102 protein-coding genes and 1 pseudogene (2 of these 103 running past the window's edge) are annotated in these 114,520 nt (G+C 66.2%); 59 read left to right on the top strand and 44 right to left on the bottom strand.

Annotation, left to right across the window (positions count from 1 at the left end):
* Positions 1-28: the 5' portion of an ABC transporter permease gene (locus RD110_RS27405; RefSeq protein ID WP_394329437.1), read on the bottom strand. It extends 260 nt beyond the left edge of the window; the window shows 28 of its 288 coding nt (coding positions 1-28); it begins with the start codon at positions 26-28; its stop codon lies beyond the left edge, outside the window.
* A 4-nt stretch (positions 29-32) separates the two neighbouring features.
* Between RD110_RS27405 and RD110_RS03230 the strand changes: the two are divergent.
* Positions 33-869, top strand: a pseudogene (locus tag RD110_RS03230) (transposase); the annotation flags it as partial.
* Positions 870-1,155: 286 nt separating this feature from the next.
* On the opposite strand, the gene RD110_RS03225 reads toward RD110_RS03230, so the two are convergent.
* Positions 1,156-1,662, bottom strand: a complete 507-nt coding sequence (locus tag RD110_RS03225; protein ID WP_076196655.1) for a winged helix-turn-helix transcriptional regulator — start codon at positions 1,660-1,662, stop codon at positions 1,156-1,158.
* Between the two features lie 288 nt (positions 1,663-1,950).
* Here RD110_RS03225 and RD110_RS03220 point away from each other — a divergent pair, with 288 nt between their 5' ends.
* From RD110_RS03220 to RD110_RS27710, 21 genes are all read left to right on the top strand, one after another.
* The gene (locus RD110_RS03220; protein ID WP_076204317.1) at positions 1,951-3,090 is read left to right on the top strand and encodes a saccharopine dehydrogenase family protein; all 1,140 of its coding nucleotides are present in this window, start codon (positions 1,951-1,953) and stop codon (positions 3,088-3,090) included.
* Positions 3,091-3,179: 89 nt separating this feature from the next.
* Positions 3,180-3,581 (top strand): tautomerase family protein, encoded by a 402-nt coding sequence (locus tag RD110_RS03215; RefSeq protein WP_076196653.1) that lies wholly within the window; start codon positions 3,180-3,182, stop codon positions 3,579-3,581.
* A gap of 569 nt (positions 3,582-4,150) precedes the next feature.
* Positions 4,151-4,540, top strand: coding sequence for a nuclear transport factor 2 family protein (locus tag RD110_RS03205; protein ID WP_076196649.1), 390 nt, complete (start codon positions 4,151-4,153; stop codon positions 4,538-4,540).
* Between the two features lie 649 nt (positions 4,541-5,189).
* Positions 5,190-6,077, top strand: a complete 888-nt coding sequence (locus RD110_RS03195; protein ID WP_076196645.1) for a LysR family transcriptional regulator — start codon at positions 5,190-5,192, stop codon at positions 6,075-6,077.
* Between the two features lie 274 nt (positions 6,078-6,351).
* Positions 6,352-8,355: a conjugal transfer protein TraG gene (locus RD110_RS03190; RefSeq protein ID WP_076196643.1), complete on the top strand. Its 2,004-nt coding sequence runs from the start codon at positions 6,352-6,354 to the stop codon at positions 8,353-8,355.
* Complete coding sequence (locus RD110_RS03185; RefSeq protein WP_076196641.1) at positions 8,352-8,837, top strand: CopG family transcriptional regulator; 486 nt, start codon at positions 8,352-8,354, stop codon at positions 8,835-8,837. Before RD110_RS03190 ends, RD110_RS03185 begins: the two co-directional genes overlap by 4 nt.
* Positions 8,838-8,877: 40 nt before the next feature.
* Entirely contained in the window at positions 8,878-9,840 is a 963-nt protein-coding gene (gene trbB / locus RD110_RS03180; protein ID WP_204250064.1) for a P-type conjugative transfer ATPase TrbB, read from the top strand.
* Positions 9,837-10,169, top strand: coding sequence for a TrbC/VirB2 family type IV secretion system protein (locus RD110_RS03175; protein ID WP_076196637.1), 333 nt, complete (start codon positions 9,837-9,839; stop codon positions 10,167-10,169). The genes trbB and RD110_RS03175 overlap by 4 nt, the downstream gene beginning before the upstream one ends.
* The gene (locus RD110_RS03170; RefSeq protein ID WP_076196635.1) at positions 10,166-10,438 is read left to right on the top strand and encodes a VirB3 family type IV secretion system protein; all 273 of its coding nucleotides are present in this window, start codon (positions 10,166-10,168) and stop codon (positions 10,436-10,438) included. The genes RD110_RS03175 and RD110_RS03170 overlap by 4 nt, the downstream gene beginning before the upstream one ends.
* A 7-nt stretch (positions 10,439-10,445) precedes the next feature.
* Positions 10,446-12,884, top strand: coding sequence for a conjugal transfer protein TrbE (trbE, locus tag RD110_RS03165; protein WP_076196633.1), 2,439 nt, complete (start codon positions 10,446-10,448; stop codon positions 12,882-12,884).
* Positions 12,881-13,609 carry a P-type conjugative transfer protein TrbJ gene (gene trbJ, locus RD110_RS03160; RefSeq protein ID WP_076196631.1) on the top strand — a complete coding sequence of 243 codons (729 nt, stop codon included), beginning with the start codon at positions 12,881-12,883 and terminating at the stop codon, positions 13,607-13,609. Before trbE ends, trbJ begins: the two co-directional genes overlap by 4 nt.
* Positions 13,610-13,618: 9 nt before the next feature.
* Positions 13,619-13,957, top strand: coding sequence for an EexN family lipoprotein (locus tag RD110_RS28795; protein WP_076196629.1), 339 nt, complete (start codon positions 13,619-13,621; stop codon positions 13,955-13,957).
* 3 nt (positions 13,958-13,960) lie between these two features.
* Positions 13,961-15,331, top strand: coding sequence for a P-type conjugative transfer protein TrbL (trbL, locus tag RD110_RS03150; RefSeq protein WP_076196627.1), 1,371 nt, complete (start codon positions 13,961-13,963; stop codon positions 15,329-15,331).
* A 22-nt stretch (positions 15,332-15,353) separates the two neighbouring features.
* Positions 15,354-16,067 (top strand): conjugal transfer protein TrbF, encoded by a 714-nt coding sequence (trbF, locus tag RD110_RS03145; RefSeq protein WP_076196625.1) that lies wholly within the window; start codon positions 15,354-15,356, stop codon positions 16,065-16,067.
* A complete protein-coding gene (gene trbG / locus RD110_RS03140) occupies positions 16,064-17,086 on the top strand; it encodes a P-type conjugative transfer protein TrbG (RefSeq protein ID WP_076196623.1) in 1,023 nt (340 codons plus the stop codon). The genes trbF and trbG overlap by 4 nt, the downstream gene beginning before the upstream one ends.
* Before the next feature lie 2 nt (positions 17,087-17,088).
* On the top strand, positions 17,089-18,375 hold the full coding sequence (locus RD110_RS03135) for a TraB/TrbI/VirB10 family type IV secretion system protein (RefSeq protein ID WP_076196621.1): 1,287 nt from the start codon (positions 17,089-17,091) through the stop codon (positions 18,373-18,375).
* A complete protein-coding gene (locus RD110_RS03130; protein ID WP_076196619.1) occupies positions 18,372-18,611 on the top strand; it encodes a DUF2274 domain-containing protein in 240 nt (79 codons plus the stop codon). The genes RD110_RS03135 and RD110_RS03130 overlap by 4 nt, the downstream gene beginning before the upstream one ends.
* A 110-nt stretch (positions 18,612-18,721) precedes the next feature.
* Positions 18,722-19,990 (top strand): SidA/IucD/PvdA family monooxygenase, encoded by a 1,269-nt coding sequence (locus tag RD110_RS03125; RefSeq protein WP_076204315.1) that lies wholly within the window; start codon positions 18,722-18,724, stop codon positions 19,988-19,990.
* A gap of 58 nt (positions 19,991-20,048) precedes the next feature.
* Positions 20,049-20,279 carry a hypothetical protein gene (locus tag RD110_RS03120; RefSeq protein WP_157900045.1) on the top strand — a complete coding sequence of 77 codons (231 nt, stop codon included), beginning with the start codon at positions 20,049-20,051 and terminating at the stop codon, positions 20,277-20,279.
* Between the two features lie 37 nt (positions 20,280-20,316).
* A complete protein-coding gene (locus tag RD110_RS03115) occupies positions 20,317-20,685 on the top strand; it encodes a hypothetical protein (RefSeq protein WP_076196615.1) in 369 nt (122 codons plus the stop codon).
* Between the two features lie 123 nt (positions 20,686-20,808).
* Positions 20,809-21,000: a hypothetical protein gene (locus RD110_RS27710; RefSeq protein WP_157900044.1), complete on the top strand. Its 192-nt coding sequence runs from the start codon at positions 20,809-20,811 to the stop codon at positions 20,998-21,000.
* Between the two features lie 13 nt (positions 21,001-21,013).
* Here the strand turns inward: RD110_RS27710 and RD110_RS03110 are convergent, their stop codons facing one another.
* The 3 genes from RD110_RS03110 to RD110_RS03100 form a co-directional block, all read right to left on the bottom strand.
* A complete protein-coding gene (locus RD110_RS03110; protein WP_076196613.1) occupies positions 21,014-21,244 on the bottom strand; it encodes a tautomerase family protein in 231 nt (76 codons plus the stop codon).
* A gap of 22 nt (positions 21,245-21,266) precedes the next feature.
* Positions 21,267-21,980, bottom strand: coding sequence for an SDR family NAD(P)-dependent oxidoreductase (locus RD110_RS03105; protein ID WP_076196611.1), 714 nt, complete (start codon positions 21,978-21,980; stop codon positions 21,267-21,269).
* A gap of 145 nt (positions 21,981-22,125) precedes the next feature.
* Positions 22,126-23,055 (bottom strand): LysR substrate-binding domain-containing protein, encoded by a 930-nt coding sequence (locus tag RD110_RS03100; protein ID WP_076196609.1) that lies wholly within the window; start codon positions 23,053-23,055, stop codon positions 22,126-22,128.
* A gap of 191 nt (positions 23,056-23,246) precedes the next feature.
* Here RD110_RS03100 and RD110_RS03095 point away from each other — a divergent pair, with 191 nt between their 5' ends.
* Positions 23,247-24,890, top strand: coding sequence for an alpha-D-glucose phosphate-specific phosphoglucomutase (locus tag RD110_RS03095; protein WP_076196607.1), 1,644 nt, complete (start codon positions 23,247-23,249; stop codon positions 24,888-24,890).
* 6 nt (positions 24,891-24,896) lie between these two features.
* On the opposite strand, the gene RD110_RS03090 is transcribed toward RD110_RS03095, so the two are convergent.
* The 4 genes from RD110_RS03090 to RD110_RS03075 form a co-directional block, all read right to left on the bottom strand.
* On the bottom strand, positions 24,897-26,603 hold the full coding sequence (locus RD110_RS03090) for a phosphoethanolamine transferase (RefSeq protein WP_083686078.1): 1,707 nt from the start codon (positions 26,601-26,603) through the stop codon (positions 24,897-24,899).
* Positions 26,600-27,130: a hypothetical protein gene (locus RD110_RS03085; RefSeq protein WP_076196605.1), complete on the bottom strand. Its 531-nt coding sequence runs from the start codon at positions 27,128-27,130 to the stop codon at positions 26,600-26,602. Before RD110_RS03085 ends, RD110_RS03090 begins: the two co-directional genes overlap by 4 nt.
* A 174-nt stretch (positions 27,131-27,304) precedes the next feature.
* Positions 27,305-28,618 (bottom strand): MFS transporter, encoded by a 1,314-nt coding sequence (locus RD110_RS03080; RefSeq protein WP_076196603.1) that lies wholly within the window; start codon positions 28,616-28,618, stop codon positions 27,305-27,307.
* Positions 28,619-28,689: 71 nt separating this feature from the next.
* Positions 28,690-29,310 carry a TetR/AcrR family transcriptional regulator gene (locus RD110_RS03075; RefSeq protein ID WP_076196601.1) on the bottom strand — a complete coding sequence of 207 codons (621 nt, stop codon included), beginning with the start codon at positions 29,308-29,310 and terminating at the stop codon, positions 28,690-28,692.
* A gap of 154 nt (positions 29,311-29,464) precedes the next feature.
* Here RD110_RS03075 and RD110_RS03070 point away from each other — a divergent pair, with 154 nt between their 5' ends.
* Both RD110_RS03070 and RD110_RS03065 read left to right on the top strand, forming a co-directional pair.
* The gene (locus RD110_RS03070; protein WP_076204310.1) at positions 29,465-30,829 is read left to right on the top strand and encodes an MATE family efflux transporter; all 1,365 of its coding nucleotides are present in this window, start codon (positions 29,465-29,467) and stop codon (positions 30,827-30,829) included.
* Positions 30,830-30,833: 4 nt separating this feature from the next.
* Positions 30,834-31,787 (top strand): ketopantoate reductase family protein, encoded by a 954-nt coding sequence (locus RD110_RS03065; RefSeq protein ID WP_076196599.1) that lies wholly within the window; start codon positions 30,834-30,836, stop codon positions 31,785-31,787.
* A gap of 45 nt (positions 31,788-31,832) precedes the next feature.
* Here RD110_RS03065 and RD110_RS03060 read toward each other — a convergent pair whose 3' ends face one another.
* Together RD110_RS03060 and RD110_RS03055 are read right to left on the bottom strand one after the other, a co-directional pair.
* Entirely contained in the window at positions 31,833-32,663 is an 831-nt protein-coding gene (locus tag RD110_RS03060) for a phytanoyl-CoA dioxygenase family protein (protein WP_083686620.1), read from the bottom strand.
* A 100-nt stretch (positions 32,664-32,763) separates the two neighbouring features.
* On the bottom strand, positions 32,764-33,609 hold the full coding sequence (locus RD110_RS03055; protein WP_076196597.1) for a PPK2 family polyphosphate kinase: 846 nt from the start codon (positions 33,607-33,609) through the stop codon (positions 32,764-32,766).
* A gap of 79 nt (positions 33,610-33,688) precedes the next feature.
* On the opposite strand from RD110_RS03055, the gene RD110_RS03050 reads away from it, so the two are divergent.
* Positions 33,689-34,114: a rhodanese-like domain-containing protein gene (locus RD110_RS03050; protein ID WP_076196595.1), complete on the top strand. Its 426-nt coding sequence runs from the start codon at positions 33,689-33,691 to the stop codon at positions 34,112-34,114.
* A 140-nt stretch (positions 34,115-34,254) separates the two neighbouring features.
* Here RD110_RS03050 and RD110_RS03045 read toward each other — a convergent pair whose 3' ends face one another.
* On the bottom strand, positions 34,255-35,238 hold the full coding sequence (locus RD110_RS03045) for a response regulator (RefSeq protein ID WP_076196593.1): 984 nt from the start codon (positions 35,236-35,238) through the stop codon (positions 34,255-34,257).
* 96 nt (positions 35,239-35,334) lie between these two features.
* On the opposite strand from RD110_RS03045, the gene RD110_RS03040 reads away from it, so the two are divergent.
* Positions 35,335-35,967 (top strand): helix-turn-helix transcriptional regulator, encoded by a 633-nt coding sequence (locus RD110_RS03040; protein ID WP_157900042.1) that lies wholly within the window; start codon positions 35,335-35,337, stop codon positions 35,965-35,967.
* Between the two features lie 150 nt (positions 35,968-36,117).
* Positions 36,118-36,528 (top strand): DUF3830 family protein, encoded by a 411-nt coding sequence (locus RD110_RS03035; RefSeq protein WP_076196589.1) that lies wholly within the window; start codon positions 36,118-36,120, stop codon positions 36,526-36,528.
* Positions 36,529-36,559: 31 nt separating this feature from the next.
* On the opposite strand, the gene RD110_RS03030 is transcribed toward RD110_RS03035, so the two are convergent.
* Positions 36,560-36,793, bottom strand: a complete 234-nt coding sequence (locus RD110_RS03030; protein ID WP_157900041.1) for a hypothetical protein — start codon at positions 36,791-36,793, stop codon at positions 36,560-36,562.
* A 255-nt stretch (positions 36,794-37,048) separates the two neighbouring features.
* Here RD110_RS03030 and RD110_RS03025 point away from each other — a divergent pair, with 255 nt between their 5' ends.
* Genes RD110_RS03025 through pdeM form a run of 6 tightly spaced genes read left to right on the top strand, consistent with a single transcriptional unit; the run spans position 37,049 to position 43,539 of the window.
* Positions 37,049-37,732 (top strand): glycosyltransferase family 2 protein, encoded by a 684-nt coding sequence (locus RD110_RS03025; RefSeq protein ID WP_076196585.1) that lies wholly within the window; start codon positions 37,049-37,051, stop codon positions 37,730-37,732.
* Positions 37,729-38,757 carry an acyl-CoA dehydrogenase family protein gene (locus RD110_RS03020; protein ID WP_076196583.1) on the top strand — a complete coding sequence of 343 codons (1,029 nt, stop codon included), beginning with the start codon at positions 37,729-37,731 and terminating at the stop codon, positions 38,755-38,757. Before RD110_RS03025 ends, RD110_RS03020 begins: the two co-directional genes overlap by 4 nt.
* Complete coding sequence (locus tag RD110_RS03015; protein WP_076196581.1) at positions 38,745-39,524, top strand: PIG-L deacetylase family protein; 780 nt, start codon at positions 38,745-38,747, stop codon at positions 39,522-39,524. The genes RD110_RS03020 and RD110_RS03015 overlap by 13 nt, the downstream gene beginning before the upstream one ends.
* Positions 39,525-39,526: 2 nt before the next feature.
* Positions 39,527-40,135: a class I SAM-dependent DNA methyltransferase gene (locus tag RD110_RS03010; protein WP_076196579.1), complete on the top strand. Its 609-nt coding sequence runs from the start codon at positions 39,527-39,529 to the stop codon at positions 40,133-40,135.
* 33 nt (positions 40,136-40,168) lie between these two features.
* Positions 40,169-42,802: a ligase-associated DNA damage response DEXH box helicase gene (locus RD110_RS03005; RefSeq protein ID WP_076196577.1), complete on the top strand. Its 2,634-nt coding sequence runs from the start codon at positions 40,169-40,171 to the stop codon at positions 42,800-42,802.
* An 8-nt stretch (positions 42,803-42,810) separates the two neighbouring features.
* On the top strand, positions 42,811-43,539 hold the full coding sequence (pdeM, locus tag RD110_RS03000; protein ID WP_076204306.1) for a ligase-associated DNA damage response endonuclease PdeM: 729 nt from the start codon (positions 42,811-42,813) through the stop codon (positions 43,537-43,539).
* Here the strand turns inward: pdeM and aqpZ are convergent.
* Entirely contained in the window at positions 43,512-44,213 is a 702-nt protein-coding gene (gene aqpZ / locus RD110_RS02995; protein WP_076196575.1) for an aquaporin Z, read from the bottom strand. The two genes, pdeM and aqpZ, sit on opposite strands and share 28 nt — an antisense overlap.
* 323 nt (positions 44,214-44,536) lie before the next feature.
* Between aqpZ and htpG the strand changes: the two genes are divergently transcribed.
* Entirely contained in the window at positions 44,537-46,483 is a 1,947-nt protein-coding gene (htpG, locus tag RD110_RS02990; protein ID WP_076196573.1) for a molecular chaperone HtpG, read from the top strand.
* A gap of 149 nt (positions 46,484-46,632) precedes the next feature.
* Positions 46,633-46,944, top strand: coding sequence for a hypothetical protein (locus tag RD110_RS02985; RefSeq protein WP_479725207.1), 312 nt, complete (start codon positions 46,633-46,635; stop codon positions 46,942-46,944).
* 9 nt (positions 46,945-46,953) lie between these two features.
* Here the strand turns inward: RD110_RS02985 and RD110_RS27700 are convergent, their stop codons facing one another.
* The 5 genes from RD110_RS27700 to RD110_RS02965 form a co-directional block, all read right to left on the bottom strand.
* Positions 46,954-47,139, bottom strand: coding sequence for a hypothetical protein (locus RD110_RS27700; protein WP_157900040.1), 186 nt, complete (start codon positions 47,137-47,139; stop codon positions 46,954-46,956).
* The gene (locus RD110_RS02980; protein WP_076196571.1) at positions 47,136-48,167 is read right to left on the bottom strand and encodes a serine/threonine protein kinase; all 1,032 of its coding nucleotides are present in this window, start codon (positions 48,165-48,167) and stop codon (positions 47,136-47,138) included. The genes RD110_RS27700 and RD110_RS02980 overlap by 4 nt, the downstream gene beginning before the upstream one ends.
* A gap of 153 nt (positions 48,168-48,320) precedes the next feature.
* Positions 48,321-48,752 carry an organic hydroperoxide resistance protein gene (locus tag RD110_RS02975; RefSeq protein WP_076196569.1) on the bottom strand — a complete coding sequence of 144 codons (432 nt, stop codon included), beginning with the start codon at positions 48,750-48,752 and terminating at the stop codon, positions 48,321-48,323.
* Positions 48,753-48,796: 44 nt separating this feature from the next.
* On the bottom strand, positions 48,797-49,246 hold the full coding sequence (locus tag RD110_RS02970) for a MarR family winged helix-turn-helix transcriptional regulator (protein WP_076196567.1): 450 nt from the start codon (positions 49,244-49,246) through the stop codon (positions 48,797-48,799).
* Positions 49,247-49,325: 79 nt separating this feature from the next.
* Positions 49,326-50,192: a 3-hydroxybutyryl-CoA dehydrogenase gene (locus tag RD110_RS02965; RefSeq protein WP_076196565.1), complete on the bottom strand. Its 867-nt coding sequence runs from the start codon at positions 50,190-50,192 to the stop codon at positions 49,326-49,328.
* 83 nt (positions 50,193-50,275) lie between these two features.
* Between RD110_RS02965 and RD110_RS02960 the strand changes: the two genes are divergently transcribed.
* The 7 genes from RD110_RS02960 (at position 50,276) to RD110_RS02930 (ending at position 72,530) form a co-directional block, all read left to right on the top strand.
* Entirely contained in the window at positions 50,276-51,844 is a 1,569-nt protein-coding gene (locus tag RD110_RS02960) for a GMC family oxidoreductase (protein WP_076196563.1), read from the top strand.
* A gap of 152 nt (positions 51,845-51,996) precedes the next feature.
* Complete coding sequence (locus RD110_RS02955) at positions 51,997-53,370, top strand: RND family efflux transporter (protein WP_083686077.1); 1,374 nt, start codon at positions 51,997-51,999, stop codon at positions 53,368-53,370.
* Between the two features lie 7 nt (positions 53,371-53,377).
* A complete protein-coding gene (locus RD110_RS02950; RefSeq protein ID WP_076196559.1) occupies positions 53,378-55,546 on the top strand; it encodes a PqqD family peptide modification chaperone in 2,169 nt (722 codons plus the stop codon).
* Positions 55,543-57,543, top strand: coding sequence for a preprotein translocase subunit SecA (locus RD110_RS02945; protein ID WP_076196557.1), 2,001 nt, complete (start codon positions 55,543-55,545; stop codon positions 57,541-57,543). The genes RD110_RS02950 and RD110_RS02945 overlap by 4 nt, the downstream gene beginning before the upstream one ends.
* Positions 57,540-58,472, top strand: a complete 933-nt coding sequence (locus tag RD110_RS02940; RefSeq protein ID WP_083686076.1) for an efflux RND transporter periplasmic adaptor subunit — start codon at positions 57,540-57,542, stop codon at positions 58,470-58,472. Before RD110_RS02945 ends, RD110_RS02940 begins: the two co-directional genes overlap by 4 nt.
* Positions 58,473-58,490: 18 nt before the next feature.
* Positions 58,491-70,934 (top strand): DUF4347 domain-containing protein, encoded by a 12,444-nt coding sequence (locus RD110_RS02935; protein ID WP_076196553.1) that lies wholly within the window; start codon positions 58,491-58,493, stop codon positions 70,932-70,934.
* 45 nt (positions 70,935-70,979) lie between these two features.
* On the top strand, positions 70,980-72,530 hold the full coding sequence (locus tag RD110_RS02930; protein WP_083686075.1) for a GGDEF domain-containing protein: 1,551 nt from the start codon (positions 70,980-70,982) through the stop codon (positions 72,528-72,530).
* Between the two features lie 30 nt (positions 72,531-72,560).
* Here RD110_RS02930 and RD110_RS02925 read toward each other — a convergent pair whose 3' ends face one another.
* The 7 genes from RD110_RS02925 to RD110_RS02895 form a co-directional block, all read right to left on the bottom strand.
* On the bottom strand, positions 72,561-73,232 hold the full coding sequence (locus RD110_RS02925; RefSeq protein ID WP_076196549.1) for a class I SAM-dependent methyltransferase: 672 nt from the start codon (positions 73,230-73,232) through the stop codon (positions 72,561-72,563).
* A gap of 125 nt (positions 73,233-73,357) precedes the next feature.
* A complete protein-coding gene (locus RD110_RS02920) occupies positions 73,358-75,226 on the bottom strand; it encodes a potassium transporter Kup (RefSeq protein WP_076196547.1) in 1,869 nt (622 codons plus the stop codon).
* Between the two features lie 196 nt (positions 75,227-75,422).
* The gene (gene gshA / locus RD110_RS02915; protein ID WP_076196545.1) at positions 75,423-76,718 is read right to left on the bottom strand and encodes a glutamate--cysteine ligase; all 1,296 of its coding nucleotides are present in this window, start codon (positions 76,716-76,718) and stop codon (positions 75,423-75,425) included.
* 117 nt (positions 76,719-76,835) lie between these two features.
* Positions 76,836-77,747 carry an amino acid ABC transporter substrate-binding protein gene (locus RD110_RS02910; RefSeq protein ID WP_076196543.1) on the bottom strand — a complete coding sequence of 304 codons (912 nt, stop codon included), beginning with the start codon at positions 77,745-77,747 and terminating at the stop codon, positions 76,836-76,838.
* 88 nt (positions 77,748-77,835) lie between these two features.
* Positions 77,836-79,119, bottom strand: coding sequence for a glutamate-5-semialdehyde dehydrogenase (locus tag RD110_RS02905; protein WP_076196541.1), 1,284 nt, complete (start codon positions 79,117-79,119; stop codon positions 77,836-77,838).
* A gap of 58 nt (positions 79,120-79,177) precedes the next feature.
* Positions 79,178-80,239, bottom strand: coding sequence for a DNA polymerase III subunit delta (holA, locus tag RD110_RS02900; protein ID WP_076196539.1), 1,062 nt, complete (start codon positions 80,237-80,239; stop codon positions 79,178-79,180).
* A 22-nt stretch (positions 80,240-80,261) separates the two neighbouring features.
* Positions 80,262-80,684 carry an Lrp/AsnC family transcriptional regulator gene (locus RD110_RS02895; RefSeq protein WP_076196537.1) on the bottom strand — a complete coding sequence of 141 codons (423 nt, stop codon included), beginning with the start codon at positions 80,682-80,684 and terminating at the stop codon, positions 80,262-80,264.
* Positions 80,685-80,821: 137 nt separating this feature from the next.
* Between RD110_RS02895 and RD110_RS02890 the strand changes: the two genes are divergently transcribed.
* The 7 genes from RD110_RS02890 (at position 80,822) to RD110_RS02860 (ending at position 88,410) form a co-directional block, all read left to right on the top strand.
* Positions 80,822-81,904: an ornithine cyclodeaminase gene (locus tag RD110_RS02890; RefSeq protein ID WP_076196525.1), complete on the top strand. Its 1,083-nt coding sequence runs from the start codon at positions 80,822-80,824 to the stop codon at positions 81,902-81,904.
* Positions 81,901-82,854, top strand: a complete 954-nt coding sequence (rocF, locus tag RD110_RS02885; protein WP_076196523.1) for an arginase — start codon at positions 81,901-81,903, stop codon at positions 82,852-82,854. The genes RD110_RS02890 and rocF overlap by 4 nt, the downstream gene beginning before the upstream one ends.
* Before the next feature lie 108 nt (positions 82,855-82,962).
* On the top strand, positions 82,963-85,107 hold the full coding sequence (locus tag RD110_RS02880; protein ID WP_076196521.1) for a molybdopterin-containing oxidoreductase family protein: 2,145 nt from the start codon (positions 82,963-82,965) through the stop codon (positions 85,105-85,107).
* A 23-nt stretch (positions 85,108-85,130) separates the two neighbouring features.
* Positions 85,131-85,436, top strand: coding sequence for an indolepyruvate ferredoxin oxidoreductase subunit alpha (locus RD110_RS02875; RefSeq protein ID WP_076196519.1), 306 nt, complete (start codon positions 85,131-85,133; stop codon positions 85,434-85,436).
* A 14-nt stretch (positions 85,437-85,450) separates the two neighbouring features.
* Positions 85,451-86,791, top strand: coding sequence for an FAD-dependent oxidoreductase (locus RD110_RS02870; RefSeq protein ID WP_076196517.1), 1,341 nt, complete (start codon positions 85,451-85,453; stop codon positions 86,789-86,791).
* Positions 86,788-87,414 (top strand): nitroreductase family protein, encoded by a 627-nt coding sequence (locus RD110_RS02865; RefSeq protein WP_083686074.1) that lies wholly within the window; start codon positions 86,788-86,790, stop codon positions 87,412-87,414. The genes RD110_RS02870 and RD110_RS02865 overlap by 4 nt, the downstream gene beginning before the upstream one ends.
* Positions 87,415-87,489: 75 nt before the next feature.
* The gene (locus tag RD110_RS02860; protein WP_076196513.1) at positions 87,490-88,410 is read left to right on the top strand and encodes a transporter; all 921 of its coding nucleotides are present in this window, start codon (positions 87,490-87,492) and stop codon (positions 88,408-88,410) included.
* On the opposite strand, the gene RD110_RS02855 is transcribed toward RD110_RS02860, so the two are convergent.
* From RD110_RS02855 to RD110_RS02825, 7 genes are all read right to left on the bottom strand, one after another.
* Positions 88,407-89,372, bottom strand: a complete 966-nt coding sequence (locus RD110_RS02855; protein ID WP_157900039.1) for a helix-turn-helix domain-containing protein — start codon at positions 89,370-89,372, stop codon at positions 88,407-88,409. The genes RD110_RS02860 and RD110_RS02855 overlap by 4 nt on opposite strands.
* Before the next feature lie 143 nt (positions 89,373-89,515).
* Positions 89,516-90,061, bottom strand: coding sequence for an LPS-assembly lipoprotein LptE (locus tag RD110_RS02850; protein ID WP_338053084.1), 546 nt, complete (start codon positions 90,059-90,061; stop codon positions 89,516-89,518).
* On the bottom strand, positions 90,061-92,721 hold the full coding sequence (gene leuS, locus RD110_RS02845; protein WP_076196509.1) for a leucine--tRNA ligase: 2,661 nt from the start codon (positions 92,719-92,721) through the stop codon (positions 90,061-90,063). The genes RD110_RS02850 and leuS overlap by 1 nt, the downstream gene beginning before the upstream one ends.
* 100 nt (positions 92,722-92,821) lie before the next feature.
* The gene (locus tag RD110_RS02840; protein ID WP_076204299.1) at positions 92,822-93,238 is read right to left on the bottom strand and encodes an ExbD/TolR family protein; all 417 of its coding nucleotides are present in this window, start codon (positions 93,236-93,238) and stop codon (positions 92,822-92,824) included.
* Positions 93,239-93,240: 2 nt separating this feature from the next.
* Entirely contained in the window at positions 93,241-93,909 is a 669-nt protein-coding gene (locus tag RD110_RS02835; RefSeq protein ID WP_076196507.1) for a MotA/TolQ/ExbB proton channel family protein, read from the bottom strand.
* A 13-nt stretch (positions 93,910-93,922) separates the two neighbouring features.
* On the bottom strand, positions 93,923-94,774 hold the full coding sequence (gene dapB, locus RD110_RS02830; RefSeq protein ID WP_076196505.1) for a 4-hydroxy-tetrahydrodipicolinate reductase: 852 nt from the start codon (positions 94,772-94,774) through the stop codon (positions 93,923-93,925).
* A 19-nt stretch (positions 94,775-94,793) separates the two neighbouring features.
* Positions 94,794-95,351: an outer membrane protein assembly factor BamE gene (locus RD110_RS02825; protein ID WP_394329436.1), complete on the bottom strand. Its 558-nt coding sequence runs from the start codon at positions 95,349-95,351 to the stop codon at positions 94,794-94,796.
* Between the two features lie 123 nt (positions 95,352-95,474).
* Here RD110_RS02825 and fur point away from each other — a divergent pair, with 123 nt between their 5' ends.
* The gene (gene fur / locus RD110_RS02820; protein ID WP_076196503.1) at positions 95,475-95,915 is read left to right on the top strand and encodes a ferric iron uptake transcriptional regulator; all 441 of its coding nucleotides are present in this window, start codon (positions 95,475-95,477) and stop codon (positions 95,913-95,915) included.
* Positions 95,916-95,921: 6 nt separating this feature from the next.
* On the opposite strand, the gene hprK is transcribed toward fur, so the two are convergent.
* The 3 genes from hprK to hpf form a co-directional block, all read right to left on the bottom strand.
* A complete protein-coding gene (gene hprK / locus RD110_RS02815) occupies positions 95,922-96,866 on the bottom strand; it encodes an HPr(Ser) kinase/phosphatase (protein WP_076196490.1) in 945 nt (314 codons plus the stop codon).
* 22 nt (positions 96,867-96,888) lie between these two features.
* The gene (locus RD110_RS02810) at positions 96,889-97,356 is read right to left on the bottom strand and encodes a PTS sugar transporter subunit IIA (RefSeq protein WP_076196488.1); all 468 of its coding nucleotides are present in this window, start codon (positions 97,354-97,356) and stop codon (positions 96,889-96,891) included.
* A 105-nt stretch (positions 97,357-97,461) separates the two neighbouring features.
* Positions 97,462-97,791, bottom strand: a complete 330-nt coding sequence (hpf, locus tag RD110_RS02805; protein ID WP_076204295.1) for a ribosome hibernation-promoting factor, HPF/YfiA family — start codon at positions 97,789-97,791, stop codon at positions 97,462-97,464.
* Between the two features lie 322 nt (positions 97,792-98,113).
* On the opposite strand from hpf, the gene corA reads away from it, so the two are divergent.
* From corA to RD110_RS02790, 3 genes are all read left to right on the top strand, one after another.
* Positions 98,114-99,106: a magnesium/cobalt transporter CorA gene (corA, locus tag RD110_RS02800; RefSeq protein WP_076196486.1), complete on the top strand. Its 993-nt coding sequence runs from the start codon at positions 98,114-98,116 to the stop codon at positions 99,104-99,106.
* A 151-nt stretch (positions 99,107-99,257) separates the two neighbouring features.
* A complete protein-coding gene (locus RD110_RS02795) occupies positions 99,258-99,455 on the top strand; it encodes an HU family DNA-binding protein (RefSeq protein WP_076196484.1) in 198 nt (65 codons plus the stop codon).
* The gene (locus RD110_RS02790; protein ID WP_083686072.1) at positions 99,452-100,180 is read left to right on the top strand and encodes a response regulator transcription factor; all 729 of its coding nucleotides are present in this window, start codon (positions 99,452-99,454) and stop codon (positions 100,178-100,180) included. Before RD110_RS02795 ends, RD110_RS02790 begins: the two co-directional genes overlap by 4 nt.
* Here RD110_RS02790 and RD110_RS02785 read toward each other — a convergent pair.
* Positions 100,163-101,659, bottom strand: coding sequence for a UdgX family uracil-DNA binding protein (locus RD110_RS02785; protein ID WP_076196482.1), 1,497 nt, complete (start codon positions 101,657-101,659; stop codon positions 100,163-100,165). The genes RD110_RS02790 and RD110_RS02785 overlap by 18 nt on opposite strands.
* Positions 101,652-102,932, bottom strand: a complete 1,281-nt coding sequence (locus RD110_RS02780) for a putative DNA modification/repair radical SAM protein (protein ID WP_076196480.1) — start codon at positions 102,930-102,932, stop codon at positions 101,652-101,654. The genes RD110_RS02785 and RD110_RS02780 overlap by 8 nt, the downstream gene beginning before the upstream one ends.
* Positions 102,933-103,110: 178 nt before the next feature.
* Here RD110_RS02780 and RD110_RS02775 point away from each other — a divergent pair, with 178 nt between their 5' ends.
* The 3 genes from RD110_RS02775 to RD110_RS02765 are packed head-to-tail and all read left to right on the top strand — an operon-like array spanning position 103,111 to position 106,055.
* On the top strand, positions 103,111-103,899 hold the full coding sequence (locus RD110_RS02775) for a gluconate 2-dehydrogenase subunit 3 family protein (RefSeq protein ID WP_076196478.1): 789 nt from the start codon (positions 103,111-103,113) through the stop codon (positions 103,897-103,899).
* Between the two features lie 12 nt (positions 103,900-103,911).
* Positions 103,912-105,672, top strand: coding sequence for a GMC family oxidoreductase (locus RD110_RS02770; RefSeq protein ID WP_076196476.1), 1,761 nt, complete (start codon positions 103,912-103,914; stop codon positions 105,670-105,672).
* A gap of 17 nt (positions 105,673-105,689) precedes the next feature.
* The gene (locus RD110_RS02765) at positions 105,690-106,055 is read left to right on the top strand and encodes a c-type cytochrome (protein ID WP_076196474.1); all 366 of its coding nucleotides are present in this window, start codon (positions 105,690-105,692) and stop codon (positions 106,053-106,055) included.
* 62 nt (positions 106,056-106,117) lie between these two features.
* Here RD110_RS02765 and RD110_RS02760 read toward each other — a convergent pair whose 3' ends face one another.
* Both RD110_RS02760 and RD110_RS28885 read right to left on the bottom strand, forming a co-directional pair.
* Positions 106,118-107,110: a Gfo/Idh/MocA family protein gene (locus RD110_RS02760; RefSeq protein WP_076196472.1), complete on the bottom strand. Its 993-nt coding sequence runs from the start codon at positions 107,108-107,110 to the stop codon at positions 106,118-106,120.
* Positions 107,107-109,044, bottom strand: coding sequence for an ABC transporter substrate-binding protein (locus RD110_RS28885; protein ID WP_076196470.1), 1,938 nt, complete (start codon positions 109,042-109,044; stop codon positions 107,107-107,109). The genes RD110_RS02760 and RD110_RS28885 overlap by 4 nt, the downstream gene beginning before the upstream one ends.
* Before the next feature lie 146 nt (positions 109,045-109,190).
* Here RD110_RS28885 and RD110_RS02750 point away from each other — a divergent pair, with 146 nt between their 5' ends.
* Both RD110_RS02750 and RD110_RS02745 read left to right on the top strand, forming a co-directional pair.
* Entirely contained in the window at positions 109,191-110,168 is a 978-nt protein-coding gene (locus RD110_RS02750; protein WP_083686071.1) for a LysR family transcriptional regulator, read from the top strand.
* A gap of 112 nt (positions 110,169-110,280) precedes the next feature.
* Entirely contained in the window at positions 110,281-111,522 is a 1,242-nt protein-coding gene (locus RD110_RS02745) for a CaiB/BaiF CoA transferase family protein (protein WP_076196458.1), read from the top strand.
* 68 nt (positions 111,523-111,590) lie between these two features.
* Here RD110_RS02745 and RD110_RS02740 read toward each other — a convergent pair whose 3' ends face one another.
* The 4 genes from RD110_RS02740 to atpA all read right to left on the bottom strand — a co-directional run.
* Positions 111,591-112,016 carry a F0F1 ATP synthase subunit epsilon gene (locus RD110_RS02740; protein WP_076196456.1) on the bottom strand — a complete coding sequence of 142 codons (426 nt, stop codon included), beginning with the start codon at positions 112,014-112,016 and terminating at the stop codon, positions 111,591-111,593.
* A gap of 5 nt (positions 112,017-112,021) precedes the next feature.
* Entirely contained in the window at positions 112,022-113,449 is a 1,428-nt protein-coding gene (gene atpD / locus RD110_RS02735; protein WP_076196454.1) for a F0F1 ATP synthase subunit beta, read from the bottom strand.
* Positions 113,450-113,512: 63 nt separating this feature from the next.
* Positions 113,513-114,397, bottom strand: coding sequence for a F0F1 ATP synthase subunit gamma (gene atpG, locus RD110_RS02730; protein ID WP_076196452.1), 885 nt, complete (start codon positions 114,395-114,397; stop codon positions 113,513-113,515).
* Positions 114,398-114,424: 27 nt separating this feature from the next.
* On the bottom strand, positions 114,425-114,520 hold the 3' portion of the coding sequence (atpA, locus tag RD110_RS02725) for a F0F1 ATP synthase subunit alpha (protein ID WP_076196450.1). It continues 1,458 nt past the right edge of the window; only the last 96 of its 1,554 coding nucleotides appear in the window; its start codon lies off the right edge, out of view; the stop codon is at positions 114,425-114,427.

The following is a 114,520-nucleotide window of genomic DNA, read 5'->3' as shown; positions in this document are numbered from 1 at the left end:
GGTAAGGCAGGGCACGTGGGAGCGCCACCTTACGTAGGATGGACGCGCAGGAACGCCATGTGCTGCTGAACACGCTGAACAGCGAGCGCTTTGCCGACACCGCTCCCGCGGCCGTACATGCCACGCTGCTCGACGAAGGCGTCTATCTCGGCTCGGTGCGCACGATGTACCGGTTGCTGGCCGTCAACGGTGGCGTGCGCGAGCGGCGCCGCCAACTTGCGCACCCGATCTACATGAAGCCTGAGCTGCTGGCCATGGCACCCAACCAGGTCTGGTCGTGGGACATCACCAAGCTCAAGGGGCCAGCCAAGTGGACGTGCTTTCATCTGTATGTGATCCTGGATATCTTCAGCCGCCACGTCGTGGGCTGGCTGATCGCCGCGCGCGAAAGCGCAGAGTTGGCCGAGCAACTGATCGCTGACACCGTGGCGCGCCACGACATGCAGCCCGGCATGTTGACTCTGCACGCCGACCGTGGCGCCAGCATGCGCTCCAAGCCCGTGGCCGCACTCCTGCTCGACCTGGACATCGCCAAGAGCCACAGAAGGCCACACGTCTCTGACGACAACCCATTCTCCGAGTCGCAGTTCAAGACGATGAAGTACCGCGCGGACTTGCCCTCACGCTTCGGCTGCATCGAGGACGCACGCGCCCACTGCCAGACTTTCTTCGCTTGGTACAACACCGTGCATCGCCATTCGGGCACCGCACACATGACGCCGCACAGCGTTCATTGCGGGCATGCCGACACGGTATGCGCGATCCGTCAAGTCGCTCTTGATGCCGCGTTTGTGGATCACCCAGAACGCTTCAAAGGCAAACCGCCATCCACCCATGCCGTGCCTGCTGCGGTGTGGATCAACCCACCACCTAAGGATGGCGATCAACTCTGTTCAAACACCGCTGCTTTGCGTAGTAAATTTATGACGCCAGGTGCTGCAAAGTCATTGACACGTTCCGCTTCATCAACCATGAAGGAGTACGTATTGACCAGCATCCCCAAGATCGACCCGAAGCGTTGGCAGCCGCACCTGCAGCGGGCCAGACGCGAGGGCAAGAGCGTGGCTCGCATACGCGAGCGAGCAAAAATACCAATTGGTGACCTTCAACATCTCGCGAAGTGAAGCGACGCTGACGTGGATGCTTGTCAGGCGCTCATTTTCTTAGCGGATCCCCTGAACTCAGCGCGGTTGAAGAAGGATCTCTGTCTTCTCGTTCGAGCGCGCGCGAAACGAAGTCGTGGGGTCCGAGCGTGCGACCGTCCTGTGATTTCAACTCAAGTGGGCGGAGTTTTTCGTGCGTTTGTCGGTCCACCAGATCGTAGGAGAGTTGCCCGGGAGGGAAACAGAATTCTTCTCCCCATTGCCAAAGCGCGGCGACCACTAGGTAGAGCCGCTCACCTTTCTCGGTCAAGACATACTCTCTATAGGAGGACCCATCGGAGGCGGGTGCTGTGGTGAGAACGCCGCAGGCAACCAGCTTCCGCAGACGCGTGGTCAAGATGTTCTTCGCTAGTCCTAAGCTCCGCTGAAACTCCCCAAAACGCCGCGTTCCCGCCAAAGCGTCACGAACAATCAGCAGCGACCACCAGTCACCAATTGACTCGAGGGATCGCGCGATCGCGCAAGTGCTGGTTTCCAGCGTTGTACGCTTGCCCTTCATCTCACTCCTTCATGCCGATGTGTGCATGCCAGTGGCTTGTTGCTATAGACGATCCACGTTCCGACAGCGCCGAAGTCACTGTGGTGTCGTGGCTTGCATCGATTCGTACTCAAGCCGTAAGTTGCAAAAATAAACCAGGCAGAGTACCATCTGGACAATGGTTGTAAAGTTAAACCGATCTGTTGAGGCATTTCGCGGTGGGCGCCCCGGTGACGCCTGCGAGGAATGCTTGCCAGCTCGGGCAAATTGGAGCGAAGAGCACATGCGATTAGCGAGAGGGAGCCTGCCATGAACCCGGCGGCGGAGTTCGACATTATTGTCTATGGGGCGAGCGGCTACATCGGCCGACTCGTCGCGGAGCATTACGCGCGGCGCTATGGCGTGGGCGGTAAGGTGAAGTGGGCCATCGCCGGTCGCAGCCAAGCAAAATTGGCAGAGGTGCGCGATCAGCTCGGGGCGCCGAAGGACATGCCGCTGGTGGAGGCCAACGCGAACGACCCGGCCCAACTCGCCTCGATGATCGCGCGGACCAAGGCGATTGTCTCGACCGTTGGACCCTATCAGTTCTACGGCTCAAACTTGGTGGCCGCCTGCGCGGCTGCTGGGGTTGATTATTTGGACTTGTGTGGCGAGCCCGCCTGGATTCGTCAGATGATCGATACGCACGAGGCGACGGCGAAGGCGTCTGGCGCACGGATCTTGTTCTCATGCGGGTTCGATTCGCTGGTGTTCGAGCTTGGAGTCTATTACGCCCAAGAGACGGCTAAGGCGACGCTGGGCGCCCCCGCGCCACACGTGAAAGCTCGGCTGCGGGCCATGCAAGGCGGCCCTTCGGGGGGCTCTGTCGCGAGTGTGATGGCCACAATGGCGGCGGTTCAAAACGATGCTGTGCAGCGCGCGGTCTTTATGAGCCCGTTTGGCTTAACGCCTGGCTTCGAGGGGCCAACCCAACCTCAAGGCGACGCGGTCAGAGATGACCCCGACGTGGGACCCGTTGGGCCGTTCATCATGGCTGCGCTCGATACCAAGAACGTCCACCGCTCGAACCTCTTGATGGGTCATCCTTATGGCAGGGATTTCCTTTACGACGAGATGGTGGTTGGCGGTGGCGAAATACCGAGCGTAGGGGATATGAGCCTCCTGCCCAAGCCCGGCGAGGGGCCGACCAAGGATGAGCGTGAGGCCGGCTTTTACGACATCCTGTTCATCGGAATCGGAGCGGACGGGCGGAAGGTGCGCACGTCAGTGAAGGGCGATATCGATCCCGGTTATGGCGCGTCATCAAAAATGCTCGCTGAAACGGCGATCGCTCTGATGGGTGCGCCGGATGTGCCAGGTGGCATCTGGACCCCTGGCGCTGCGCTGCGCGGCAGCCTGGTCGAGCGATTGAGGCGGCACGCCGGCGTGAGCTTCAGCGTTGAGGAATAGCTGTTCAAACCATCGTGGCCAGATAGGCGTGCCACTCTGATGTTCGTTTTTCGCCAATTCATCCCCAAACCACAGAAAAGGAAAAAACCATGCCACTCGTTCGCGTAACTATGCTGAAGGGTAAGCCTTCAGAATACATCAAGCAGCTATCACAGAGCATTTATGAAGCCCTCGTTGAGGCTTATCTCATGCCTGAGAACGACATGTTCCAGATCATCGAACAGTTGGAGCCCGGGACGCTTATATACGATCGACGATTTGGGATCGACGGCGAGCGAAGTGACGATTTCATCCTCATCAACATCGAGTCCGACGCAAGGCGGCGTGATGAGAAGAAGGCGTTTGTGGCCCGTCTCGTGGAGAAGCTTTCGGTATTACCAGGCCTGTCGCCGGACGATGTTTTCGTCCGCCTCTCGGCGAACACCGTAATGGAAGATTGGTCGTTCGGGGGCGGCAAGGTTGCCTCCGACATCGAATATCCGGCGGGATGAGATGCGGGCGGTTGGCGGCTCCTCAAGATGATCGAAAGATCGACCGCCAAGTTGCTCGAGAAGCGGCGAACCTTTCTCGATGTTCTTCCTGTGAATGTCGGGTCATTTCCCAGTGGAGCCTTTCAAAGTGTCCTCGACCCCAAATGACGTTCTGTTTCGCGCCTGCCGCGTGGAGTCATTTGAACTTGGCATGGCGAAAACGGCCTCAACCATCACCGGATGGGCGAAAAAGCCCTTGGGGGCGCCGACCATCAGCGTCGATGCTATTGGACATAACAACGAGTTCCTCAGACACACACAGGCGGAGAGCGCTCAGAAGCCGCAATCCTCGACCAATTGGTCGATCGGAGGGAGTGTGAGGAGTTCGATCTGATCGCTGTCGGACGAGTCCCAATGTGCGATATCCACTGGACAGAGAAGGTAGGCGCCAACCCTGACTACGCTATGAAAGAGTTCGATCCCGCCGCAATTGGCGTACTCGTATAAGAGTGGCTTCGTGCGACACACCAATCGCTCAAGTCTCTGAACGACCAGCAATGTAACTACAAACAACTGAAAGGGCTAACTTCATGACAACAGCATCAACATCAACGGCCGACGCCAATAAGCGGCTCGTCCTCCAGGCGGCGCAAGAACTCTTCGGGAATCTGGATCTGACCGCGCTTGATCGCTACTGGGGGGATTCATATATACAGCACAACCCGCTCTACCCGGACGGGAAGGAACAGATTCGCGCACTTATCCAAGGCGCAATTGACAGCGGCGTTCCGACCAAGGCAGAAGTGAAGCGAGTGGTCGCAGAGGGCGACCTCGTCTGGATTCACGCGAAGAGCTTCTTCTTCGGTAAGGAACTTGCGACGGTCGAAATATTCCGTGTCGAGAACGGAAAGATCGTCGAGCACTGGGATGTCATCCAGGAAGTGCCCGCGGAGTCGGCCAACAGCAATACGATGTTCTAGTCCTTGCCCTGCAGGAGCCCCGGTTTTGCAAGGGAAGCAGTACGAGTTTTGCATATGCGTAGGTATAGAGCACGTATGTCCATCGCAGGAACTTCGAATCGTTATCCGCCAAGCAAACGGGATGGACGAGTCAATCCTCAAAGCGCTCAAGCTCGTTCCCGAAGCACAACCCGAGTTACCCAGATCGCCGATGAGTCGGTCGAGATGCGGTGCATGTCGCGCGACTGCTGGGCGATTTGCTCTTCGACCACCAATAAGTCTCCATGGAAGGGAAGTGGATGCTCAACTCTCGCGTCTCCCGCCCGCTTCGCCTGGTTGTGCTTGGTGTGTAGGCCCCACTCGCGCATGCAGACAAGTTGACTAGGTCCGACTGCGAAGACAACTGGATTGTGGGCTAGGCATCGACAGTGCCGAGTCTTCGGGGGCCCGCGGAAAGGGGGAGCAAGAGATACCAATCGAGCCATTTTTCAGCGCGGCGTGAACTGCATCGATGTCGACCTGGCGTGTTCGAGTCAGGGCACCTTGCCGAAAGGCAAGATCAAGGAGTGAAAAAAATGAAGCGCACTGATGTCACTAGCCTGACGCTTTCTCTCTATCGTCTTGCCACCTTCATCACCGTGCGTTTTCTAGCAGACACGGTGAGGTGGCAATGATCGAGCTGCGGCACCTACGCTACTTCATCGCAGTCGCTGAGGAACTTAGCTTTCGCCGTGCCGCAGAACGCGTGCACATCGATCAGACCCCGCTATCGCGGACCATCCGCGATCTCGAAGATCAGCTGGGCGTGCAGTTATTTGTCCGCACCCCGCGCAAGTTGCATTTGACGCCTGCCGGTCTGCGTTTGCTCAAGGAGGTACGGAAGCTTTTCATCCGCGTCGAACGCACTTATCGCGCCGTACGCGATACGGACGTCCGCTTCCGCGCACCGTTGCGAATCGGGGTGGCCGACGGAATCGCGCAACCCAAACTTTCCGAGTGCTTGGTACGCTGGCGCGAAGTGGCCCCGGAGGTGCCCCTGGAGCTGACCGAGATGCGTGCTTCGGAGTTGGCGGCAGCATTGCAGCGCGAACAGCTCGATGCAGGCTTTTCATTCGGTCTACCGAATGACGACACCCTCTCGCAGCAGCCCGCGTGGAGTTATCGCGCCATGGCACTGCTGCCGTTTGGGCATGAACTCGCATTGCAGCCTACGCTACCTATCACCGAGGTGCTGGCCTTTCCGCTCCTGTCCTGCCATGCCGATCGGCTGCCGGGCCTTCTGCATCAGATTCGGGCTATCGCGCAACGCCACTCGACGATTCCTACATTCGCAGGGGAAGCCTCCACGCTGAGCGGCTACTTCACGCGCATCGCTGCAGGCCTGGGAGTGGGCTTGGCAGACGCGGGCCACGTTGCCACGCTGTGCCGCTCGGATGTTGTGGCCGTACCACTGCACGAGGACGAGCGTATCACCACGTTCGTGCTGCACAAACACCAGCGCTTCGGTCTACCGCATTCGCTGCAACGATTTGTTGCGCACACCAAAACTTTGCATTAGTCGTTATAGCTATCGCTCCTACGACGCGCCGCATGGCGTGATCGGTCTTGGACAGTTCGCGCAGTTGCCTCGATGCTGCTACTCGCTGACGAGTTAAACGCATTAAAAGCGCAACTCTGTCGTACGGCCCCAGCTTCTTCCGCCAGCTTACGCCACAACCCGCCCCATCGCTCTTCCATGGGTGTGCGCTTTGGGGCCTCGATTCCAAACTCGGGCAAGCGGTGCCGCTGGAGCATGCACGCGCTGGAATCCAGACGCAAAGGAGGAGTAGCCCATGCCGACTCGGGGTGCGACCGGTATTTTGTTCGGACAGATTGTTGTGGTGCTGGGTATCGCCCTCGGCGGCCTATGGACTGGCACGCAGTGGACGGCGCATGCGCTTGGCAATCAGGCCAGGCTTGGACCACCTTGGTTCCGCGTTTCGCATTCGCCGGTTTACCAGCCGTGGAAGCTTTTCGAGTGGTGGTATTTCTATGGTGCCTATGCACCCGAGGTATTTGAGCGCGGCGGGGTCATCGCCGCGTCGAGCGGATTGCTGGCCACGGGCGCGGCCATTGGCATGGCGATCTGGCGCTCACGGTTGGCCAAGCACGTCACAACCTACGGTTCCGCTCGATGGGCCGAGAACGAGGAGATTGCCGAAACCGGCTTGACTCGGCCTGCCGGTGTGTTCCTTGGCAAGACCGCGCACAGGGACGCCGAATACCTGCGCCACGAGGGTCCAGAGCACGTGATGGCCTTTGCTCCGACGCGTTCCGGCAAGGGTGTGGGCCTGGTCGTACCGACTCTGCTGTCCTGGCCAGGCTCGGCAGTGATCCACGACATCAAGGGCGAAAACTGGAACCTCACTGCCGGCTGGCGCGCGCGGTCTTCGCATTGCCTGCTATTCAACCCGACTGACGCCAAGTCTGCAGCGTACAACCCGCTGCTCGAAGTACGGCGAGGCATGTACGAAGTCCGAGATGTGCAGAACATTGCCGACATTCTGGTCGATCCTGAAGGCGCGTTGGAGCGGCGCAACCACTGGGAGAAGACCAGCCATGCCCTGCTGGTCGGTGCCATCTTGCACGTGCTCTACGCCGGCGAGGACAAGACGCTGCGCGGTGTGGCCAACTTCCTGTCCGATCCGGCATGCCCATTCGAGATGACGCTGCACCGGATGATGACCACCGGGCATCTGGGTGAAGAGGTCCATCCCGTCGTCGCCTCGGCTGCACGTGAAGTGCTAAACAAGAGCGACAACGAGCGCTCGGGGGTGCTATCCACCGCGATGAGTTTTCTGGGCCTGTACCGTGACCCCACGGTCGCCGAAGTCACCTCGCGCTGCGACTGGCGGATCGCCGACCTTATCTCGGCTGCCCATCCGGTCTCGCTCTACCTGGTCGTGCCGCCCTCGGACATCAGCCGCACCAAGCCGCTGATTCGCTTGATTCTCAACCAGGTCGGCCGGCGATTGACGGAGTCGCTGGACGGCTCAGACGGCATTGCACGCAAGCACAAGCTGCTGCTGATGCTGGACGAGTTCCCTGCGCTTGGGCGGCTGGACTTCTTCGAATCCGCACTGGCTTTCATGGCAGGCTACGGCCTGCGTGCCTTCCTGATCGCGCAGTCGCTCAACCAGATCGACAAGGCCTACGGCCAGAACCACTCCATCCTGGACAACTGCCACGTGCGCATCGCGTTCGCGACGAACGATGAGCGCACGGCCAAGCGTATCTCCGAGGCGCTTGGCACAGCGACCGAGCTGCGCGCCCAGCGCAACTACGCCGGGCACCGGCTCGCGCCATGGCTCGGCCACCTCATGGTGTCGCGCCAGGAGACGGCCCGTCCTCTGCTCACGCCTGGCGAGGTGATGCAGTTGCCGCAGGACGACGCGGTCGTGATGGTCTCCGGCCATCCGCCGATCAAAGCGAAGAAGCTGCGGTACTACCAGGACCGGAACTTCACCACGCGCGTCCTGCCCGCGCCCGTGCTGGTTGCCGGCGCGTACGCGGACCGTCCCGCGACGCGCCCTGACGACTGGAGCGGATTGCCACCGCTGGCTGCACTGTCGACTTCTTCTGGCGGCGATGCGGGCGGTCTTGCCGACGAGGGTGGCCACCAGCTCAAACCCGAACTGGATCTCACCGCCGATGCGCCCTTGATGCCTGACGGCGAGGGCCTGCTGGTGCTTGATGACGAAGACGACGTGCCGCTGCGGCCGCAAGACGTGGACCGGCAGTTGACGCGCACCGCGCGTTTGGTCGCACTGGACCCTGATGACGGGATCGCGCTATGACCCGCGCCCGGCTGAACATCTTCATCGAGCCGGAGCACGCGAAGCGTCTGGACCAGATCGCGGCGCACAAGGGCGTGTCGAAGTCCGCCGTGATCGCTGCGGCGCTGGCTTCGTTCCTCTCGCCCGATGGGGAGGACCAGCGTGAGGCCGCCATCGCCAAACGCCTGGACCGGCTTTCACGCCAGTTCGACCGCCTGGAGCGCGACCAGAACGTGCTGATCGAGACGGTGGCGCTCTACGTCCGCTACTTCTTGACGGTCTCGATCCCTGTTCCCGAGGGACAGCAGGAGGCCGCTCGCGCGCAGGGGCGCGCCCGCTACGTGCAGTTCATCGAACAGCTCGCGCGCCAGATCCAGCGCGGGCGCAGCCTGGTGCGCGAAGTCCATGAGGACATTGGACCCGCTGAAGCTGACCCGACGCAGGCGGATGCCCAGTCGGGGACCGATGCCGACGCCATGGAGGTTCCTCGTGAACCCGCCTGATCCGAACGGCATGGACGCCTCGTTGGAGCGGCGCATCCGCATGCTGCGCACAGCCATGGGGCCGGAGATTGCGGCCGCGTTGGAGGACCCCGAAGTCGTCGAAGTGCTACTGAACCCGGACGGCTCGCTTTGGGTGGACCGGCTGGGCTCGGGCCGGGAGGCCACCGGCGCAGCGATTCCGCCCGCAGTGGCCGAACGGATCATCCGGCTGGTGGCCGCGCACGTGCGGACCGAGGTGCATCCGGGCGCACCGATCCTGTCGGCCGAGCTGCCTGAGACTGGTGAACGCTTCCTTGGGGTGCTGCCGCCCGTCGTGCGCGCGCCGTCGTTTGCGATCCGCAAGCGGGCGCTGCACATCATGACGCTGGCCCATTACGTGGCCGATGGCGTGATGACCGAGGAGCAGGCGGCGTTCCTGCGCCGCGCGGTGCGCGAGCGCCTGAACGTCGTCATCGCGGGCGGCACCAGCACCGGCAAGACCACGCTGGCCAATGCCTTGCTCGACGAGATCGCAGAGACGCGCGACCGTGTGCTGATCCTCGAAGACACGGTGGAGCTCCAGTGCCGCAGCGACGACCATGTGTGCATGCGCACCGAGCCGGGCGTGAGCACCATGGCCGACCTGGTGCGTGCCACCTTGCGGTTGCGACCGGACCGCATTGTCGTCGGCGAGGTGCGCGGCTCCGAAGCACTGGACCTGCTCAAGGCCTGGGGCACTGGACACCCCGGCGGCATTGCCACCGTGCATGCCGGCTCGGCGCACGGCGCGCTCACGCGGCTGGAGCAACTGGTGCAGGAGGTCAGCGTGACCATCCCGCGCGCCCTGATTGCCGAGGCGGTCAACGTCATCGTCTTCATTGCCGGCCGTGGCCGCTCGCGCCGCGTGCGAGAGATCGCGCGCGTCGTCGGCCATGACAGCCACGGCTACCAGCTCGATACCGAGCTGTCTTTCTTCCCGTCGCTTCCTCCTTCCAACCCTTCTTCCACAGGAGATCCTTCATGACGACTTCACGCGTTTCCGCAAAACCGCTTCTCTACGTTGCCGCCGCAGCGGCACTGCTGCTCGCCGTGGCGCTGCCCGCGCATGCGGCCGGCTCGAACATGCCTTGGGAGGCACCGCTGCAATCGGTGCTCGAATCCATTCAGGGACCGGTGGCACGGATCATTGCAGTGATCGTCATCATTTCGACTGGCCTGGCCCTAGCCTTCGGCGACACCAGCGGCGGCTTCCGGAAATTGATCCAGATCGTGTTTGGTCTGTCGATCGCTTTCGCCGCGTCCAGTTTTTTCCTGACCTTCTTCAGCTTCACGGGCGGGGCGGTGCTGGCATGAACTCCACCATCGGAAGTCTGGCCGGCTTCGAGGTGCCGCTGCACCGGTCTTTGACCGAGCCGATCCTGCTGGGTGGGGCACCGCGCACCGTGGCGATCGCCAACGGCACGCTGGCCGCCGCAGTCGGCTTGGGCCTGCAGCTCTGGCTTCCCGGCTTCGGGCTATGGGTCATCGGACATTCGCTCGCCGTCTGGGGAGCTCGCCTGGACCCGCAATTCATGCAGGTCTTCGCGCGACACATCAAGCACCGGCAGTTGCTGGACGTGTGAGGTCACGATGTTGAATCTCACCGAATACCGCAAGCGCCCCGCGTTGCTGGCCGACTGGTTACCGTGGGCCGGAATGGTGGCGCCCGGCGTCGTGCTCAACAAGGATGGCTCGTTCCAGCGCACGGCACGGTTCCGGGGGCCGGACCTGGACAGCGCGACACAAGGAGAGTTGGTCGCCACGTCGGCGCGGCTCAACAACGCGCTACGGCGTCTCGGCTCCGGTTGGGCCTTGTTCGTCGACGCCGTGCGACGCGAAGCGGCTGACTATCCCGATTCGAGCTTTCCCGAGCCGCTCTCGTGGCTGGTTGACGAAGAACGCCGTGCCGCTTTCGAGGAGGACGCCAGCCACTTCGAAAGCAGCTACCACGTGACGCTGCTGTACCTGCCGCCTGAGGAGTCGACGGCCCGCGCGGCCCGGATGCTCTATGAGAACCACCGGTCTGAAGGCGTGGATTGGCGTGAGCGGCTCGAAGCCTTCGTGTCCGAGACCGAACGCCTCTTCGGTCTGCTCGACGGCGTGATGCCGGAGATCTCATGGCTCGACGACGCGCAGACCTTGACCTACCTGCATGGCTGCGTGTCCACGCGCCGGCATGCGGTGGCCGTGCCCGAGGTAGCCATGCATCTGGACGCGCTGCTGGCCGACGAACCGTTAGTGGGCGGTCTGGCGCCGATGCTCGGAAATCAGCACCTGCGGGCGCTGTCGATTCGCGGGTTTCCGACCTCCACTTGGCCGGGCCTGCTCGATGATCTGAACCGCTTAGGCTTCGCCTACCGCTGGAGCACGCGATTCCTGTGCCTGGACAAGGCTGAGTCGGAGAAGGAACTGAGCCGCCTGCGCCGCCAGTGGTTCGCCAAGCGCAAGAATATCGTTGCGCTGCTGCGCGAAACCATCTTCCAGCAGGAGAGTCCGCTGGTGGATTCCGATGCCTCGAACAAGGCAACGGACGCCGACGCGGCACTGCAGGAGCTGGGCGGCGACCAGGTGGCCTTCGGCTACGTCACGGCCACGGTGACCGTACTCGACGCCGACGCCACTGCGGCCGACGAAAAGCTGCGTGCCGTCGAACGGGCCATCCAGGGTCGCGGCTTCGTCACCATACCCGAGACATTGAACGCGGTCGATGCTTGGCTGTCATCGGTGCCAGGCCACGCCTACGCGAACGTGCGCCAACCCATTGTTTCGACGTTGAACTTGGCGCACATGATGCCGGTGTCGGCCGTGTGGGCCGGGCCGGAGCGCAATGCGCACCTTGATGGCCCGCCGCTGATCGTCACCCGCACCGATGGAGCGACGCCGTTCCGTCTGGTCACGCACATCGGCGACGTTGGCCATACACTGATCGTGGGACCGACCGGCATGGGCAAGTCGGTTCTGCTCGCGACGCTGGCGATGCAGTTCCGTCGCTACCCTGGCTCGCGCATCTTCGCCTTCGACATGGGCCGCTCCATGCGAGCCACCATTCTCGGGCTCGGCGGCGAACACTACGACCTCGGCACCGAGGGCGCCATTGCGTTCCAGCCACTCGCCCGCATCGACCAGCACGGCTACCGCACCTGGGCGGCCGAGTGGATCGAGGGGCGCTTGATTCAAGAAGGCGTCACCGTCGGCCCGCCCGAGAAGGACGCCGTCTGGTCGGCGCTCAACAGTCTGGCCAGCGCTCCGTTCGAGCAGCGAACCATGACCGGGCTGTCGGTGCTGCTGCAGTCCAACGCCCTGCGTCAGGCCCTGCAGCCCTACGTTCTGGGCGGCGCGCACGGCAAGCTGCTCGATGCCGAAAGGGACCGGCTCGGTACTGCATCTGTGCAGGGCTTCGAGATGGAAGAGCTGATGCACAGCAAGGCGGCAGTGCTGGCGGTGCTCGGCTACCTGTTTGCCCGCTTCGACGAGCGCTTCGATGGCGCGCCTACGTTGCTGATTCTGGATGAGGCCTGGCTGTTCCTCGATGACACGGTGTTCGCCTCGCGCATCCGTCAGTGGCTCAAGACGCTACGCAAGAAGAACGTCTCGGTGATCTTCGCCACGCAGTCGCTGGCGGACATCAAGGATTCGACGATTGCGCCGGCCATCGTGGAGAGCTGCGCAAGCCGCATTTTCCTGCCGAACCCGCAGGCGACCGAGCCGCAGATTCGGGTGATCTACGAGGGTTTCGGACTCAACGGGCGGCAGATCGAAATCGTCGCGACTGCGCAACCCAAACGCGACTACTACTACCAGTCGCGGCTGGGCAACCGGGTTTTCGACCTCGGACTGGGGCCGGTGGCGCTGGCGTTTGCCGGAGCGTCCACACCCGAAGACCAACGGGCCATCGACGCCGTGTCCGCAGCCGCCACTTCCTCGGGCTTCGCAGCAGCTTGGCTGCGCCACCGCGACCTCGATTGGGCCGCTGACCTCATCCCATCGTTTCCATTCATTCCTTCGTCACTTCAGGAGAACTCACCATGAAGAAGCAGCTTCTCGCCGCCGCTGCGGCGTCGCTGATCGCCATTGCTCCCGCCGCGCATGCGCAGTGGGTCGTGATCGATCCCACCAATCTGGCGCAGAACATCATGACGGCCGCCAACACGCTTGAGCAGATCAACAACCAGATCAAACAGTTGCAGAACCAGGCGCAATCGCTGATGAATCAGGCACGCAATCTGACCAGCCTGGATTTCAGCGCGCTCAATGAGCTGCGCGCAGCCCTATCGGCGACGAACCAGTTGATCCAGCAGGGCCAGGGCCTGGCCTTCAACGTTGCGCAGATGGAGACGGATTTCCGTCGGCTGTACCCCGAGTCTTATTCGGCGGCGATCTCGGGCACGCAGATGGCGACCGACGCGCGCACGCGCTGGACCAACTCCCTCGAAGCGCTGCGCACCGCGGCCAAGGTGCAGTCCCAGGCAGTGCAGAACTTCACGTCCGACGAGCGGACCCTGACCGACCTGGTGAACCGCAGCCAGTCGGCCGCCGGGGCCCTGCAGGCAATGCAAGCGACGAACCAGTTGCTGGCCCTGCAATCGCGCCAGGCGATGCAGGCGCAGCAGCTCCAGATCACGCAGGATCGTGCGACGGCGCTGGAGCAGGCGCGGCAGGTCGCGGTGCAGGAGCGCGCACGCGAGGTGCGCCGGCGTTTCCAGGGCGACGGCACGACGTACACGCCCTACACGGTCAACTTCTACAGCAACTGAGGGGCGGCCATGAGACAGCTTCTGATCATGATCCTGGCCGCTGTCGCAGCGGTGTTGGTTGCTGCCTGCAGCAAGCCCGCGCCCATCGAGTCCGTCGAGTCGCTGATGGCCAATCCCGAGCGCCTGAAGGAACTGCGCGCGCAATGCAAGGTTGACCACGCCAAGGTCGGCGATGCCCAGTGCAACGCGGTGGCAGAGGCAACGCGCCAGCGGTTCTTTGGCAGCGACGGGCCGAAGTACACGCCGCCCTCTTCGACCACATCCCCGCCGCCGGCAGCGTTCTCTCCGCCCGCGGCATCGGCGCCCGCAGCACCGTCTCCCATGCCTCCATCGGCGCCCAAGGACTGACCGATGAACGACCTGTCGGTCATCGACCGCTTCCTGGACGTCTTCTCGCGCTACATCGACTCGGGCTTCGGCCTGCTGGGCGGCGAGGTGGGGTTCCTGACAGCCACGCTGGTCGCGATAGACATGACGCTGGCAGGCCTCTTCTGGGCGATGAGTAACGCCAGCGGCGGCAGTGGCGACGACGTGATCGGCAAGCTGATCAAGAAGGTGCTGTACGTCGGCGCCTTCGCCTTCATCCTGAATAACTTCAACAGCTTGTCGGGGATCGTGTTCCGGTCGTTCGCCGGACTGGGGCTGGTGGCGTCGGGCTCGTCGATGACCCAGGGCCAGTTGCTGCAGCCGGGCCGGCTGGCGCGCGTGGGCGTGGAGGCCGGCGCGCCGATCATGAAGCAGATCAGCGACCTGACGGGCTTTCCGGAGGTGTTCGCGAACCTCGATGTCATCACCGTGCTGTTCCTGGCCTGGCTGGTGCTGATCGTGAGCTTCTTCGTGCTCGCGGTGCAGCTGTTCGTGACGCTGATCGAGTTCAAGCTGACCACGCTCGCAGGCTTCGTGCTCGTGCCGTTCGCGCTCTGGAACAAGACGGCGTTCTTGGCCGAACGGGTGCTGGGCAACGTGGTGTCTTCGGGCATCAAGGTGCTGGTGCTGGCCGTGATCGTGGGCATCGGCACAGGCCTGTTCGCCGAGTTCACAGTGCCGCCGGGCGCCGAGCCCTCCATCGACCATGCGCTTGTCATCATGCTGGCCGCGCTGGCGATGCTGGGTCTGGGGATCTTCGGGCCGGGCATTGCGACGGGTCTGGTGTCTGGCGCACCCCAGCTCGGAGCGGGTGCGGCGGCGGGGACGGCGCTGGGTGCCGCCGGCTTGGCCGTGGCCGGCGGTGCTGCTGTGGCAGGTGCGGGTTCTGCGGTGGCCGCTGGCGCTCGCATGGCGCCGGGTGCCGCGCGATCAGCCATCGGCGGCGGCGCAAGCGCCGCGCGCTCTGCAACGGCCGTGGCCAGCGGGGCGAAATCCGCCTACCAAGCCGGCGCTGCAGCATCGGGCGCCGGCGGCATGCGCGCGGCCGGTGCAGGCCTTGCCAACGTCGCGCGCAGTGGTACCAGCGCCGTGGGCCAGCGCGTCGCGTCCGGCGCCAGAGCCGTCAAAGACGGGGTGGCGAGCTTCGTTGCCGATGCGGCTGCGCCTGCCGCTGCCAAGCCCGCGGCCGATGGGTCCGAAGCCCATGCGCCAACTGCTGAGCCCGCGTGGGCCAAGCAGATGCGCCGCAAACAGCAGATGACGCATGCGGCGACGACGGCTGCGCACACGTTGCGTTCGGGCGATGCCGGAGGAAGTGGCGCCAGCCCGAGCCTGCATGACAGCTCGAGTACCTGACTCAAATTCATAGGAGATCCAGATGCGGTTCAAACGACCCCAGGTGCGGTACTCGGCGACGCCCGAACCCGTCACCCCCTACCAGGCCGCCGCGCAGGTCTGGGACCAGCGCATCGGCAGCGCGCGCGTTCAGGCGAAGAACTGGAGGCTGATGGCTTTCGGTTGCCTGTCCCTCGCGCTGCTGATGGCCGGCGGCCTCGTGTGGCGTTCGGCCCAGTCCATCGTGACGCCATTCGTCGTCGAGGTGGACAACGCCGGTCAGGTGCGTGCTGTGGGCGAGGCGGCCACGCCCTACAAGCCCAACGACGCGCAGATCGCGCACCACTTGGCGCGCTTCGTCACCGACGTGCGTTCGCTGTCTATCGACCCGATCGTGGTGCGGCAGAACTGGCTCGAGGCCTACGAGTACACGACGGACCGTGGAGCGGCCACCTTGAACGACTACGCGCGAGCGAACGATCCGTTCTCGCGCATTGGGCAAAGCTCGGTGGCCGTGGAGGTGACGAGCGTTGTGCGGGCCAGCGACACGTCTTTCCAGGTGCGCTGGATCGAGCGCAGCTTCGCGAACGGCTCGCCCTCTGGCATGGAGCGCTGGACGGCCGTGCTGGCCGTCGTGCTGCAGCCGCCGCGCACCGAGCAGCGGCTGCGCAAGAACCCACTGGGCATCTATGTCAACGGGCTGTCCTGGAGCCGTGAACTCGAATCCACCGATGCAATGAAAGGAACAAAGCCGTGAACACGCATCTCCGTAAATCCGTACTGCCATTGATCTTGCTGGTCCTCGCTGGCTGCGCCACGCAGGGCAAGGCCCCGCCCACGATCTCGCTGGACGAGCCCGTTGCCGTTGCCGCGCAGCCGCTACCGGATCCACCGAAGCCCATCGAAGTGGTTGAGATGCCGAAGCCCTTGCCGCTGCCCGAGCAGATGAAAGCGCTGCCAAGCGAGTCCGACGCGAAGCTGACACCGGAACCCGCGGACGAAAAGCTCCGCGTTTCCCGTGCCAACCTGGAGGCCCGCATCGCACCGACGCGCGAGGGCTATGTCAATGCGATCCAGGTCTGGCCCTACGCTGACGGCGCGCTGTATCAGGTCTACACCAGTCCGGGACGCGTCACCGTCATTGCCCTGCAGCAGGGCGAGGAGCTGGTGACGGTTTCGGCCGGCGACACGGTGCGCTGGATCGTGGGGGATACAGCCAGCGGGTCAGGTGTGACGCTGCGCGTGAACATCCTGGTCAAGCCCACGCGCATTGGCTTGAAGACCAACCTGGTGGTGACGACGAACCGTCGCACCTACCTGCTCGAACTCTCGTCGACGCCGCAGGCCTGGATGGCCTCTGTGTCCTGGGACTACCCGAAGGACCGGATGCTGGCCCTGCAGAAGCAGGCGCAGCAAGCCCAGGCCAGCGCGCCGGTGGAAACCGGCATGACGCTCGAGCAGATCAGATTTCGCTACGCCGTCAGTGGCGACAGTCCGCCGTGGAAGCCGCTGCGCGCCTTCGACGATGGCGAGCGCGTCTACATCCAGTTCCCAGGCAGCATCACCCAAGGTGAGTTGCCGCCGCTATTCGTGATCGGGCCGCAAGGCGATGGGCAACTGGTGAACTACCGCTTCCGTTCGCCGTACTACGTGGTGGACCGCCTGTTCGGCGCGGCCGAACTGCGGCTGGGCGGCGACAAGGCGCAGGTGGTGCGCATCGAGCGCACCGATGGTGTCAGTGCGGGCGCTGGAACAGGCGCAAACCGGAGGAACTGAGCATGGCGACGTCCGACATGCCCGATACGGCGCCGGCCGCAGCCCCGAAGGTCGAACCCGAATCCGTGGCCTTGCGCGCTTCGCCGCGCCCCGTCACGCGCCTGAACCGCCGCATGCTGGCCGTCGGTGCCGGCGTCCTGGCCGCTGCCGTGCTCGGCGGCACCCTGTGGTCGCTGCAGTCGAACAAGCGCGAGCGCAATCTGGCCACCGAGCTGTTCAACGTCGATCGCGTCTCTCGCGCCGAGAACCTGGACCGGTTGCCCAAGGACTATGCGGGAATCCCGCCGGCATTGAAGCCGGCGCCCCCCGTGCTGGGCGAGCCGCTGCCGGGGGATCTAGGGCCTGCCATCGTCAAGGCGCAGCAGCCGATGGAAACTCGACCGCCGGGCGGTGGCGTGGATCCGGCGCAGGCCGAGCGTCTGGCGGCCGAAGAGGCGGCGCGGTCTTCGGTGTTTTTCCGTAGCGGTGGCAGCAACACTGGGCCGAGGCCGGGCGCCGTACAGGCCGTCGCTGACCCTTCGGCGCTCGCTTCAGGCAATCAGCCGTTCAACCCAATGGGGGCCACCGCCACCGCAGCGCAGCCCTCGGATCCGACGACTGCGCAGAACCGGCAGGATCAGAAGGAGGCGTTCGTCGCGAAGGCGGGCGACACATCCACGCGCAATCCCGGAAGCTTGCAGTTGCCGGCGTCGCCCTACCAGGTGATGGCAGGCACGATCATCCCGGCGGCGCTGGTGACCGGGATCAACTCCGACCTGCCGGGCCAGGTCATCGCCAACGTGTCCGAGGCGGTCTACGACACCGCCACGGGTCGCCATCTACTGATTCCGCAGGGCTCGCGCCTGATCGGCCGCTACGACAGTCAGGTAGCCTTCGGCCAGCGGCGCGTGCTGCTGGTATGGACGCGGCTGATCCTGCCGGATACATCGTCGGTTGCGCTCGACCGTCTACCTGGCATCGACCCTGCCGGCTACGCTGGGCTCGAGGATGGCGTCGATTGGCATTGGGACCATATCCTGGCCGGCGCTGCGTTGTCTACGCTGCTAGGGATCGGCGCCGAGCTGGCGGCGCCCGAGAGCCGCACCGATGGCAACCGAATCGTCATCGCGGGACGTGAGAGCGCGCAGGACACGGTGAACCAAGTCGGGCAGGAGATCACGAAGCGCAACATGAGCATCCAGCCGACGCTGACGATCCGGCCGGGCTTCCCGATGCGGGTGATGGTGAGCAAGGACTTGGTGCTGCGGCCGTATCAGCCGCTGTTCTTCCAGCGGGGAGCGTCGCAATGAGCGGAGCAAAGCTCCGTCTAGGCCCATTGCCAAGGTCAACGACCGTGAAGGTCGTGGTGACATTGCCTGCCGATTTGAAGGACATGTTGGACCGGTATGCCGCCCAACATTCCCAGGCATATGGCGAGTCGGTAGATGCGGTCTCACTTATCCCGCACATGTTGATGCACTTTATGGCTCGCGATCGCGCTTTCAAGGGCCGCGTCCAGTTGGCACGGCCGTCTAGCCGCTCGTAGCGTTGGATTGAACCTCCGCATAGGCACGTCGCCGGTTCGCCCTCCTTTTTCAGGGAAAATTGCTGACTGAAGGTATGACACGCCATCGTGGCGTCCGCATGGGGTCAACGATGACAAAAAAGAATGTTGCTGTGATAGGTGGAGGTGCGAAGGCTGCCGCCTTGGCCGCAAAGGCATATGCACTCCGAAAGCAGGGCGTAGCCGATATCGGCGTGACGATCTTTGAGCAGGATGTGATCGGTGCCAACTGGAATGGCCGCGCGGGCTACACAGATGGTGCTCAGCGACTTTGTACGCCGGCAGAGCGGGACCTAGGCTTCCCCTACACAACGATCCTCGGTGAGCCGGTTGCTTCCTTCACGCTGAAGGAGTTCTCCTGGGCTACCTTTCTTGGCTCAAAGCGGCCTTCGTATCGGGACTGGGTGGATGGGGGCAGACGCCCGCCCACGCACGAGGACTTTGCCGCCTATCTTGACTGGAGTGTCAAGAAGTCTGATGCGAGCGTCGTAAAAGCGAGTGTTGGGCGGCTTTCGGAGAAGGGCGAACAATGGAGGATCTTGTCGAAAACTCCAGGCGGCGGTTGGTCCGCTGCCTCAGACACCCTGTTTGATGGTGTTGTCGTGACGGGGCCAGGTCCGGCGCGGGGGATCAGCAAATCCGGATCCAGTGGTCGAATCTTCAACGGCATCGACTTTTGGCAGCGGACCGGCGAGATACGAAAGCTTCTTCCCGCGTCTCGCAAAGATGGCCAGATAGCAATCATCGGAGCTGGCGGCACGGCGGCCGCAGTCCTCGCGTGGCTCTGCAAGAACGGGCATCGTGACCGGGAGATTTTCATCATCGCCGATCAAGGGGCGTTGTACACACGGGGCGACAGCGTATTCGAAAACAGGCTGTTCAGCGACGATGAAGCTTGGAATTCTCTTTCTCCGTCAAGCAAGAGAGAATTCTTTGATCGACTCAATCGGGGCGTGGTTTGGGGCACAGTGATGAACGAGGTTGCCACTGCTTCGCGCGTCCGCTTTCAAAACGGGCGTGCTACCCGGGTCACGCCGCAATCTACGCACGTTGAGGTCGCCGTACGTCGGGGGGACACGATTCCAGTCCTTCTGAGACCGGAACTGTTGATTGATGCGGCCGGTTTCGATTCTTGGTGGTTCCTGAACCTGCTCACAGGCGTCCCGCCTGCGATGAAGCGGTCCGACGTCTACAGGGATGCACTGCGCGATGGACTCAATGAGTCGCTGGAGTTCCAAGGAGCACCTTGGACATTTCCGCGGCTGCATGCCCCGATGCTCTCGAGCACCCAGGGACCAGGCTATGGGAACCTGATGGCTCTTGGCGCGATGTCCGACCTTATTCTCAGATCGTACCTGTGACTTGACTTTTCCGTGCCTATCGTGTACATATGTACATATGTACGCTTGGAGGTTGTAAATGGGTATTTCTAACATGGTGCTGCGCACCGTTTACATCAGTCCCACCATAGATGATGAGCTTCGCGATCAGGCATTCAAGCTGCACACTAGTAAAAATGATCTGATCCGCAAGTACATCGAACTGGGGATGGCTGCCAACAAGCAAAAAAAACCTTCAGTAGTAGGTGCGGCTGTCGGCCATAAGCCTGTAGCGGCCAAGAAGGCGAAGCTAAAGGCCGCGCCAAAGTAGATCCCAAAGGGTCGATGAGATTTGCGGAGAAAGTTCTATGCGTGTTGTCACTGAAATCGTTGCAGACGCTCTGAACACTCGATATGGCAGCCCAAGCGGGGCGGTCTTCGACATCGTTCAACAGCTTTCCGTGGACGGAAGGTTTGATGAGGTGGCGATGGTGCTCTCCAATTGGTTTGAGGGTGCCCCTCACGCCCGTCACTTCGTGCTTGCGAAGCTTCCGGCCATCATCGTCGAGCGGTACCTCCGAATACATGCGGGGATCTCATCTGATAGGTTTGTCCGGTGGCAGCTGCAGTCCTCGGCCGCGTCTGAGGCGATCAAGAATGCGGCTTGCTCCCGCGAGAGACTTCCGCTGGTTGTCTCCCAGGTGCTGGCGCAAATTCGCGCGTTTGAAGTCCATTGAATCGCCGACTCCGCTTCTAGTGCCTGGTCGGTCGGCAGCGGGCTATGGCGGGAATAGAATCGGGGTTCGAGGTCTGGTGTACCCCAAGGGGTGCCCCAAGAATCGAGGTAGTTCTGAAAGTGAGTGCTGGCGCGGGCTGCAGGTGTTTTTTCGATCCAGCCCCAGGCCACCAGAAAAAAGAAAAAAGCGGCCCGTCAAACGGCCGCTTTTTTTGATTTCAGCGACCGCTTCGATCACAGCGCCTCCATCAGGCTAAGCATCTTCCAGCGCCTTCGCGCACAAGATTCGCTGGCGCGGCGTGCCTTCACACTTTGAGCGGGCCTCAGGATTACCCGGCCGCGCGCTGTCTCCGGTACTCCGCCGTTGGCAATCCACCCCAGCCCCAGTTGTCGAGATCGATCTCCTCGATCACCACATAGGTCGATTCCAACGGCTTGTTCAACACCTGGAGCAGCAACTCGCTCACCCCCTTGATCAGGGCGGCTTTTTCTTCGGCGGATACGGCATGGCGCTCGGGCACGGTGCCTTCGCGCGTCACCTGGATCGTGACGATCGGCATTTTTTGACCCCTTTCGCGACGCTCAGGCGTGCCCGGCGTTCTGGCCGCCGTCGACGTGCAGGATTTCACCGGTCACAAAACCCGCGCCCTCGAGATAGAGCACGGCATCGACGATGTCGCTGACCTCGCCCATGCGACCAAGTGGATGCATGGCGGCCAGCGCGGCGTGCGTTTCGGCGGGATGCATCGGTGTCTTGATGAGGCCGGGAGACACCGCGTTGACGCGAACGCCACGCTTCGCAAATTCCATGGCGAGCCCCTTGGTCACCGAATTCAGTCCGCCCTTGGTCAGGGACGCGAGCGCGGACGGCACACCGCCGTGGGGCTGGTCGACCAGGCTGGTGGTGATGTTGACGATGTGACCCGAGCCCTGCTTCAGCATCTGGGCAGCGGCGCGCTGGGTGATGTGGAAGAAGCCGGCACCATTGACGCCCATGTTGTGCGCGTAGTCTTCCAGGGTGAATTCGATGAAGGGCTTGGCGAGGAACACACCGGCGTTGTTCACCAACGAGTCGACGCGGCCAAAGCGGTCGAGCGCGGTGCGAACGATGCGTTCTGCGGTCTCCGGCTGGCTGATGTCGCCCGCCACGGCGACGACACCCGGGTCGTCGGTGGCCTGGATGCTTCGGGCGCTGGCGACCACGTGGTAATTGCGATCCCGGTAGGCCCGGACCAAACCGGCGCCAATCCCTTGGGATGCGCCTGTGATGATGACGACTTTCTGTGCTGTGCTCATGATGGATCCTTGATTGATTGCAGCGATCGCATCAGAGGCGACCGCTCCCTACGCCGGCGGCGTGGTGTCATCAATGTAGGATCAACCGCTATTCTTCGGAATAGCCATCTATAAGCAATCACTCAACCGAAATTCGGCATTATTGTCACGGCATGCCGGCTTCAGCCGCCATGCGCATGAACTCGGCTCGCAGGCGGGGCGCGGCATAGTCGACGAAGGCACGGACCTTGGGCACCGACCTGCGGCCCATCGGGGTGAGCAGATGCACGGGCAGCGGCGGATGCTCGGCATCGGCCAACACGATCTTCAATCGCCCGTCCTTGACGTACTCGGCCACGTGATAGGAATAGAGCCGCGTCAGACCGCGGCCCGCCAAGGCGAAAGCGACGGCAGCACGCACGGTGTTGACAGTGCAACGCGGCGCGAACTGGACCGTACGCGGGATGGACGAGCCCTTTGCCGGCGTAAAACTCCAATGATCGAGGCCGAAATTGGTGAACGCCACGATCTGTTGCCCCGCCAGGTCGGCGGGCTGCAGGATGCGCGGGCGGCTATCCAGATAGCGCGGTGAAGCCACCACGACGCGCCGCACATCACCGCCGAGCCTCGTGGCGATGAGGGAGGAGTCCGGCAAGGAGCCGACCCGCAACGCGACGTCGACACCCTCCTCCACCAGATTGACCGCGCGGTCGAGCAGCAGAAGCTGGGCGGAGACGGTCGGATGCAGATCGAGAAAATCGTCCAGGATCGGCCGCAGCACCTCTTCCCCGCTGATGGGCGGTGCCGAGATGGTCAGCAGTCCACGCGGCGCCGAGTGTTCGCCCGCGGCGAGCAGATCGGCCTCCTCCAGATCGACAAGTACGCGCCGGCAGGCGGCTGCGTAGCGTTCGCCCGCCTCGCTCAGTTTCAGCGTGCGCGTCGTCCGGTGCAGCAACTCGACGCCGACATGGGCTTCGAGCAGATTCAACGCCCGGCTGACGGCGGTAGGTGAGCGTTTCAGTCGCCGCGCGGCGCCAGCCAGACTGCCCTCGTCGAGCGCCGCGATAAACACCTTCATTGCATCGATTCTGTCCATGGATTGTGCCGCTCGGCGGTGTGTTGAATGAAAAGTGACCACCATTCTGCCGCCCGCCGTTTACGCTCAGGCCTGCGTCACCGATTGATACGTGCTCTTCCTCGGTGCTCTTCCCCGGCAATGGGAGAATGAACCGGCTTGATTTCACCGACCTCATCTCCCCTGATCTACGCTACCCAAGGAAATCCGTTATGGCGACCCGCACCGTGCTCACTGTCCCCACGCAGCCCATTGCCGGCCAGCGCCCTGGCACTTCCGGGTTGCGCAAGAAGGTCACCGTCTTCGAGCAGCCCGGCTACCTGGAGAATTTCGTCCAGTCCATCTTCGATTCGCTCGAGGGTTTTGCCGGGCAGACGCTGGTGGTCGGGGGCGACGGCCGCTACTACAACGACCGCGCGATCCAGACCATCGTGCGCATGGCCGCAGCCAATGGTTTCGGCCGGGTGCTGGTGGGGCAGCACGGCATCCTGTCCACACCTGCGGCCAGCTGCGTGATCCGCAAGCACCAGGCCTTCGGCGGCATCATCCTCTCGGCCAGCCACAACCCGGGCGGGCCCGAAGGCGACTTCGGTATCAAGTACAACACCGGCAACGGCGGCCCGGCGCCTGAGAAGATCACCGAGGCGATCTACGCGCACACGCAGAAGCTCGGCCGCTATCTGACGGTCGACACGCCCGACATCGCGCTCGGCGACATCGGCGAATGCGAGGTGGCCGGCACCAAGGTGATCGTCATCGATTCGGTGGCCGACCATGCGGCGCTGCTCGGCACGCTGTTCGACTTCGACGCCATCCGCGCGTTGTTGGCCTCCGGCGATTTCAGGCTGTGCTTCGATGCGATGCACGCGGTGACGGGCCCTTACGCACATGCGCTGATCGTCAAGGCGCTCGGCGCGCCGGCGGCCAGCGTGGTCAACGGCGTGCCGCTGTCCGACTTCGGCGGCGGCCACCCGGACCCGAACCCGACTTATGCGGAGGAACTCATCCAGACCATGTTCGGCGACGATGCCCCCGATTTCGGGGCCGCGAGCGATGGCGACGGCGACCGCAACATGATCGTCGGCCGGCGTTTCATCGTCACGCCCAGCGACAGCCTGGCGGTGCTGGCCGCCAATGCGCACCTGGTGCCGGCCTATGCGGGTGGACTGAAGGGCCTGGCGCGCTCCATGCCGACCAGCGCCGCGGTGGACCGGGTGGCGGCCGCGCTGGGCATCGCGTGCTTCGAGACGCCGACCGGCTGGAAATTCTTCGGCAACCTGCTCGACGCGGGCAAGATTACGCTCTGCGGCGAGGAAAGCGCGGGCACCGGTGCCGACCACGTGCGCGAGAAGGATGGCCTGTGGGCCGTGCTGTTCTGGCTCAACATCCTGGCCGTGCGCCGGCAGTCGGTGGAGGCCATCGTCCGCGAACACTGGCAACGTTTCGGGCGCAACTACTATTCGCGCCATGACTACGAAGGGGTGGACAGCGCCGCCGCCAATGGCTTGATGGCGCACCTGCACGCGCAACTGGCCAGCCTACCCGGACAGACGATCGACGGCGCGTTGATCGCCAGCGCGGATGACTTCGCCTACACCGACCCGGTGGACGGCTCGGTGAGCACCGGGCAGGGCATCCGCATCGGCCTGGCCGACGGCGCGCGCATCGTGTTCCGCCTGTCGGGCACGGGCACAGAAGGCGCCACGCTGCGCGTCTACCTGGAACGCTACGAGCCCGATGCCACGCAACACGCCATCGAGACGCAGCAGGCGCTGGCCGGCCTGATCGCGTTGGCCGACCGCATCGCCGGCATCCGCGAACGCACCGGCCGCACCACGCCGACCGTGATCACCTGAAGCCTTTTACCGCGCGAATGAAGCGACCGGCGCGGGCAGTACCGGCGCCTGCCATTGGTAGCGCGGATGCAGCGCGTCGCGGCTGGGGTCGGCACCGGTCCAATCGATGCCGAGCAGGCCCATCAGCGTGAAGGCGGACCAGTCGGAGCGGAACGGCGCCTGGTCGCGGCCGCTCGGCAGCAGGGCCTGGGGCTGGCGCCAGAGCACGGTGGGAATGCGGTAGCCCGACTCGCTCACCGCGCTGTGGCCAGCATTGTCGCTGCCATGGCCGACCTCCTGGCCGTGGTCGGACAGGTACATCCAGGCCCGCCGGCCGTTCGGCGCCCCGCCCTGCCGGGTGATGTCGAGCAGTTGCGCCACCACCGAGTCGTGGTACAGCATGGCCGCGTCGTACTGCGTGCGAAAGCGCCGCACCCAGGCGGAGCGGCCGCTCGCCAGCATGGCCGCCTCGACCCCGTCCGGCGCATCGTCGAACGGGTTCGCATCCTTGGGGAAGCGGCTGCTGTAGTGCGGATGGGCGCCCATCAGGTGCACCACGATCAGCTTGCGGTCGGAGGAAGTGTCTTCAATGGCCTCCTGCACGCAGTCCACGACTTCGTGGTCCAACGACGCGCTGGAGCGGCCCGGCGTGCGGTTGATCAGTTCGGTCACATCGGCGAGCCTGGCATGGCTTTGCTCGATGGCCAGGTCGTCGTGGTTGCTGATCCACCAGACCTTGTAGCCCGCCGCACGGGCCAGCGCGATCGCGTGCGGCGCGGCTGCCACATCCGTCCCGGCGGTCGCGTCGGTCGCCCCCATGGCCTTGGGCCGGCCGAAATGGAAGATGTTGTTCAGGGCCGGCACCGTGCTGGCATCCACCGACCAGGCGTTGCGCATGACGACCAGCCCATCGCCCAATGCGGCCTTGCGGGCCTGCAATTGCGGCGTGGTGGCGCGGCCGTAGCCGTACAGCGACATGTTGTCGCGGTTGACGCTGTCGGTGATCACGAGCACCACCGTCGAAGGCCCCGCCACCGCCGTCACCGGCCGTGCGCTGCGGGCGCGCTCCAGCGCCAGGTCGCGTGCGCGCTGGTGGTCGTCCCAGCCCGCGCGTACTTCCTGCACCTTGCTTTCCCATTGCGTCCAGAACAGCACCGGATGCAGCCTCCGCCACGGTTTGCTCACATAAGACACCAACGCCAGCGACAGCAGCAGCGCGATGGCGAAACGCAGCCACACCGGAAGCCGGGATGCGCCGCCCGGCGCCAGCGCGTGCCGGGGCATTCCTTGCGCGCCATGCCTCACCACCGCGATCAGCAACAACCACGCGGCCGTGCCGCCGAGGCTCCAGGCGGCGATCGGCTGCCAGTACATCGTCAGGAACTCCCGGCTCTCGCGCGCCGTGGTGTTGGCCGCCGCGACCAGGACCATCGCCCCGTCTGGCGCGGCCTCGTAGGCCTGCCACAGGTAGGCCCTGACGGTGGCATCGGCGATGAAGGCCGCCGACCACAGGCCCAGCACGCCGAGACGCAGGCGCCGCACCCACCGGCGGCGCACCGGCCACAACAGCCACACGAACGGCGGCACGGCCAGCACCAGCATCTGGGCGACACGGCGCCCCTCGTGGCCGAGCACGAGCATGGCCAGCAGCACGGCCATGCTGGCCACGAAGGCGGCCACACCCGAGCGTGCGGGCGCGGTGGGCCGGATGGAGGGATGGTCGAACTTCGTCATGCCTCGGCAACGCCGATTACATGGCCACGCCCCAGCAGGCTGCGCCCCGCCAGCACCATCACCTCGCTGCCCGCCGGCAGCCGCGGCAGGGCCAGTTCGGGGCGGAGCAGTTCCACCTCCAGCGTCTTCGGCACTTCGGGCACCGGTTCTTCGCCGTGGGGCACCCGCAGGCGGGCGCTGAAGGCCTCGGAGCCCAGCGCCAGCATGCAGGGGAACAGGCCGGCGCGCACCGGGCGGTTCTGCGCGGGTACGCTGGCCGCGAGCAGGGTGAGTTCGATGCGGATCGACGGTGCGAAGGCGCGATCGCTAGCGAAGCCCGGCTGAGGCGCCTTGGGCTTGTGCGCGCGCGCGACGAGCCAGGCGATGATGTTGCCGATGATCGGCAGCCACAAAACGAGCAGCAGCGAGCCCAGATCGCGCGCCAGCGATGGCTGGGGCGCGAGCCAGCGCACCAGCCCGCCGGCGGCGGCGAAGACGAGCAGGACGACGGTGATGGCTTGGCGCCGCGAGGAGATGGTCGAATGCATAGCCCTCGATTAGGCACCAACTCCGGCAGCGGTTCGGCTGCATGGACCGTCCTACAGCTGTTCCGCATTCCCGCCGACACCCGGGTCCGGGTGCAGGAGGCAAGCTATCACCATCATCAACTGCAAGGGGCATCTCTGTGAATTCCATCATCTACATCGTCGGATTGGTCGTTGTCATCGTGGCTGTGCTGTCGTTCTTCGGGCTGCGCTAGCCGCCTGCGAGCCCGCCGGACGCTGGATGCCGAACACCAGCAGCGCGGCTACGATGCAGGCCGCGCCCGCCGCGTACAGCGCGGGGCTGTAGGAAAGCAGCACTGTGCGGGCCAGGCCGGCACCGTAGGCGGCCACGGCGCCGCCGAGCTGATGGCCGGCAAACACCCAACCGAAGATCATGCCTGCACGTGCCGGATCGAAGGTCGAACTCACCAGCTTGACCGTCGGCGGGACGGTAGCCACCCAGTCCAGGCCGTAGAACATGGCAAACAACGACAACCCGTACAACGTGAAGTCGGAATGCGGCAACCACAGCAATGACAGGCCGCGCAGGCCGTAGTACCAGAACAGCAGCTTGCGGTTGTCATAGCGATCCGACAACCAGCCCGAACCGATGGTGCCGATGAAATCGAATGCGCCGATCATCGCCAGCACCGAGGCGGCGGGCACCGCGGCCAGGCCATAGTCGCCGCACAGCGAGATGAAGTGGGTCTGGATCAGGCCGTTGGTGCTCAGGCCGCAGACGAAAAAGGTGCCGAACAGAATCCAGAACGTGGGGCTTTTCGATACGCTGCCCAGCACGCGCAGCGGCTCCATGAAGCCGAGCATGCGGGCCGGCGCAGGCGCATGGGCCGTGCTCGGGTCACCACCATACGCGGCCAGGCCGAGCTCCTGAGGCCGGTTGCGCAACAAGCAGAAGGCCAGGCCCGCCACCACCAGGCAGCTGGTGAACACCGGCGCGATCGCCATGCGCCAGCCATACCGCTCGATGAGCCACGCTGCCAGGGGCAGGAATACCAGCTGGCCCGTGGCCGAACTGGCCGTGAGCAGCCCCAGCACCAGGCCGCGGCGGCTTTCGAACCAGCGATTGGCCACCACCGCGCCGAGCACCAGCGCCGTCATGCCCGAACCCATGCCCAGCACGAGCCCCCACAGCGCGACGAGTTGCCACAGCGCCGTCATCCTGGTGGCCAGCACCAGGCCGGTGGCGATCAACACCAGCGCGGTGCAGACCACGCGGCGCAGGCCATAACGCTCCATGAGGATGGCGGCGAACGGCCCCATCAGGCCGAACAGCGCAAACCGCACGGCAAGTGCCGACGAGATCTGCTCGGTGTTCCAGCCGAACTCCCGGCTCAGGGGCTGCAGGAAGGCGCCGGGCAGGCCGAGCGCGGCGGAAGAGGTGAGCATCGTGAGGAACACGATGCCGACGATGACCCACGAGAAATGCAGGCCGCGGCGTTGCAGCCAGGCGGAAACGGGTTGAGCGAACATGGCGGTGAAGCAGAGGGAATGGTGGAAAAACCCGGCCCTGCGACGGGCCGGCGCCTGGAGAACGGGATGGATCAGCCGCGCACTTTGGCCACCCTGGCTGGCACGGAATCGGCGGGCAGCAGTTGCGCGCGGGCGCTGTCGAGGAATTCATCGGAGATGGGGTCGCCGCGCGTGGCCCGCGCCAGAACCATGGCGCCGACCAGGGTCGACATCTGCGCCAGCGTGCGGCTGCGGTCTGCGGCCGGATCGCCACTGGCCTGCGTTCTCAGCATGACATCGACCAAGGCCTTCAACCCAGACACGTAGGCGGCATGGATCGGCTTGTCGGCCGGCTCGCGCGCCACGTCGGTGGCCAGCCCGGCCACCGGGCAACCCGCGCCGGCATGGTTGCGGTTGCTCGCCGACAGGTACCCATCCACCAGACCGGCCAGGGCTTCGGCGGGCGAGGACTTGCCCGCGACACGCTTCTCCCAGCGGGCCACCGACTGCGCGAAGGCATGGCGGCAGGCCACTGCGGCGAGTGCGTCCTTGGATTCGAAGTGCCCATAGAAGCCGCCATGCGTGAGACCGGCCGCACCCATCAGGTCGGCCACGCTCACGCCTTTGATGCCCTGCTCGCGGAACAGCCGCGACGAGGCCTCCTCGATGGCGGCACGGTTGTGATCGGTCTGTTGCCGGGAAACGCGGGGCATGGTTTTTTCCTTGGGACGCCCGGTCGACGCGGGAAGCGTTGACACGTTCATAAATTATAGTCATCATCCAAAATAAATGTCGGACATCATCCATTCAACAAACACGCCGCCGCTCCCCGAGCCCGCCAAGCCCGCCAACAGCCGCCTCGGCGCCATGCTGCACGGGCCGATTACGCCGACACTGGTGCGTCTGGCCTGGCCGAACCTGCTCATGATGCTGGCGCAGTCGGGCACCGGCCTGCTCGAGACCTGGTTCATCTCGCGGCTGGGCAACCAGGCGCTGGCCGGCGCAGCGCTGGTCACGCCGCTGCTGATGCTGATGCAGAACATGTCGCAGGGCGCCATGGGCGGCGGCATCTCCTCGGCGATCGCACGCGCACTCGGTGGCGGCCGGCAGGACGAGGCCGACCGGCTGGTATGGCACGCGCTGGCACTCAACGCCGCCCTGGGCCTGGTGTTCAGCGTGCTGCTGCTGACCTGGGGCGCACCGCTGTACCGGGCCATGGTGTCGGACACGGGTGACCAAGCCGCCGTGGCGATGGCGCTTTCCTATTCCAACGTGGTGTTCGGCGGCCTGGTGCTGATGTGGGTGATGAACGCCCTGGCAAGCGTGGTGCGCGGCACCGGCAACATGCTGGTGCCGGGCCTGGTGATCTGCGGCGGCGCGCTGTTGCTGGTGCCGTTGTCGCCGTGCCTGATCTTCGGATGGGGACCGTTCCCGCGGTTGGGCATCGCCGGCGCGGGCTGGGCCATGCTCGCCTACTACGCCGTGGGCAGCGCCGTCCTGGGCTGGTATGTCGCGAGCGGGCGCAACCCGGCGCGGCTGGTGCGGTCACGGCTGCAGCGCAGCCTGATGCAGCGCATCCTCACGGTCGGCGGCCTGGCCACGGTCAATCCACTGCTGACCAACGCCCTCATCGCCTCCACCACCGCCCTCGTCGGCACGTATGCGGGCACGGCCGCACTCGCCGGTTACGGCACGGCAGCGCGGCTCGAATACCTGGTGATCCCGGTGGCCTTCGGCATCGGCGCACCGCTGGTGGCGATGGTCGCCTCCAACATCGGCGCAGGCCAACAGCAGCGCGCGCTACGCATCGCCCTCACCGGCGGCGCGCTGGCCTTCGGTGTGGCGGAATGCATCGGCCTGGCGGCCGCCCTCTGGCCCGAAGCCTGGCTGCGGCTGTTCGGCGCCGAAGGGCCGATGCTGGCGGCGGGCAGCGCCTACCTGCGGACGGTCGGTCCGGTGTTCGGCTTCTTCGGCGCGGGCTTCGCACTGTATTTCGCCTCGCAGGGCGCAGGCCGGCTCGGCTGGCCGCTGTTCGCGGGTGCGGTGCGGCTGGTGGTGACGGTGGGCGGCGGCGGGCTGGTGTTGCATGCGTGGGGCTCGCTCGCCGGTTTCTTCGCCGTGTCGGCAGTGGCCATGGTGCTGTATGGCGCCATCACGGTCGGCGCGGTGGCATCCGGTCGATGGTTCGCGCGCGACGTTCCGCCGCACCATTCGGCCATTCGACAAAGGTGAAGACATGAAGATTCTGGTACTGGGCGCGGGGGCGATCGGCGGCTACTACGGCGCGCGGCTGTTGCAGGCGGGGGCGGACGTGACCTTTCTCGTCCGACCCGCCCGCGCTGCCCGGCTCGCGGCCGATGGCCTGGTGGTGCGCAGCGAACTCGGCGACGTGCGGCAAACCGTGAAGACCGTGCAGACGTTGCAGGGCATGGCACCTGACGCCTTCGACCTCGTTCTGCTGACCTGCAAGGGCTACGACCTGCCCTCCGCGATGGACGCGATCGCACCCGCTGTCGCTGGCGGCGCTGCAGTGCTGCCGCTGCTCAACGGACTCAAGGCCTATGAACGGCTCGATGCACGCTTCGGCCGCGACAAGGTGCTGGGCGGCATCGCGGTGGTCGCCACCATGCTCGAGAAGAACGGTGACATCATCCACTTCGGCAGCCTGGAGCGCCTGACCATCGGCGCCCGCAGCCCGACCCAGGCCGAACTCGTGCAACGCATCCACGCCCTTGCCGCCAAGGACGACCGGCGCCCCGGCGCACGCGTGCTCACCACGGCCGTGGAGCAGGCATTGTGGAACAAGTGGGCCATGTTGTGCGCGGCCGCAGCCACCTGCTGCCTGATGCGGGGCACGGTCGGGGAGATCATGCACACAGCCGACGGTAACGCCCTCATGCGCCAGACGATGGCCGAGTGCGGCGCCGTGGCCGCCGCGTCCGGCCATGGCTTGGATGAAGCCACGCTGCAGCAGATGGAAGCCCGACTGCTCGACCCGACGTCGAACTGGGCCGCGAGCATGATGCGCGACATCGCCCAAGGCGCGCGGCAGCTCGAGGCCGACGACGTGGTGGGCGACATGCTGCACCGGGCCGATGGTTTCGGTATCGCCGCGCCGATGCTGCGCGCGGCCTATTGCCATCTGCAGGTCTACATGGCGCAGCGGCAGGCGGCTGCGGATTCGCCATGAGATCGGGCAGGGCCGGCCGTGGGATGCCGACGCCCGCAGCAGCCCTCAGGCCGGCTGCGACGCCTCGGGAAAACCGATCTTGAAGTCGTTGCGGCCGGTCCGGTCCTGGCCGCGCAGCAGCCACAGTGGCCGTGTCGCGAACGCCACTGGCACCCCCGACTGCCCATCGGCCGGATTCAGGTTGCGTTCGAACACCGACGTGCCCGGCATGTAGCGCAGTGCCACGCCGGCACGGCGCTGGGTCGAGCGGTTGACCTCGGCGCCGTGGATCATGTAGACCTCGTGCATCGACATCTGACCCGGCTGCAGCTCCAGGTCCACCGCGTCGTTCTCGTCGAAGGCGCTGGTGTCGGTGCGTTGCGACAGCACCAGGTCCTCGCGGTCTTCCTTCAGGTGCGCATGCGTCACCTGGGCCTTGTGCGATCCGGGGATCACGCGCAGGCAGCCGTTCTCACGCGTGGACGGGTCGAGCGCCACCCACACGGTGACGTTGGCCAGCGGGCGGATCGGCCAGTAGTGGCCGTCCTGGTGCCATGGTGTTTCCTGGCCGTCGCCCGCGGGTTTGCAGAAGACGTGGCAACCCCACAGGATGATGTCCGGGCCGATGAGCTGCTCCACCATGTCGAGGATCTCGGGCTCCATCGCCAGGTCGAGGAAGGCCTTGCTGCCCTTCACGCCTTCAGGGTTCGCAGCGCCGCCCTGCCCCACCACGTGGGCACTCACCAGCTTCTCGGGCCGCACGCCGGGGTTGTCGCGGATCAGTTGATCAAGCGTGGCACGCAGGTGATCGATGCGCGCCTTGGGCAGCGTGAAACGCGGGATCAGGTAGCCCCGCTCGTGGTAGTTGGCGATATCTTCGGGGGTCAGCGTGGCCACGGCTTTGTCTCCTGTGGGAATCATTTTGATGGCGGCATCTTGCCACGCATCCGTCACCTGCGCTGAAGTTCTCCCTTCCTCCATTGGCGTGAACATCGTTTCATACGACCTTTACGCCCTTGAGTTCGGGCTTGGCCGGGGGATACCGCAGGCCCATGCCTTTGAGCGTGTCGCGCACCACGGTGGCGATCATCAGGTTGCGGTGGGTCTTGGAGTCGGCAGGCACCACCGTCCACGGCGCCCAGGCCGTGCTGGTGGCACCGAGCATCGCGGCATAGGCCTTCTGGTAGTCCGCCCATTGCTTGCGCACCGCCAGGTCGCCGATGGCGAACTTCCAATGCTTGGTCTCGTCGTCGATGCGCTCCTGCAGCCGCTGGCGCTGCTCGTCGGCACTGATGTGCAGCATGAACTTCAGTATCTTGGTCCCGCTTTCGCAGAGCAGGCGTTCGAAGTCGTTGAGCTGGCGGTAGCGCTCGGCGGTCTGCTCCGGCGTGATCCAGCCATTGACCACCGGCACCAGCACGTCTTCGTAGTGGCTGCGGTTGAACACCATGATCTCGCCCGAGCCGGGCATGCGCTCGTGGATGCGCCACAGGATGTCGTGCGCACGTTCTTCCTCGGTCGGCGCCTTCCATGCCGCGGTGCGCACTCCGAGGGGGCTCACGCGGCCGAACACGCCGCGCACCGTGCCATCCTTGCCCGCGGTGTCCGTCCCCTGCAGCACGACCAGCAGCTTGAAACGCTTGTCGGCGAAAAAGATGTCCTGCAGCGCGTCGATCTCGGCGGCGATGGTTTCGACGGCCGCCTTGTCCTCGGCCTTGGTGCCGGTGGAATAAGGCTTGGCGGCCGGATCAACGGACGCCAGGTCGAAAGCCTTGCCGGACTTGGTGACAGCGGGTTGCCAGGCGGCAAGTGTGGCGAAAGGATCGGACGAAGAATTAGGCATGGACACATCTCATGAAGGGTTGATGCCCCTTTGTAGCGCATTCCTTAAACTGCCAGGCAAACCATTCGAAAGGCCAACCATGAACACGCCCGACACCGACAACCCGCTCCCCGCCGCAGGCTACGCCGGCGACGTCACCCCGCAGCTCGCCCACCGCTGGTGGCAGGACGGCAAGGCCGTGCTGATCGACGTGCGCAGCGACGCCGAACGCGAATGGGTCGGCTTCGTGCCCGGCGCCGTCGCGCTGGCCTGGAAGCAGTGGCCCGGCATGGCGATGAACGCCGACTTCGATGCCGGCCTGCAAGCCGCGCTGGCCGGCGGCCGGAAGGCCGTCCTGTTGTGCCGCAGCGGCGTGCGCTCGGTGGCCGCGGCCAAGCGCGCCACGGAATTGGGGTTCACGGCCTACAACATTCTCGAAGGTTTCGAGGGAGACGCCGACAGCGAAGGCCACCGCGGGCACAAGGGCGGATGGCGGTTCCACGGCTTGCCCTGGAAACAAGGCTGAAGAAGCTGGAGCGCCGCGAAGGCGCCTCGTCAAGGGTTTGAGGCGACTCCGGATCCACCCACCCTGTCAGATGTGACAGGGCCCGGCCGGATGGGCATAGGGTTTCTACGGCAAGACCGCGTTGATTAGCGCCGATGGCGTCAACGTCGGATGACCCGTGCGGGCTGCGCCGCGAGCCACTGGTTGTAACCGCCGTCGTTGCCGGGGGTGAACGCCTCGGGTACGGCGAACAGGGCGCCGAGCAAGGTGTCGTCCGGGCCGATTTCGAAGGCTTCGCCGAAGGCGGGGTCGTCGCTGCGCCCGAGTGCCTGGCCGAGTTCGATGTCGATCAGGGTCCGGCCTTCCCGGATGGCTTCGAGCTGTTCGGCCTTCGCGCCCACCGACTCGGCCATCTCGGCCAACTCCTCGAGCCCGGTCGACGGCTCGAGCTGCAGCCATCCGACGTTGCCATCGGCGTCGCGCCCGAGCACACCGAAGGGCGCGCCGATGACCACGTATTCCACCCATCGGGACAGGATGAGGTCGCCGATCGCACGCGCGATGGAGGGCTGGCGCAACAGCGCGTTCTGCATCGGGGTGAGAGTGCCGCGCCACACCTGCGACGCCTGGCCGCTGGCCAGCCGCTGCAACCGCACCAGCGCGTCGATGAGGCGGCGCGATACGTCGGTGGCATGTTTGGGAATGAACTGTTCGATGAGTCCGCGGTTGAAGGCCTGCACCGCGATCTGTTCGTCGGCCTGGCCGGTCAACAGCACGCGCATGCCCGGCCAGTCGACGAGCTCCCCGAGCATCTGCAGCCCATTCATCTCGGGCATGGAATAGTCGACCACGCAAACCTGGGTCAGCCCGTACCGGCGGCGCGCGAAGCGGCTCCAGTAGCGCAGAATCTGCGGGATCAAGGGCGCGCCGGTTTGTCGCCAGTTGTCGACAAGTTCCTGTTGCGCCCAAGCGTCGGCTTCCCACAGCGGCGGCTCGAGTTGCAGCTGCCGGATGCACTCTTCCGTGTGAACAAAAAACCGGACGTACCACTCCTTCGGCGCGACCAGCGATAGCATTGCCAGGTAGTCGGGATCGTCGTCGAGTGCGACGATGGAGCCAGGGCTCTGGAACAGGGAGAGACTCATCGTATACAAAAAAAGGAAGCTTTTGTCATGGCATTGTCCGGCCAGTTAGGAATCCCTCCATCCGCACCGCCTGTCAAGTCTGACAGTGCCGACTTGATGGACCTGTTGGCCGACTGGCTGCGCGCACTCCACGAATTCTCCGTCGAGGCGGTCGTGGTTCTGGGCCCCGACCCGTTCGGCCGCATGGACGACCGGCAGGTAGTGGCCGCCTCGCCGACCCGGCTGTTCGATGCCGCCCGCAGCCTGGCGCAGAGCAGTGACTTCGGCGCGCGCTGGCGCCATGCCGACGCACCGCTGGTGGCATGGCAGCACATTGCCAAGTCCGACCCGAACCAGGTCCAGCCCTGGCGCACGCAGTGGCTCGCGCATGGCTTCCAGACCGTGGTGCGCGTGGCCTTTCCGTTGCCGGCCGAGCGCGCGTTTGAATGTTTCATGTTCAGCCCGCGCGCGCTGCACGACCGCACCGAAGCGGCGGCGCTGGCCTGGTCGGCCCTGAACATCTGGCCCAGCGTGCGGCGTGCGCTGGTGCGACTGCGCAGCCCGCTCACGCCGCGCGAGGTGGAATGCCTGGCGCTGGCCTTCGAAGGGCTCACGGCCCGCGCCACCGCCACCCGTCTCGCTTGTTCGGAACGCACTGTGAACTACCACCTCGGCAACGCCATGGCCAAGCTGCAGGCCGACAACAAGATGGCCGCGATCCAGCGCGCCTGCTGGATCGGCGCTCTCTGAGGCCATCGCGGAATCTCGGATCTGCATGGACCAGGGTACGATCGCCGAACAAGCGCCACCCGCCGGGTTCTCCGCGAGCCCGGCGTACGAGCGAACGCCCGCGGCTGTTGCTGAGCCAGTTGCGGCAACGTACCCACAGGACACGACACCATGACCCGCATTGCCATCACCGCCGGCGGCTTCCGCTTCATCGCCGAGACACATGCCGACGCGCCCGAGACCGTGGCCGCATTCCTCAAGCTGTTGCCCTACCGGCAGAAGCTCATCCACGTGCGCTGGAGCGGCGAAGGCTGCTGGATTCCCATGGGCGAGTTCAGACTCGGCGTGGGCTTCGAGAACCACACCAGCCACCCTTCGGTGGGCGACATCCTGTTCTACCCGGGTGGCTACAGCGAAACCGAGATCATCCTGGCCTACGGCAGCTGCAGCTTCGCCAGCAAGATGGGCCAGTTGGCCGGCAACCATTTCCTGACCATCGTCGACGGCAAGGAACAGCTTCGCGCACTCGGCACCAAGGTGCTGTGGGAAGGCGCGCAGGATATCGTCTTCGAGCTGGCCTGACGGGCCCGGCTCCGTGCGCATCGGCACCCGGTCAGGTCTTCTCGGCCTTGAAGACACCGCGGATGTTCATCGCCGCCAGGCAGAACTGCAGGACCACCAGGGCGGTCGCACCCGTGTGCAGGCCCCAAACCACCCACGCGACGTTGCTCGCGATGAAGATCCAGAAGCCCCAGCCGCGCCGGCGCTTGGCGTTCGAAGCCACCAGCCACGACGCCACGATGCTCAGCACCATCGCCGGCCATTGAAGAAGATCGAGCACATCCACGGGGCATCCTTGGGTCGCGCTGCTGCGCGGGACTGGCAGGTTAGCCCCGCATCGGCCGCGCTTGGCGCCGGCGCACGCCCGACCTGATGTAGGACGGCATCAGCCCCTGGGCAGGCGCGCCACCCGCCTTCGGCCTACAAGGCACAGCGCCCCGCCCCCACAACCGGCAGGCGAGCGCCTGGTTAATTTAGGTGTCGAACCCATCGACCCTTGTATTGACCCTAGACCAGAGGCTTTCACGCCTGGAGCTCCCCCATGATCGGCATCGTTGTCCCGGCCCATGACGAAGAAGAACACATCGCCGCCTGCCTGCAGTCGCTGCTGATCGCCGCGCGGTGCCCGCGGCTCGAGGACGAGGCCGTGCTGCTGGTGGTGGCGCTCGACGCCTGCACCGATGCCACGCCCTGCATCGCCCGGCAATTCGGCGCAGTGACGCTGTCGGTGAACGCACGCAATGTCGGTCTGGCGCGCGCCGAAGGCGCAGAACTCGCGCTGGCCGCCGGTGCCCGCTGGCTGGCCTTCACCGATGCCGACACCGTCGTCGCGCCCGACTGGATCGCCGATCAGTTGGCGCAGCAAAGCGATGCGGTGTGCGGCACGATCGAGATCGCGGATTGGGGCGGTTACGGTCAGTCGATGCGGCGCCATTTCGATGCCACCTACACCGACGCGGACGGGCATGCCCACATCCACGGTGCCAACCTTGGCGTGAGCGCGGAAGCCTACCGCCGCGTGGGCGGCTTCCAATCGCTGGCCAGCAGCGAAGACGTGGCCCTGGTGAACGCACTGCGCGACCATGGGGCCTCGATTGCCTGGTCGGCCGCACCGCGGGTGGTGACGAGTGCGCGGCCCGGCTACCGGGCGCCCGGGGGGTTCGGTGCCACGCTGGAACGCGTGGCTTCGGGCTTGATCCCTATGCACAGGGGGCTCCCGGCATGAACCGCACCGAGCCCTGGCCGCAGATCGACACATTGCGCGCCACGCTGACCCGGATGGATGGCGAGGGCACGCCTGCCGGCCAGCTCGCCGAACTGGTGGCACTCGGCCTGGACCACCTTCCCTTGCCCGGCAGCGGCGCCACGCTGGCCCGTTGGCAGGCCCTTGCGGCCGTGGCGAGACATGACTTGTCCCTGGCCAAGCTGTACGAAGGCCATACCGACGCGTTGGCCGTATTGCAAGAGTTGGCCGCCGGCGATGCCGCACCCGACGATGCGATCTGGGGCACCTGGGCCGCGGAACCGCCGGGCCAGCGTGTGCTGATCGACATCGACGGTGACGGCCGCGTCGCGTTGCGCGGCCACAAGCCCTGGTGCTCCGGTGCAGCCAGCGTCAGCCATGGCCTGCTGACGGCATGGCTGGCGGATGGCAGCGGACCGCAACTCGTTGCCGTGTCGATGCGACAAGGCGGCATCGAAGTCTCGGCGCAACACTGGTGCGCGGTCGGCATGGCCGACAGCGCGAGCCTGGACGTTCGTTTCGACAAGGCCCCAGCCCGGCTCATCGGCAAGCCCGGCGACTATTTGCAGCGGCCCGGCTTCTGGCAAGGCGGCGCCGGCATCGCGGCATGCTGGTATGGCGGCACCCTGACGCTCGCCGAAGCCCTGCACCAGGCCGTTGCGGCGCGCCCCGAACCCTTCCGGCTGGCCGCTTTGGGCCGCATCGACGTGGGCCTTCGGGCCACCGCCGCACTCCTGCGCGAGACCGCGATCTGGATCGACGTTCACCCCACCGAGGATGCATCGACCGTGACGTTGCGGGCACGGCAATCCGCCGAGTCGACGGCCCGCCTGGTGCTCGACGAAGTCGGCCGCGCCCTCGGCGCCACGCCGTTCTGCCGCGATGCGCGTTTTGCGCGGGCCGCGGCAGACCTGCCGGTCTATATCCGCCAAAGCCATGCCGAGCGCGACTTCGCCGCGCTCGGCGAGCGGCTGACCCAGAGGAAAGAATCTCCATGGACGTTATAGGTGAAGCGGCCGCCCAACTGTCGCGCCGCATCGAGGGCGGAGGCACGCCCGAGGCCGACTGGCTGGGCTGGCCCGGCCTGGCCGCGGCACGCCGGCTGTCGCTCAACGAATGGCTGCCGCAGGGCGTGCGCCTGGTGGTGGTGGCGCCCCATCCGGACGATGAGGTGCTGGCCTGCGGCGGCCTGCTGGCCAGCCACACGGCCCGCGGCGGCGCGTGCCTGGTGGTCGCCGTGACCGATGGCGAGGCCAGCCACGCCGGATCGTCCACGCTGACGCCGGCCGATCTCGCACGCACGCGCCGCGTGGAAAGCAGCGAAGGTCTGCAGACGCTGGGCCTGCGCCGTGGCGACATTGCGCGCTTCGGCCTGCCCGACGGTCGGGTGGAGCGCAACCTGTCCAAGCTGGTCTCGGGTCTGCACCTCGTGCTGCAGCCCACCGACGTGGTGGTCAGCACCTGGCGACTCGACGGCCACCCGGACCACGAAGCCACGGGCCGCGCGGTGGCCACGGTCTGCGCCCGCACGGGCTGCCGCTTCATGGAGGCGCCGGTATGGATGTGGCACTGGGCCGAGCCAGGCGATCCACGGCTGCCCTGGCACCGGCTCATGGGATTCGATCTCGACGAAACCGCCCTCGCGGCCAAGCGCCAGGCGCTGGCTGCGCATGCGAGCCAACTCGCGCCCCGCGACGGCATCGAGGCCTGGCCGGTGCTCGGACCGACCATCCTGGACCGCGTCGCACGCCGCACCGAATTCTTCTTCGCCTGACCATGCGCACACCCGCCCCCGATGCCGATTATTTCGAAGGGCTGTTCGCACAGAGCGACGACCCATGGCGCTTCAAGACCCGCTGGTACGAAGAACGCAAACGCGCGCTCACGCTGGCCTGCCTGCCGGCTCGACGCTACGGCAGCATCTTCGAGCCGGGATGCGCCAATGGCGAACTGTCCGCTGCCCTCGCGCCTCGCTGCGATCGCCTGCTGGTCATCGATGGGTCCGACAAGGCGGTGGCCTTGGCCCGCCAGCGCCTGGCCGACTGGCCGCAGGCCGAGGCCCGGCAGGGCTGGATGCCCGACGCCTGGCCCGACGAAAGCTTCGACCTGATTGTGATCAGCGAGCTTGCCTACTATCTCGACGCCAACCAGCTGGCGGCGCTGATGCTGCGCACACGGGCCGCATTGAAGCCCGGCGGCACGGTCGTGGCATGCCACTGGCGCCGGCTGATCGAAGGTTGCGGCTTCAACGGAGACGAAGTCCATGAAAGGCTGCATGCGGGACTCCGGCTGCAACGCCTTTGCGCGCTGATCGAACCCGACTTCCGGCTCGACGTGTGGTGCCTGGACGAACGTTCGGTGGCCGAGCGCGAGGGCCTGACTTGAGCTTTGTGCCGGCCGGCCGCATGTGGGGTGGACATGAGATACCCATCCACCGCGCGTGAGGTTTCCGCCGCCCTGGCCGCCTGGTTCGAGACTCGCGGCTGGAAGGCGTTCCCCTTCCAGCGCGGCGTGTGGCGCGCGGTGGCCGCGGGGCGCTCGGGCTTGCTGCACGCCAGCACCGGCGCGGGCAAGACCTACGCGGCGTGGCTGGGCGCGTTGCAGGCCTTCTCGTCGCGGCAGGATGCCGGCAAGGGCCCGGCGCCGCTCACCGTGCTGTGGCTCACGCCGATGCGCGCACTCGCCGCCGACACCGAACGCACGCTGCAAGCCTCGCTGGCCGCATTGCACGCACAGGTGCCGGGCCTGCGCCCGTGGACCATTGGCCTGCGCACCGGCGACACCAGCGCGGCGCAACGCAGCGCACAAGCCCGCCGGCTGCCCACGGCCCTCGTCACCACGCCCGAAAGCCTGTCGCTGATGCTGGCGCGTGCCGATGCGCGCGAGGTCTTGTCGAGCGTACGCATGGTGGTGGTGGACGAATGGCACGAGTTGCTGAGCAACAAGCGCGGCGTGCAGGTGCAGCTCGCGCTGGCACGGCTGCGCCGCTGGAATTCGGCACTTCGGATCTGGGGCATGTCGGCCACGCTGGGCAACCTCGACGAAGCCATGGACACGCTGCTCGGCACGCCGATGGAAGGCGCCGAGGCAGGCCTGTTGGTCCAGGGCAAGCTCACCAAGCAGTTGACCATCGACACACTGCTGCCCGCGCGCATGGCACGCTTCGCCTGGGCCGGCCATCTCGGCCTGCAGATGCTGCCGCAGGTCATCGCTCACATCGAGCCCTGCGCCAGCACGCTGGTGTTCACCAACACGCGGTCGCAGTCGGAGATCTGGTACAAGGCGCTGCTCGAGGCACGGCCCGACTGGGCGGGGCTGATCGCACTGCACCACGGCTCGCTGGACCGCGAGGTGCGCGACTGGGTCGAGGCCGGGCTCAAGGCCGGACAACTCAAGGCGGTGGTGTGCACCTCGAGCCTCGATCTCGGCGTGGACTTCCTGCCGGTGGAGCAGGTGCTGCAGATCGGTTCGGCCAAGGGCGTGGCGCGTCTGCTGCAGCGCGCGGGCCGCTCCGGTCATGCGCCGGGGCGTCCTTCGCGCATCACCCTGGTGCCGACCCACAGCCTGGAACTGGTGGAGGCGGCGGCGGTGCGCGTGGCGGTGCGGGCCGGCCGCATCGAAGCGCGGCGACCGCTGCAGCAGCCGCTGGACGTACTGGTTCAGCACCTGGTGACCGTGGCGCTGGGCGGCGGCTTCGAGCCAGGCGCCCTGCTGGACGAAGTGCGGCAGACCGCCGCCTACCGGCACCTGTCCACCGAGAACTGGCAGTGGTGCCTGGACTTCGTGCGACAGGGTGGCCCATCGCTGGCCGTGTATCCCGATTACCACCGCGTCGTGCCCGATGAACACGGTGTCTGGCGCGTGCCCGATGCGCGGCTTGCGCGGCGCCACCGCATGAACATCGGCACCATCACCAGCGATGCCAGCGTGCGCGTGCAGTTCTACAGCGGCGGCGGTGGCGCGGGCGGCGCGCGGCTCGGATCCGTGGAGGAAAGTTTTGTCGCCCGCATGAAGCCCGGCGACTGCTTCGTGTTCGCCGGCCGCGCGCTGGAGCTCGTGAAGGTGCACGAAATGACCGCCTATGTGAAACGCGCGCCGCCGGGCCGCGCCACGATCCCGCGCTGGAACGGCGGACGCATGCCTTTGTCCAACACCCTGGCCGACGCCATGGTGCAGCTCATGGCGGAAGCCGCCGCACGGCACTACGACAGCCCTGAGATGCGCAGCGTCCAGCCCTTGCTGGAACTGCAGCAGGACTGGTCGGCCCTGCCCACGCCCGACACGCTGCTGGCCGAGGTGCTGCACAGCCGCGAGGGCTGGCACCTCTTCCTCTACCCTTTCGCCGGCCGCCACGTGCACATCGGCCTGGCCAGCCTGATCGCCTGGCGCGCCGCGCGGGAACAGGCGGGCACATTCTCCATCGCGGTGAACGACTACGGTTTCGAGCTGCTGAGCGCCACCGAGCTCGATTGGGCGAGCCTGCTGCCGCAATTGCTGGCGCCTGCGCCCCTCGATACGCTGCTGACCGAGGTGCTCGGCAGCCTGAACGCCAGCGAACTCGCGCGGCGGCGGTTTCGCGAGATCGCGCGCGTCTCGGGTCTGATCTTCCAGAGCCATCCGAACGAGCGCCGCAGCAACAAGCAACTGCAGGCTTCTTCCGCGCTGTTCTACGAGGTGTTCCGCAAGTACGACCCGGCCAACGGCCTGCTGCGCCAGGCCGAGCAGGAACTGCTGCAGGACGAACTCGACATCCAGCGCCTGGCCGACAGCCTGGCCCGCATGCAGGGCCAGCGGCTGGTGCTGTGCCGGCCGGTGCGCGCCACGCCGTTCGCATTTCCGCTGATGGTCGAGCGCTTCCGCGAGAAGCTCAGCAACGAATCCTTGGCCGACCGCATCGCGCGCATGGTGCAGCAGCTCGAAAAGTCCGCCGGCGCCGCGCCGTCGGGCGACGAGACTTCGGAGCAGGTGCATGAGGCGGTCGGCTTCAACGAGGAGCCGCGCGCCACCGGGCCGCGTGCGCCGCGAACGCGCAGGCGGCGAACCGGGTCATGATGCCGCCCATGCAAGGCCGCACCGACAACCCAACGCCGAACCATCTGGTGATCGCCTGCGCGGGTGAAACCCTGTGGCTGCTGCCCGAGCGCGCGCTGTGGTGGCCGGCGCGGCGCGTTTTGTGGATCGCCGACCTGCACCTGGGCAAGGCCGCGGCGTACCGCGCGCTCGGCCAACCCGTGCCTGGCGGCACCACGCAGGAGAACCTGGCCCGGCTCGACCGGCTCGTCGCGTCGCTCGTGCCCGCGCAGTTGGTGTTCCTCGGCGACTTTCTGCATGCGCCCGGCTCGCGCACCCCGAGCCTGCTGGAAGCGCTGGCCGACTGGCGCGGCCGGCATACCGAACTGGCGATGGTGCTGGTCCGCGGCAACCACGACAAACGTGCAGGCGATCCGCCCGCGTCGCTCGCCATCGAGGTCGTGACCGAACCCTGGCTGCTCGGCCCATTCGCGTGTTGTCACCACCCGCAGGCCCATGCGACGCATTACGTGCTGGCCGGCCACGTGCATCCGGCATTGCACCTACGCGGCCTGGGACGCGACCGGCTGCGCCTGCCGTGTTTCTGTTTCGACGCCGACCAGGCGGTGTTGCCGGCTTTCGGGGAATTCACCGGAAGCTGGACGGTACCGCCCCAGCCTGGGCGGCGCCTGTTCGCGGTGGGCGGGCAGGCGGTGTGGCCGCTGCCCGGGTCGGACGATCAGCCCTCGCTTCAGTCCTCGCTCAGCAGGACGTTGTAGATGATGGCGCCGAGGATGGCGCCGGCGATCGGGGCCGCCCAGAACAGCCACAGGTCGCCCATGGCCGCGGTCTTGGCGAACAGCGCCGGGCCGGTGCTGCGGGCGGGGTTCACCGAGGTGTTGGACACCGGGATCGACACCAGGTGGATCAGCGTCAGGCACAGGCCGATGGCCAAGCCGCCGAAACCACCGGCGGCCCGCTTCGCCGTGGCGCCGAGGATCACGATGAGGAAGATCGCGGTCATGACCACTTCGGTGGCGAACACGGCCGCCAGGCTGTATTTGCCCGGCGAGAGTTCACCGTAGCCGTTGCTCGCGAATCCGCCGACGTCGACCGGGCCGGTGATCTTGCCCGTGGCGATGAAATAGAGCAACGCGGCTGCGGCGATCGCGCCCAACACCTGGGCAATGATGTAGCCCGGCAAGGAGGCAGCCGGGAAGCGCTTGCCCACGGCCAGCCCGATGGACACCGCCGGGTTGAAGTGCCCGCCGGAGATGGGGCCGAACGCATAGGCGCCGGTCACCACGGTCAGCCCGAAAGCAAGCGACACGCCGAGCAGGCCGATGCCCACGCCCGGAAACGCGGCCGCCAGCACCGCACTGCCGCAGCCACCGAAGGTGAGCCAGAAGGTGCCCAGAAACTCGGCCGACCATTTCTTGAGATTGCTGTCCATGATGTATTGATTCCTTTTGTTGGTTGCTTGCTTGGGATGGCGCACCCCCCGGTTTCCCCCGTGGAAGCGCGGGCCGCATCTTCGTTGCCGACGGGCAAGAGCTGCGCCATCGATTCGGCAAAACGGCTTACTTTAGTTGATAAATTCACAGTTTGCATACGAATTTTTAATCAATTCGTTATCCGCATACCAGATACAGCGCATTCGTTCCTTGCACTGGACGCGCGCAGGGGGCCTTGAACTGCCACCGGCGGGCCATAATTGGAGGCTGTCATCAACATGCGTCACCGACGCTTTTTGCTGTCCACCTTTTGCGAACCAACATGACCAAACAAACACTGTCCTTCCAGGCCGAAGTCGCCCAGCTGCTGCACCTCGTGACGCACGCGCTGTATTCGAATCCCGAGATCTTCCTGCGCGAGCTGATCTCCAATGCGTCCGACGCCTGCGACAAGCTGCGCTTCGAAGCCCTGAACAACGCCGCCCTGTACGAGGACGCGCCCAACCTCGAAGTGCGCGTGACCTTCGACAAGGAAGCCAAGACGCTGACCATCACCGACAACGGCATCGGCCTGTCCGAAGCCGAGGCCATCGCCAACCTGGGCACCATCGCCAAGAGCGGTACCAAGGAATTCATGGGCAAGCTGAGCGGCGACCAGAAGTCGGATGCGCAGCTCATCGGCCAGTTCGGCGTGGGCTTCTATTCGGGCTTCATCGTGGCCGACAAGATCACTGTGGAATCGCGCCGCGCCGGCCTGCCGGCCAATGAAGGCGTGCGCTGGATCAGCGGCGGCACTGGCGACTTCGAGGTGGAAACCATCGAACGCGCGCCGCGCGGCACCAGCGTCATCCTGCACCTGCGCGAGGACGCGACCGACTACCTCAGCACCTGGAAGCTCAAGTCCGTCATCGGCAAGTACTCCGACCACATCTCCCTGCCCATCCTGATGCGCAAGGAAGAGTGGAAGGAAGGCGAGGACAACAAGGGCGGCGAGATGGTCACCACCGACGAGTGGGAAACCGTCAACAAGGCCAGCGCCTTGTGGAGCCGCGCCAAGAAGGACGTGACGCCCGAGGAATACAACGAGTTCTACAAGCAGATCAGCTACGACCACGAAGCGCCGCTGGCCTACACGCACAACCGCGTCGAAGGCAGCACCGAATACACGCAGCTGCTCTACGTGCCGGCGAAGGCACCCATGGACCTGTGGAACCGCGACAAGAAAGGCGGCCTCAAGCTCTACGTGAAGCGCGTCTTCATCATGGACGACGCCGAGGCGCTGCTGCCGAGCTACCTGCGCTTTGTGAAGGGCGTGGTCGATTCGAGCGACCTGCCGCTCAACGTGAGCCGCGAACTGCTGCAGGAAAGCCGCGATGTGAAGGCGATCCGCGAAGGCTGCACCAAGCGCGTGCTGGGCATGCTGGAGGATCTGGCCAAGCACGACAAGCTGCCTGAAGCCAAGGCCGACGCCGAAGTCACCGACGTGGTGAGCGAGGAAGACAAGGCGCAAGCCGGCAAATACAGCGCCTTCTACGCCGAATTCGGCGCCGTGCTGAAGGAAGGCCTGGGCGAAGACTTCGCCAACCGCGACCGCCTGGCCAAGCTGCTGCGTTTTGCCAGCACCACCAGCGACACGGTGAGCGTGTCCTTCGCCGACTACAAGGCGCGCATGAAGGAAGGCCAGGAGGCCATCTACTACATCACGGCCGACAACGCCGCCGCCGCCAAGAGCAGCCCGCAACTCGAAGTCTTCAAGAAGAAGGGCATCGAAGTGCTGCTGATGACCGACCGCGTGGACGAATGGGCGCTGAACTACTTGAACGAATTCGACGGCACGCCGCTGCAGTCCGTGGCCAAGGGCGCGGTCGACCTGGGCAAGCTGCTCGACGAAGACGAGAAGAAAGCCGCCGAAGAAGCCGCCGAGACCTTCAAGCCACTGCTTGCCAAGCTCAAGGAAGCCTTGAAGGACAAGGCCGAGGACGTGCGCGTGACCACGCGTCTCGTCGATTCACCGGCCTGCCTGGTGGTACAGGACGGCGGCATGAGCACCCAGCTCGCGCGCATGCTCAAACAGGCCGGCCAGAGCGCGCCCGAGGTCAAGCCCGTGCTGGAAGTGAACGCCGAGCATCCGCTGGTGAAGAAGCTCGACGGCTCGGTGCATTTCAACGACCTGGCCAACATCCTGTTCGACCAGGCGCTGCTGGCCGAGGGCGGCATGCCGGCCGATCCGGCGGCTTACGTGAAGCGGGTGAACGCGCTGCTGGTCTGATCCGGGGATCGACCGCATCGCGACGGGAGGCCGGGGCGACCCGGCCTTTTTGCTGGGCGCAACATTCGGATACCGCCTTCGTGTGAACTGTCGGTAGCATCGCGCCCATGCATCCTGTCGTGTCCCTGTCCTTGGTCCGTCGCCTCGCCATGTTGTCGCTGGCCGCGGGCTTTCTCTCCGGCTGTGCCGCCGGTGCAGGCATCAGCGTTCCGCTGTTTCCCGGCGTGTCGATCGGCGTCGGTGTCAATTCCGGTGGCGATGTGAACCTGGGGCTGGGCACGGGGGTCGGGCCGGTCGGCGTGGGCGTCGGCGTGAACCAGCGCGGCCAGGTCTCGGCGGGCGCGGGGGTGGGCGTCAGCACCGGCGTAGGCGGCGGTGCCCGCGTGCGTGCCGGCGTAGGCACGGGCACGGTGATCTACGATCCGAACGCTGCGCCGGCGAACCCGCCGCCGAGACATTGAGGCTTCGCCTCAGCAGAAAGCCAAGGCCAGCCAGGCCGGATCTTCCACCACGTTGAGCACGAGGTAGTTGCCCAGGCTGTAGCCGAGGAAGGCCAACGCTTCCCGCCATTCGGGCCAGGGCGCACCGCGCGGCGGCAACACCGGCAGGAAGGACGGCCGCACCATTGCGCGCGACCGGGCGAGCGCCGGATTCATACGTAGAGCGGCTCTTCCTGCATGGCCTCGATCTGCTCGGTCAGCATGTTGACCTGCCCGACCCAGTAGTCGCTGGTGCCGAACCACGGGAAGTTGATCGGGAACGTCGGGTCGCCCCAGCGCCGGGCCAGCCAGGCGCTGTAGTGGATCAGGCGCAGCGTGCGCAGCGGCTCGATCAGGGCGAGTTCGCGGCGGTCGAAGCTGCGGAACTGCTCATAGCCGTCGATCAGGCCGCTGAGCTGCAGCGTGCGCTGGGCGCGGTCGCCGCTGAGCAGCATCCACAGGTCTTGCACGGCCGGGCCGGTGCGCGCGTCGTCGAGGTCGACGAAGTGCGGGCCGCCTTCGGGCCGGTCGGTGGGTGTCCACAGGATGTTGCCGGGGTGGCAGTCGCCGTGCAGCCGCAAGCGCGTTATTTGAGCATCATTTTGGCCTGAAGCGCAGGTGGATAAAGCGCTGGCCGCTATCAAATCAAGAGCTTCGTTGCATGCGGCCTGCCATTCGCTCTGCACGTCCATCGGGATCATCTGGTGGCCCAGCAGCCAATCACGCGAAGCAGTGCCGAAGGTCTGCAGGTCCAGCGACGGCCGGTGCACGAAGGGCTGGCGCGCACCCACGCTGTGGATGCGCGCGAGAAAGCGGCCGATCCATTCGAGCACCTCGAAATCGTCCAGTTCGGGCGCGCGGCCGCCACGGCTCGGGCTCACGCTGAAGGCAAAGCCGCCGAAGTCGTGCAGCGTGGCGCCGTTCAGCACCAGCGGGCCGACCGCCGGGATCTCGTCGGCCATGAGCTCGGCCGCGAAGGCATGTTCTTCCAGGATCTGCGCACGGCTCCAACGCTCCGGCCGGTAGAACTTGGCGACCACGGTGCTGCCGTCTTCCAGGCGAATCTGGTAGACGCGGTTCTCGTAGGAACTCAGCGCGGTGATCCGCCCGTCGCCGTACAGCCCAACGCCAGCCAGCGCGTCGAGCACGACGTCCGGCGTGAGGCTTTGGTAGGGATGGGCAGCACTGGTATCGGAAGAAGACATGCCCCGATTGTCGCCGCCGAAAGGCTCAACAGCGAAGCACGGCGCTGCCTCATTCCAGAACACCGCGGAACCGGCTTCGCCGGGCCGCTGGTGTTGCCCCCTGCAAGGGGGTGGGCGGCTACACGCAGTGAGCCAACCTGGGGGTGAGCTTATTTACTCGGCAATCACCAGTTCGACTTCGATGTTGCCGCGCGTGGCGTTCGAATACGGGCAGACACCGTGAGCGGCATCCACCAGGTCCTTGGCCGCAGCCTTGTCCATGCCGGGCAGGCTGATGACCAGTTTGGCGGCGATGCCGAAACCGGCGGGAATCGGGCCGATAGAAACGCTGGCGTCGATGCTGGTGTCGGCGGGCACGGTGATCTTCTTCAGGCCGGCCACGTGCTTCATGGCGCCCAGGAAGCAAGCGGAATAACCAGCGGCGAACAGTTGCTCGGGGTTGGTGCCGTCACCGTTGCCGCCCAGTTCCTTCGGCGGGGCGAGCTTGACGCTCAGCTTGCCGTCGTCGGTGGCGGATTGGCCGTCGCGGCCGCCGGTGGTGTGGGCGTGGGCGGTGTAGAGCACTTTGTCGAGTTTGGTAGGCATGGTGGTTCCTTGGAAAATGCTTCGGATGAAGCGGGTTGAAAAATTCAGGCAGTGAGCCGGCCGCGCAGTTGCTGGATCTGCTGCGTGAGCGCCACCAGCTCGGGAATGCTGCACTGGCTGGCTTCGGCAATGCAGCCCGGGATGCGGCCCGCCGGCACCTTGAGCTTGCGCCCTGCGGCCGTCAGGCGGATGTGCACCCTGCGTTCGTCGTTCACGTCGCGCACCCGGCTGATCAGCCCGGCGGCCTCCAGCCGTTTCAACAGCGGCGTGAGCGTGCCGGAATCCAGGCAAAGCCGCTCGCCGAGCTCGGAGACCATCAGGCCGTCACGTTCCCACAACACCAGCATCGCCAGGTATTGCGGATAGGTGAGGCCCAGTTCCTCGAGCAAAGGCTTGTAGACCTTGGTCATGGCCAAGGACGCCGAATACAGCGCGAAACACAGCTGGTTGTCCAGCAGCAGCATCGGGTTGGCGGTGGCGTCTTTGGTGGGCATGGCTGGATTGTAGCTGGCAATTGAATTGCGATCAATTTAATTGCTACAAGAAACCCTGCATGGCGCAGGGTCACCGGTTTCAGTACTTGTAGACGCCATGGCCCGTCTTGCGGCCGAGCCGGCCAGCGGCCACCATTTCCTTCAGCAGCGGGCACGGCCGGTATTTGCTGTCGCCGAACTCGTTGAGGTAGACCTCCATCACCGCCAGGCACACGTCCAGGCCGATCATGTCGGCCAGCGCCAGCGGGCCGATCGGCTGGTTGCAGCCGAGCTTCATGCCGGCGTCGATGTCCTCGGGCGTGGCCAGGCCCTCGGCCAGCACGAACAGGGCTTCGTTGATCATCGGCACCAGGATGCGGTTGACCACGAAGCCGGGCGCGTTCTTCACCGTGATCGGCGTCTTGCCCAGGGCCGTGGCCAGCGCGTGCACAGCGTCGTGCGTGGCGTCGCTGGTCTGCAGCCCGCGGATGATCTCCACCAGGGCCATCATCGGCACCGGGTTGAAGAAGTGCATGCCGATGAAGCGGTCGGCGCGGCTGGTCACGGCGGCGAGCTTGGTGATGCTGATCGACGAGGTGTTGGAGGCGATCAGCACCTCGGGCGCCAGCAGCCCGTCGAGCTGCTGCAGGATCTTGACCTTGAGGCCGTGGTTTTCGGTGGCGGCTTCGATGACGAGTTGCGCCGCCTTGAATTCCGCATAGTCGGTGGAGGTCTTGATGCGCGCCAGCGCGGCGGCCTTGTCGGCCTCGGTGATCTTTTCCTTCTTGATCAGCCGGTCCAGGCTGCCGGCCACGGTGGCCAGGCCCTTGGCCACGGCCTCCTGCGAGATATCGACCATGATCACGTCGATGCCGGACACGGCGCACGCCTGCGCGATGCCGTTGCCCATGGTGCCCGCGCCGACGACGCCCACGGTGGTGATTTTCGCAAGGGTGGGGCTGCTCATGGGGAAACTCCTTAAAGTGAATGGATTGTCTTGGAGACCATCATAAAACGTGCCAACTTCGCCCCCCTGCTCCTGTCCGTCGCATGTCTGACACCTTCGACTATCTGATCGTGGGCGCCGGCTCGGCCGGCTGCGTGCTGGCCGGCCGCCTGAGCGAAGATCCGTCGGTGCGGGTCGCGCTGCTCGAGGCGGGGCCGTCCGGCGAGAGCCCGTTGATCGCTTGCCCGGCCGCGGTCGCCGTGCTGGAGCGCACCGGCCGGTTCCACTGGAACTTCGCTACCGTGCCGCAGCCTGGCCTGAACGGGCGCACCGGCGACCAGCCGCGCGGCAAGGTGCTCGGCGGCTCGAGCGCGGTGGACGCAATGGTCTACACACGTGGACACCCGGGCGACTACGACCGCTGGGCCGCCGAGGGCAATGCCGGCTGGGCCTTCGCCGATGTGCGGCCCTTCTTCCAGCGTGCCGAGGCCTGCCTGGGCGTCGCGGCACTGGCCGAGCCCAACCCTGGCAGCAAGGCCTTCGTGCAGGCGGCGGTGCAGGCAGGCTTCGACGGCCCCGACCCCGAAGGCGTGGGCCTGCACCGGGTCATGCAACACGGCGGGGAGCGCATGAGCGCCGCGAGGGCGTACGTCACGCCGCACCTGTCTCGGCCCAACCTCAGCATCATCACCGGCGCGCATGCCACGCGCATCCTGCTCGAAGGCAAACGCGCCGTGGGCGTGGAATTCGGCCACGAAGGCTACCTGAAGCAGTTGCGTGCCAACCGGGAGGTGCTGCTGTGTGCCGGCGCGCTGCAGTCGCCGCAGATCCTGATGCTCTCGGGCATCGGCCCGCATGCGCACCTGGTCGAAAACGGCATTGCCACGCGTCACCACCTGCCGGGCGTGGGCCGGAACCTGCAGGACCAGCCCGCCGTATCGCTGCTGGTGCACGTGCCCGGCGCCAACGCATTGCCGGGTCTTTCGTTCGGCGGCCTGGCGCGTCTGCTGCGCGCCATGGCCGAATGGCGCCGCAGCCGTACCGGTCCGCTCACCAGCAACCTCGCCGAGGCCGGCGGCTGCATCCGAAGCCAGGCGGACGAGCCGCTGCCCGATCTGCAACTCCAGTTCCTGGTGCGCGAGCGGATCGACCATGGGCGCCGGCTGGCGCTGGGCCACGGCTATGCCATCCGGGTAGGTGTTTTGCGGCCGCGCAGCCGGGGCCAGGTGTCGCTCGACGGCAAAGACCCCTTCGCGCCGCCGCGCATCGATCCCGACCTGCTGGGCGACCGTGACGACATGGAGCGGCTGCTGCGCGGCTTCGGGATCGCCCGCCGCATCGCGGCGCAGCCGGCGCTGGCTGCGCTGGGCGGGCGCGAATCGCCCGTGTCGGCGCGCGCACAGGGGGAACTGCAGCTCGAGCATTTCATCCGCGACCATGCCGAATCGGGCGAGCGACCCGTCGGCACCTGCCGCATGGGCCCGGGACCGCTGGACGTGGTCGATGCGCAGCTGCGCGTGCATGGGGTGGCTGGGCTGCGGGTGGTGGACGCCTCCGTCATGCCGTATGCGGGCGGCAGCAGTCAGGCGGCGGTCTTCATGCTGGCGGAGAAGGCCGCCGAGCTGGTGATTCGCCAGCCCAATGTGGCAAATGAAGGTCGACCTTCCACCTGATTGTTGCAAGTTGTTAGATAACATGTAAATATGCAACGACGTTGCCTGACGACGCATCGGGTCAGGCCACAATCTTCTTCAAAAGGGAAGTATGTGCATGGACTACAGGTCATGGCCCGGCCATCAAAACAGCGCCGCGCGCCAATGGTGAAATGAGCGATCGTCCCCAGGATCCCTCGATGCTGGCACTCTCGCTGCAGGCGACGGTGCTCTCCTACGCGCGCCTGCGCGAGGCGGCAACCGCGCTGGCCAGCGAAATCGCCAGCGCCAAGGGATGCTCGCGGGTGAGCGTCGGTTTTGTGGTCAACGGCTTCGTCTCGCTGGTGGCGCTTTCGCACGGCGGCAGCGAAGGACTTGGCGGCAAGGCCTTCGCACCGCTCGCGGCAGCCATGGACGAGTCGGTGGCCCAAGGAGCCAGCGTGCAGTGGCCGGCCGATGGTGCGCCGGCCATCCGGCTGGCGCACAGCCGCCTGGCCACGGGTGCGACCGGCGCCGTGGCCACCGTGCCCATCGTCTACCTGGGCGACACGGTCGGTGCGGTCACCTGCGAATGGCCGAGCCGCCCGCCTGGCTTCGCGCCACTGGTGGCTGAACTCGAGAACCTGCTCAGCCTGGCCGGCCCGGTGCTCTACCTGATGCACCAGCGCGAAGTGCCGCTCGGCCGGCGCGTGGCCGAGGCCCTGCGGCGCGCCGGGCGCAAGCTCCGATCGACCGATGGCGCCCGCGCACGCATCGGCCTGGCGCTGGTCGTGCTGGCCGCCGTGCTGCTGCTGGCGATGCCGGTGGACTACCGCGTGGGCGGACGCGCGCGCATCGAGGGCGAGCAGCAGCGCTCGCTCGTCGCGCCGGCCGATGGCTTCCTCAAGGCGGCGCATGTGCGTCCCGGCGACCATGTCAAGGCCGGCCAATTGCTGGTGGAGATGGCCGACCAGGATCTGAGCCTGCAGCGGCGCAAGTGGTCCAGCGACCTGGGCCAGCAGGAGAACGCCTACGCCAGCGCCGTGGCCCGCGCCGACCGGGCGGCGATGGTGATCGCACTGGCCCGTGCGGACGAGGCGCGCGCCCATCTGGCGCTGGTGGACGCCGAACTGGCGCGCGCCCGCATCGTGGCGCCTTTCGACGGCATCGTGGTCGATGGCGACCTCAGCCAGTCGCTCGGCGCGCCGCTGGAACGCGGCAAGCCGCTGATGGTGATGGCCCCGCTGGAGCGCTACCGTGTTGTCGTGCAGGTGGACGAGCGCGACATCGCCCGGGTGAAGACCGGCCAGCAGGGCGCGCTGGCGCTGTCGGCACTGCCCTGGGACGCGCTGGCGATCCGCGTCACCCGCATCACGCCGGTGGCGCATGCGGTGGAGGGGCGCAACGTGTTCGATGTCGAAGCAGATGTCGACGCCGCAGCAGCACGCATCCGCCCGGGGCTGGAGGGCGTGGCCAAGATCGCGGTGGCGCGGGTCCCGCTGGCCTGGGCCTGGTCGCACCGCCTGGTGGACTGGGTCCGGCTTTCCGTCTGGGGCTGGTTGCCTTAGGACCGCCATGGAATCCTCCCTCTTCAGCCCGCGCTGGTACCGTGTCGCAGGATTGCGTCCGCAGCTGCGCGCGCAGGTCGAGCTGAAGCGGCAGGCGCAGCGCGGCACGCCGTGGTACGTGCTGCAGGACCGGGGCAGCGACGAGGCGCGGCGCCTGAACCCGGTGGCCTATGCCTTCCTCGGCCGCTGCGACGGCTCGGTGTCGGTGCAGCAGGCCTGGGACGCCCAGTTGGCCGCGCATCCGGAAGAGGCGATGTCGCAGGACGAGGTGATCGAACTGCTGGTTGCGCTGCACAGCCGCGGGCTGGTGCAATTCGACGTGACGCCGGACGTCGAGAACCTGTTCCACACGCTGGACCGGCGCCAGCGCCGCCGACGCCGTGGCGGCGTGAATCCGATGGCCTTCCGGCTCACGCTGGGCGACCCTTCGCGGGCACTCGACCCCCTGGCCCGGCTCGTGCCCGTGCTGTTCTCGGGCGCCGGATTCTGCGTCTGGCTGGCGGCCGTGCTGGCCGGCGGCCTTGCCGCGGCCATGCACTGGAGCGAGTTGCTGCTCGACGCCGACAAGGTGCTGCGCTCGCCCGGCTACCTGCTCATGGCCTGGCTGATGTACCCGCTGATCAAGACCGTGCACGAGGCGGCCCATGCGCTGGCCCTGCGTCGCTACGGCGAACACGTGCGGCTGGCCGGCATCAGCCTGATCCTGCTGAACCCGGTGCCCTTCGTGGACGCCTCCGCGGCCGACGGCCTGCGCAGCCGCCACCAGCGTGCGCTGGTGAGCGCCGCCGGCATCATGGCCGAGCTGTTCATGGCGGCACTGGCCATGGCGGTCTGGCTGGCGGCGCAGCCCGGCGTGGTGCGCGACGTCGCCTTCGTCACCATGCTCATCGGCGGCCTGTCGACGCTGCTCACCAACGGCAACCCGCTGCTGCGCTACGACGGCTACTACGTCTTCTGCGACCTGCTGGACCTGCGCAACCTGGCCACGCGCAGCGGGCGCTACTGGGCCGAAGGGCTGGGCCGCCGGCTGTTCGGCATCCGTACGCGCGCGCCCATCGACGTGCTGCCGGGCGAGCGCTTCTGGCTGCGCGTCTACGCGCCGCTGTCCTGGGTGTACAGGTTGGTGCTGTCGTTGGTGGTCGGCCTGTGGGTCGGCAGCTTCTCTGCGCTGGTGGGCGTGTTCGTGGGCACGATGATGCTGATCGCCAACATCGGACTGCCGCTTTGGCGCGTGGCACAGATGCTGCGCGCCGCGCCCACCGAAGACGGCGAGCGGCGGCGTGCCGCCTGGCGCGCCACCGCGACAGGCGTGCTGATGGCCGGCTTGCTGGGCGGGCTGCCGTTGCCCTACAACACGCTGGCCGAAGGCGTGGTCTGGCTGCCGGAGCAGGCGCAGATCCGCGCCGGGACCGACGGCTTCGTCGTGGCCCTGCACGCGGTCGATGGCCAGCGCGTGCGCGCCGGTGACGTGATCGCCACCCTGGACGATCCGCAGCTCGCGGCGCAACGCGCCACGCTGGTCGCCGACGCCGCCGAGCTCGACGTGCTGCTGTTCCGCGCCATCGACCTGGCGCCCCAGGACGCGCCCGACCTGCGCGAACGCCTGGCCTATGCCCAGGCCGAACTCGCACGGCTGGACGACAAGCTGGGCCGGCGTGAGATCCGGGCGCAGAGCGACGGCCTGCTGGTGCTGTCGCAGCAGGACGAGGTGGTCGGCCAGTTCCACCGCCGCGGCGACCCGATCGGCTACCTGCTCACCCCGGCACCGACCGTGATACGTGTTGCGTTGCCGCAGCAGGAGGCCGACCTGGTGCGCAGCGGCCCGTCCGACGTGCGGGTGCGGCTGGCCGACGACAGCGCAAGCGTGCATGCCGGCCGCATCGGCAACAGCGTGCCGGGCGCCGCCACGCGCCTGCCCAGCGCGGCGCTCGGCGACACGGCTGGCGGCCGCATCGCCACCGACCCTGGCGACAGGCAGGGCCTGACGCCACGGCAGCCGGTGGTCGTGCTCGACGTGGAACTCGCCGATGCCGCCCGATCTGCCGACGCCAAGCGCAGCGAGTTGATTGGTGCACGCGCGCTGGTGCGCTTCGACCACGGCACGCGGCCGATCGCCTTCCAGGCCATGCGCCAGCTGCAGCAACTCTTCCTCGGGCACTTCAACCCATCCACATGAACAACGCCGCCCTTCCCATTCCCGGCCTGCGTTGGGGCCAATACCCGGAGCGTGCCGAACCCGCCGGTCCGCGCAACTGGCGGCGGGCGCCTGCGCTGGTTCCCGGCTGGCCGGGCAGCCTGCGCAGCCGTGCCGAAGTGGCAGAACGCCAGGCCCGAGCCTTGCAAACGTTGCCGGCGGCGGCCTTCACCGCGCAAGGCGAGGCCGTGCAGCAGCGGATGCTGCGCGAGGGCTGGCGGCGCGACGTGCTGGTGCAGGCCTGCGCGCATGCGGCCGAAGCGGCGCGGCGCGCACTGGGCTGGACGCCCTATGTCGAGCAGCTGATGGCCGCGCTGGCGATGCTCGGCAACGACATGGCGGAGATGGCCACCGGCGAGGGCAAGTCGCTGGCCGCGGCGCTGGCCGCCGGCGTCGGCGCGCTGGCCGGCATTCCCGTGCACGTGCTCACCGCCAACGACTACCTGGTGGAACGCGACGCCGGGACCTTCGCGCCCTTCTACGCCCTGCTCGGCCTGCGCGTGGCTTTCGTCACCGCGCGCCAGTCGGCCGACATGCGACGCGAGGCCTATGCCGCGCATGTGGTGTACGTCACCGCGCGGGAAGTCGCCTTCGACTACCTGCGCGACCGCCTGACCCACGGCTCGCCCCGGCAGGCCCTGCAACGCCGGGTGCAGGCCCTCGCCGCGGCCGAGGTGGCGCCAACGTTGCTGCGCGGCCTGTGCATGGCCGTGATCGACGAGGCCGACAACATCCTGGTCGACGAGGCGCAGATGCCCCTGATCCTGACGCGCGAGGTGGCGCATGCCGCCGACCGTGCCTTCCTGTGGCAGGCCTATGCACTGTCGGCCCGGCTGGTGCAGGACGAGGATTTCCGCCTGCACACGCACGACCGGCGGGTCCAGCTGACCGACGCCGGCCGCACGCGCATCGCCGCACTCACGGCAGGGCTCGGTCCGCTGTGGTTGAACTCGCGTCACCGCGACGAGACCCTGGCCACGGCGCTCACCGCGCGGCACGCGCTGGCGCGCGACCGGGACTACGTGCTCGTGCCGGCCACCGATCGTCGCGGTGGACAGGAAATCGCCATCGTCGATCCGGTGAGCGGCCGCATCGCCGAAGGCCGCAAGTGGTCGCGCGGCCTGCATGCGCTGGTCTCCATCAAGGAAGGCTGCCAGGTGCCCGCCGAGATGGAAACGCTGGCGCAGATCACCTTCCAGCGGTTCTTCCGCCGCTATCACCGGCTCGGCGGCATGAGCGGCACCCTGCGCGAGGCCCGGGCCGAACTGCGCACGCTGTACGGCTGCCGCATGGTGCAAGTGCCAGCGCGGCTGCCGAGCCGGCGCCAGGCCTGGCCGGCGCGGCTGTATGTCGACGAGGCCGCGCGGCGTCGCGCCGCGGTGGCGCGGGCCCGCCTGCTGGTGGCGGCCGGGCGGCCGGTCCTCATCGGCTGCGACTCGGTCGAGGCCTCGCACGCGATGGCGCAAGCCCTGAGGGAAGCCGGCATCGCGCACGAAGTGCTCGATGCGCGCCACGATGCGCAGGAAGCGCACGTCGTGGCGTGTGCCGGCCGGCGCGGCCAGGTCACCGTGGCCACCAACATGGCCGGGCGCGGCACCGACATCCACGTCGATGCGCAAGCCCTGGCCGCGGGGGGCCTGCACGTGCTGAGTTGCCAGCGCAATGCATCGAGGCGCCACGACCGCCAGCTGCTGGGCCGCGCGGCACGCCAGGGCGAGCCGGGCAGCGGGGAGATCTGGCTCGTGCCCGGCCCCGGGGCTGCGCTCGGACCGCAAGGCCTGGCCAGCGCATGGTGGCGCTGGTGGCGCGGCCGGGCTTCGGTGGACGGCCGGATTCCCCTGCCCGCCTGGCTGCAGCGGGGCTGGCGCCTTTGGGTACAGCACCGTGAAGAAAGCCGCCAGGCCCGCCGGCGCCGCCAATTGTTTCGAAACGACTTGGCCCAGGACGACAGCCTGGCCTTTTGTGGAATGATCGAATGACACACCGCCACACCTACCGCGATCACCCCGGCCACCGTGCCGCCCGAACGCCGCCAGCGCTACGCCGGGCCATGGCGGCAATGCTGGCCGCCACGGTGGCCACGGCCACGGCCCAGCCGGCGCCGCCCCCGGCCACCATGGCGCCGCTGGCCTGCCTGATCCTGCCCGAACGCGTGGCCGAGATCGGCAGCGCCGTCATCGGCATCGTGGATGCGATCGAGGTCGACCGCGGCGACACGGTGCGCAAGGGCCAGGTCCTGATCCGGCTGCGTGCCGAGGTGGAGCGGGCCAGCAACGAGGTCGCGCGTTCACGGGCGCAGAGCGAGGCCGAGCTGCGCGGCGCGGTGGCGGCCCAGGACCTCGCGCAGATCAAGCTGGACCGCTCACGCCGGCTGAAGGCCGAAAACTTCGTCTCCGCGCAGGCCGTGGAGCAGGCCGAGGCCGAAATGCGCGTGGCCCAGGAGAAGGTCGCCCAGGCGCGCGAGAACCTGCGCACGCTCGCGCAGGAGGTGCAGATGTCCGACGCACAGGCTTCGCAGCGTGTCTTGCGCAGCCCGTTCGACGGCGTGGTCACCGAGCGTTACGCCAACCCGGGCGAACGTTTCGAGGACAAACCCTTGTTGAAGGTCGCGGCCATCCATCGCCTGCGCGTGGAGGTGGTGGCGCCCACCGCGCTGTTCGGCCGGCTGCGTCCGGGGCAGGAACTGCTGGTGCATCCCGAATTGCCGGGAGCCGCACCGCGCAAGGCGCAGATCGCGCAGATCGATCGCGTGCTCGACCCCGCCAGCAATACCTTCCGGCTGAGGCTGGACATGCCCAACGGCGACGCCAGCCTACCGGCCGGCCTGCGCTGCAAGATCGACCTCGGCCTGTCGGCTGCCCAGTCGCCCGTCGGCGTTGCCAGCGGCGTCGGCGAAGCCGCGCGCTGAAAGCCCCGGCATCCGACCATGAACGCCCCTGCCAGCCGTCGCCGCGCCGTCCTCGAAGACATCGAGCCGCGCATCCTCTACGCCGCCGATCATCCGGCCGCCACGGCCTTGGCGACGCCATGGCCGGCGCAGGAAACCGCAACGGCATCGACCGAAACGCAGCCCGCGCCGACGGCGCCGCGCGATGCCACCGAGCTGGTCTTCATCGACGAACGCGTGCCCGATGCCGAAATGCTGATCGCCGACATCACTGCGCAGGCCACCGCGGGCCGCCACATCGAGGTGGTGCGCATCGGCGCCGACGACGACGGCATCGCACTGATCTCCAGCACGCTGGCCGAGCGGGGCGACGTCGATGGGGTGCACGTGGTCGCGCACGGCAGCGAAGGCCGCGTGGTGCTGGGCGACACCACGCTGGACCAGCAGGCCTTGCTGCAACGCGCCGGTGAAATCGCCGGCTGGGGCGAACACCTGAGCGGCGGCGCCGATCTGCTGCTCTATGGCTGCGACGTGGCCCAGGGCGCCGACGGCCAGGCGCTGGTGCAGGGCCTGGCGCAACTGACGGGCGCCGATGTCGCGGCTTCGGTGGACCGAACCGGCCAGGCCAGCCTGGGCGGCAACTGGACGCTCGAGATGCAGACCGGCCACATCGAAGCCCAGCTCGCCTTCGACCTTCAGACGCAGGCACGCTGGCAGGGCGTGTTGGCCACGTACACCGTGACCAACACCAACGACAGCGGCGCCGGCTCGCTGCGCCAGGCGATCACCAACGCCAACGGCAACGCGGGCACCGACACGATTAACTTCAACATCGCGGGAACGGCGGTCCACACCATCACACTCAGTTCGGCACTGCCGACGATCACCGGCACGGTGATCCTGGACGCGACCACCGACAACAGCTTCGCGGCCAACGGCAACCGGCCGGCCGTCATCCTGGACGGCAACAACCTCAACGCCGACGGCCTGGAACTGGCCACGGGTTCGGGCGGCAGCACCATCCGCGGCCTGATCATCCGCAACTTCCAGGGCGACGGCATCCAGATCGACGCTGGCTCGAGCGGCAACACCATCGCTGGCAACTACATCGGGAGTTTGGGCAACAGCGGGAATGCGCAGGGCACGGGCAATGGCGGCGCCGCGATCGACGTGCTCGGCGCCAACAACGTGATCGGCGGAACCACGGGCGCAGACCGCAACTTGTTGTCCGGCAACGCCAATGGCGTTCTCATCGATGGCGCCTCCGGCACCGGCAACCAGGTCATCGGCAACTACATCGGAACCAATCTGGCAGGCACCGCCGCCATCGCCAATGCCGGCGATGGCGTACGCATCCAGAACGGCGCGTCCGCAAACACCATCGGCGGGGCGAACGCCAACCAGTGCAACATCATCTCCGGCAACGGCGATGACGGCATCCAGATTTTCGGCGAGGCCAGCGACAACAACGTCCTCAAGGGCAACTGGATCGGCGTAGGCGCCGACGGCGCAACCGTGCTGGGGAGCGGCGGTGACGGCATCTACATCGAGGACGGCCCGGACAACACCGTGATCGGCGGGCCCGGCGCGGGCGAAGGCAACTGGATCGCCGGCGTCAGCCACGTCGGTATCGAACTCGACGGCGCCTCCAGCGGCACGCTGGTCCAGGGCAACCGCATCGGCACCGACCTGACTGGCACGGCCAACTGGGGAGTGCAGCAAAACGGCATCCTGGTGGAGGACGCCGTGGCCCCCATCAGCGGGCCCACCAACAACCAGTTCCTGGACAACATCGTGGCCTTCAGCGGCCAGGGGGGCGTGTACACCGTCGCCATCAGCCAGTACGGCTCCGCCGGCACGGGCAACAGCTACATGCGCAACCTCGTGTATGGCAACACCGGCCTGGGCATCGACCTGAACGTCGACGGCGTCACGGCCAACGATACAGGCGACGCCGACACCGGGACCAACAACCTGCAGAACTACCCCGTGCTGACGCTGGCCCGCACCGACGAGGCCAACCAGGTGACGGTGGCGGGCACGCTCAACAGCACCGCGAACAGCTACTTCCGCATCGAGTTCTTCGCCTCCGCCAGCGGCAACAGCAGTGGTTACGGCCTGGGGCAGATCTACCTGGGCTATGCCGACGTGGCGACCAACGCCTCGGGCAATGGCAGCATCGCGGCCACGCTCAACGGCGTGGATGTGCCGGCGGGCTATGTGATCTCGGCCACCGCTACCAAGGCCACGAGCGCGGCCTATACCGCGTTCACCGACACCTCGGAATTCGCCAAGAACGTCGTGGCCATTTCCAGCACGCAGGCAGTGCTGGTCGTGGACACCAATGCCGATACGGTGAACGGCGACACCACCAGCATCTCTACCCTTCTGGCCAGCAAGGGGGCCGACGGCCTCATCTCGCTGCGCGAGGCGATCACCGCGATCAACAACACGCCGGCAGGCAGCCTGCCCACCCTGGTGAACTTCGCCCTTGCCGGCACGGGGGTGAACACCATCACGCTGGCCTCGGCGCTGCCGACCATCACCAAGCCCGTCGTCATCGACGCCACGACGGACGACAGCTTCGCCGCGCGCGGCAACGTGCCCTCGGTCGTGGTCAACATGAACGGCGTCGCCAGCAGCAGCCTGCGCCTGGGCGCGGGTTCGGGCGGCTCCACGGTGCGCGGGCTGGTGATCACCAACGCCACCGATGCCGCCATTTACCTCGACACCGGCTCGGACGGCAACACCATCGCCGGCAACTACCTAGGCTCCATCGACGCCAGCGGCAACCTCGCGACCGTGACCAACAGCAGCTACGTGGTCTACGTGGGCAGCGCCAACAACGTGATCGGCGGCAGCACCGCCGCCGACCGCAACGTCATCGCCCAGGGCAACGCGGGCTACGGCGTGCTGTTGTTCGGCGCCGGCGCCACCGGGAACGCAGTGCAGGGCAACTACATCGGTACCAATGCAGCCGGCACCACGCGCGTGACGGCGGCGGCCAACGCCGTGTCGATCCAGTCGGGCGCCGCCAACAACACCATCGGCGGCGCAGGCGCAGGGCAGGGCAACGTGGTCGCGACCGGCGCTGCCCAGGCGATGTTCCTCTCCGGCCAGGGCAGCGGCAACGTGATCCAGGGCAACCGCGTCGGCATCTCGGCCACGGGCACGCTGCTGGGCGGCCAGACCGCGGGCATCTTGATCAGTGCGCCAGGCGGCGTTCAGATCCTGGACAACTGGATCGGCGGCGGCACCGGCAGCGGCATCAGCCTCAGCAGCAACTCGAACGTGGTGCGCGGCAACCGCATCGGCACCGACCTGGCCGGCACGGCCAACTGGGGCGTGCAGCAGAGCGGCATCGTCATCAGCGGTTCGAACAACGTGATCGGCGGCACCAGTGCGGGGCAGGGCAACGTCATCGCCAACGCCAACCAGGCGGCGACGACCTTCGACGGCATCACCGTGTCCAGCGGCACCGCCACCGGCAACGCGATCCTGGGCAACAGCATCTACGGCACCGTCGCCGGCGCCAGCGGCCTGGGCATCGACCTGGGCACGAGCGGCGTGACGGCCAACGACACGGGCGATGCCGACACCGGCGCCAACAATCTGCAGAACTTCCCGGTGCTGACGCAGGTCACGACCGATGGCAGCGGCAACGTCACCGTCAGCGGCACGCTCAACAGCACGGCCAGCAGTTTCTTCCGCATCGAGGTGTTCGCCAACGCGACGAAGACCGCCAACGGCTACGGCGAAGGCAACACCTTCCTGGGCTTCATCAACGTCACCACCGATGCCTCGGGCAACGCCACCTTCTCCAGCACGCTGAGCGCCACCGTGGCGGCTGGCTTCTACATCACGGCCACGGCCACGGCGAGCGTTGCCGGTTTCGCCAGCTTCACTGGCACCTCGGAGTTCTCCGCCACCCTGCTGGCGATCTCCACCACGCAAACCACGCTGGTGGTCGACACCAACGCCGACACCGTCAACGGCGACACCAGCAACATCTACGCGCTGCTGGCCAACAAGGGCTCGGACGGTTTCATCTCGCTGCGCGAAGCGATCTCGGCCATCAACAACACGCCAGCCGGCAGCCTGCCGACGCTGGTCAACTTCAGCATCGCCGGCAGCGGCGTGCACACCATCACGCTGGGTTCGGCGCTGCCGGCGATCACCCGGCCCGTGCTCATCGACGGCACCACCGACACCGCCAGCGTCACCGGCAACGGTGGACGGCCAGCCATCGTGCTCGACGGGAACGGCCTCGGCGACCACGGCCTGACACTGACCTCCACCGCCGGCGGCTCCACCATCCGTGGTCTAGTGATCCGCAACTTCTTCGGCGCGGCCATCAGCGTGGAGGCAGGCTCAGACGGCAACACCATCGCCGGCAACTACCTGGGTGCGGTCGACGCCACGGGCAACCTGGCGCCGGCAGCGAACGGGTCCTACACGGTGCGCATCGCGGGGGCCAACAACACCGTGGGCGGCAGCACCGCGGCAGACCGCAACGTGCTGGGCACCAACGGAGACGGTGGCACGTACGGCCTGATCATCTCGGGCGCGACCGCCAACAGCAACCAGATCCTGGGCAACTACATCGGCATCGGTGCCGACGGCGTCACGGCGTTCAGCGGCGCGCAGGCGGGAATCACCGTATTCGACGGCGCCTCCAACCGCATCGAAGGCAATGTGATCGCGGCCGACGGCGACTATGGGGTGTACATCAGCACCGCGGGCAGCGGCACGGTGGTGCACAATAACCTGATCGGCACCAATGCGGCCGGCACCGCCGTGGTCAGTGCGCCCATCGACGGCATCCGTGCAGTCCAGGCAGGCGCCAACACCGTGTTCACCAACAACGTGATCGCCGGCGCCAGCCAGACCGGCATCCGCTTGGACGCATCCGCCGGCGGCGTCACGGTGCAGGGCAACCGCATCGGCACCGACGCGGCGGGCACGGCCAACTGGGGCATGCAACGCAATGGCATCGAGGTGGCCAGCAGCAACAATCTGATCGGCGGCACCGGCGGGGGCCAGGGCAACATCGTCGCCAACAGCAACCAGGCTGCGTCCACCTACGACGGCATCGCCGTGAGCGGCGGCACCGGCAACGCGATCCTGGGCAACCACGTCTATCACACCGTTGCCGGCACCAGCGGCGTGGGCATCGACCTGGGCACCAGCGGGGTGACGACCAACGACGCAGGCGATGCCGACACCGGTGCCAACAACCTGCAAAACTTCCCCGTGCTGACGGTGGCGCGCACCGATGGCATCGGCAGCTTCGAGATCAGCGGCAGCATCAACAGCACGGCGAACACCTACGTCCGCATCGAGCTGTTCGCCAACACCGGCGCCAGCGCCAGCGGCTACGGCGAAGGCCAGACCTGGCTGGGCTTCGTCAACGTGTTGACCGATGGCAGCGGCAACGCGAGCTTCTCGACCACGCTGTCGGCCACGGTGGCGGCGGGCGCCTTCATCTCGGCCACGGCGACCAGATCGGTGGCGGGGTATGGCAGCTTCAGCGACACCTCCGAGTTCGCGCGCAGTGTGGTGGCCATCCACACCACGCAGCAGAACGTGTTGGTCGTGACCACGGCGGCCGACACCGTGGACGGCGACACCACCAGCGTCTCTACGCTGCTGGCCACCAAGGGCGCGGACGGCTTCATCAGCCTGCGCGAGGCCTTGCTGGCCATCAACAACACGCCGGCCGGCAGCCTGCCGACGAAAATCAACTTCGCCATCGCCGGCACGGGCGTGCACACCATCACGCTGGGTTCGACCCTACCGACCATCGACCGGCCCGTGGTCATCGACGGCACGACGGACGACAGTTTCGCGGCCAACGGCAGCCGGCCCGCCATCGTCCTGTACGGCAATGGCGCCGTCAGCGTCGGCCTGAATCTGGGTGCGAACGCCGATGGCAGCACGATCCGCGGCTTGGTCATCAATGGCATCACAGGCCCGGCCATCCAGATCAGCGCCGGCTCGGATGGCAACACCATTGCGGGCAATTACCTCGGGAGTCTGCTGCCAAGCGGCGGCGTCGACAACGACCTCAACAGATACACCTATACCGGCGTCCTCATTGCGGGTGGCACGAACAACACCATCGGCGGTGTGAGTGCGGCCGACCGCAACGTGATGGCAGGCTTCAGCAATGCCGCCGTCGTCTTGCAGGCTGGCGCCACCGGCAACCACGTGGTGGGCAACTACATCGGCACGGATGCGGGCGGGACGCCGCTGATGTTCAACAGTGTCGGCGTGTGGCTCCTCGCGAACTCGCAGAATAACACGATCGGTGGCGTGAACCCCGGCGAGGGCAACCTCATCGCGGGCAATGCTGTCGGCGCGATTTTGATGCAGGGCGCGAACATTTCAGGCAACGCCGTCCTGGGCAACTCGGTGTATGCGAACAGCACCAATAGCCCGGCCATCGACCTCGGCTACGACGGTGTCACCGCCAACGACCCCGGCGACACGGACACCGGCGCCAACAACCTGCAGAACTTCCCGGTGTTGACGCTGGCGCAGACCGACGGCGCAGGCCAGTTCACCATCGCCGGCACGTTCAACAGCACGGCCAACAGCTTCTTCCGCATCGAGTTGTTTGCCAATACCAGTGCCGACGCGAGCGGCTACGGCGAGGGCCAGACCTATATCGGCTTCGTCAACGTGGCCACCGATGCCTCTGGCAACGCCACGTTCTCCACCACACTGTCGGCCACCGTGGCGACCGGCACCGTCATCTCGGCCACGGCCACCAGGTCCAATGCCGCCTACAACACCTTCACAGACACCTCGGAGTTCGCCAAGAGTGTGGTGGCCATCTCCAGCACGCAGGCGGTGCTGGTCGTGGACACCGCCAGCGACGCCCTGGATGGCGACACCACCAGCCTGTCCACGCTGTTGGCCAGCAAGGGCACGGACGGTTTCATTTCGCTGCGCGAGGCGCTCATCGCCATCAACAACACGCCAGCCGGCAGTCTGCCCACGCTGATCAACTTCGGCATCAGCGGCACCGGCGTGCACACCATCGTGCTGGGCTCGGCGCTGCCGCAGATCAGCCGGCCCGTGGTCATTGACGCCAACACCGACGACAGCTTCGCCGCCAACGGCAACCGCCCGGCCATCGTGCTGCAGGGCAACGGCTATGCCAGCGGCTGGGTGGGCCTGGACTTCGTCGGCGGCAGCGGCGGCAGCACAGTGCGCGGGCTGTCCATCCAGGGCTTCGACATCGCCATCTACCTGGAAACGGGCTCCGACGGCAACACCATCGTTGGCAACGACCTGGGGCCGATCCAGGCCGACGGCACGTACACCGCCGCCGCCGGGGCCCAGACCACCTGGGGCGTGGTGGTGCAAAGCGCCAACAACACCATCGGCGGCACCACGGCGGCGGACCGTAACGTGATCTCGGGCCTGCGGACGGCGGGCGGCGGCGTGTACATCACAGGCGCGGCGGCTACCGGCAACCGCGTGATCGGCAACGACCTGGGCACCGACGCCAGCGGCACGCCACTGGGCCTGGGCGGCGAGTCGGTGATCATCGCCGCCGGTGCGCAGAACAACATGGTCGGCGGCACCGGCGCGGGCGAAGGCAACCGCATCGCAGGCAGCAGCCTTGCAGGGGTCTGGATCACCCAGAACGGGACCACCGGCAATGCGGTTCTGGGCAACACCATCTACGCCAACGGCGGGCTGGGCATCGACCTGGGCCCGAGCGGCGTCACGCCCAACGACGCGGGCGACGCCGACACCGGCGCCAACAACCAGCAGAACACGCCGGTCCTGGCCTCGGCCAGCCTCGTGGGCAATCTGTTTCACATCACCGGCAGCCTTGACAGCGAGGCCAACAAAACCTACCGCATCGAGTTCTTCGGCATGCCCGACGGGAGCACGGATGGCAGCGGCCACGGCGAGGGCAACGTCTACCTGGGCGCCCTGGACGTGACGACCGACGCCAGCGGCAACGCCAGCATCAACGCCACGCTGGCCAGTGCCGGGCTGACATACGCCGCCTGGATCACGGCCACGGCCACCGAGAAGACCGGCGCCAGCAGCTACGGCTCGACCTCGGAGTTCGCGGCCAACGTGCAGACCGCCAACACGGCGCCGGCGCTGTCGGTGCCCGCCAGCGCGGCCTACACCGAGAACGCCGGCGCCGTGGCGCTGGCACCTGGCGCCACCGTGGTGGACACGGAACTGGCGGCCGCCGGCCACTATGCCGGTGCCACGCTCACGCTGGTGCGCAGCGGCGGCGCGCAGGCCCAGGACCTGTTCGCGGCCACGGGCGCGCTGTCGGCGTTGACGCAGGGTGCCAGCCTGGTCTACGGCGGCACGACCGTCGGCACCGTGACCACCAACACCAGCGGCACGCTGGTACTGACCTTCGACAGCAACGCCACCCAGGCGCTGGTGAACAACGTGTTGCGCGCCATCGGCTACGCCAACAGCAGCGATGCGCCTCCGGCCTCGGTGCAGCTGGTCTGGTCGTTCAGTGATGGCAACACGGGTGTACAGGGCAGTGGCGGCGCGCTGGTCGGCTCGGGCAGCACGACCGTCACCATCACGTCCGTGAACGACGCGCCCGCCGGGACCGGCAAGACCGTGACCACGCTGGAAGACACGGCCTACACCTTCACCGCCACGGACTTCGGCTTCAGCGATGTGGACGGCAACGCCCTGCAGGGCGTGCGCATCGCCACGGTACCCGGCGCCGGTAACCTGACACTCAACGGCGTGGCCGTGACGGCTGGCCAGACCATCAGCCTGGCCAACATCGCGGCCGGCAATCTGAAGTTCACGCCAGCAGCAAACGCCAACGGCACGGCTTACGCGAGCTTCACCTTCCAGGTGCAGGACGACGGCGGTACGGCCAATGGCGGCGTGGACATCGACCCGACCCCGCGCACGATGACGGTCGACGTGACGTCGGTCAACGATGCGCCAAGCGGTGCGAACAACACGGTCACGACGCTGGAAGACACGGGCTACGCCTTTTCTGCCGCCGACTTCGGCTTCAGCGATACCGACGGTAACAGTTTGCAGAGCGTCAAGATCACGACAACCCCGGGCGCCGGCAGCCTGAGCTTGAACGGCGTGGCCGTGGCGGCGGGCCAGAGCATCAGCTTGGCCAACATCACGGCGGGCAACCTGAAGTTCACGCCAGCGGCCAATGCCAGTGGTGCGGGCTACGCGAGCTTCACCTTCCAGGTGCAGGATAACGGCGGCACGGCCAACGGCGGCGTCGACATCGACCCAAGCCCCTGCACGATGATTGTCGACGTGACGTCGGTCAACGATGCGCCGAGCGGTGCGAACAACACGGTCACGACCACTGAGGACACGGTCTACACCTTCAGCGTCGGCGACTTCGGCTTCAGCGATGCCGATGGCAACAGCCTGCAGGGTATCAAGATCACGACAACCCCGGGCGCCGGCAGCCTGAGCTTGAACGGCGCGGCCGTGACGGCGGGCCAGACCATCAGCCTGGCCAACATCACGGCGGGCAACCTGAAGTTCACGCCGGCCGCGAACGCCAACGGTGCGGGCTATGCGAGCTTCACCTTTCAGGTGCAGGACGACGGCGGTACGGCCAATGGCGGCGTGGACACCGACCCGACCCCGCGCACGATGACGGTCAATGTGACGTCGGTCAACGATGCGCCCACAGGCAGCGACAAGACGGTCTCGACCCTCGAAGACACGGCCTACATCTTCACCGCCACGGACTTCGGCTTCAGCGATGTGGACGGCAACGCCCTGCAGGGTGTGCGCATCGCCACGGTACCCGGCGCCGGTAACCTGACACTCAACGGCGCGGCCGTGACGGCGGGCCAGAGCATCAGCCTGGCCAACATCACGGCGGGCAACCTGAAGTTCACGCCAGCGGCCAATGCCAGTGGTGCAGGCTACGCGAGTTTCACGTTCCAGGTGCAGGACGACGGCGGTACGGCCAATGGCGGCGTGGACACCGACCCGACCCCGCGCACGATGACGGTCAATGTGACGTCGGTCAACGATGCGCCCACGGGTACGGACAGGACCGTCGCGACCTTCGAGAACACGGCACATGTCTTCAACGTGGCGGACTTCGGCTTCAGCGACGTCGATGGCCATGCCCTACTGGCCGTGAAGATCACGACGGCGCCCGGTGCCGGCAGCCTGACCTTGAACGGCGTGGCCGTCACCGCAGGGCAGATGGTCGTCGCCGCCGACATCGCGGCCGGCGACCTGATGTTCACGCCCGCGGCCAATGCCAGTGGCGTGGGCTACGCCAGCTTCAGCTTCCAGGTGCAGGACAACGGCGGCACGGCCAACGGCGGCGTCGACATCGACCCGAGCCCCCGCACGATGACGGTCAATGTCACCTCGGTCAACAGCGCGCCAAGCGGTGCGAACAACACGGTCACGACCACTGAGGACACGGTCTACACCTTCGGCGTCGGCGACTTCGGCTTCAGCGATACCGACGGCAACAGTTTGCAGAGCGTCAAGATCACGACAACCCCGGACGCCGGCAGCCTGAGCTTGAATGGCGTGGCCGTGGCGGCGGGCCAGAGCATCAGCCTGGCCAACATCACGGCCGGCAACCTGAAGTTCACACCAGCAGCAAACGCCAACGGCACGGCTTACGCGAGCTTCACCTTCCAGGTGCAGGACGACGGCGGCACGACCAATGGCGGCGTGGACACCGACCCGACCCCGCGCACAATGACGGTGGACGTTACCCCGGTGAACGACGCACCAACGGTAGTGACCAGCGGCGGGACTGCCGGGTACGCCCGGGGCGGAGCCGCGGTCCTGATCGACGACGGCCTGCTGGTCGCCGACCTGGACGACGCCATGCTCCACGGCGCCAGTGTCGCCATCAGTGCCAACTATGAAAGCGGCCATGACAGGCTCGGCTTCAATGACCAGAACGGCATCACGGGCCATTGGGACGCCGGCACCGGCGTGCTCACACTGAGCGGAAGTGCGACGCTGGCCGCCTACCAGGCCGCGCTGCGCAGCATCACCTTCGCCAACGACAGCGCCTCGCCTGCCCCAGCCACGCGCACCGTGCGCTTCACGGTCGACGACGGCAGCGTTGGCAGCATCGCGGCCACGCGCGACGTGGTGCTTGCGACGCCGAACCGCGCGCCGACGATCACCAGCAATGGTGGCGGCGCCGACGCCAGCCTGTCCCTTCCCGAAAACAGCAGCGTCGTCACCACGGTCACCGCCACCGATGCCGACACGCCACCACAGCAGCTGACCTACAGCATCGCCGGTGGCGCCGATGCCGGCCGCTTCACGCTGGACGCCAGCACGGGCGTGCTGCGCTTCACGCAGGCGCCCGATGCCGAGCACCCCTCCGACGCGGACCACAACGGTGTCTACGAAGTGGTGGTGCAGGTGAGCGACGGCATGGCAAGCACGGCACAGGCGATCCGGGTGACGGTGACGGACGTCAATGAATTTCAAGTCTCGCCTCTGATCGACACCGACAACGCGCCCAATATCGTCGCCAGCCGTGTGGTGAACGGCGGACCGGTCGGCATCACCGTGCATGCATCGGATGCGGATGCCACGGCCGTGGTGTCCTACAGCCTGGTCGACAGCGCCTCGGGACGCTTCACCATCGACCCGACGACGGGAGTGGTCACGGTGGCCGACAGCCAGCGCCTCGCCGGCGACGCGCCGGGCGCTCCCTACGAGATCGTCGTGCAGGCCACCAGCAGCGATGGCTCCGCGCGCACGGCCAGCTTCCTGGTTCGGCTGCCCGAGAACGAGATCGCAGTGCCGGTGCGGCCGCCCCCGGTGGCGCCGCTGCCACAGCCACCAGCCGAGCCCGCCACCACCAGCCCTGCGGCGCCGGGCACCGAGGTCGCCACCGGCATTCAGGCGTCGGCACCGGACGCAATAGTGTCCGGGAAACCGGGCGCCGACGAGGGTGATCGGTCGGGACCGCCGGTAGCGCCGCTCGCCATCGCCGCGTCCCGAACCCAGCGCCCCCATGGCGCCGACTTGCAGAGACTGGCCGCGTTCCATCCTGTCGCCAGCCTCACCGAGCGCCGGGACCTCGCGCTGTCGCCAACCGACGCACTGCTCGAAGCGCTGGAGCGGCTGCGCGCCACCGCGAGCGGTACACGGCGCACCCCAGCGCCCGCGATCGAATTGGAAAGCAACCGGGGCCATACCGAGCTTCCCACCGGCGAGCCGGTGGTCGACGCGGTCTGGATCGGCAGCGCCGCGCTCTCGCTGGGCCTGGCGATCTGGGCCACGCGCGGCGGAGCCTTGCTGACCAGCATGCTCTCCACCACGCCGGCCTGGCAGAACTTCGATCCGGTCCCGGTGCTGCGGCGTCCCAAAGCCGACCTGGGCCGCGCCGGCCGGAACAGGGATGGTGCCCCCCAGAGCCAGGCGGCGGAAGACAGCATTGCCGCAGCGGAAAACACGAGGAGCGGAGATGATGCAAGCGCGGGGTGACGGCCTGAGGCCGCCAACGGGCCGGGAGTCCGGGAGCCCGTGGCCATGAGGCGTTGGATGCAGCGCCTGTTGAGCCCTGCGGTGCGCATCGCGCTGGGCCTGGTGTCGCTGATGATCACCCTGGTGCTGATCGGCGAGGTGTTCACTGGCTACCCGCCCGATCGCGAAGCGATGGCGCGCCGCTACCGTGCCCAGGTGGCGCGCATCGTGGGCGGTGAAGTGGTGCTCGCGTTGCGCGCGGGCGTGGACGCATTGCCCGCACCGGACGCCGCAGTGCAGCGCGCGCTGAAAGACGCGCAGCAACGCGAGCCCACGCTGCTGTCGGTACGCGTCATCGGCGCGGACGGCCGCCCCCTGGCGCAGGTGGGCGAACACACGCGCGGCTGGCGGCTGGCGCGGGAAGACCTGTCCACGGCCGACAACATCCGACTGCCGCTGATCTCCAACGGCAAGCCGTGGGGCGAAGTGCAACTTGTGTTCGAGCCGGCACTGCCCGTCACGCTACGCCAGTGGCTGCACGACCCGCTCGTCCGATGGCTGTTGTTCCTCGCCGGCGTGGGCTTCCTCGCCTTCGCGCTGTACCTGCGGCGCGTGCTGCGCCACCTCGACCCGAACGCCGCCGTGCCCGAACGGGTGCGCACCGCCTTCGACACCCTCACCGAAGGCGTGCTGGTGCTCGATCTTTCCGGCCGCATCGTGCTGGCCAACCGCGCGTTCTGCGATCTGCACCAGGAAGCCGCTGCGTCGTTGACCGGCGTGGACGCCGCCACGCTGCCGTGGCTGCTGGGCGCCCTGCCGGCCGACACCAAGGCACTGCCCTGGCGGCAGGCGGTGCAGCACAAGCGGGCCGTGCTGGGCATCCCGCTAAAGCTGGAGGCCGACGGGTTGCCGCGCCGCGAACTGGTGATGAACTGCGCGCCGATCACCGAAGGCCCGAACCAGGTGCGTGGCTGCCTGGCCACCTTCTCCGACGTGACCGAACTGCACGAGCGCACGGAGCGGCTGCAGGTCGCCCTGGGCGCACTGAGCGCCTCGCAGCGCGAGATCGAGCGGCAGAACGAAGAGTTGACGCTGCTGGCCACGCGCGACGCGCTCACCGGCATCTTCAATCGCCGCTCGCTGATGCAGCAGGCCGAACAGCGCTTCGCCGAGGCCAAGGCCGCCGGCGCCACCATCAGCTGCATCATGTGCGACATCGACCACTTCAAGCAGGTGAACGACAAGTACGGCCATGCCGGCGGCGACCAGGTGATCCAGGGCGCAGCCAAGGCGCTTTCGCGCGGGCTGAGGCTGGGCGACTTCGTGGGCCGCTATGGCGGCGAGGAGTTCTGCATCATGCTGCCCGGTGGCACGGCCGCGCAGGCGGCCGAGATCGCCGAGCGGCTGCGCGAGGATGTCGAGGCGAACCTGGGTTCGGCCCTGCGCGACCATGTCGGCGTGCAGGTCACGATGAGTTTCGGCGTGGCCGAGATCGGCCCCGATGTGCCCGACCCCGCCACGTTGATCGACCTGGCGGATCAGGCGCTCTACCACGCCAAGAAGAGTGGCCGCAACCGGGTCACGACCTGGTCACCCGCCCGGATGGCGCCCGCCTGACACCCGCCGCAGGGGTGGCCACCGGCCCGACTAGACCCCCTGTTCGCCGAAGATGCCGCTGGCGATGTAGACGCCGTCGTTGAGCCAGATCTGGAAGTCCATGTCGGGCAGGTGCCAGGCCAGCTGGCGCCAGGGCTGGTCCAGCCCGTCGAACGAGGTCACCGAATGCAGCGCCGCGGGCCACACGAAGAAATTGGTGAACCAGTTCCAGGGCCCGGCCCATTTGAGGCCCGAGGCGACGACACGCGCCCCGGGCTTGAGGTGGCGCAGCACCTGGGTGATGGCCGCGGGCTGCTGCAGGATGTCGTGCGTGAAGTGGAACAGCGCGGCGTCGGCCATCCCCTGGATGGGCGCGTTCGCCACCGGGCTGCACAGCAGCTCGACCTGCCCCCAGCCGCAGCCTGCCACCCGTGCGCGCGCCTTGGCCAGCATGTCCGGGCTCTGCTCGATGCCAATGACCCGGCCATGGGCGCCGAGCGCCTGCACCAGCGGGCCGAAACTCAGGCCGGTGCCACAACCCACGTCGAGCACGGTCTGGCCTGGCCGCAGGGCAAGCTGGTGGATCGCCTCGCGCCGGATCGGCTCCCACAGCGCCATCTCCAGGTCGTAGACATCGGCGCGCTGCCGGTACTGCGCCAGGGCCGCGGCGTGGGCCGTGGTCGCGGACGGCCGGTGCAAATCAGCGGATACGTGATGCAGCATGTCGACACCTCCTGGAACGGGCAAGCAGGAAATGCGCCCGCCCGGATCATGGTACGTCGTTCCAGACCATCCAAGCTGATACCCGTCAATTCAAGGGTGCTTTGGCGCACGCCGCGGCATGCAGCTCAAATCTCGATCTTCGAGCCCAGCTCCACGACGGAATTGTTGGGCAGCTTGAGGAAGTCGGCCGCGCCACTGGCGTTGTGGTGCATCTGCGCGAACAATTTCTCCCGCCACGGTGCCATGCCGCTGCCGATGGTGGGAATCACCGTGTCGCGCGACAGGAAGTAGCTGGTGGTCATGGTCTCGAGTTCGCAGCCGCGGTTGCGGATCTGCTGCAGCGCCTTCGGGATGTCGGGGTCGTTCTTGAAACCATAGTGGATCTTGACCTGCCAGCAGTCGTGGCCGAGCGACTCGATCTCCACCCGCTTGTCCAGCCCGATCCACGGCACCTCGTGGTTACGCACGGTGACGAACAGGTTGTGCTCGTGCAGCACCTTGTTGTGCTTGAGGTTGTGCAGCAAGGCGTTCGGCACCGTGCCGACCTCGGCCGTCAGGAACACGGCCGTGCCTTCGACGCGCGCGGGCGGGCTCACGAACACCGCTTCCAGGAACCCGGGCAGATCGATCGCGTCCTCGCGCAGCTTGTCGTTGAGCAGCTGCCGGCCTTCCTTCCAGGTGATCATCAGCATGAAGATCGCGCCGCCGATGAGCAGCGGGAACCAGCCGCCGTCGAACAGCTTGAGCAGGTTCGAGGCGAAGAAGGCGAAGTCGATCACGAAGAACACACCGGTGGCGGCCAGGCACAGCCACAGCGGATACTTCCAGGCGTGACGGATCACGAAGAAGGTCAGCGTGGTGGTGATCAGCATGTCGGTGCACACGGCGATGCCGTAGGCCGAAGCCAGGTTGCTCGACGACTTGAACATCACCACCGCCAGCACAATGGCCACGAACAGGCCCCAGTTGACGAAGGGAATGTAGATCTGTCCGGCCTCGCGCACATTGGTGTGCTGCACGTTCAGGCGCGGCAGGTAGCCCAGCTGGATCACCTGCTTGGTGACGCTGAAGGCGCCGGTGATCAGCGCCTGCGAGGCGATCACCGCGGCCAGCGTGGCCAGCAGCACCAGCGGCACCAGGGCCCATTCGGGTGCCATCATGTAGAACGGGTTCTTCACCGCCTCGGGCGTGCGCAGCAGCAGCGCGCCCTGGCCGAAATAGTTCAGGGTGAGCGCCGGCATGGCGATGGAAAACCAGGCCAGGCGGATCGGCTTCTTGCCGAAGTGGCCCATGTCCGCGTACAGGGCCTCGGCGCCGGTCACGCACAGCACCAGCGCACCGAGGATGATGAAGGTGATGACCGGGTTGTCCCACATGAAGCGCAGCGCGTAGGTCGGGCTCAACGCCCAAAGGATCACCGGGTGGTGCCAGATGTGCGAGATGCCGAGCACGGCGATGCTCAGGAACCACATCAGCGTGATCGGTCCGAAGAACTTGCCGATGCCGGCGGTGCCGCGTTTTTGCACCGCGAACAGACCGAACAGCACCACCAGCGTCATCGGGATCACGTACTTGTGGAACGTGGGCGAGATCACCTCCAGGCCTTCGATGGCCGACAGCACCGAGATCGCCGGCGTGATGACGCCGTCGCCATAGAACAGCGAGGTGCCGAAGATACCCACCAGCAGCAACCACTTTCGCAGTTGCGGCTTGTCTTTCACGGCCTGGGACGCCAGCGACAGCATGGCGATCAGGCCGCCTTCGCCGTTGTTGTCCGCGCGCAGCACCAGCACCACGTACTTGATGGAGACGATGACCGTCAGCGTCCAGAAAAACAGCGACAGCACGCCGAAGATGTTTTCGCGCGTGAATGGCACATGGCCCGAATTGAAGACCTCTTTGAGCGCATACAGGACACTGGTGCCGATGTCACCGTAGACGACACCGATCGCACCAAGGGTCAGCGCCGCAAGCGAGGATTTTGAACTATTCACTGACGACAGGGGCCCGTCTGTTGACCTCGGGAGGTCGGCGGGTTACCAGGAACTTGGGGAAGCGTATTTTGCGCTCGTGCCACGTGCCGCCCGAGGCTTTGTGGCACCAAAAAACCACAACCGAGGGTTTTGTTGCAGCGCAGCAACTGGCGCGGCACACGGGACTTGACGGCCGCCGCAGCGCGCCTGAAGCGGCCTACTCGTAGATCTCGGCGTCGGGGTCGGTGGCTTCGAGCTCGTAGCTCGCCGCGACCATGGCCAGCCGCGCGATCACGCCGTACATGTAGAAACGGTTCGGCACGGCAGCGCCGCCTCTCATCCCGACTTGGGGCAGGTGCGAACTCTCGGCGAAGGCCAGGGGCACGAAACTCGACCCCGGTGCGTTGAGGTTTTCGTCGGTGCCGCGTTCGGCGTGCACGCGGTAGAAACCGCCGACCACGTAGCGGTCCATCATGTAGACCACCGGCTCGGCCACGCCCTCGTTCATGCGTTCGTTGGTCAGCACGCCTTCCTGGATGATCACGTCGTGCACGGTCTGACCGTCCTTGATGACGCCCATCTTGTTCTTGCTCTTGCGGTTCAGCGCTTCCAGGTCCTTGACGTCGCGCACCGTCATGATCCCCATGCCGTAGGTGCCGTTGTCGGCCTTGACGATCACGAACGGCTTCTCGTTGATGCCGTATTCCTTGTACTTGCGGCGCACCTTGGTCAGCAGCGCGTCGACATTGGTCTGCAGGCAGTCGAGGCCGGTGCCGCTGGCGAAATCCACCTCGCCGCACTTGTTGAACATCGGATTGATCAGCCAGGGGTCGATGCCGAGCAGCTTGCCGAAGCGCTTGGACAACTCCTCGTAAGCGCGGAAATGGTTGCTCTTGCGGCGCACCGACCAGCCCGCATGCAGCGGCGGCAGCAGGTATTGCTCGTGCAGGTCTTCCAGGATGCCGGGCGCGCCAGCCGACAGATCGTTGTTGAGCAGGATGGTGCAGGGATCGAAATCCTTCAGCCCCAGGCGGCGCTTGCTGCGGATCACGGGCTCGAGCAGCACCTTCTCGCCGGTGGGCAACTGGATCTCGGTGGGCTCCTTCACCTCCGGATTGATCGAGCCGATGCGCACGTTCAGCCCGGCCATGTTGAAGATGCGCTGCAGTTGCGCCACATTGCTCAGGTAGAAGGTGTTGCGCGTGTGGTTCTCGGGGATCAGCAGCAGGTTCTTCGCCTCGGGGCAGATTTTCTCGATGGCGGCCATGGCCGACTGCACCGCCAGCGGCAGCATCTGCGGGGTGAGGTTGTTCCAGCCGCCGGGGAACAGGTTGGTGTCCACCGGCGCGAGCTTGAAGCCGGCGTTGCGGATGTCGACCGAGCTGTAGAACGGCGGCGTGTGCTCCATCCATTCGAGGCGGAACCAGCGTTCGATCGCCGGCATGGAGTCGAGGATGCGCTGCTCGAGCTCATTGATGGGGCCGGTCAGGGCGGTGACGAGATGGGGAACCATGCGGTCTTCTTCGGCGAAGGGGAGAAAGGAACGATTCTAGGACCTGGGGCCCGTGCAACCGCTGAACACGTTCCATCTGGGGGCGACCCTGCGCTTCGACAAGGTCGAAGCCGCGCGTTAAATGTCGCCGACCTTGTCGCTGGGGAACTTGAAGGAATCTTTCAGCAGGTAAGGCATCGGCAGCGCGAGGTTGATGCCCTTGGGCGGAATCGGCTGCTGGAACCACTTCGCGTACAGGCCGTTGATCTCGCCGCTCAAAATGACGCGCCGCACCTCCTGGTCGACGACCTTTTTGAACGCCGCATCGCCCTTGGGCAGCATGATGGCGTAGGGCTCCATCGTCAGCGGCTTGCCGATCACCTTGTAGTCGTCGGGTTTGGGCGCGTTGGCGCGCAGGCCGTACAGCAGCACGTCGTCCATGGCGAAGGCCGCCGCCTTGCCCTCGGCCACCATGGCGAAGGCCTGGGTGTGGTCCGGCGCTTCGGCGATGGTCATCTTCAGGCCGAGATCGTCGTTGAGCCGCCGCATCACGGTCACCGACGTCGTGCCCTTGGTGGAGACCACGGTACGGGCCGCCAGCTGGTCGATCGCATTGAGCTGCGCATCGGTGCGCACCAGCAGGCGCGACGACGAGATGAAGTGGGCGATCGTGAAGTCGACCGACTTGCGCCGCTCGGCGGTGTTGGTGGTCGAGCCGCATTCCAGGCTGGCCTGGCCTTCGCTGATGGCGGCGATGCGTGCCGCCGGCGTCACCAGCAGGTATTTCACCTCCAGCCGGTCCAGCTTCAGTTCGCGCCGGATCGCCTCCACCACCTTCAGGCACAGGTCGATGGAATACCCCACGGGCCGCTTGTCCTGGTCGAGGTAGGAGAAAGGAATCGAGGCGTCGCGGTGCGCCAGGGTGATGCTGCCGCTGGCGCGGATCTTCTCCAGCACATCGGCCCGGGCGGGCACCGCCGCGAGAGTCAGGACCCCGGCCAGGAAGCTGCCAATGCCGGCAGCGCCAACCCACTTGGAGAAAGTTTGCATCGGGAGTCCTGCGAACAAAAACATAATGTTACGTCCACCCGTGCCTGCAAGAAAAGGGCCAGACCGCCCTTTCCGCTCCCACTGTCTTTTAGCCGCGAATTTCGCCCTCGCCCAGCACCACGTATTTCAGCGAGGTCAGGCCTTCCAGCCCGACCGGGCCGCGCGCGTGGAACTTGTCGGTGCTGATGCCGATCTCGGCGCCGAGCCCGAATTCGAAGCCGTCCGCGAAGCGGGTGCTCGCATTCACCATCACGCTGGCCGAGTCCACCTCGCGCAGGAATTGCTGTGCATGCAGGTGGTCGCGCGTGAGGATGGCGTCGGTGTGGTGGCTGCCGTATTGGTTGATGTGCGCGATCGCCTCGTCCACGCCTTGCACCAGCTTGATGCTGATGACCGGCGCGAGGTATTCCTCGTACCAGTCTTGTTCCGTGGCGTTCGTGACGTTCGCGCCGGCCACGGCGGTCCGGATGATCTCGGCCGCGGCCGCGTCGCACCGCATCTCCACACCCTTGGCCGCATAGATCGCCGCGATCTTCGGCAGGAACGCCGCCGCCACGCCGCGCGCCACGAGCAGTCCCTCGGCGGCATTGCAGGGGCTGTATTTCTGCGTCTTCGCGTTGTCGGCCACTGTCACGGCCATGGCGATGTCGCAGGGGTCGTCCACATAGACGTGGCAATTGCCGTCCAGGTGCTTGATCACCGGCACCTTGGCCTCGCGGCTGATGCGTTCGATCAGGCCCTTGCCGCCGCGCGGAATGATCACGTCCACGAACTGCGGCATGGTGATGAGCTGGCCGACGACTTCGCGGTCGGTGGTCTGCACCAGTTGCACCGCGTCGGCGGGCAGGCCGGCATCCGTCAGCGCCTGCTGCACCAGCCGCGCCAGGGCCTTGTTCGAATCGATGGCTTCGGAGCCGCCGCGCAGGATGCAGGCGTTGCCGCTCTTGATCGACAGGCTGGCCGCCTCGATGGTCACGTTCGGCCGGCTTTCGAAGATCATGCCGAACACGCCGATCGGCACCCGCATCTGGCCCACGCGGATGCCGCTGGGCTGCTGCTTCAGGCCGGTGATTTCGCCGATGAGCTCGGGCATGGCGGCCAGTTGCTCGCAGCCTTGCGCGCAGGTCTCGAGCACCTTCGGCGTGAGCTTGAGCCGGTCCACCATCGGCGCCGGCAGGCCGGCAGCGACGGCGCGCTCCAGGTCCTTCGCGTTGTCGATCTGCAATGCATCCACATTTGCGCGCAGCAAGGCGGCAAGCTGTAGAAGTACTTTGTTTTTAATAGCGGCTGGCGCACGTGCCATCTGCGCGGAGGCCACTTTGGCTTGCAAACCGAGGGTTTGGGCGTATTCGGCGATGTTCAGGGCGTTCATGCCGCCATTTTCGCCTCAAACGCGGCGGCTTGCCGTTCGCGTTCCCAAGCCCACGCGCTCAGCGCGCCGGCTGCGCCGCACACTCGCGACACACCATCATTGCCAACCGGTGCAGCGCCTGCCACGGGTCGGCGGGCCAGTCGGGCTGCTTCAGGCCCTTGACGATGCCGTCCACCTGGTGCGCCGCCTGCAGCAGGCGCGCCAGCATCGGTGCGGTGAGGCGCGGCAGCACACGTTCGAACAGACGCTCCTTCGCGCCCCAGACACGTTGCTCGCGCAGCGCCATGGGCAGCGGCCGGCCCGCGGCCATGGCGTCACGCACCCGCTTGAGGCTGCGGATGTCTTCGGCCAGCGTGTAGTGCACCAGCACCTCGGCCTCGCCTTCGGCGCGCAGGCCGTCGAGCATGCGCTGCACCCGCTGGGCCTGGCCGCCGAGCACGGCTTCGGACAGCTTGAACACGTCGTAGCGCGCCACGTTGAGCACGGCGCTCTCCACCTGCTCGGCACTGAGCTCGCCTGCGGGATACAGCAGCGCGAGCTTCTGGATTTCCTGGTGGGCGGCAAGCAGGTTGCCCTCGACGCGGTCGGCGAAGAACTGCAGCGTGCGCTGGCCCGCCTCGCCGGCCGCCACGCGCTGGCCCTGGGCCTGCAGCCGCTGGGCGATCCACACCGGCAGCGCCGCACGCTCCACGGGCTCGACCTGCAGCGTCACGCCGTTGCCGTCGAGCGCGCCGAACCAGGCGCCGGTCTTGGTCATCTTGTCGAGCTTGGGGCAGATGACGATGGTCAACGTGGTGTCGTTGCCTCGTGCGAGCCGCGCGATCTCTTGCAGCGCGGTGCTGCCGTCCTTGCCGGGTTTGCCAGACGAGATGCGGATCTCGACCAGCTGTTTGTCGGCGAATAGGCTCAGCGAACTGCCCGCGGCCAGCACCTCGCCCCAGTTGAAGTGCGCGCCCGCCACGGTGTGCGAGGTGCGTTCGGTGAAGCCCTGGGCACGGGCTGCTGCGCGGATCGCGTCCACCGCCTCCTGCACCAGCAGCGGCTCGTCGCCGTGCACGGTGTAGAGCGGCTGAAGGCCGCGCTGGAGGTTGGCGGCAAGCTGGGCGGGAGCGATCTGCATCCGTGGAGTTTAAGGTGCTGCCTCAGAGCTGGATGGTCGACAGCAGCAGGCTGGTCTCGGTCTGCGAAATGCCGTCGAGCAGGCGGATGCGGCTGAGCACCTGGTCGAAACCCTCGAGCGAATCGGCGCGCAGTTCGGCCGCGATGTCCCAGCGGCCGTTGGTGGTGTGGATGGCGCCCACGGCCGGGTCACCGCGCAAGGCGTTCAGCACCTTCTGCGTGCGGTTGCCTTCGACGGCCACCGTCATCCAGGCGCGGATGCGTTGCTCCTCGACCTGCGGCTTCAGGCGCAGCGTATAGCCGACGATGGTGCCATCGGCCTCGAGCCGGGAAAGCCGGTTCTGCACCGTGCCGCGCGCCACTTTCAGCGTCTTGGCGAGGCTGGCCACAGGCGTACGGGCGTTGTCGCGCAACAGGCCGATGAGTTGTCGGTCCAGGTCATCCATGAAGGTCCTTGTACAAATCGACAGATGTCTTGGTCATTTTGCCTTGTTAACCTCAAGGATTGCACAGTTTTCTGGCTATTCATTGGCGCGCCAGCCCGGGAGAATTTGCGCTTGGCATCACAACGACGGAGGCCGCGATGGTCAATTACATGGGTGTGGAGAGTGTGCGCAAGCTGGTGGCGCAGGTGGGTTTTGCGCCGTTTCTGACGCAGCTCGTTGCGGAGATCGAGACCGACTACCGGCGCTGGGACAAGTTCGACAAATCGGCCCGCCATGCGATCCACTCGAAGGTGGGCGTGATCGAACTCATGCCCACCAGCGACGGCGAGATGTATTGCTTCAAATACGTGAACGGCCATCCGAAGAACACCGCCGAAGGCCTGCTCACCGTGACCGCCTTTGGCGTGCTCGCCGATGTGGACACCGGCTATCCGCTATTGATTTCAGAGCTGACATTGACGACTGCGCTGCGCACCGCAGCCATGTCGGTGCTCGCCGCCAGGCACCTGGCCCGGCCCGATGCGCGCGTAATGGCGCTGATCGGCAACGGCGCGCAGAGCGAATTCCAGGCGCTGGCCTTCCACCACCTGCTCGGCATCGACACCTTGCGCCTGTATGACACCGACCCGGCCGCCAGCGACAAGCTCGAGCGCAACCTCGCGGCGCTGAACCTGCCCGGCCTGCGCGTCGTCCGCTGCGCCTCCACGGCGGAAGCGGTACGCGGCGCCGATATCGTGACCACGGTGACGGCCGACAAACGCAACGCCACCATCCTGTTGCCCGAGATGATCGAGCCCGGCATGCACCTGAACGCCGTCGGCGGCGACTGCCCGGGCAAGACCGAACTGCATCCTGCCATCCTGCAGCGCACCGACGCTCGCGTGGTCGTCGAATTCGAGCCGCAGTCGCGCATCGAAGGCGAGATCCAGCAGATGCCCGCCGAATTCCAGGTCACGGAATTCGCCAATGTGCTGCTGGGCACGGTTGCCGGGCGCACGACTGCGGCCGAAGTCACGGTGTTCGATTCCGTGGGTTTCGCGCTCGAAGATTTCTCGGCGCTGCGCACGCTTTACCGGCTGCTGCAGCAGAACCCGCGGCTGGCCCAGCCGATCGACCTGATTCCGGAAATGGCCGATCCGAAAAACCTGTTCGGCGTGCTGCAAAGTCCGGCTACGATGACACCCAAGCCTCACCCCACCCTGGAGTCCGTGACCGCATGAACACCACGCCTGGCCGCCCTCCTCACGCCCCCACCGCCGTGCTGATCGGCGCCCCGACCGATGTGGGTGCGGGCCACCGTGGCGCCTCCATGGGGCCGGAGGCCCTGCGTGTGGCCGGGCTGCAGCCCGCGCTCGAAAGCCACGGCCTTCAAGTGATCGACAGCGGCAACCTCAGTGGACCGAACAACCCCTGGAAGCCCCCCGTCGACGGCTACCGCCATCTGCCCGAGGTGGTGTTGTGGAACCAGGCCGTGTTCGATGCGGTGTACGGCGAACTGGCCCAGGGCCGGCTGCCGATCCTGCTCGGCGGCGACCATTGCCTCGGCCTGGGCAGCGTGAGCGCGGTGGCGAAACACTGCCGCGAGACCGGCAAGAAGCTGCGCGTGTTGTGGCTCGACGCGCATGCCGACTTCAACACCAGCGAACTCACGCCCAGCGGCAACGTGCACGGCATGCCGGTGGCCTGCCTGTGCGGGCTCGGCCCGGCCGAACTCACCGGCCTGGGCGGCCACACCCCGGCGCTGCGGCCGGACCAGATTCGCCAGATCGGCATCCGCAGCGTGGATGAAGGTGAAAAACGCCTGGTGCACGAGCAGGGCCTCGAAGTGTTCGACATGCGTTTCATCGACGAGCACGGCATGCGCCACGCCATGGTGCAAGCGCTGGCGGGCCTGGACGACAACACCCACCTGCACGTGAGCTTCGACGTGGATTTCCTCGATCCGGAGATCGCCCCCGGCGTGGGCACCACGATCCCGGGCGGCCCGACCTACCGCGAAGCCCAGTTGTGCATGGAGATGATTGCCGACAGCGGCTGCCTGGGCTCGCTCGACATCGTGGAGCTCAACCCCGCGCTCGACGTGCGCAACAAGACGGCCGTGCTGGCCGTCGACCTCGTCGAATCCCTGTTCGGCAAGAGCACGCTGATGCGCGAGCGCGATCGACGGTGAGTTGAATTTTCCGGGGCCGACCCGGACGGTAAATTGCCAATTCTGGATAACGCGGACCTGAGCGCCAGTGATTCAATCGAGTTCCCCAGAGGTGAATTCGGAACACATATGAGCACTCAAACAAAGACCGGTCACGAAACCACCGTCCTCGCCGCCTGCCCCCACGACTGCCCCGACACTTGCTCCATGCTGGTCAAGGTGCAAGACGGCAAGGTGAAAGCGGTGCAGGGCAACCCCAGCCACCCTTTCACACAGGGCCGGCTGTGCGCCAAGACCAACCATTACCAGGAACGCGTCTACCACCCCGAGCGGCTGCTCTACCCCATGCGGCGCACGGGCGCCAAAGGTTCGGGTCAGTTCGAACGCATCACCTGGGAAGACGCGCTGAACGAGATCGCCCAGCGCTGGCGCACCACCATCGCCGAGTCCGGCCCGCGGGCGATCCTACCGTACAGCTATCTGGGCACCCAGGGCCTGGTCAACGGGCTGACGGTCGGCGATCCGTTCTTCAACAAGCTGGGCGCCACGGTGTCCGAGCGCACTTTCTGCGACTCGGGCGCCTCCACCGCTTACATCATGACGGTGGGCCCCACGCCTGGCATGGACCCGGAGAGCTTCCAGCACTCGAAGCTCATCATCCTCTGGGCCTGCAACATGCTGAGCACCAACGCCCACATGTGGCCCTTCGTGGAGAAGGCGCAGCGCAACGGCGCCAAGCTGATCGTGATCGACCCGGTGCGCACCCGCGGCGCCCAGCAGGCGGACCAGCACATCCGCATCAAGCCTGGTACCGACACGGCGTTGGCGCTGGCCATGATGAACGTCATCGTCAACGAGGATCTGATCGACCATGACTATGTGGCGCAGTACACCACCGGCTTCGACGAGCTGAAGGCGCACGTGCAGCCCTACACGCCCGAGTTCGCGGCCGAGGTCAGCGGCGTGGACGCCGAGGTGATCCGCACCCTGGCACGCGAATATGCAGCGACCCAACCCGCGGCGATCCGCATCGGCGTGGGCATCGAACGCTCGGCCGGCGGCGGCCAGTTGGTGCGCGCGGTCACCAGCCTGCCGGCGCTGGTCGGCGCCTGGCGCAAGCCCGGCGGCGGCATCCTCCAACTGCCGCTGTGGGCCTTCCCGATCAACTGGGACGGGCTGCACCGCGCCGACTTCATTCCCGAGGGCACGCCGGTCATCAACCAATGGCACCTGGGCCGCGCGCTGACCCATGACCTCGGCCTGGAAACGCCCATACAGTCGCTCTTTATCTACAACAGCAATCCGCTGGTGGTCGCCCCCGACCAGGTGCGCCTCATCGAAGGCCTGTCGCGCGAAGACCTGTTCACGGTGGTGAGCGAGCATTTCATGACCGACACGGCGCGTTATGCCGACATCCTTCTGCCTGCCACGACCCAGGTCGAGCAGGTCGACCTGATGTTCTCCTGGGGCCATTTCTATCTGACGCTCAATCAGCAATCGGTCCCCCCGATCGGCGAGGCGGTCAGCAACTCGGAGCTGTTCCGCCGGCTGGCACGCGCCATGGATTTCGAAGACCCGTTCTTCTACCGCGACGACGAAGAACTCATGCAGGCGTCGATGCTGTGGGACCACCCCGCCATGCAGGGCATCACCATGGAGGGCCTGCGCGCCACCGGCTATGCACGGCTGAACATGCCATCGGCCGACACCTACGCACCGCATGCGCAGGGCGGCTTTCCCACGCCGTCCGGCAAGGTCGAGCTCAAGGCCTCGATGGCGGCCGGCGGCAACTTCGTGCTGCCGGTGTTCCGCCAGGGCTACAACGGCTTCCAGGACGGCGGCCCGGTGGACGCACTGCCGACCTTCCACGTGCGCCATGAATCCGCCGCCAAGGACCCGGCACTCGCAGGCCGTTTCCCGCTGTCGATGATGTCGCCCAAGAGCCATGCGTTCATCAACTCCAACTACGGCAACATGCGCCGGCAGCTGGCCCACCAGGGAGAGCAGTACGTGCTGATCAACCCGGCGGATGCCTCCGCGCGGGGCATCCCGCAAGGCGCCGTCGTCACGGTGCAGAACGGGCGCGGCACCTTCAAGGCGCTGGCGCGTGTCACCGACGAGGCCATGGCGGGCGTGGTCGTCACGCCGCTGGGCTACTGGATCGACAGCAGCATCGCCGGCGCCACGCCGGCAGCGCTCAACCCGACCGCGTTCGCCGACCTCGGCCGGGCGCCTACCTTCTCCGACAACCTGGTCGAAGTGACCCTCGACTGAACCCAACGAAAACCTGCTCCATCATGACCCACGTTGTCACCGACCACTGCGAACAATGCCGCTATACCGAATGCGTGACGGTCTGTCCCGTCGCCTGCTTCCGGGGCGACGGCGAACGACTCTTCATCGACCCGGACCTGTGCGTGGACTGCGGCGCCTGCGTGCCGATGTGCCCGGTGCATGCCATCGTCGACAGCTTCGATCTGGAAGACGATCAGCAAATCTGGCTGGACGTCAACGCACGCCGCTCGAAGGAGTTGCCCACCGTGCGTGAACGCGCCATGCCGCTGCCCACCGCCGCCGAGCGGCGTGCCTCCCTCGGCCACTAATCCATCATTGAGCCATGGAAGACAGCGTGAGACCGGCACCGGTCATCGCCATCGTCGGCGCCGGGCCGGCCGGCTTCTACACGGCGGAAGCCCTGCTGCAGGCCGTGCCCGAATGCCACGTGCACCTGTTCGAACGCGCCGCCGCGCCGCACGGCCTGGTGCGCTACGGCGTTGCCCCCGACCACCAGAAACTGAAGCAGGTGGCCGCCATCTTCGACGGCATCGCCGAACACGAACGCCTGCATCTGCATACGGGCGTGGACATCGGTCACGATCTGAGCCTCGACGAACTGCGCGCACGAAGCCATGCCATCGTGCTGACCAACGGAGCGGCCCTGGGTCGCGGTCTTGGCGTTGCGGGCGAGTCGCTGCCGCAGGTCTTCAGTTCGGCCTCCTTCGTCGGCTGGTACAACGGCCATGCGGACCACGTCGGCCTTGCACCGAACATGGCTGTGGACAGTGCGGTGGTCGTCGGCAACGGCAACGTCGCGCTCGACGTGTGCCGCTTGCTGGTTCGCGCTTTTGACGATCTGGCCGTATCGGACATTCCGCAGCCCATGCTCGAGCGCTTCCGCACCCGCCGCATCCGCGAGGTGCATTTGTTGGGTCGAGGTTCACCGGGCGGGATGAAGTTCAGCTTCAAGGAATTCCGTCAACTGGTCGATCTGCCGAATGTGCAGATACGGCTTCCGCAGGCCGCCGAATTCGCCGAAACCCTCTGGGATGAAGCGGCAAGCCCCGACGCCGGGCGCATCCTGCAGTGGCTGCGCAGCGACCAGCAGAAAGCTGTCGACGCATCGAACGGCAAGCTCATCGTCAACCTGTGGTTCAACGTGTCGCCGATGGCCTTCGTGGGCGACGAAACGCTGCGCGAAGTGCGGGTGCGCTCAACTTCTGGCGGCGAGTTCGCGATCCCCTGCGGGATCGCCGTGAGCTGCGTCGGCTTTGCGTGCCGCCGGATCGCTGGGGTTGCGGGCTACGACGCGGCGGGCCACATGCGCCACCGCGCCGGGCAGGTACTGGGCGACGATGGCGCCGACATGACCGGCCTGTTTGTTGCCGGCTGGGCCAAACGCGGCCCTTCGGGAATCATTGGCACCAACCGCGCCTGCGGCTACGAAACGGCGGCCACGCTGGTCGCCGCCTTGCCGGCCTTGATGGAAAAAGGCACCTCGCTGGCGGACGATTTCGGGGCGCTGCTGCGGTCGCGAGGCATTGCCAGCTTCGGGCATGCCGATTGGCGCCTGCTGGACGCGCACGAGAAGGCCCAAGGCGCGGCACTGGGCAAACCGCGCGAGAAACTGTTGTCGATGCGCGAGGCACAGACAACGCTCGCGGCGCTCGGGGCGCCATGAACTTGGGTGTGGACCTGGGCATGGACGTCGGCCTGGCCCCGAAGACCCGTGCCTCTGTGGACTTGCCGCTCGACCCCGCCGAATGCGAAGCGCGCGCCAAGCTGGCGCCGTGGCTGGCTCGCCAATCCACCGGGCCGCGCAGGCTGATGGCTCCGGGCCCGGACGCACAGGAACTGGCCCTGCTGCTGCAGGCGGCCAGCAACGTGTCCGACCATGGCCGGCTGCGGCCCTGCCGCATCGTCGTGGCGGACGGGGTGCAGCGCGAGCATTACGCCGCCGCGTTCCTGCAGTACGCCGCCTCGACGCGCGGCCTGGCTTCGCCGGAGCTGCTTGAACCTGATGTACGCGACAACGAACGCGCCAAGGCCTTCAACGCGCCTTGCTTGCTCAGTGTGGCCGTGCGCATCGCAACAGACAACCCGGAAGTACCGCCCCACGAACAATGGATGAGTGCCGGCGCATCGCTCGGTGCGCTGCTCGGCGCGGCCACCGCATTGGGTTATGCCGGCAAGGCGCTCAGCGGAGCACGCGTGCATCACCCGGCGGTGCGCTCGGTCGCCTGCCGCGATGGTGAGTTGTTGGCATGTTTCGTCTATCTGGGCAGCAAGTCTTCAAATTGCTGAAATCGGATAACGCACCCACCCCCGACAAAAACAAAATTTCTCCTGTACTCGCTTTTGGGTATCAGGAGAGATCAATTGAAAACACAACCCCGCCATTTCCCTTCCAGCCTTTCCGTCACCGCATTCCTATTCGCGGCAGGCACCTTCCTCAGCCCCATGACGGCTTCAGCCATCGACGTCGAAGCTGGCGATTACACCGCCCTGCCGGATGGTGCCAATGCCTTCGTCGTCTACGGACAATATGCGAGACGCAACGCGAATTACGCCGGCGGCAACAAGCTGCCCGGCTCGCCACGGCTGGAGAGCGAAGTGGGCATCGCGCGTTATCTGCATGTGCTGCGTCTCGATGACCGCTGGACCGTCGATCCGCAGGTCCTGCTGCCTTTCGGGCATTTGAAACCTTCTGGTGATTTGAGTCCGCTCGGCAGCGTTTCGGGCGTTGGCGATCTGATTCTGGCCACCGCGTTCAAATACAAGATCGACCCCGCAGCGGGCGAGGTATTCGGCGTCACGCCTTATCTTTATTTGCCCACCGGCAGCTACGACGCCAACAAGGCGCTGAACCTGGGGGAAAACCGCTGGAAATTCGCGCTGCAGTCCGCCTATACCCGCCCGCTGGCGCCAAAATGGCGCATGGACGCGGTCGGAGACGTCACCTTCTTTGGCAAGAACACCGAGTGTGGTGCGGCCTGTGGCTCCACGACCAACACCACACTCAAGCAGAGTGCTCTGTATTCAGGCCAGCTCTACCTGCGCTACGAACCCTCGGCCTCCTGGTCGACTGCAATCGGCGTGACGCATGCATGGGGCGCCGAAAGCCGGGTCGATGGCGTGTCGCTCAACGACCGGACCGGCACCACCGCGGTCAAGCTCACCGCCAGTACCTTTGTCGCCCCCAACCTGCAGTTGATGGGCACCGTGTCGCGGGACGTGCAGGTGCACAACGGCTTGCGCGAACAAGCGCGCCTCAACCTGCGCGCGTTCTACCTGTTCTAGGACTGACCGCCTGCGCGGTGGGCGGCCAGCGATGCGGACGGCCGCTCGCCGAACATCCGCGCGTATTCCTGGGCAAACCGCGGCAGATGATTGAAACCCACGGCGGCGGCCACGTCTTGCACCGTGGTGCCGCGCTTGCCGCCAGTGAGTCGCCGGCGCGCCTCGGCCAGTCGCATGGCACGCAGGTAAGCGACCGGGCCCAGGCCGTAGATGCTCTCGAAAGCGTATTGCAAGGATCGCCGGGAACAACCCAACTCGGTGCACAGATCCGTGACCGACAGCGGCTCGCTCAGCCGCTCGAGCATGGTGGCGCGGGCGCGCCTGGCGATGCGCGGATAACTCTCAACCCGCAGCTTGTGACCGCCGATGCTGCAGCGCTCGATCAGGCTGCCGAAATAATCGATGGCCAGTTCGCGCAACTCGACCAGGTCGGCGGCACGCTCGGCCTGGGCAGATGCTGCACTGGCGTCCTGCAGCACCCGGGCAATGCGGGACTGCAGGTCACCCCTCAGGCGCCCCGCATCCGACCAGCAATCATTGCGCGCAAAAAACTTCTCCCAGTAATCGGTCGGGTGCTCTGGCGAAATCGAACGCAACAGCGATGGTGCCAGCGAGACGCCGAAGCAGACCGCGTGTGCAGGCGTCCGCAGCTCGAACTCGCGGCCGGGCGTGAAGGCCACGACCGAATCCAGGTCGATATGCCGGCCGTTCCAGTAGCCCTGATCGGAAAGTTCGCAGGCCGCGGCGATGGTGATGTACCCGGCGTCGGAGACGCCCGTCTGAAACACGCTCTGATCGAGGGTCTCCTGAAAAACCAGGATGTCGTTCGCACTGACGGCGACGAGGCTGCCTGAAAAAGCACCGATGGAGAGTTGCTCGTAGGACTGGTGCAGCAGCCCGAAGCTGGACGCCTGCTCACTCGGATCACGCGCATGCAACACGATCCGTGAAGTGTCGTTCAAGTCGTGTGTCATCGGTCGGGAAAAGCAATGCCGATGAGGATGCGGCGGGGAAGCTTCGAAGCCATGCACCCATCCAAGCAAGTTTCACACCCATCACAGGCCGCGCGGCCCGGCGCTCACGGGCCATGACAGGCGCAATCGACTCAGATCGCCTTGATGGCGCCCAGTCGACGGATCACCTGCTGCACGATGGCCGACTGCATGTTGCGGTACAGCAGCTGCTCCTCGCCTTCCTTGGCCGATGCCTGCGATTCGCTGTAGGTCATGTCGCGCTGCTGCAGCAGTTCCACCTCGGGGATCAGTTCGTCACCCTTCTGGTTGCGCACCTTGAACTTGAAGCGCAGCCGCAGCTGGAATTCGCGCACCTGGCCCGACGAATTGAGGCCGACCGCGGTCTTCTCGCGCTGGTCGCCGGTCACGTCGAGGATCACCTGGGCCGAGTTGAGGCGGGCCGTGTCGGTGATGACCTCGATGTTGCCGCTGCCCTCGAGATTGCGCCGGAGTTCGTTGCCCAGCGTCGAGGCCTCCCCGACACGCACGAAGATCGTGCTGAACGCATAGGTCGGCGCCTCACGCAGCTTGAAGCCGCAGGCGCTGAGCGACACCGCGGCCACCAGCGGCACGAGCGGGCCCAGCAGGCCGCGGCGCGACAGTTTCGGGCCGGAAAAGTCAGGTTTTTGCGTCATCATCAGATCACCACGTTCACGAGCCGGCCGGGCACCACGATCACCTTCTTCGGTGCCGCGCCGTTGGCGAGTTTGAGATAGACCTCATGGGCCAGCGCCGCGGCCTCGATGGCTTCCTTGCTCGCGCCCGCCGGCACCAGGATGGAACCACGCAGCTTGCCGTTGACCTGCAGCATGAGTTCAACCTCGTCCTTGACCAGCGCCAGCGGGTCGACCTGCGGCCAGGGCGCGTCGAGCAGTTCGCCGAAGCGATCGGCATAGCCGAGTTCGCTCCACAGGCCGTGTGCGATGTGCGGCGTGACCGGGTAGATGCAGCGCAGCAGGATGCCGAAGCCTTCGACCAGCGCCACCTGCGCACCGGCCGATTCCGGCGCCTTGAAATCCTCGAGCGCATTCAGCAGCTTCATCGCGCCCGAGACCACGGTGTTGTACTGCATGCGCTGGTAGTCGTAGTCGACCTGCTTCAGCACGGTGTGGACTTCCAGCCGCAAGGCCTTGGCCTCCTTGCCGAATTCGACATCTTTCAGGCTTGCAGCGCTCGCCACAACTGCGCTGGTTGCTGCGAAATCCGTAGCAAGCAGCTTGGCGCCGAAGGCCCACACGCGCTTGAGAAAGCGGTAGGAACCCTCGACCGCGGCGTCGTTCCACTCGAGCGTGGCCTCGGGCGGCGCGGTGAACATGGTGTACAGGCGGGCGGTGTCGGCGCCGTATTTTTCGATCAGGTCCTGCGGGTCGACGCCGTTGTTCTTGCTCTTGCTCATGGTGCCCACGCCTTCGTAGGTCACCAGCGATCCGTCCACCTTGCGTTTGGCGCCCGTCACCTTGCCGGTGGCGTCGATCACGTCCTCGACCTCGGCCGGCCAGAAGTACTCGATGCCGCCCTTCTCGTTCTTGCGCGAGTAGATGTGGTTCAGCACCATGCCCTGCGTGAGCAGCTTGGTGAAAGGCTCGTCGACCTTGACCAGGTCGAGGTCGCGCATCACCTTGGTCCAGAAACGGGCGTACAGCAGGTGCAGGATCGCGTGCTCGATGCCGCCGATGTACTGGTCCATCGGCATCCAGTAGTTGGCGCCTTCGGCCACCATCTGCTGGTCGTTCTTCGGATCGCAGTAGCGCATGAAGTACCAGCTCGAATCGACGAAGGTGTCCATGGTGTCGGTTTCGCGGCGCGCGGGTTGGCCGCACACCGGGCAGACCACGCCGGCATGGAAGCCCGCGTGTTTGTGCAGCGGATTGCCGGAGCCGTCGGGCACGCAGTCCTGCGGCAACACCACTGGCAGGTCTTTCTCGGGCACGGGCACGGCGCCGTGCTCGTCGCAATGGATGATCGGGATCGGCGTGCCCCAGTAGCGCTGGCGGCTCACGCCCCAGTCGCGCAGGCGCCAGGTGACCTTCTTCTCGCCCAGGCCCTTGATCTGCAGCGCGTGGCTCACCGCATCCACCGCTTCCTGGAAGGACAGGCCGCTGAAGCTGTCGGAATTGATGGTCACGCCGCGCTGCTTGTCGCCGTACCAGTCATGCCAATGGTGGTAGTCGTAGTGCTCGCCGTCCACGTGCACCACCTCGACGATGGGCAGGTCGTATTTGAGGGCGAAGGCGAAATCACGCTCGTCGTGCGCGGGCACGCCCATCACGGCACCGTCGCCGTAGCTCATGAGCACGTAGTTGCCGACCCAGACGTCGATCAGGTGGCCGTTGAGCGGATGCACCACCTGCAGGCCGGTGCGCATGCCGACCTTTTCGCGCGCGGCGAGTTCGGCCTCGGTCGTGCCGCCCTTCTTGCATTCCTCGATGAAGGCGGCCAGCGCGGGGTTGGACGCGGCCGCATGCGTGGCCAGCGGATGTTCGGGCGCCACGGCGCAGAAGGTCACACCCATGATGGTGTCGGCGCGGGTGGTGAACACGTACATCCTGCCGTCGCCGATCAGCGCGCCGCTGGCGTCGTGGATGTCGTGCGTGAACGCAAAGCGCACGCCCTCGCTCTTGCCGATCCAGTTTTCCTGCATCAGCTTCACGCGCTCGGGCCAGCCGGGCAGGTGCGATTGCACCGTGCCGAGCAACTCTTCGGCGTAGTCGGTGATCTTCAGGTAGTAGCCCGGGATCTCACGCTTCTCGACCACGGCGCCGGTGCGCCAGCCCTTGCCGTCGATCACCTGCTCGTTGGCCAGCACGGTCTGGTCCACCGGGTCCCAGTTCACGACCTGGGTCTTGCGGTAGGCGATGCCCTTCTCCAGCATCTTCAGGAACAGCCACTGGTTCCACTTGTAGTAACTCGGGTCGCAGGTGGTGACCTCGCGCGACCAGTCGATCGCCAGCCCCATCGCCTGCATCTGCTTCTTCATGTAGGCGATGTTGTCGTAGGTCCACTGCGCTGGCGGCACGCCGTTCTTCAGCGCGGCGTTTTCCGCGGGCAGGCCGAACGCGTCCCAGCCCATCGGCATCAGCACGTTGTAGCCGTTCATGCGCAGCTGGCGCGCCAGCATGTCGTTGATGGTGTAGTTGCGCACATGGCCCATGTGCAGCTTGCCGCTGGGGTAGGGCAACATCGAGCAGGCGTAGAACTTCTTCTTCGACAGGTCTTCGACGACACGGTAGGCGTCGGCCGCGGTCCAGTGGGCCTGGGCGCTGGCTTCGACTTCGAGGTGGTTGTATTTGTCTTGCATTGGGAAGGTGGCGGTCGCAATGAGGGGCAGCGCGAAGCTGCGATGCCTGGATTTTAGGCGGATGCACGCGAGCCCACGGGCCGTGGACGGGTGAGCCGCGCTATTTCGACGGATCGGCCACGAAGCCGATGCGGCCCAGCCCGGCCTTCTGCGCCGCGCCGATGACCTCGACCACCCGGCCGTAGGGCACGGCCGTGTCGGCGCGCAGCTGCACTTCGGTGTCGGGATTTCTTTCGGCCGCTGCGCCAAGCTGGCGCGCGAGCTCGGCGGCATCCACGGGGCGGTCGTTCACGAAGACCTGGCCGCTCTTGTCGAGCACGAGCGTGATGAACCGCGCCGTGCCATCGGCCTTGGCGGCCTCGGTTTTGGGCAGGTCGAGCCGCACCGAACTCGCCAGCAGCGGCGCCGTGATGATGAAGATCACCAGCAGCACCAGCATCACGTCGATGAGCGGCGTCATGTTGATGTCGCTCATCGGCGCGGCGCCTTTGGTGCGTTCCAATCGCCCGAACGCCACGATCAATCCTCTTCGATGGCGGGCAAATGCCCGGCCAGCAGTTCCCGCAGGTCACGCGCGAAACCTTCGAGATCGGCCTCGATGCGGCCGATCAGGCGGCCGAGCACGTTGTAGGCAAGCACGGCCGGAATCGCCACGGCCAGGCCGGCCGCCGTCATGATCAGCGCCTCGCCCACCGGGCCGGCGATCTTGTCGATGCTGATCTGGCCGGCCTGCGAGATCGCGGTCAGCGCATGGTAGATGCCCCAGACCGTGCCGAGCAGGCCGACGAAGGGCGCGGTGGAACCCACGGTGGCCAGCAATACCTGACCGAACTGGAGCTTGTGCAGCACCGCGTGCAGGGCGTCGCGCAGCACGCGCGTGAGTTGCTGGGCGCGATCGCCGGAGGCGGCCAGGGTGCCGCCGGCCGCGGCCTGGAGGGCCCGGGAGGCGTCGATCAGCGGCAGCACCAGCGCCGACCGGTCGAAGGCGGCCACCCGCGAACCCGCCTCGGCCACGCTGGGCGCCTGCCAGAAAGCGGCGGTGCTGCGGGCCACGTCGGCGCTGGCGCGGCGCAGCAGCCAGCCCTTCCACAGGATCACCACCCAGCTCGAAATCGACATGGCCAGCAGCAGCAACACCACCAGCCGACTCACCAGGTCGCCTTGTTCGAACAGGTGCAGCAGCGTCATCTGAAACGGAAAGCTACTTCAGGCCCAGCACGTCGAACATGTCGAACAGCCCGCTCTTGCGGCCAGCCAGGAAACGCGCCGCGCGCAGCCCGCCCTGGGCGTAGGTGGTGCGGCTCGACGACTTGTGGCTGATCTCGATGCGTTCGCCGGTGCCCGCGAACAGCACCGTGTGGTCGCCCACGATGTCGCCGCCGCGGATGGCGGCGAAGCCGATGCTCGACGGATCGCGCTCGCCGGTGATGCCCTCGCGCGCGTAGACGGCGCAATCCTTCAGGTCACGGCCGAGCGCGCCGGCGATGACCTCGCCCATCTTCAGCGCCGTGCCGGATGGCGCATCGACCTTGTGCCGGTGGTGCGCCTCGATGATCTCGATGTCGTAGCCGGTGGCCATGGCCTTGGCCGCCATCTCCAGCAGCTTGAGCGTGACGTTGACGCCCACGCTCATGTTCGGCGCCATCATGATGGCGATGTCCTGCGCGGCCTCGGCGATCTCGGCCTTGTGCGCATCGCTGAAGCCGGTGGTGCCGATCACCATGTTCACGCCCAGGCGGCGGCAGGCGCGCAGGTGTGCGATCGTGCCCTCGGGCCGCGTGAAGTCGATCAGCACTTCGGCCGCCTTGAGGCCGGCGTCGAGGTCGGCGGTGATCAGCACGCCAGAGGCATGGCCGAGGAAGCCGGAAGCGTCGGTGCCGATGCCGGGGCTCTCGGCAACGTCGAGCGCACCCGCGAGCACGCAGTCGTCGGCGGCGCGGATGGCCTCGATCAGCATGTGGCCCATGCGGCCGGAAGCACCCGCCACGGCCACCGCGTGCAGGGGATTGGAAGAAGTGGAATGCGAAGCCATGGCGCCCGAAGAATCTGTCATGAAAAACCGACGCCCAGCCTTATTTGGCGGCTGGTTCGAGCGGAGGGTAGCTGGTGGGCAACGGCGGCAGCGGCGCGGCCGGCGTCGCGGCCGGTTTGGCCGGCGCCTCGGATTTGGCGAAGGATTTCAGGCTGTCTTCGCTGGCTTCGAGGTCGGGGATCTTGCGCACCTTGTGGGCTTCGCCGAGCAGGGCCACGAATTCGGCCTCGGAGGGCATGGGATCACCCTCGACCTTGGTCAGCAGGTTGTCCTTGAAGTACACGGTGAGCTGGCGCGCCTGCGGCTCCAGGCCCTGGCGGCGCATGGTGAACACGTAGTCCCAGCGGTCGGCATGGAACACACTCTGCAGCAGCGGGGTGCCCAGGATGTCCTTCACCTGCTGGCGCGGCATGCCGGGCTTGAGCGCCTCGACCTGTTCCCTGGAGACGAAGTTGCCCTGCACGACTTCGACCTTGTACGGTGTGATCGAATTCGCGAACTTGCGCGACGCGTCATCCACGGTAGAGCAGGCGCCGAGCAAGGCGCAGACCGCAAGGATCAGGGCGGACGACGAGCCGCGTGGCAGAGGTGCAAACATGGGCATGGACGTAGCGATATGATCGGCCATTGTAGCGGCTGCCCCCTGACACCGATTCCATGGTTTCTCCAGGGCGCGCCGTCCGTTCCTCTACGCCGCAGGCGTCAGAAAGTCAGTCCAGCCATGGCGAATATCGACGAACTCAAAAGCACCGGCCTGAAGGCCACCCTGCCCCGCCTGAAGATCATGGAGATCTTCCAGAAGGGCGAATTGCGCCACATGACGGCCGAAGACGTGTTCCGCGTGCTGCTGCTCGAGCGCTCCGACATCGGCCTGGCCACGGTGTATCGCGTGCTCACGCAGTTCGAGCAGGCCGGCATCCTGTCGCGCAGCCACTTCGAGTCGGGCAAGGCCGTCTACGAACTCAACGAAGGCCGGCACCACGACCATTTCGTCTGCACCTCGTGCGGCGCGGTGGAGGAATTCTTCGACGCGGAAATCGAGAAGCGCCAGCAGATCGTGGCGAAGAGCAAGGGTTGGGTGGTGCACGACCACGCGATGGCCTTGTACGGACTGTGCGTGAACTGCGCCAGGAACGCCCAATCCACTTCGCCAGGGCACTGAGCCCGTCTACTCTTCCATGGCCTTGCGGTGGCGCTCGACGAATTCCTGGTAGGTGTCGATGCCGCGTAGCTGAAGGATGGTGTTGCGCACCGCCGCTTCGACCAGCACCGCGATGTTGCGCCCGGCCACCACCTGGATGATGACCTTGCGCACCGGCACGCCGAGCACGTCCTGCGTGAGCGGCTCATACGGCAGCCGCTCGTATTCGCGTTCCATGGTTTCCTTGCGCACCAGATGCACGATGAGCTTCAGCCGCATCTTGCGGCGCACCGCCGTCTCGCCGAAGATGCCGCGGATGTCCAGCAAGCCGATGCCGCGCACCTCCAGCAGGTTCTGCAGCAGCTCGGGACAGCGGCCTTCGATGGTGGTCTGGTTGATGCGGAACAGATCCACCGCGTCGTCGGCCACCAGGCCGTTGCCGCGCGAGATCAGCTCCAGGCCGAGCTCGCTCTTGCCCAGGCCGGATTCGCCCGTGATCATCACGCCCAGCCCGAGAATGTCCATGAACACGCCGTGCATCGAGGTGCGGTCGGCGAAGTGCTTGGCCAGGTAGGCGCGCAGCACGTCGATCACGAAGGCCGCGGATTCCTGCGTGGAAAACATCGGAATCTGCGCGCGTTCGCACATCGACAGCAGGGCGTCGGGCGCGGCCTGGCCGTCGGCCAGGATCAGCACCGGCGGCTCGAGTGTGACGATGCGCGCAATGCGCCGCGCACAGTCTTCGGGCGTGGCACTGGTCAGGTAGGCCACCTCGCGCGTGCCCATGATCTGCACGCGGTAAGGATGGATGTAGTTGAGGTAGCCCACGAGGTCGGCGCCGGAGGTGGCGGCACGCACGGCGACCTCGTCGAACCGGCGTTCGGAAGCGCCGAGGCCGGCCACCCATTCCCACCGCAGCAGGCCGCGGAAGGCTTCGAACATGACGTCGGCGCTGACGACAGTGGGTTTCAAAGCGGCAAGCCGAAAAAGGTATTCAGGCGGGCTGTGCCGATTGCCAGGTGGAGATCAGCTCGTGCAGGCTGCCGGCATCGGCCGCCGTCTTGATCTTCTCGCGCAGCGGCGCATCGCTGAGCAGCTCCGCGATCTCCGACAGGATTTCCAGGTGCTTCTGCGTCGCCGCCTCCGGCACCAGCAGGAAGATCAACAGCGCCACGGGTTGTTCGTCCGGCGCGTCGAAACCGATGGGCTGCGCCAGTTGCACCACCGCCGCCATCGGCGCCTTCAGGCCCTTGATGCGACCATGGGGAATGGCTACGCCGTGGCCCAGGCCGGTGGAGCCCAGGCGTTCGCGTGCGAACAGGCTGTCGGTGATCAGCGCCCGGCTCAGCCCGTGCAGATTCTCAAACAGCAGGCCGGCTTCCTCGAAAGCACGTTTTTTGCTGGTGGCATCGACGCTCACGAGCACTTGAGCGGGAGGCAGGATGGACGCTAGGCGGTTCATATCGAACTGCGAATTATGCACGCCTTGCGGCGCCGCAACAAAAAAGCCGCCAGAAGGCCGGCGGCTTGATCGGCGCGCCCATTGGCGCGGACGGCGAGTGCGGGATTACATCAGGCGTTTGGAGGCCGCATGGTGGTGGTCCTGCACCCGGTCCTTGTGGCGGACGACCTGCCGGTCCAGCTTGTCAACCAATTCATCCACAGCGGCGTAGAGGTCCTCATGCGAACATTCGGCGAACATGTCATTGCCCTTCACATGGATGTTGCACTCGGCGCGTTGACGTCCCTGCTTCTCCTTCTGCTTTTCCACCGTCAACAGCACCTTGACATCGACCACCTGGTCGAAGTGCCGGGTGATGCGGTCGAGCTTGGTGGTCACGTAGCTGCGCAGGGCGGGGGTCACGTCAAGATGATGGCCGCTGATCGTCAGGTTCATGTATTGCCTCTTCATTTCCGGGTTAAGGAAAATTCACTATGCGCCGCCTGAAATCGAAAAGCAAGCGTATTTCCGCAGCCCCCTGCCAGAAGCTGCAAGCCTGCGCGAATGACGTACCGCCACCCCGTTTCAGCGCAGCAAAACCGTGCGGAACCGCAGATTCCGCCCGAAGCGTTCATGTTGCGGTGCGATAATCCCGCACGTCTTCAACGGAGCCCCTCCCATGGAAAGCAGCCCCAGTCGCTAGCTTTCAACTCCCTGCGCTGCACGGGGTTGGAAGCCGAACCCATCCCGCAAAAGTAGAACCAATCCAGGGAGTGCCATGCTCAATATCTTCACGCTCGCCAACGGCCGCCTGGTCCAGGAAGAGATCGAATCGCTCGAGGAACTCTCGCAGTTCCAGCCGATCTGGGTCGACCTCGAATCGCCTACCGTCGAGGAAAAACGCTGGGTCAAGCAGTATTACGGCCTGTCCATCCCGGAAGACGCGATGGACGAGGACATCGAGGAATCCGCGCGTTTCTACGAAGAAGACAACGGCGAGCTGCACATCCGCAGCGACTTTTTGATCGATGACGACGAAGACCCGCGTTCCGTGCGTGTCGCCTTCATCCTCAACCAGCACAACACCGAGCTGCGCAGCCGCGGCGTGCTGTTCTCGATCCACGACGAAGACGTGCCGGTGTTTCGCCTGTTGCGCATGCGTGCGCGGCGCGCACCGGGGCTGATCGAAGACGCCAAGGAAGTGCTGCTCAAGCTGTTCGATGCGGACGCCGAATACTCCGCCGACACGCTGGAGAACATCTACGACGAACTCAAGAAAGTGAGCGAGCAGGTGTTGTCGGGCAACATGACCGATGCGCTGGCCAGCGTCGTACTGGGTGAAATCGCCCGCCATGAGGATTTGAACAGCCGCATCCGCCGCAACGTGATGGACACGCGCCGCGCCGTGAGCTTCATGATGCGCAGCAAGATGCTCAAGGCCGAACAATTCGAGGAGGCGCGCCAGATCCTGCGCGACATCGAATCGCTGGACAACCACACGGCGTTTTTGTTCGACAAGATCAACTTCCTGATGGACGCGACGGTCGGTTTCATCAACATCAACCAGAACAAGATCATCAAGATCTTCTCGGTGGCCAGCGTAGCCCTGCTGCCGCCCACACTCGTGGCCAGCATCTACGGCATGAACATGAAGTTCCCGGAGCTCGAATGGCTGGGCGCGACCCTGAGCTACCCGTACGTGGTGGTGCTGATGGTCGCCAGCGCGCTGGTGCCGATGTGGTACTTCAGCCGCAAGGGCTGGCTGAGCTAGGTCCGTTGCGCGCCGCGGTCGGCTCATGACCAAAGTCACCATGCCATCGTGCCCGATGGCCTGCCCTGGCGCCAAGCCGCACGGGTAAATTAGGCCCACGGTGGCGGCCCGGTGGCGGGCCTGCCGGCCCCGCCCTCACAGGAACCACGCCGTGGACCAACTGATCGCCCTCGTTGCACGGCGCGCCGGACTGACGCCGGCGCAGGCCCATGCCGCCGTGCTGGCCGTGCTCGACTTTCTGACGGCCGGCTTGCCGTCGCCAGTGGTTGGCCGCATCCACGAGCTGCTGCGCAGCACCGCACCGCCCGTGCCGGGGCAGAATCGCAGGAAGGACGATCCTGCGCCATGAACACCCCCGCCATGCCACACACACCCAACGGCCCCTCCAACGCCGCCCCTGCACCACGCATTCGTGTCATGGTGGCCGACGACCAGGCGCTGATCCGCCGCGGCATGACGCTGATGCTGTCGATGGAGCCCGACATCGAGGTCGTGGGCGAAGCCGCCGACGGCATCGAGGCTGTGGTGCAGGCCGCGCGCCTGCAGCCCGACGTGGTGCTGATGGACCTGAACATGCCGCGCCAGGGCGGCGTGGCGGCCACGCGCGAGATCACGCTGGCGCGACCGGCCACGCAGGTGCTGGTGCTGACCACCTTCGACACCGACGACCTGGTATTCGAGGCAGTACGCGCCGGCGCCCGCGCCTACCTGCTCAAGGACGCGGGCGAAGCCGAGGTGCTCGACGCGGTGCGCGCCCTGCACCGGGGCGAGTCGCGCCTCACGCCCCTGATCGCGCGCAAGCTGCTCGACCAGTTCCAGCAGCTGGCCGATGCCGCCGGCCCGCGCAATGCCCCCCTGCCCAATACACCGGTCGAACCTTCCGACGCCGCGCTCAACGACAAGGAAGAAAACATCCTGCGTTTGATCGCCGCTGGCAAAACCAACCGGCAGATCGCCGAGACGGTGTTCCTGGCCGAGGGCACGGTGAAGAACTACGTGAGCCGCATCATGGAAAAGCTGCATGCGGCCACGCGCACCGAGCTGGCCGTCATCGCCCTACGCCAACGCCGCTGAACCCTCGAACGCCAGTCGCAGATCGGCCAGCCACGCGGCGAACGCTGCATCGAACTGATGCGGCGCCATGCGCAGCAGTGCCGCCGGGTGCAGGGTGACGAGCACCTGCCGGCCATCCGCACGGCCCAGCCACCGGCCGCGCTCGGCCGTCACCGCCACCGGCCGGCCCAGCAGCGAACGCGCGGCCGTGGCGCCGAGGGCGACGAGCGCACCCGGCTGGACCATCGCGATCTCCTCCTCAAGCCAATGCGCGCAGGCCGCGGCCTCCTGCTGCGCCGGGGTCTTGTGGATGCGCCGCTTGCCGCGGGGTTCGAACTTGAAATGCCGGACGGCGTTGGTGAGGTAGACCGAAGCGCGCTCGACGCCGAGTTCGGCCATGGCCCGGGCGAGCAGTTGCCCCGCCGGTCCGACGAAGGGGCGGCCGTGCAGGTCCTCCTGGTCACCGGGCTGTTCCCCCACGAACATCAGCCGCGCGCCGACGGGCCCTTCGCCCGGCACGGCCTGGGTCGCGGCGTGGCCAATCGGGCAGGCACGGCAGCGCTCGGTGGCTGTGCGCAGGTCTTCCAGTGAGGTGGCAGCGCCCACCACACCCATGGCCGCAGGCTCGATGCGCAGCGCGAGCGACGCCGCCGAGCGCCGCCGCACCGGTTCACTCGCGGCTTGCTCGACCATTCGGCCGCTACGCTCGGCTGACAACGCCGTGAGCGGCTGGATCAGCGCGGCCTCGGGCAGGTTCTTCCAATAGAAGCGCGGCATTTCCTTCTGCATCATCTTCAGCTTGAGCCGCGCAGGGTTGAAGATGTTCTCGTAGTAGGTGAGCCAGAGCTGTTCGCCAGCATCGGCCGCAGGGGCGTCCTCGCGCCGCGCACCGGGGCCGAAGGACAGGCGCCGGCCATCCCAGCGCGCGCTGCGTTCGGGCGTGAGGATGGCCCACGCCATCTGGGCGAAGCGCCGCGCGAAAAATGGTGCCGTGGCGCGCAGTGTGTGGTGCTGGGGTTCGAACCAGGCCACGTGGATGGTTTCGGCGGCGCCCTCGCCTTCGTCGGCGGGTACGGCCAGCGGGCGAAAGCGCACGAAGGCGGTCATCTTGTGCTGGTCGCGCCGCACGGCGCGTGCCATCTGCTCCATGGCCACGCGGTCGGCGTCGAGCGGGTCGTGGCGCAGGCCGGGCTCATGGACCAGGCGCCAGAGCAGTCGGTACAGCAGGCCGAAGCGCCCGGGATCGGCATGCAGGCCGGCGTGCTGGCACCCGGCGGCGAAGAAGGCGGGCAGCATCAGTGCGGGCGCCGGGTCCACCGCACCGTCCACGCCACGACCGGTGTCGAACAGATCGGCTTCGGCCGTCGAACGCACGAACCAGCTCACGTCTTCCGGCACCACGCCCTCGGCCACCAGCCTGCGTGCAGCGCGGCGGAACCCGGGGAGATCGTCCTCGGCGGCCAGCGACACCGTGCGTGTCACCGCGCTGATCTCAGGCATGCACCGGCTCCGCATCGAACAGCGAAGCCTGGCGCGGCGCGGGTTTGAGGCGCGCGGCCAGCGCGGCATCGTCGAGTCCGTTGCGCGCGCCCACGCCCGGCACGCTGATGAAGGGCAGGATGGTTTTCAACGGCACGTGGAGGCGCGACACGTCGTCGATGCGCAGCGTACGGATGCGCCGCGCCTGCAGCAGCTTTTCCACCGACTTCACGCCGAGGCCGGGCACGCGCAGCAGCATCTCTTTCGCGGCACGGTTCAGGTCGACCGGGAAGTGTTCGCGGTGCGCGAGCGCCCAGGCCAGCTTGGGGTCAATGTCGAGCGCGAGCATGCCGTTGTCGGCACTGACGATTTCATCATGCGCGAAACCGTAGAACCGCATCAGCCAATCGGCCTGGTAGAGCCGGTGTTCGCGCACCAGCGGCGGCGCGGCCAGCGGCAGGGCGCGCGAGGCGTCGGGGATCGGGCTGAACGCCGAGTAGTACACGCGGCGCAGGCGGTACGCGCCATACAGGCTGGCGCTGGCCGTGAGGATGCTGCGGTCGCTGGTGGCGTCGGCGCCGACGATCATCTGCGTGCTTTGCCCCGCCGGCGCGAACACCGGCGCCGCCGCCCGGCGCGGGCGCACAGCCGTCTGCGCGCGCGGTGCCAGGGGTTTGGCCGCCTCCTTCGCATCGTCGATGTGGATGCGCAGCCGCGCCATCGAGCGCCGGATGGCCTGCCCGTCCTTCTCGGGTGCGAGCGCATGCAGGCCCTCGACCGTGGGCAACTCGACGTTGATGCTGAGCCGGTCGGCATACCGGCCGGCGCGCGCCAGCAATTCCGGGCTGGCTTCGGGAATGGTCTTCAGATGGATGTAGCCGCGGAAATCATGCACTTCGCGCAGCACCCGCGCCACCTCGACGACCTGCTCCATGGTGTAGTCGGCGCTCTGGATGATGCCCGAGCTGAGGAACAGGCCTTCGATGCAATTGCGCCGATAGAAGTCGAGCGTGAGCTGCACCACTTCCTCGACCGTGAACCTGGCACGGGCGACGTTGCTGCTGACGCGGTTCACGCAGTAGAGGCAGTCGTAGGCGCAATAGTTGGTGAGCAGGATCTTCAAGAGCGAGATGCAGCGGCCGTCGGGCGCATAGCTGTGGCAGATGCCCGAGCCCTCGGTCGAGCCGATGCCGCGCCCGCCGACCGAGTCGCGTTTGGACGTACCGCTTGACGCGCACGAGGCATCGTATTTGGCGGCGTCGGCAAGGATGGCGAGTTTGCGGTTGATCTCCACGGTGTTCCTTGGAAGCTGTTTAAATATACAGCCATCGGAATAACCTGCGGTAGCGGGGTGACTTTCGTCATGCGACGTTCATGACCATCGCACCCTGACGCCATCCCTTCGCCTGCGTAGATTCGTGCTGCCCGCAGACCGCCTCACGGTCTGGGCACCCCACGACAGGAGCGAGCCCATGAGCAGCCAGAACGACAATCGAAGAGACGAGGATGAACCCGTGCCCGCGCGGCGCGGCTTCCTGAGGCAGATCGCCGCCGTCACCGGCAGCATGCCGTTTGCGCCCGGCCTGGTCGGCGGCTCGGCCGCAGTGGCCTCGCTCGGCGCCGCGGCGCAAGCCACGCAAACGCCAGCTGCGCCCGGGCCGGTGGTGAACACCGTTGTCGGCTACCTCTCGCTGAGCCAGGACGAGGCCGCCTTCGTCGAGACCATGGTCAACGTGATGTGTCCGGCCGACGACATGACACCCAATGGCGTGGACTGCGGACTGGCCATCTACATCGACCGCCAGCTCGCGGGCGATTTCGGCAAGGGCGCGCGCCGCTACAAGCAAGGCCCCTGGGCCGAAGGCAAGCCGCAGCACGGCTATCAACTGCCGTTGACCCCCGAGCAGTATTTCAAGGCCGGCGTGGCCGCCGCCAATACAGCCTGCGCCACGCGCTTCGGCGGCAAGCCCTTCGACCAGATCACACCCGCCGAGGCAGACGCCTTCCTCAACGACCTGGCCGCGGGCAAGGTCACCGACCCGCGGCTGCCGATGGCGGCCTGGTTCAACGAACTCGTGTATCCGCTGTTCAACCAGGCCTGCTTCGCCGACCCGATCTACGGTGGCAACACGGCCAAGGTGTTCTGGAAGCTGATCGGCTACCCCGGCCTGCCGGCGACGCACACCATCGACATGGTGCAGTTCCGCGGCAAGCCTTTCCCCGGCGCCAAGGACCCGAAATCCATCGCCGACTTCAGCTGAGGGAGCACCATCATGATCAAGAAACTCCCGAGCAAACGCGTCGTCATCGTCGGCGGCGGACTCACGGCCGGCCTGGTCTCGCGCCAGTTGACCGACAAGAACATCGAGGTGCTGGTGCTGGAGCGCGGCAGCGACCACACCAAGGGCGCCGAAGCCAAGCTGCCCACGCAGCGCGACGAGCTGCGCTGGGACACGCACCAGGGCCTGATCCAGGACTGGTCGGTACAGACCTACACCCTGCGCCATGACACCAAAGAGACCGCATTGCCGGTGCGCTGGATGGAAGCCTTCCTGCCGGGCGAAGGCCTGGGCGGTGCGGCCAACCACTGGAACGGCCACACCTGGCGCTGGTCGGAATACGACATGGAGCTCAAGACGCGCAACGAGACGCGCTACGGCAAGCAGGCGATCCCGAAAGACATGCCGCTGCAGGACTGGGGCACGAGCTACAAGGAGATGCGGCCGTACCACGAGCTGTTCGAGAAGCTGTTCGGTATCGCCGGCAAGGCCGGAAACATCAACGGCACGATCGTGGCCGGCGGCAATCCGTTCGAGGCGCCGCGCGACGGCGAATACGCCCAGAAGCCGCTGGAATACACCGAGGCCGGCCTGACCTTCAAGGCCGTGGCGGAGAAGATGGGCTACAAGCCCTTCCCCACGCCGGCGGCCAACTCGTCGAGCGCCTACACCAACCCGGATGGTCAGAAGCTCGGCGCCTGCCAATACTGCGGCCATTGCGAACGCTTCATCTGCGAGGCCCAGGCCAAGGCTTCGCCCGAGGTACTGCTGTACCCGATGCTCAAAAAACGCCAGGCATTCGAGGTGCGGCTGCAGTGCCATGTGCTCGGCCTGACCTACGACGCCAAAGGCAAGAAGGTGACGGGCGTGCACTACGTCGACCTGCAGACCGGCCAGGAATACGAGCAGCCGGCCGACGTGGTGGTGCTCGGCGCCTTCACCATGACCAACACCAAGCTGCTGCTCACCAGCAAGATCGGCAAGCCTTATGACCCGGTGAGCAACACCGGCGTGGTCGGCAAGAACTTTTGTTACCAGCTCGGCGGCGGCGTGAACATCTTCATGAAGGACAAGTGGTTCAACCCCTTCCTCGCGACGGGCAGTACCCAGGTCTACATGGACGAGTTCAACAACGACAACTTCGACCACAGCGGCCTGGGCTTCCTCGGCGGCGCGGGCATCAACGCCAGCATGTTCCACGGCCGGCCGATCGGTGCGCGCCGCGTGCCGCCGGGCACACCGCGCTGGGGCAGCGCCTGGAAGAAGGCCAATGCCGACTGGTATGCGCATTCGATGGCGATCGGCATGCAGGGCAGTTGCTACCCGCACCGGCAGAACTATCTGGACCTGGACCCGACCTACGCGGATTCGTACGGCCAGCCGCTGATCCGCATGAACTTCAACTGGCGCGACAACGAACTCAAGGTGTCCAAATTCATCTCGGAAAAGCAGAACGAGATCGCGAAGAACTTCGGCGCCGACATCATCACCCCGGCCACCACCACACCGGCGCTGTTCGACACCCGTGCTTACCAGAGCACCCACATCACCGGCGGCACCATCATGGGTGCCGACCCGCAGACCAGCGTGGTGTCGCCGCATCTGCAGCACTGGGATGCGCAGAACCTGTTCGTGGTCGGCGCCTCGGTGTTCGCCCACAACGCGGGCTACAACCCGACCGGCCCGCTGGCCGCGCTGGCGCTGCGCCTGGGCGACGACCTGGTGCGTTATGTCGAGCGGCCGCGCATGCTTTGAAACTTGAGGAACACACGATGAGAACCGCTTTACACCTGACCACGGCCGCCTGGGCCCTGCTCTCCATCACCACCGCCCAGGCGCAGGACGTGGCCGCGGGCAAAGCCGCGTTCGCGCAATGCGCGGCCTGCCACAGCATCGACGGCACGAACGGCGCGGGCCCGAGCCTGCAGGGCGTGGACGGCCGCAAGGTCGGCAGCTTCCCCGGCTTCCGCTACAGCCGCGCGATGAAGGCCACCGCGTACAACTGGGATGCGGCCAAGCTCGAGGCGTACATCGCGAACCCGCAAGCGGCGATTCCCGGCAATGTGATGCCCTTTTCGGGCCTGCCGGACGCAAAGCAGCGCGCCGACCTGGTGGCCTATCTGCAGTCTCTGAAGTAAGAGGAAAATCAAGCGCTGGCGCAGTTGGATCCTGCGCCAGCCGCTACCATAACAATAGCAAATCAGTCGCGCCGGAAATCCTTCAGGATTTCGTCGAGCACCCAGCCCGTGCGCGCGCCGCTGTCGCCGGTGCTCGGGCAACGGCCCTGTCCGTTCAGCTCGTCGACGATGGTCTGCACCAGCGGCTGGTGCACGTGGGGCGGGTCGGCCACGGGAATCTCTTCCACCTTGTCGCCGACCGTGAGCACCATCGGCACGGGCTTGTAAACCGAGAAGCGGATGCGGCCCAGGCTGCCGATGATGTCGTGGTATTCCTCGTCGCGGTCCGCCGCGAAACACCAGGCGCCGCTGCCCAGCACGCCGGAGGCGAAGCGGTAGCTGGCCGTGACCATGTCTTCGCTTTTCCACAGCCCGGCCTGGTTGCTGGCGATGCCCTGCACCTGCGCGATCGGCCCGAACAGAAAATCGAAGATGTCGAAGGTGTGGCCGATGGCCTCGAAGAAAAATCCGCCGCCCGATCGCGCGGCATCGGTGCGCCAGGCGACGAAATGGCCCTGCAATTGTTCGGGCGTGGGCGGCTTCTGGTTCTGCCGCGAGACGACGGCACGCACCTCCCCGATCACGCCGCTTTGCAGGATGTCGCGCAGCTGCAGGAAGCGCGGCAGCGCGCGGCGGTAGAAACCCACCCATAGCGGTACGCCAGCCCGCTCGCAGGCGGCCACCATGGCCAGGCACTGCGCGTGGCTCATACCCATGGGCTTTTCCACGTAGACGGCCTTGCCCGCGGCAGCACAACGCAGCGTGTAGTCGTGGTGCGAATCGGTGGTGGTGGCGATGTAGACGGCGTCGATGTCGCTTGCCTGGATGATGGCTTCGGCATTGTCGTGCCAACGGCCCACGCCGTGGCGCCGCGCAAAGTCTTCGGCGAGTGCGCCGTTGCGGCGCATCACGGCCACCAGTTCAGAATTTTCGGCCTTGTAGAAGGCCGGGCCGCTCTTGACCTCGGCCACGTCGCCGCAGCCGATCATGCCCCAGCGGATGGTCCTGTCGCTCATTTTCCTGTCCAGTTGGGCTTGCGCTTCTGCGCGAACGCGAGCGGACCTTCTATCGCATCCTGGCTGGCGAGCATCACGGCTTCGGCGGGATAGGTCATGGTCATGGCGCGTTGGAGATCGGCTTCGTTGAAACTCATCATCATCGCCTGTTTCGTGGCCTGCAGGGCCAGGGGCGCGCAGGCCAGGATGTCCTGCGCAAGCGCCCTGGCACGCGCCAGCACCTCGCCCTGCGGCACGACCTCGTTGACCAGGCCGATGCGCCGCGCTTCGGTTGCATCGATGCGTTTGCCGGTGAGCGCCAGGTACATTGCGTCCTTCATCGACATCTGCCGCGCGATGCGCTGCAAGGCGCCGCCGCCGAGTGCGGCCAGGCCGACCAGCGGCTCGGGCAGGCCGAACTGGGCCTGCTGGGAGGCTACCGCCAGGTCGCAGGCGGCCAGGATTTCCACCCCGCCGCCGAGGCACATGCCATTGACCGCGGCGATCACCGGCTTCCACAGGTCGAAGCGTTTGGTGATGCCGGCGAAGCCGCCGCGCGGATAGTCGTAGTTGCCGGTGACGGCCAGCGACTTGAGGTCGGTGCCGACACAGAACGCACGCTCGCCCGCGCCGGTGATGATGGCCACGCGCAGCGCCGGATCGGCGGCGTAGTCGTCGAAGATGCGCGAGAGCTCGGTGTGCGCGGGCAGATGCAGCGCATTCATCACCTCGGGCCGGTTCAGCGTGATGACGAGCAGACCGCCTTCGCGTTCGACGTGGACGTATTCGGTAGAGGCCACGGCAACTGGCCTTACTTCGCCGCGGGCCGGCTTCAGCGTTTCGATGACTTCCGACTTGCCGTTCACCACCTTCACGAAGAAGCTTTCCCGGTCCAGGTCGCCCTTGCCGTCGTAACTCACGTCGAACAACAGGCCGGGAAATTCCTTGGCCGTGAAGCTGTGGTTGTGCAGCGCGTCGGCCATGGCCTTGGAATCGATCTTGCCCGCCTTGTCGGCGGCGGCCTTGGCCGACCACATGCCGATGTAGCCCTTCATGGCGTTGTGGTCTGGCCGGGACTTGTATTCGGCAACATAGGCCTTGGTGAAGGCCTGCACCGTGGGGTTGGGCGCGTCGGCGGTCAGGCCCACGTGGCCGACGATGCCGTTGGCCGCTTCACCGGCGAGTTCGATGACCTTCTCGTTGGTGAGCGTGGATTCGCCGACGATGGGCTTGGTGTAGCCCTGCTTGCGCAACTCGCGCAGCAGGCGTGCCGATTCCTCTTCGTTGGTGTAGACGAACAAGGCGTCGGCATCGGCCTGCTTGGCCTTGAGCACGGCGGCGGAAAAGTCCACCTGGCCGCTGTCGGTGGAGATGTCGGCCGCGACCTTGATGCCATTGGCTTCGAGCGCCTTCACGATCGCGTCGCGCCCACCCTTGCCGAAGTCGTTGTTCACGTAGATCACCGAGACGCTCTTGGCCTTGACCGAGCGCTGAAGGTAAGTGGCCACCTTGGGCATGGCCGCCGCCTGCGTGAACGAGGCGCGGAACACATAGGGATGGCCCTGCTGCGTGATGCTGGCCGCTTCGCCACCGACGATGTTCAGCACCTCGGCCTGCCTGGTCTCGCTCATGCTGACCAGGATCGAGCCCGAGAACACCGGGCCTAGCACCACCTGCGCGCCCTGGTCGATGGCCCGCTTGGCCAGTGCCTTGGCCACGCCGGGCTGGGTCTGCGTATCGAGCGAGGTGTACTCGACCTTGCGGCCGGCCATGCCGCCGGCCGCGTTGATGGCCTTCACCGCGAGCTTCACGCCGTTGTCGAAATTGGTGCCCGCCGTGGCGCCGGGGCCCGAGAGTTCGACGATGCCGGTCACCGGCACCGATTGCGCGAGGCTCAGCAGGGATGCGCCGGACAGCGCGGCGGCCAGGGCCAGTTTGTAGAAAGTCTTTTTCATGTCTCCACCTTTGGATGCTTGGTTGATCGCTTGTTCGAATGCGGCAGGGCGCCGTCGCGGCCTGGCCAACGAGGTCGCAACCATAGGTGCAGGCCGCCATACTGTCCATACAATGACGGAAATAACCACCATTGCACGAGACAATAATGGCATCGCGTCTTTCCGTCAGAAACACGGCCCACCCACGCTCGGGCACGGGCGAAGGCGGAGCCGCCCTGCTCGACGCGAAGCTGCTGCAGCTGTTCGACCTGCTCTACACCACCGGCAGCGTGACGCGCTGCGCCGAACAGCTCGGCCAGAGCCAGCCGACCGTCAGCATCTGGCTGGCCAAGCTGCGCCATGCGCTGGACGATCCGCTGTTCGTGCGCACCGCCGCCGGCATGCAGCCCACGCCGCGCGCCGACGCGTTGATCGGGCCCGCGCGCGAGGTCATCGAGTCGCTGCGCCGCCTGGCCGCCCGCGGCCCGGCCTTCGACCCGGCCCAGGCGCAGCGCAGCTTTCGTGTCTGCATGACCGACGCGAGCCACATCACGCTGCTGCCGCGGTTGCTGGCCCACCTGCGGCGTGTGGCGCCGGGCGTGCGCATCGACGTCGCCCCGATCGATGCCGGCACCGCTGAAGCACTGCAGGCCGGCAAGGCCGACATCGCGCTGGGCTACATTCCCGGCCTCGAATCCGGCTTTTACCAGCAGACGCTGTATGCGCAGGATTTCGTCTGCCTGGTGAACCAGAAACACCCGCGCATCGGCCGCACGCTGACGCGCAAGGCCTACCAGAGCGAAGCCCACATCGAGATCGTCTACGGCCGCGGCCATGCACTGCTCGACGGCGCGCTGAAGGAGCAACGCATCGAGCGCCATGTGCTGCTCGAGCTGCCCGGTTTCCTGGGGCTGGCGACGATCGTGTCGAGCACCGATTTGATCGCCACCGTGCCGCGCATGATCGGCGAGACGCTGGCGGGGCTCGGCGCGGTGGGCGTGTACCCTTGCCCGTTCGAGATCCCTTCCTACCTCGTCAAGCAGCACTGGCACGCACGGCAGCACGATGATCCCGGCCACCGCTGGCTGCGCAGCGTGTGCAGCGAACTGTTCATGCGCCTGGACCAGTCCCGCAAGAAGCCTTGAAACCTGCCGGTGCCGTTGCATTGCATCGCGCAATGGGGCTCATTGCGTCCATTGGATGGCCGAATGGACAAGGCAGGCCTACCATGCGACCCTTTTGATTGGAGACCCTCGCATGACGAACAACAGCCAGCCCTTGCCACTCAAGGGCATCCGTGTGATCGACTACAGCCACTTCCTGGCCGGCCCCTACATGGGCCGCTGCCTGGCCGCCATGGGCGCCGAGGTGATCAAGGTCGAACGGCCCACGGCTGGCGACGCGGGCCGTGCCCATGCCTATTTCGTCGATGGCCAGAGCGGCTATTTCCTGCAGCAGAACATGGGCAAGCAAGGCCTGTGCATCAACCTGAAGGATCCGCGCGGGCTGGCCATGATGCACAAGCTCACCGACACCGCCGACGTGTTCCTGGAGAACTACCGCCCCGGCGCGCTCGACAAGCTGGGGCTGGGCTACAAGGAGCTTTCCGAGCGCAACCCCAAGCTGGTGTATTGCTCGGTCTCGGCCTACGGCCATACCGGCCCAGACTCTCACCGCGCCGGTTTCGGCCTGATTGCCGAGGCCAAGAGCGGCATCATGGCCATGGTCGGCGAGCCGGGCGTGGCGCCGCCGCTGCTGCGCATCGCACTCGGCGACATGTACACCGGCATCCACGGTGTGGCAGCGGTGTGTGCGGCGCTGCTGGGCCGCATCGGCTCGGGGCGCGGGCAACACATCGACATGGCCCTGTACGATTGCCTGGTGTCGATGCACGAATATGCGGTGCAGAGCTACACGCTGTCGGGTGGCAAGGAAATCCCGCAACAGACCGGTCACGACCTGCCGCAGTCCACGCTGTACGGCGTGTTCACCGCCACCGACGGTTACCTGGTGATCGCCGCGCAGGTGGACGACGCCTGGAAGCGGCTGGCCACGCTGATCGGCAACGACCTGGGCCAACCCGGCTTTGCGGCCGACACGCGCTTCCATAGCCTGACGGGTCGCAACGAGAACCGGCTCGAACTGTTGCCGGTGGTGCGGCGCTGGGTGAGCAGCCGCACGGTCGCCGAGTGCCTGGCCGCGCTCGACGCGATCGACGTGCCGAGCGCCAAGGTGCAGGACATCGCCGAAGTGCTGGCCGACCCGCAGGTGCAGGCGCGCGGCATGTTGCTCGAGCAGGACCATCCGGTGATCGGCAAGGTGCGGCTGCCCAACCTGCCGTTCCACTTCTCCGCATGCAGCACCACCGTGACCCAGCCCGCGCCGCTGATGGGCCAGCACAACCGCAGCATCGCCCAGGGCCTGGGCTACAACGCCGAGGAGATCGCCCAGATGGAGAAAGACGGCGTGTTGTACGCCGAGGAAGCCGTGGGCCACTGAAGCCATCCGCCACGGAACGCCCAATAAAAAACCGCCCGAGGGCGGTTTTTTGATGGAAGCAGAAAAACTTACTTCTTCTGGCGGTAGCGGCGCAACGCGGCCAGTTGGGCGGCCATGACGGCCAGTTCGGACTGGGCCTTGCCGAGGTCGAGTTCGCTCTTGGCGTTCTTGACGGCATCTTCGGCCGCTGCCTTGGCGGCATTGGCCTTTTCGTCGTCGAGGTCCTTGCCGCGGATGGCGGTGTCAGACAACACGGTCACGGTGTTGGGCTGCACTTCCAGGATGCCACCGGCCACGAAGACGAACTCTTCCGTGCCGTCAACCAGTTCGATACGCACCGAGCCGGGCTTGATGCGCGTGATCAGCGGTGTGTGGCGCGGGTAGATACCGAGTTCGCCGGCCTCGCCGGGCAAGGCCACGAACTTGGCTTCGCCCGAGAAGATGGACGCCTCGGCACTGACCACATCGACGTGAATGGTGTGTGTGGAGTCCATGAGGCTTAAACCTTCTTGGCCTTCTCGAAAGCCTCGTCGATGCCGCCAACCATGTAGAACGCCTGCTCGGGCAGGTGGTCGCATTCGCCGGCCACGATCATCTTGAAACCACGGATGGTTTCGGACAAGGGCACGTACTTGCCGGGCGAACCGGTGAACACTTCGGCCACGTGGAAAGGCTGGCTCAGGAAACGCTGGATCTTGCGCGCACGGGCCACGGCCAGCTTGTCTTCAGGGGCCAGATCGTCCATGCCCATGATCGCGATGATGTCGCGCAGTTCACGGTAGCGTTGCAGCGTGCCTTGCACGGCACGGGCGGTTTCGTAGTGGTCCTGGCCGACGACCAGCGGGTCGAGCTGGCGGCTGGTGGAGTCGAGCGGATCGACCGCGGGATAGATACCCAGCGAGGCGATGTCACGCGACAGCACCACGGTGGAATCCAAGTGGGCGAAAGTGGTGGCAGGCGACGGGTCGGTCAAGTCATCCGCTGGCACGTAGACGGCCTGGATGGAGGTGATCGAGCCGACCTTGGTGGAGGTGATGCGCTCTTGCAGGCGGCCCATTTCTTCGGCCAGCGTCGGCTGGTAGCCCACGGCGGAAGGCATGCGGCCCAGCAGTGCGGACACTTCGGTACCGGCCAGCGTGTAGCGGTAGATGTTGTCCACGAAGAACAACACGTCCTTGCCTTCGTCGCGGAACGATTCGGCGATGGTCAGGCCGGTCAGCGCCACGCGCAGACGGTTGCCTGGTGGCTCGTTCATCTGGCCGTAGACCATGGCCACCTTCGACTCGACGAGGTTCTCCAGGTTCACCACGCCGGAATCGGCCATTTCATGGTAGAAGTCGTTGCCTTCGCGGGTACGCTCACCCACACCGGCGAACACCGACAGACCGCTGTGGGCCTTGGCGATGTTGTTGATCAGCTCCATCATGTTCACGGTCTTGCCCACGCCGGCACCGCCGAACAGGCCGACCTTGCCGCCCTTGGCGAACGGGCAAACCAGGTCGATCACCTTGATGCCGGTTTCCAGCAGTTCCTGCGACGGGCTGAGCTCGTCATAGGCGGGTGCCTTGCGGTGGATGGAAGCGGTGAGTTCCTGGCTCACGGGGCCGCGTTCGTCGATCGGCGAACCCAGCACGTCCATGATGCGGCCCAGCGTGGCCTTGCCCACGGGCACGGTGATCGGCAGGCCGGTGTTGGACACCAGCAGGCCGCGGCGCAGGCCGTCGGACGAGCCGAGCGCAATGGTGCGCACGATGCCGTCGCCGAGCTGCTGCTGCACTTCCAGCGTCAGGGCCGAGCCCTCCATCTTCAGGGCGTCGTACACCTTGGGCATCTGGTTGCGTGGGAATTCCACGTCGACCACCGCGCCAATACACTGAACAATTTTTCCCTGAACGGGGGCGTTCACTTGGGGGTTATCTTGAGCCATTTTTTCTCGCTCCAATAAATTTGAATTTGCTGATCGGACGTGTGCTTGGGCTGGGACGCGGCCTCAGCCGCTGATCGCCGCCGCGCCGGACACGATTTCCGACAATTCTTTCGTGATCGCCGCCTGCCGCGTCTTGTTGTAGATCAGCTTGAGTTCGCCGATCACGTTGCCGGCGTTGTCGGTTGCAGCCTTCATCGCCACCATGCGCGCCGCGTGTTCGGACGCCATGTTCTCGGCCACCGCCTGGTAGACCAGGGCTTCGGCGTAACGCACGAGCAACTCGTCGATCACGGACTGTGCGTCGGGTTCGTAGATGTAGTCCCAGGCATGGTGCGTGCCGCTGGCCTTGGATTCTTCTTCCATCTTGGCCGCCGACAGGGGCAACAACTGGTCCACCACCGGCACCTGGCTCATGGTGCTGACGAACTTGTTGTAGCAGAGATAGACCGCGCTGACCTCGCCGGCCGTGAACGCGTCGAGCAGCACCTTCACGGGGCCGATCAGCTTGTCCAGGTGCGGCTTGTCGCCCAGGTGCGTCACATGCGAGACGACCGTGGCGCCGACCCGGTTCAGAAAACCCAGGCCCTTGCCGCCGATGGCCACCGCCCGAGGCGTCTTGCCCGAGGACTGCACTTCGCGCAGCTGCGCCGTCACCGCGCGCAGCAGGTTGGTGTTCAGGCCGCCGCACAAACCCTTGTCCGTGGTCACCACGATGAAGCCCACCGACTTGCCGTCGTTGGTCTTCATGAAGGTGTGCACGTACTCCGGATTGGCTTGTCCGAGGTTGGTGGCGATGTTGCGGATCTTCTCGCTGTAAGGCCGCGCGGCGCGCATGCGCTCCTGCGCCTTGCGCATCTTGGAGACGGAAATCATCTCCATCGCCTTGGTGATCTTCTTGGTGTTTTCCACCGATTTGATCTTGGTCCGAAGTTCCTTGCCTGATGCCATCAGAGGCTCCTTTTAATCAGGTGGAAATTAAGCAAAGGTCTTCTTGAACGCGCCGACAGCGGTCGTCAATTCGGCCTCGGCGTCCTTGTCCAGCGCCTTGCTGGCTTCCAGCTTGGCCAGCAG

The sequence above is a fragment of the Rhodoferax koreense genome (genome assembly GCF_001955695.1).
GTDB lineage: Bacteria > Pseudomonadota > Gammaproteobacteria > Burkholderiales > Burkholderiaceae_C > Rhodoferax_B > Rhodoferax_B koreensis.
Note: the sequence above shows the minus strand (reverse complement) of the source record. Positions and strands in the feature narration are given on the sequence as shown.

Excerpts from the sequence above, each read along its gene's own strand:
- RD110_RS03225 (WP_076196655.1), bottom strand. The coding sequence starts at position 1,662 with ATGAAGGGCAAGCGTACAACGCTGGAAACCAGCACTTGCGCGATCGCG.
- RD110_RS03220 (WP_076204317.1), top strand. The coding sequence starts at position 1,951 with ATGAACCCGGCGGCGGAGTTCGACATTATTGTCTATGGGGCGAGCGGC.
- RD110_RS03215 (WP_076196653.1), top strand. The coding sequence starts at position 3,180 with ATGCCACTCGTTCGCGTAACTATGCTGAAGGGTAAGCCTTCAGAATAC.
- RD110_RS03205 (WP_076196649.1), top strand. The coding sequence starts at position 4,151 with ATGACAACAGCATCAACATCAACGGCCGACGCCAATAAGCGGCTCGTC.
- RD110_RS03195 (WP_076196645.1), top strand. The coding sequence starts at position 5,190 with ATGATCGAGCTGCGGCACCTACGCTACTTCATCGCAGTCGCTGAGGAA.
- RD110_RS03190 (WP_076196643.1), top strand. The coding sequence starts at position 6,352 with ATGCCGACTCGGGGTGCGACCGGTATTTTGTTCGGACAGATTGTTGTG.
- RD110_RS03185 (WP_076196641.1), top strand. The coding sequence starts at position 8,352 with ATGACCCGCGCCCGGCTGAACATCTTCATCGAGCCGGAGCACGCGAAG.
- trbB (WP_204250064.1), top strand. The coding sequence starts at position 8,878 with ATGCTGCGCACAGCCATGGGGCCGGAGATTGCGGCCGCGTTGGAGGAC.
- RD110_RS03175 (WP_076196637.1), top strand. The coding sequence starts at position 9,837 with ATGACGACTTCACGCGTTTCCGCAAAACCGCTTCTCTACGTTGCCGCC.
- RD110_RS03170 (WP_076196635.1), top strand. The coding sequence starts at position 10,166 with ATGAACTCCACCATCGGAAGTCTGGCCGGCTTCGAGGTGCCGCTGCAC.
- trbE (WP_076196633.1), top strand. The coding sequence starts at position 10,446 with ATGTTGAATCTCACCGAATACCGCAAGCGCCCCGCGTTGCTGGCCGAC.
- trbJ (WP_076196631.1), top strand. The coding sequence starts at position 12,881 with ATGAAGAAGCAGCTTCTCGCCGCCGCTGCGGCGTCGCTGATCGCCATT.
- RD110_RS28795 (WP_076196629.1), top strand. The coding sequence starts at position 13,619 with ATGAGACAGCTTCTGATCATGATCCTGGCCGCTGTCGCAGCGGTGTTG.
- trbL (WP_076196627.1), top strand. The coding sequence starts at position 13,961 with ATGAACGACCTGTCGGTCATCGACCGCTTCCTGGACGTCTTCTCGCGC.
- trbF (WP_076196625.1), top strand. The coding sequence starts at position 15,354 with ATGCGGTTCAAACGACCCCAGGTGCGGTACTCGGCGACGCCCGAACCC.
- RD110_RS03135 (WP_076196621.1), top strand. The coding sequence starts at position 17,089 with ATGGCGACGTCCGACATGCCCGATACGGCGCCGGCCGCAGCCCCGAAG.
- RD110_RS03130 (WP_076196619.1), top strand. The coding sequence starts at position 18,372 with ATGAGCGGAGCAAAGCTCCGTCTAGGCCCATTGCCAAGGTCAACGACC.
- RD110_RS03125 (WP_076204315.1), top strand. The coding sequence starts at position 18,722 with ATGACAAAAAAGAATGTTGCTGTGATAGGTGGAGGTGCGAAGGCTGCC.
- RD110_RS03120 (WP_157900045.1), top strand. The coding sequence starts at position 20,049 with ATGGGTATTTCTAACATGGTGCTGCGCACCGTTTACATCAGTCCCACC.
- RD110_RS03115 (WP_076196615.1), top strand. The coding sequence starts at position 20,317 with ATGCGTGTTGTCACTGAAATCGTTGCAGACGCTCTGAACACTCGATAT.
- RD110_RS03110 (WP_076196613.1), bottom strand. The coding sequence starts at position 21,244 with ATGCCGATCGTCACGATCCAGGTGACGCGCGAAGGCACCGTGCCCGAG.
- RD110_RS03105 (WP_076196611.1), bottom strand. The coding sequence starts at position 21,980 with ATGAGCACAGCACAGAAAGTCGTCATCATCACAGGCGCATCCCAAGGG.
- RD110_RS03100 (WP_076196609.1), bottom strand. The coding sequence starts at position 23,055 with ATGGACAGAATCGATGCAATGAAGGTGTTTATCGCGGCGCTCGACGAG.
- RD110_RS03095 (WP_076196607.1), top strand. The coding sequence starts at position 23,247 with ATGGCGACCCGCACCGTGCTCACTGTCCCCACGCAGCCCATTGCCGGC.
- RD110_RS03090 (WP_083686078.1), bottom strand. The coding sequence starts at position 26,603 with ATGACGAAGTTCGACCATCCCTCCATCCGGCCCACCGCGCCCGCACGC.
- RD110_RS03085 (WP_076196605.1), bottom strand. The coding sequence starts at position 27,130 with ATGCATTCGACCATCTCCTCGCGGCGCCAAGCCATCACCGTCGTCCTG.
- RD110_RS03080 (WP_076196603.1), bottom strand. The coding sequence starts at position 28,618 with ATGTTCGCTCAACCCGTTTCCGCCTGGCTGCAACGCCGCGGCCTGCAT.
- RD110_RS03075 (WP_076196601.1), bottom strand. The coding sequence starts at position 29,310 with ATGCCCCGCGTTTCCCGGCAACAGACCGATCACAACCGTGCCGCCATC.
- RD110_RS03070 (WP_076204310.1), top strand. The coding sequence starts at position 29,465 with ATGCTGCACGGGCCGATTACGCCGACACTGGTGCGTCTGGCCTGGCCG.
- RD110_RS03065 (WP_076196599.1), top strand. The coding sequence starts at position 30,834 with ATGAAGATTCTGGTACTGGGCGCGGGGGCGATCGGCGGCTACTACGGC.
- RD110_RS03055 (WP_076196597.1), bottom strand. The coding sequence starts at position 33,609 with ATGCCTAATTCTTCGTCCGATCCTTTCGCCACACTTGCCGCCTGGCAA.
- RD110_RS03050 (WP_076196595.1), top strand. The coding sequence starts at position 33,689 with ATGAACACGCCCGACACCGACAACCCGCTCCCCGCCGCAGGCTACGCC.
- RD110_RS03045 (WP_076196593.1), bottom strand. The coding sequence starts at position 35,238 with ATGAGTCTCTCCCTGTTCCAGAGCCCTGGCTCCATCGTCGCACTCGAC.
- RD110_RS03040 (WP_157900042.1), top strand. The coding sequence starts at position 35,335 with ATGGACCTGTTGGCCGACTGGCTGCGCGCACTCCACGAATTCTCCGTC.
- RD110_RS03035 (WP_076196589.1), top strand. The coding sequence starts at position 36,118 with ATGACCCGCATTGCCATCACCGCCGGCGGCTTCCGCTTCATCGCCGAG.
- RD110_RS03025 (WP_076196585.1), top strand. The coding sequence starts at position 37,049 with ATGATCGGCATCGTTGTCCCGGCCCATGACGAAGAAGAACACATCGCC.
- RD110_RS03020 (WP_076196583.1), top strand. The coding sequence starts at position 37,729 with ATGAACCGCACCGAGCCCTGGCCGCAGATCGACACATTGCGCGCCACG.
- RD110_RS03015 (WP_076196581.1), top strand. The coding sequence starts at position 38,745 with ATGGACGTTATAGGTGAAGCGGCCGCCCAACTGTCGCGCCGCATCGAG.
- RD110_RS03010 (WP_076196579.1), top strand. The coding sequence starts at position 39,527 with ATGCGCACACCCGCCCCCGATGCCGATTATTTCGAAGGGCTGTTCGCA.
- RD110_RS03005 (WP_076196577.1), top strand. The coding sequence starts at position 40,169 with ATGAGATACCCATCCACCGCGCGTGAGGTTTCCGCCGCCCTGGCCGCC.
- pdeM (WP_076204306.1), top strand. The coding sequence starts at position 42,811 with ATGCAAGGCCGCACCGACAACCCAACGCCGAACCATCTGGTGATCGCC.
- aqpZ (WP_076196575.1), bottom strand. The coding sequence starts at position 44,213 with ATGGACAGCAATCTCAAGAAATGGTCGGCCGAGTTTCTGGGCACCTTC.
- htpG (WP_076196573.1), top strand. The coding sequence starts at position 44,537 with ATGACCAAACAAACACTGTCCTTCCAGGCCGAAGTCGCCCAGCTGCTG.
- RD110_RS02985 (WP_479725207.1), top strand. The coding sequence starts at position 46,633 with ATGTTGTCGCTGGCCGCGGGCTTTCTCTCCGGCTGTGCCGCCGGTGCA.
- RD110_RS27700 (WP_157900040.1), bottom strand. The coding sequence starts at position 47,139 with ATGAATCCGGCGCTCGCCCGGTCGCGCGCAATGGTGCGGCCGTCCTTC.
- RD110_RS02980 (WP_076196571.1), bottom strand. The coding sequence starts at position 48,167 with ATGTCTTCTTCCGATACCAGTGCTGCCCATCCCTACCAAAGCCTCACG.
- RD110_RS02975 (WP_076196569.1), bottom strand. The coding sequence starts at position 48,752 with ATGCCTACCAAACTCGACAAAGTGCTCTACACCGCCCACGCCCACACC.
- RD110_RS02970 (WP_076196567.1), bottom strand. The coding sequence starts at position 49,246 with ATGCCCACCAAAGACGCCACCGCCAACCCGATGCTGCTGCTGGACAAC.
- RD110_RS02965 (WP_076196565.1), bottom strand. The coding sequence starts at position 50,192 with ATGAGCAGCCCCACCCTTGCGAAAATCACCACCGTGGGCGTCGTCGGC.
- RD110_RS02960 (WP_076196563.1), top strand. The coding sequence starts at position 50,276 with ATGTCTGACACCTTCGACTATCTGATCGTGGGCGCCGGCTCGGCCGGC.
- RD110_RS02955 (WP_083686077.1), top strand. The coding sequence starts at position 51,997 with ATGAGCGATCGTCCCCAGGATCCCTCGATGCTGGCACTCTCGCTGCAG.
- RD110_RS02950 (WP_076196559.1), top strand. The coding sequence starts at position 53,378 with ATGGAATCCTCCCTCTTCAGCCCGCGCTGGTACCGTGTCGCAGGATTG.
- RD110_RS02945 (WP_076196557.1), top strand. The coding sequence starts at position 55,543 with ATGAACAACGCCGCCCTTCCCATTCCCGGCCTGCGTTGGGGCCAATAC.
- RD110_RS02940 (WP_083686076.1), top strand. The coding sequence starts at position 57,540 with ATGACACACCGCCACACCTACCGCGATCACCCCGGCCACCGTGCCGCC.
- RD110_RS02935 (WP_076196553.1), top strand. The coding sequence starts at position 58,491 with ATGAACGCCCCTGCCAGCCGTCGCCGCGCCGTCCTCGAAGACATCGAG.
- RD110_RS02930 (WP_083686075.1), top strand. The coding sequence starts at position 70,980 with ATGAGGCGTTGGATGCAGCGCCTGTTGAGCCCTGCGGTGCGCATCGCG.
- RD110_RS02925 (WP_076196549.1), bottom strand. The coding sequence starts at position 73,232 with ATGCTGCATCACGTATCCGCTGATTTGCACCGGCCGTCCGCGACCACG.
- gshA (WP_076196545.1), bottom strand. The coding sequence starts at position 76,718 with ATGGTTCCCCATCTCGTCACCGCCCTGACCGGCCCCATCAATGAGCTC.
- RD110_RS02910 (WP_076196543.1), bottom strand. The coding sequence starts at position 77,747 with ATGCAAACTTTCTCCAAGTGGGTTGGCGCTGCCGGCATTGGCAGCTTC.
- RD110_RS02905 (WP_076196541.1), bottom strand. The coding sequence starts at position 79,119 with ATGAACGCCCTGAACATCGCCGAATACGCCCAAACCCTCGGTTTGCAA.
- holA (WP_076196539.1), bottom strand. The coding sequence starts at position 80,239 with ATGCAGATCGCTCCCGCCCAGCTTGCCGCCAACCTCCAGCGCGGCCTT.
- RD110_RS02895 (WP_076196537.1), bottom strand. The coding sequence starts at position 80,684 with ATGGATGACCTGGACCGACAACTCATCGGCCTGTTGCGCGACAACGCC.
- RD110_RS02890 (WP_076196525.1), top strand. The coding sequence starts at position 80,822 with ATGGTCAATTACATGGGTGTGGAGAGTGTGCGCAAGCTGGTGGCGCAG.
- rocF (WP_076196523.1), top strand. The coding sequence starts at position 81,901 with ATGAACACCACGCCTGGCCGCCCTCCTCACGCCCCCACCGCCGTGCTG.
- RD110_RS02880 (WP_076196521.1), top strand. The coding sequence starts at position 82,963 with ATGAGCACTCAAACAAAGACCGGTCACGAAACCACCGTCCTCGCCGCC.
- RD110_RS02875 (WP_076196519.1), top strand. The coding sequence starts at position 85,131 with ATGACCCACGTTGTCACCGACCACTGCGAACAATGCCGCTATACCGAA.
- RD110_RS02870 (WP_076196517.1), top strand. The coding sequence starts at position 85,451 with ATGGAAGACAGCGTGAGACCGGCACCGGTCATCGCCATCGTCGGCGCC.
- RD110_RS02865 (WP_083686074.1), top strand. The coding sequence starts at position 86,788 with ATGAACTTGGGTGTGGACCTGGGCATGGACGTCGGCCTGGCCCCGAAG.
- RD110_RS02850 (WP_338053084.1), bottom strand. The coding sequence starts at position 90,061 with ATGATGACGCAAAAACCTGACTTTTCCGGCCCGAAACTGTCGCGCCGC.
- leuS (WP_076196509.1), bottom strand. The coding sequence starts at position 92,721 with ATGCAAGACAAATACAACCACCTCGAAGTCGAAGCCAGCGCCCAGGCC.
- RD110_RS02835 (WP_076196507.1), bottom strand. The coding sequence starts at position 93,909 with ATGACGCTGCTGCACCTGTTCGAACAAGGCGACCTGGTGAGTCGGCTG.
- dapB (WP_076196505.1), bottom strand. The coding sequence starts at position 94,774 with ATGACAGATTCTTCGGGCGCCATGGCTTCGCATTCCACTTCTTCCAAT.
- RD110_RS02825 (WP_394329436.1), bottom strand. The coding sequence starts at position 95,351 with ATGTTTGCACCTCTGCCACGCGGCTCGTCGTCCGCCCTGATCCTTGCG.
- fur (WP_076196503.1), top strand. The coding sequence starts at position 95,475 with ATGGCGAATATCGACGAACTCAAAAGCACCGGCCTGAAGGCCACCCTG.
- RD110_RS02810 (WP_076196488.1), bottom strand. The coding sequence starts at position 97,356 with ATGAACCGCCTAGCGTCCATCCTGCCTCCCGCTCAAGTGCTCGTGAGC.
- hpf (WP_076204295.1), bottom strand. The coding sequence starts at position 97,791 with ATGAACCTGACGATCAGCGGCCATCATCTTGACGTGACCCCCGCCCTG.
- corA (WP_076196486.1), top strand. The coding sequence starts at position 98,114 with ATGCTCAATATCTTCACGCTCGCCAACGGCCGCCTGGTCCAGGAAGAG.
- RD110_RS02790 (WP_083686072.1), top strand. The coding sequence starts at position 99,452 with ATGAACACCCCCGCCATGCCACACACACCCAACGGCCCCTCCAACGCC.
- RD110_RS02785 (WP_076196482.1), bottom strand. The coding sequence starts at position 101,659 with ATGCCTGAGATCAGCGCGGTGACACGCACGGTGTCGCTGGCCGCCGAG.
- RD110_RS02775 (WP_076196478.1), top strand. The coding sequence starts at position 103,111 with ATGAGCAGCCAGAACGACAATCGAAGAGACGAGGATGAACCCGTGCCC.
- RD110_RS02770 (WP_076196476.1), top strand. The coding sequence starts at position 103,912 with ATGATCAAGAAACTCCCGAGCAAACGCGTCGTCATCGTCGGCGGCGGA.
- RD110_RS02765 (WP_076196474.1), top strand. The coding sequence starts at position 105,690 with ATGAGAACCGCTTTACACCTGACCACGGCCGCCTGGGCCCTGCTCTCC.
- RD110_RS02760 (WP_076196472.1), bottom strand. The coding sequence starts at position 107,110 with ATGAGCGACAGGACCATCCGCTGGGGCATGATCGGCTGCGGCGACGTG.
- RD110_RS28885 (WP_076196470.1), bottom strand. The coding sequence starts at position 109,044 with ATGAAAAAGACTTTCTACAAACTGGCCCTGGCCGCCGCGCTGTCCGGC.
- RD110_RS02750 (WP_083686071.1), top strand. The coding sequence starts at position 109,191 with ATGGCATCGCGTCTTTCCGTCAGAAACACGGCCCACCCACGCTCGGGC.
- RD110_RS02745 (WP_076196458.1), top strand. The coding sequence starts at position 110,281 with ATGACGAACAACAGCCAGCCCTTGCCACTCAAGGGCATCCGTGTGATC.
- RD110_RS02740 (WP_076196456.1), bottom strand. The coding sequence starts at position 112,016 with ATGGACTCCACACACACCATTCACGTCGATGTGGTCAGTGCCGAGGCG.
- atpD (WP_076196454.1), bottom strand. The coding sequence starts at position 113,449 with ATGGCTCAAGATAACCCCCAAGTGAACGCCCCCGTTCAGGGAAAAATT.
- atpG (WP_076196452.1), bottom strand. The coding sequence starts at position 114,397 with ATGGCATCAGGCAAGGAACTTCGGACCAAGATCAAATCGGTGGAAAAC.